Raw genomic sequence first — 115,343 nt, 5'->3', positions numbered from 1 at the left:
TATATTCAAAAACGAAGAGATCAATACGATCATTCATGCCATAGGCGGTGGAGTCGGTCCTGAATTTAATGTGGACGACATCAATTATGACAAAATTGTCATCATGACCGACGCCGACACGGATGGAGCTCATATACAGGTTCTCTTACTGACCTTCTTTTACCGCTATATGAAACCCTTGTTAGAAGCGGGGAAAGTGTATATTGCACTTCCACCCCTGTACAAAGTGAGCAAGGGGACTGGGAAGAAGCAGAAACTTGAATATGCATGGACCGATGATGAGCTTCAAGGGGCCATCTCCAAAGTGGGGAAAGGATATATGATTCAGCGTTACAAAGGTCTTGGAGAGATGAACGCCGATCAACTGTGGGAAACGACGATGGATCCTGAAACACGCGCGTTGATCCGGGTACGCATTGATGATGCTGCACGAGCCGAACGCCGGGTGACCACTCTTATGGGTGACAAAGTAGAACCGCGCCGAAAATGGATTGAAAGCAATGTAGCCTTTGGATTAGAAGAAGACGGAAGCATTCTCGAAAACGAAAACATTACGTTGCCAGAGGAGGGGTAATAGATGACAACTGTAGAAAGATATCAAGATTTACCTCTGGAAGAGGTGCTTGGCGACCGATTTGGACGTTATAGTAAATACATCATCCAGGAGCGTGCATTACCGGATGCACGTGATGGTTTGAAACCTGTACAACGACGTATTCTTTACGCCATGTATGTGGATGGCAACACTCAGGAAAAAGGGTTCCGGAAATCAGCGAAAACCGTCGGTAATGTTATTGGTAATTATCATCCCCATGGTGATACATCTGTGTATGATGCCATGGTACGTATGAGTCAAACGTGGAAGGTCCGCAACTACCTGGTTGAAATGCACGGCAACAACGGAAGCGTCGACGGAGATCCGCCTGCAGCCATGCGTTATACCGAAGCCCGTCTTTCTGCGATATCCATGGAACTCCTTCGTGATATCGATAAAAAAACCGTGGAGTTTGTTCCGAACTTCGATGACACATCAAGTGAACCGACTGTATTGCCGTCACGATTCCCGAACTTACTCGTCAACGGCTCCACCGGTATTTCGGCAGGTTATGCAACCGATATCCCGCCTCATCACCTCGGTGAAGTGATTGATGCAGCCATCATGCGGATGGACAAGTCGGAGTGTTCGGTCGATGACCTTATGACGGTCTTAAAAGGCCCGGACTTCCCGACAGGGGGCATCATTCAAGGTGTGGATGGCATCCGGAAAGCCTATGAAACCGGAAAAGGAAAGATTGTCGTAAGAGGGAAAGCAGATATTGAAAACATCCGTGGCAGTAAACAACAGATCGTCATAACCGAAATCCCTTATGAAATCAATAAAGCAAATCTCGTCAAAAAGATGGATGAATTCCGCGTGGACCGGAAAGTGGAAGGGATTGCAGAAGTCCGGGATGAAACGGATCGCGATGGGATGCGCATCGTCATTGAACTGAAGAAGGATGCGGATGCGTCAGGCGTCTTAAACTATCTCTATAAGAACAGTGATCTTCAAATCACGTATAACTTCAATATGGTTGCCATACATAACAGACGTCCTAAATTGATGGGACTTCGTGAAATGCTGGATGCATACATACAGCACCAAAAAGAAGTGGTGACCAACCGGACCAGGCATGATCTGAATAAAGCAAAGGACCGTCAGCATATCGTTGAAGGTCTTATGAAAGCACTGTCTATATTAGATCAGGTGATTGCTACCATCCGTGCTTCGAAGGATAAACGTGATGCAAAGGATAACTTAATTCAGAAGTTCCAGTTTACGGAAGCTCAGTCAGAAGCGATTGTCAGCTTGCAGCTTTATCGTTTGACGAATACGGACATTACTGCACTACAGGCAGAAGCGGAAGAATTGGCGAAAACGATCGAAGAACTTACGGCAATACTGGAAAGTGAAAGCAAACTTTACAGTGTAATCAAAAAAGAACTAAAGGCAATCAAAAAGCAATTTGCGGACGCCAGAAGAACTCAAATCGAGGAAAAGATCGAAGAAATCAAAATCAACCTGGAAGTCCTGATCGCCAGTGAAGATGTCATGGTGACCGTGACCCGTGATGGGTATATGAAACGAACCAGCCTTCGTTCCTATTCTGCATCAAATGGCCAGGATCTCGCCATGAAAGAAACAGACAGGCTCCTGGGACAATATGAAATGAATACAACAGATGTACTCCTCGTATTTACAAACAAAGGGAACTATATTTATTGTCCTGTCCATGAGCTTCCGGATATCAGATGGAAGGATCTCGGTCAGCATGTAGGGAATATCGTTCCGATCGACCGGGATGAACAGGTACTCAAAGCGATTCCGATTAAAGAATTTGACCCGGCGCACTACTTACTGTTTGTCACAAAGAACGGTATGATAAAGAGGTCCGAGCTGCCTCAATACAAAGCGCAACGCTATTCCCGTCCACTTGTAGGAATCAATCTTAAAGGTGACGATGAGCTCGTGGATGTCCATATAACAGATGGTTCGAATGATGTATTCATTGCCACCCACTTAAGCTACGGCCTGTGGTTCGCAGAAGAAGATGTGAACATCGTCGGACCAAGGGCAGCGGGAGTAAAAGGGGTCAACCTTAAGGAGGACGACTTTGTCGTATCCGGTAAGATGATAAGAGACTCAGCGAAAGACTTTATTTTCCTTGCTACGCAGCGAGGGGCCGTGAAGAAAATGAAACTAGCTGAATTCGAAAAAACGTCAAGAGCTAAACGCGGTGTCATCATGCTCAGGGAATTGAAAGCCAATCCTCATCGAGTGGTGAGCATAGAAGTAGTTAAAGATACAGATAAAGTAGGACTGTTAACAACAAAAGGAAAAGCAGAAGAAGTAAACGTCTCAGACTTTAGACCAAATGATCGCTATTCAAATGGTTCATTTGTGATTGACGAAGGGGAGAGCGGTTCTGTCTGCGAAACCTGGGCAGAATCCCGGACATCCGAAGGAAAAGAATAGAAATTCTCAAAACGACCAGAATCACTTCTGGTCGTTTTTTCCATAAAAGAGGTGCGGATGAATGATAAATGTATATTCATTCATCATTGTAGTACAATACCGGCTGATGATTGTACTACAATTCATATTCTTTCACCAATATTAATCTAGCTGTTGAAGGTGAATCTTTTTTTTGATAGATTAAAACAGTGTCTGAATGGGTAAACATACATAGGCTCATACATTATTTGTCAAATACTAAAACATCTAGGGGGTACATTTATGGAGTTATTAACAAGTATCGTAGGCACCTTGAATGATTACATGTGGTCATACATACTGATCGTCGCACTGATCGGACTGGGATTATACTTCTCGTTACGAACAAAATTCGCACAGTTCCGATATTTAGGAGAAATGGGGAGACTATTAACTGACAAAACGACCATTTCTTCAGAAGGAAAACGGGGGATATCTTCGTTCCAGGCATTCACGATCAGTACGGCTTCACGTGTCGGGACCGGTAACCTTGCCGGTGTGGCAACAGCGATCGCAGGCGGAGGACCTGGAGCTGTATTCTGGATGTGGCTTATTGCCTTACTGGGAGGAGCAACCAGTTTCGTGGAAAGTACACTCGCTCAAATCTATAAAGTGAAAGATGGGAAGGACGGTTATAGGGGTGGTCCTGCATACTATATGGAAAAAGGATTAAATGCCCGTTGGATGGGGATTCTGTTTGCAGTCATTATCACCTTCTGTTTTGGTCTCGTATTTAATTCGGTCCAATCTAATACGATTTCACTCGCTATGGAAGAAGCGTATTCATTCGATCGCATGACGGTCGGCATCGTACTGGCTGTGTTAACCGCTCTCGTTATCTTCGGTGGTGTGAAGCGGATCGCCAGTGTCACTCAGATTGTCGTGCCGATCATGGCCGTCCTTTATCTGATTCTGGCTTTCTATATTCTCATCTCGAATATTTCGATGCTTCCAAATATGTTCGTCGTCATCTTTGAAAATGCATTCGGTATCCGGGAGGTAGCAAGCGGCGGTGTCGGAGCAGCCATCATGATGGGAATCAAGCGTGGATTATTCTCGAATGAAGCGGGTATGGGTAGTGCACCTAACGCAGCGGCGTCTGCCGGTGTCACGCATCCGGTTAAACAAGGCCTCATTCAAACGCTTGGTGTTTTCACCGATACATTGCTCATCTGTACTGCAACTGCCTTCATGATCATCTTATCCGATCAATATACTACCGGAGTCGATGGGATTCAACTTACACAGGCAGCTCTAAGCTTCCATGTGGGGTCATGGGCAGATACCTTTGTAGCTGTCGCCATATTCCTGTTCGCCTTCAGTTCCATCATCGGAAACTACTATTACGGGGAAACCAATATCGAATTCATCAAATACAGTCCGGTCTCTCTATTTATCTATCGAATCGCCGTTCTTGGCATGGTGATATTCGGAGCGGTGGTGAAACTGGATATCGTATGGAGCTTAGCCGATCTATTCATGGGTCTGATGGCCATCATCAACTTGATTGCCATTACGTTACTGGCCAAAATTGCCATTGCTGCATTAAAGGATTATAGAGAGCAGAAAAGGCAGGGGAAAGATCCTGTTTTCTACTCTAATTCGATTAGTGGGTTAAAAGGAATCGAAAGCTGGGAAGCAAAGCCTGAAACAAGGGAAGAACAATAGAAGTAATGGACCAGCCTGGGAGATTGGCTGGTCTTCTTTCTTTTTAAAGAATAAAAAGATGGATAATGATTACATAGAATTACCTTCTTTGGTGAAAATAATAGCGAATAATTTTCCACTGAGGAGAGAGAATCATGAGAAAAGAATTACTATTTGCATTCGGTGCTTTCTTTATTATGTCGCTCCATGCCATTGCAGGGAATTTTGCCGCAGAACCGACGGAAAAACAACCGGTAAACGAGATGACTGTAAAAGTATATAAAAAAGATGTGACCGGTGATGGTAAGAAAGATACAATCACACTCAAAGCGATTCCTTTTTCTCCTGATGCCCTGTTTCTCAAGCAAATCTGGGCGGATATCAAAACGTCCATGGGGAGCGATATCCGGATTGATTATGAGGGCGGTTATGAACCGAAAATTCAATTCGTTGATTTAAATCATGATGGAATTAAGGATATGCTGTATTCAGCTGCAACGGGGGGCAGCGGCGGCCTATACAATATGGCTCTCCATACATTGGCCGACAATAAGCTCGTCGATATCGGACTCCCTGAGCCCCTTACGATTCAAGCTCAGTTTGAAGATCAGTACAAGGCATCCATTACGTTTGTGGATACAAACCAATCCTATACAGTGGATTTAAGCGATCGGAAAGAGGATTACGAAAGACTGGGGATTTATACCGACGGAAATCTAAATGAACCAATGGAATTGATGGTGGGACCGTATGCCTTTTTCGAACCGGTGAAAATCTTTGGAAAACGCGGTAAAGGGCTGAAGGGTTATCAGCAAATCAGTGGCGCCTATCATGCTGATGGAATCGGTACAGCCACTTCTTATTGGTATTATGAAAAAGGTAAATGGAAGTTGATTAAAATCAAGTGGAGAGAAAATTGAAAGGGAACCGTTTCTAGGCAGGTGTCATACTCTGTTGTAAGCCCATTTTTGTAAAGGAGGCTTATACATGAGTGAATTTAAGCCTGAAAAGTTAACTGTTCAATATCTGCTGCCTGCATCCATCTTCAATCCGATCGATAACAGGAAGTACACGTTAACCCATTCCGATACGACAGGTGAACTATACTTAAGTATCGGGTGCCACTATGATCTTGAAAAGATCAATATGACCATGAGGGACGAAGTGTTGGGCGAATGGAGACGAAACCTCGGTCAATATACGCTGTCCGGAACTGTATATGTCAGTGGGGGAGAATTTGATCAGCAGCTTTCAAACGTTCGATTCATGATTTTCAAGAAGGAGCTGCCATTAGCGCTCGCAGCAATGGTGAACGGGGATAAAGGCTTTTACACGTATTATCCATGGCTCCTTGATGCGCCCATTATCATCTGCTTCGAATCCATATTTCCTGAATATCAGCAAACGTTGTATTTCGGAACACCAAGACAATATCTCATTAAATAATGCACAAGCATAGAGAGGACTGTAGGGACTCTTTATGCTTTTTTTCGGCTTATTAAATATTGAGAAAAAACTTGTAGGAGTATGAATGATTGCGAAGGTATTATGTAAACTAAAGTAGATGAACAGCCAAAATCAAGGAATCAGGAAAGGAACACGATTTAGATAATATTCGATTACAACCTAAAATAATCAGATAATAGCATATGAAATATGATAAATATGATAAAACCGAAACATCATCACGTGTAATTAATGAGCAGCCAGGCAAATATAAATCGGATTGAACATTTGATAACCCAAAACCGGACGAGAAATCATAAATTATTGATTATCTCAATTTTTTCTTCTGTCTCATTATAAACAGTATACTTGTGATACGAGACTGAATTTGACTTTTTAATTCAGGTTCCTATAATTTACATTATGTCTACTAGATTTTTTTAAAATGTTTTAACTTTGCGCACTTCCCCTCCTTYATAAAAATAAGACTTTACGAGAAATTTTTTCCCTGTAAAGTCTTATTATTAAGTATTGTTTATTTGGTTGTTATAATTGAATAGAATTCTTCTTTAAATTCCCGGTCTTTTTTTAGCCAAGACTTAAATGTTGCAGGAGTAATTTTTATTTCCTTACAGATTTCATCTATTGTCATAGATTTTTTATAGAGTCTCAAAAAAGATTCTTTACGGTTCTTTACGGCTGCTTTTGTCATTTTTATTCTGCTTTCAGGTATCTTGTTAGCATCTTGAATTGTTTCTTTATCAAATACTTCATATTTTCTCTTTAAATATAGTTCCATATCTTGATAAAGCCATTTTTTAAACAAATGAATGGTCTTTCTTCCTGTAATAAAGATTCGAAAATACTTTTTATCGGCATATAATCTAGAGTTGAAATTTCTTCTTTGTAGCTCTAAATTTAACTTACTCATAAATGATTCCGAACCACCTACAAAACTGACTATCCTTTTTTCAAAGTTAACAAAGCCATCCCCATCAAAATATCCTCTAACAAAATGACTAAAATACTCGTCTGGAATTTTCGGCATTCTAAGAGAAGTTGATTTGTCACTAGTCATTCCGTGTAAATCTATTAGATCATATTTCATAACCTTACTTCCAATAATTAATGTGTGAACATCTGTGTTGTTTAACACTAATGGATGATTCGACTGTAATTCATTCCTGATCTTCTCAAGTATGTCAGGATCCTTTTGAGAAAAACAAACCGTGTGATTTCGGCTGCTAATATGACCATCAGCTGCAAAAAACCCGAGTATATAGGCCATGTTATTGCTCCAGGTCTTAAAGAAATCCTCATTAACTCTGTATTTTCGCTTCCAGCTTCCGTGCGGGGTTCTTGCCACCTTATTCTTTTGTAATACTGAATTGATATAACGGGTGGATACATTGGCTCTGCGGGCGATTTCAGCGGTCTTTTCCCCTTCTTCGTACATCTGTATGATTTCAGTTATTTCCAAGGTGCATTTCTTTTTTCTTGTCATGTTAAGCACCACCTTCAATCATTGTGTATCTCTATTATACAGAACAAATGTTCGCAAGTCGAAAAACAAGCACTAAATTAAACTTGAAATTTTTAAAAACCAGACACTCCCATCAATACAGTAAGCAGCACTGATAAACACTGGTTGGAGTAAAACCATTTTCGTGTGCATGTATTCCTTTTCACGGTAATAAATTCTTATCATAGGATATAGATAAGAATTTATCGTTATATGCTCAAATTGGTTAAGAAAGCTGTGATTAACAAGATGAAAAACGATAAGGATAATCTCTTTTCATTTCAAAATCTACAGGAAACCGGAATTTCATTTGGCCAGGTCTTTGAACATATTTTGAAGTTCATGCAATCAGATCCATACGGTCACTATCGATTAATGGTCGGGACTGATTCTCAAGTTCATCACTCACATACGACCTTCATAACAGGAATTGTAATTTTAAATGAAGGAAAAGGTGTGTGGGCATGTATAAGAAAAGTGTTAATCCCAAGGAAAATGCTGCAATTACATGAGAGGATTTCATATGAGCTATCTTTATCCGAAGAAATTGTTTCGTTGTTTACAGAGGAACGAAAAAATAAGTTAATTAATATCGTCCTTCCTAATATTTATGAGGGGGCTACATTTAGTATGGAGGGGCATATTGATATTGGGAATGGAAAACAAAATAAAACAAGTAAGTTTGTGAAGGAAATGGTCGCAAGGATGGAAGCGATGGGAGTGGAACCGAAAATTAAACCTGATGCCTTCGTGGCTTCCAGCTATGCCAACCGTTATACAAAATAAAGCCCTTCATTTTTTGAAATCTCAGAACTGCTCCTCCCTGTATAACTCAGCGCTCTATGAAAGAGAATGTATGCGGAGTTTCGATTCTTTTTCCACCAGTTGTGAAGAATAACAAAAGATGCCCGGGACAAAAATCCCAGGCATCTTTTTTACTTTCTGCTTATTTCTCCATTTATCTCTCATTTACTGCATTATCTGTCTGAAATTCGATGAAAGAACATATGTTCTAATACTCTTTATACAACAAAATCAATAGTTCTTAGCGTTGCTTTTCCCTTTTACTCAGGTTCTCCCTCAACAGGAACTTTTGAATTTTTCCACTTGCATTACGTGGAAGTTCCTCCACAAATACATATTCACGCGGCCGTTTATAATCTGCTAACAGATCACCATTCTTCAAAAATAAATCCAGATCCCCTGATGAAAGAGAAGGATTTTTCGAGACCACTACTGCTAAAACATGCTCTCCCCATTTTTCATCAGGCTGTCCGAGGACAGCGACATCTAACACTTCTTCATGAACATGCAGGGCATCCTCTACTTCACGCGGATACACATTCTCCCCGCCTGTAATCACCATATCATCCACCCTGTCAGCCACATACAGATATCCTTCTTCATCCATGTAACCTAAGTCACTGGAGCGGTACCAGCCTTTATACAACGCTTTTTCCGTCGCTTCCTTCCGGTTAAAGTATTCAAGCATCGTGCATGAGCCCCTGACAATGATTTCCCCCACTTCACCAGGTTTACACATATCTTCAGGATCAGAAGGACCGTACTCATTGGGTCTTACCACTCGTATTTCATGGTTATAAGCGGCACGACCGGCAGAACCCGCCTTCGTTAACTGCTCATCCTGAAGCAGGAACGTAACCGCTGGCCCCATTTCCGTCTGACCATACGCCTGAATCAGGTCGACATTCATCGTTTCATGAAGAGCCTTGACAAGAACAGGCGCCATCGGGGCAGCCCCATAGAGACCGATTCGAAGTGATGATGTATCATACTCCTCCACCCCATGCTGGAGAAGCATATTCCACATTGTTGGTGCCGCAAAAAGGTTGCTGACTTTCTCACGTTGGATCACATTCAATACGGTCTGGGGATGGAACTGATGAACAATGATATTTTTCGCTCCCGCTTGCACCCTTGGAAGGAAACAGCAATGAAGCTCGGCACAATGGAACATCGGTGCAGTCACAAGTCCGATGTCATTTGGTGTAAGCCCCATAACCGATGTACAGATCAAGCTCTGCTCCGCCATATCACGGTGTCTGTGGAGAACCCCCTTTGGTCTGCCAGTGGTCCCGCTCGTGTACATGATGGCATAAATGTCCGTTTCTTTGACTGAAAAATCAGCTAGTGACGTGGAACAAGGACTCACTACCTCATTATAGCTGTGAGCAAATTCTGGAGCATTGTCCCCCACATACCAAAAAAGGGTCTGAGGAAAGTTCTTGGATATCCCTTCAATCGGGCGGGAAAGAGCTTCTTCAAACAGCACGACCTTTGGCTCAGCATCCTTTAATATATAGTGGATTTCCTGCCCCTTTAACCTGAAATTAATTGGATTGATCACGGCACCAATCTTTCCACACGCAAAATAAACGTTGGCCAGTTCCAGCGTATTAAATAGATACGTAGAAACCCGGTCTCCCTTTTTCACACCTGCTTTCAAAAGGGCATTGCCCACACGATGGACTTCATCCTGCCACTCTCCAAATGTTAACCGTTTACCGGTCTTCTCTTCTACAATGGCCTCCTTATTTCGGAATTTCATTACCGTTTGATCAAAAATAGATCCAGTCGTTGCGTACATTTTTCTCCTCCTCTTATAAAACGGACTCTTTACTGTCCAACACCTACTCATTAGTGTTCGTGACGAATATACGTTTTCCCTTCTGTATAATCTGATAATTCAGAAATAAAGGATTAAAAAAACCACCCTCTCATAAAACTGACTGAGAAAGTGGTTTTAGATCAACAATTTATGACGCTTTTTGCTCACTCATGATGACATTCAACTTACGTTTAGATAATACATTAAAAAAGATATTAAGCCCTATTGCCGTTAAACTGCCTGCAACAATTCCATTATCCGTCAAGATCTGGATGCTTGAGGGCATTTGTGCAAAAAGTTCCGGTACGGCCGTAACCCCGAGTCCCATACCCACCGAACACGCAATAATCAACAGATTCTCCTGTGAAGCAAAATTCACGTGACTCAGCATTTTTATTCCGTACGCGACCACCATACCGAACATGGCGACCATCGCGCCTCCCAATACAGAAGCGGGAATCACCGTGGTGAGAGCCCCTATTTTCGGGACTAAACCGAGGATTACAAGGAAGGCACCAGTTGCATATATCACATTATTTCGCTTCACACCCGATAGCTGAACCAATCCGACGTTCTGGGAATACGCCGTATAAGGAAAGGCGTTGAATAATCCACCCAGGACGATGGCTAATCCTTCTGCACGATAACCTCTTGCTAAATCTTCTTCTGAAATCTTTTTATCAGTGATATCCGCCAGGGCAAAGTATACGCCCGTTGATTCGACCAGGCTGACCATGGCTACAAGAATCATGGTGAGGATTGCTGTTATTTCAAAAGTCGGCATCCCGAAGTAGAATGGTTTCGCCATATGAAACCACGAAGCATCGCCAACAGCACTGAAATCGACTTCTCCGAGAACGAAAGCGACAGCCGTTCCTGCCATCAGTCCGAGTAAAATGGATACTGAGCGGACAAAACCTGTAAAGAACTTATATAAGAATAATATGAATACCAACGTTCCAAACGCTAAAGACAGATTTTCCAATGAACCAAAATCGGCACTTCCCTGACCGCCTGCCATATTGTTCATGGCAACAGGGATCAGTGTGATCCCAATGATGGTCACGACAGAACCCGTCACGACAGGCGGGAAAAAGCGGACGAGCTTCCCAAAATATTTACTGATGGCAATGACGAATAGACCTGAAACGAGAATCGATCCGTAGATGGCGGAGATCCCATATTGACCTCCGATCGCAATCATGGGTCCGACCGCCGTGAACGTACATCCGAGAACAACCGGTAGTCCGATCCCGAAGAATCGATTACTCCACACTTGCAGCAAGGTCGCGATTCCACACATGAAAATATCAATGGATACAAGATACGTAAGCTGTTCTCCCGAAAGTCCAAGGGCCCCTCCGACAATCAAGGGGACAATGACCGCACCCGCATACATAGCAAGAACATGCTGGATACCAAGTGAAGCCAGTTTAAGAGGCTGATTCTTCATGATACAGTCGCCTCCTCTTGCTTGAATTGTACTTCTCCGTTTTCAAGGGACTCGATTTCAGCTAAAGATTCCACTCTATAGCCGGTATCTCGAACGAGTTTCCCGCCGTTTTGAAATGACTTTTCAATGACAATTCCGATTCCGGCGACTCCCGCTTCAGCTTGGTTCACTAAGTCGATCAACCCCAATGCTGCCTGGCCGTTTGCCATAAAATCATCTATCAATAAAACTCGATCATTTTTTTGTATGTACTCTCGTGAGATGGAAATTGTATTTTCTTCTTGCTTGGTGAATGAATACACCTTTGAAGTAAGCACTCCTTCTGTTAGCGTCAACGATTTCTTTTTACGTGCAAAGACAAGGGGAACATTCATTTGAAGTGCAGCCATCACACCAGGAGCAATCCCTGATGATTCAATGGTCAGTACCTTTGTGATTCCTTCCTCTTTGAAACGATTGGCAAATTCTTTCCCTATTTCCATCATCAGTTCCGGATCAACTTGATGATTAAGGAATGAATCGACCTTTAATACCGTTTCTGAAAGGACGACACCCTCCGCTTTGATCTTATTTTTTAATAAATTCATGAATAAACCACTCCTTTACCTGTTGTAGAGACTAAAAAACCCAAAGGATATTGTGCTCACATCAGAGTGAGACAATGACCTTTGGGTAAGGCAAAGAGCGTCCTTAAAGACGCACCTATCATTGCTCACCCATAGTCGGATCATTTACGGTAATCCGGTAGAAACTCGCGGGCCATATCCCCGCTATTATATGAGTGAAAAGGAAAGATTGAATTGATATTGGTTAGTATACCGACAACTCGCACTTTTGTAAAGACTCATTTCCTAACGTTTAATGTTTTTTCGGAATTAATGTTCGTATAATAAAGAAACAGGTGTAAAGTTAATTCACTTCACACCTGTTCAGAAAGTTCTTTTAACAGCTTTCTTTTCTCACTCGTAGATAGGTCCGATGCCTTTATTTCTTTCCTTTTAGAAGAAATGATTGCAAGCTTTTCAATATAAGAATCATCAAATGGCTCAAAGAGTTGATGTGTAAGTTTTTTTGCTAAGAATGGACTTGCTCCTCCCGTTGATACCGCGATGGTCAAACTCCCTCTCTGCTTGAAGGAAACCATCTGCATGTTTCCACTATCCCCATCGTCCACCACAGATATAAGCTGATTTTCCTCAGAATAGATTTTCACCTGTTCGTTTACGGATCGTTTGTTTGTGGCAGCGATGACAATGAACGCATCTTTCACATCAGCCCTGAGTACTTCCCGCTTGATCCATGAAATCCTTTTCTCATAATGGAGTACTTTGATCTGGTCGACGACCTCGGGACTGATGACTGTAATCTTTGCACCCTGCTCTAAAAAAACAGTGAGCTTGCGAAATGCCACTTTCCCCCCACCCACAATGATTACTTGTTTCCCTTTTACATCAATCATTACAGGTAGCATTGTGTTCTCCTTTAACCCAAAGTGATTCATTTACCCTGTCCAGGAATGCTTCCTCCACAAGCCGATCATACCCTAAATAATTCCCCAGAATGATGTGTTCATTATTCGTTCTGCGTATTTCCTTTTCTATTCCCTTCATCAATAATCCGGTGAATAAAAGGTAGGGAATGAAAATGACGTTTTTATCTGAATACCTTACTGCTTCCAATGTTTCGATAAAGCTTGGAGAAGCTGCTGTTAAATAGCATGTTCTCACATCTCCTAACGTGGTTCTCCTATGAACAAGCTCCGCTATGTGATCAAGATCTCTCCTGACATCAGGATCAGAGCTTCCTCTTCCAATTAATACAGCAACGGTAGAGGAATCCATAGATGTCGCTTCCTCTATCTTGTTAATGACACTTTCGACCATTTTATCGTGAACACCAATGGGACGGCCGTAATTCACATGTATATCCGGATAGATATCCCTGCATTTTCGGACTTCATCGGGGATATCCTTTTTGGCATGGACCGCTGTCAGTAGGAGGAGGGGAACGACCGTTATGTGAGTCGCTCCCTTGTCAACACAAACGGCGAATCCTTCCTCTATGGAAGGGGATGCAAGTTCCAGAAAGCTGATTTCCTGAATATCGGTCTTCACGTGTTTCTGGCACCTTTTGATAAAGGAAACCGCCTCTTCACGTGCTTTTTCAACCCGGCTGCCATGACACACGTACAGGACTGCTTGTTTCATCTATAAAGCCTCGCTCATGATCATTTTCTGTTCAAACCATTGAATTTTCTCACGATACCGAACTACTTCACCTACAATGATCATGCTTGGATTTTCAATTTTTTCCTCTTTCACGATATCAACAATGGTTTCAAGTGTCCCAGTGACGGTTTTTTGCACTTCTGTCGTTCCCCAGTGAACGAGTGCCACAGGGGTATGTTTGGACTTGCCATATTGTATTAGCTTTTCTTTGATATATGGAAGGTTGCTGACTCCCATATAGATAGCCAGGGTATCGATTCCTTTCGATAAGCTCTCCCATTTCTCCTCTTCAAGCTGATTGTTTTGCTTATGACCTGTTACAAAAGCCACGCTTGAACTTGCATCACGGTGAGTGACCGGGATTCCGGCGTAAGCGGCGGCCGCGATCCCTGATGTGATACCCGGAATGATTTCAAAAGGAATCCCTTTTTTCGCACAGGCTTCCGCTTCTTCACCACCCCTTCCGAATACAAAGGGATCTCCCCCTTTTAATCTGACCACCACTTTTCCGCTTGCAGCGTATCGTACAAGAAAATGATTGATCGTATCCTGTTTCATCGTATGGTAGTTTGGCAGTTTCCCGCAGTAGATTAAGTCTGCCCCTTTCTTCGCATAGGAGAGAAGTTCCTTATTCACCAGGCGGTCATAAAGAATGACGTCTGCTTTTTGTATGGATTTCAACGCTTTTACCGTAATCAGTTCCGGATCCCCGGGTCCCGCTCCGACTAAATATACCTTTCCCATTGTGTCCCTCCTCAGGATTTAATGATTGTTTCCTGTTCGTGCAGGACAAACCCTGCACCATTTCCCCGGATTCTCTTTTTTTCATAAAGTGAGATATCCTCGACATCCGGCTTTTTCAAAAAATATTTCTCAAGTTCGACCTCAACCAGGTCGAACGCTTTCTCATCCGTGTCAGCTGCTACGACGACAATCGTAACAAAGTCCCGGGCAGTAACTTCAAATCGATACAAGTTCATCTATCATTACCTCCCTATGCTTCCTGTAGCAGTTGATCCAATGATTCCTGGAGGGGAGCGGTACCGACACGGTTGATATAGTCAAAGAACGTCTCTCCCTGTTCCTTTGTTTGTTTGAAATGAATCAATAATTGCTTGACTACCTCGGATAAATTGGAAGCTTCCACTTTCCCCTTTAGCTTTTCATTCAATTTCCCGCCATCCTGGAGGGTGCCCCCTACATAGATTTCAAAGGCTTCAATCATTTTCTTATCTTTCGTTCTCATTTTGATACCCTGCAGACCAATGTCTGCAATCTGTCGCTGCCCGCATGAATTCGGGCAACCGACCATATGGATTCTGACAGGGACGTCCAACGTCAATTCCCGGTCCAATTCATTTGCGATCTGTCTCATCCGCTCCTTTGTCTCCACCAAAGCAAGATTGCAATATTCGATCCCTGTGCATGATACAGAGTACCCGATGAAGGATAATGGGCTTGTTGAAATCCGGTCAAAGATATTTTCGGAGAGTAGGGCATCTACATGCTCATCCGGAATATTGGGAATGATGAGATTCTGAGAATTACAGTTTCTGAGTTCACCATTTCCATATTTCTTGGAAATCCTCGCCAGCTCAAATACTTCATCTGAATTCAGTCTGCCTACCGGAACATTCAGTCCAATATAATTAAGCCCTTCCTGCTTTTGCGGGTGAACCCCGTAGAAATATCCTGCATTCCAGCCTTTAACAGCATTGGTTCCGGCGGGAAGAAGCTCCACATATTCAAGCAGTTTTTCTTTGAACTTCTCAGGTCCCCAGTCAGCCATTAAGAATTTCAAACGGGCTAAATGACGTTTCTCCCGATATCCGTAGTCACGGAAAATGGTCGTAAGTGCAACCGTTACGTCTTTCACTTGATGTGGAAGAACGAATACGTCCAATTCTTGTGCCAGTAGAGGTCTAGAAGACAACCCGCCTCCAACCTTAAGGTGAAAACCGTTTTCCTCTTTCCCGTTTATCCGCTTTTTCGCCGGAAGGAACGAAACACAGTTGATTTCAGCATTGGCTGCATTGTTGACGTTCGCTGAAATCGCAACTTTATACTTTCTCGGTAAATTGGAGAAATCTTCGTTATGCTGGAAAAAGTCATAGACTTCTTTCACCACAGCCCTTGTATCAAAGAGTTCATCGGGGTCGATTCCTGCCAGAGGATTACCGACGATGTTACGTGTAATATCCCCACATGCACCTGCAGAGGACAATCCGACTTTTTCCAGACGTTTGAAGATATCCGGAATTTGTTCAATCTTCAACCAGTGGAACTGGATGGCCTGACGGGTCGTGATATCATAGACGTCCCTGCCGTATTCTTTACAAATGGCGGCAAGTTCCCTTGCCTGATCATAGCTCAGAATGCCCGATGGGACATTCACCCTCATCATGAAATATCCGTCTTCTTTGGGTCTTTGCAAGTAAAGACCCGCCCATTTGAACTTATCCCACTCTTCTTTCGGGATGGAGGAGAAGCCGTTTTGGGCATAATGGGGGATATCTTTGAAAATGGCCAATCCATCCTTCTCAAGCTTCCATTTTTCCGTTTTATTGAGTTTCTCATTTGACTCCCAGAATTTTGTATAAGCCATGATTTCCTCTCCTTAAATAAGTTGTTTTTGTTTTAATTCAAGCAGTAGTGACTCCACACATTCTTCTATGGAATGCTTTTCTGTATCGAGGATGATTTCCGGATTTTCCGGTTCTTCGTATGGTGCACTGATTCCCGTGAATTGGGTGATTTCCTGGTTACGGGCTTTTTTGTACAAACCTTTGGGATCGCGCTTTTCACATTCCTCTAAAGAACATTTCACGAACACTTCCAGAAATTCTTCCGGTCTGACTAATTTACGTACGAGATTCCGATCTTCCCTGTAAGGCGAAATAAAGGCAGTGAGGACGATTTGGCCGCTATCGACAAAAAGTTTGGACACTTCCCCGATCCGCCTGATATTTTCTTTTCGATCTTCTTCATTGAATCCCAAGTCGTTATTCAGTCCGTGACGGATATTGTCCCCATCAAGGACATATACCTGCTTCCCCTGTTGAAAAAGGGAAGAGGCCACTCTATTGGCTACAGTCGATTTACCTGATGCAGATAATCCCGTGAACCAGAGGATGAAACTTTGATGACCGTTATGTGTCCGTCGCTCCTGTTTCGTTACCTCTGCTTCATGCCAGACGATGTTTTGTTTTTCACTCAACTTATGCTCCTCCTCTTGACGGCTGTTTTGATTCTTCTTTCAGCCCATTGATTAATACTTCAATCACTTCTGGTCGACTGAAGGTGGATGGAGGGACTTCCCCGCTCCGAAGCATCTCCCTGACTTTCGTTCCTGAAAGTATGACATGATTTTCTTTTTCATGCGGGCACGTCTTTGTGGTCGCCATCCCTTCACACCGATTACAATAAAAGCTATGTTCGAAGCGAAGAGGGATAATCCCGATTTCTTCTTCCGTGAACTGATCAAAGATTTTCTGTGCATCATAGGTTCCATAATAATCACCGACCCCTGCATGATCTCGCCCGACGATAAAATGGGTACAGCCATAGTTTTTTCGTACTAATGCATGAAAGATGGCTTCCCTGGGTCCTGCATATCTCATGGCAGCAGGAAAGACTCCAAGGAACACACGGTCTTTCGGATAATAGTTCTTTAATAAGACGTCATAGCTTTTCATACGGATGGCAGCTGAAATATCATCTGCTTTGGTTTCACCCACTAATGGATTCAAAAAGAGGGCATCCACTGTTTCAAGTGCTGTTTTCTGAATATATTCATGTGCCCGGTGGACTGGATTTCTAGTCTGGAAACCGACAATCGTCTTCCATCCTCTATTCTTGAACCTTGTTCGCGTCTCACTTGGATCAAACGTAAATTCATTGAATGCTTTTGGGAATCTCTTAAGGAGGGTAATCCTGCCCCCTACATACACCTCTCCCCGCTGGAATAATTTTTTCACACCCGGATGATCCGAATCGGTCGTTCCGTAAACAAGAAGGGCTTCTTTTTGTTTGTCAGGTGTATAAATATCATCTATTTCAATGAGGCCATATGTTACACCTTTATAAACGAGCCTGCTCGTTATCCCTTTCCTCAAGAAACCAGCCTGATCTTTCTCAACAGGCAGGGTGATGGGAATGCTCCAAACACTTCCATTCTTCAACCGCAATGATTCAACGACGTTATGATAATCCGTCTCTGTCAAAAATCCGTCGATTGGACTGTAAGCCCCTATAGCAATGAGCTCTAAATCACTTAACGCGATATCGTCCAATGGGATTTCCTGTTGAATGCTTTCATACGATGTTTGCGGTAAATAAGATTGAACCAATCTTCCTCCGTGCGGCTGTAAACTCATTTCATATATCCTCCTTGACATATTGTTTTAATCGGATTTAAGACTATATTCCTCCTCCATCCTCGTGGACAGACCTTCTTTCTTCATTGATGACCCGCATAAGTGACAGGGCTCCCACCGTGGCAATGATGACGCTTATAGGGACGACAATCGAATACAGATCGCTATCGACCAGGAGTTTAACCAAAAAGTACGAAATACTGAGTGAAATCAAGGGAGAAACCACCCAGATTTTAACTATTTTTTTCACAATCTGTTTTTGCAGCATATGTTTACCGCTTTTAGCTACGCCAATGCCAATGATGGAGGACGACGTCACTTGTGTTAGGGGGATCGGCAAACCATAGAGGGAGCTTACCAACACAAGAAGAGCTCCTGTAGAGGAAATAAGGATTCCTTCTGCTTTTGAATATTGGGTGATTTTCTTTCCATTTGTTTCAACGACCCTTTTCCCCAGTAAAACAGCTCCAAGGGCTACAAATAAACCACCCAGCCAAATCCCCCTAGAAGGTGAGAGCAAGCCGGCGCCAACCAATGGACCGACGGCATTTGCTACATTATTCATCCCCGCTGAGAAAGCTTCAAAGAACCCGGCGATGATCAACAGATATGCAAGCCACCTTTTTTCAAAATGGTATCCACGCTTTTCCAGTCGTACTAAGCCTGAGCCGACGACCCATGTTATAAAAAAGGCAATGATCGGAACTATGACCCAGAATGACATGATGGTCATAAGTGACTTCACGTAAAGAACCTGGTAAGCCACCCCGACTCCCACTACCGCGCCTACCGTTACTTCACTTGTAGAAAGCGGGATTCCGATTATATTCGCAAGGAACAATGAGATCGTCGCAGATAACAAAATGATGATGACGATTTGATTTGACAATAGATGTGTTGGAATGATTCCTGAACTGATCGTTTTTACTACCTCTCCTCCACCAAGGACCGCCCCGCTCAGGACACCAGCGGCACAAATCCATAATGCCGTCCTGATATTTTTTATCGCTCCCGCACCATAAGCAACTCCCATTGATGCTGCCGCTCCGCTGGCACCAATGTTCATGGCGAAGAACAAACTGATGAGAATGGCCGTGACTTCAAGCAAAGATCGTCACCTTTTCTAATGGAGGCCGCATTCTGTCTTCCCTTTTCCTTTCCATCTTCCGGAGCGGAGATCATTTACATCAATGGCCGGTGTGGTGCAATGAAAGCAGCCTATACTTGGATACCCCTGATCGTGAAGGGCATTATACGAGAGGTTCTCCTTATGGACATATCGCCATATTTCTTTCCAGGTCCAGTGAATCAACGGACAAATCTTGACGGATTGAAATTTTTCATCTTTATTAATGAATTCAACGTCTCGTCTTGTAGGGGATTGTTCCCTCCTCAATCCAGATATCCAAGCATGCCCCTTTGATAATGTTTCTTTTAAAGGGTCAAGCTTCCGTATTTGGCAGCATTGGTTCGGTTTGGTTTCCCATAATTTATCTCCATATGCCTCTGCCTGCTCCTTTAGGTTCAACTGGGGCTTTTTCATTTGAATGGTCAACCCCGGATAGGTCTGTTTCACTTTCTCAATGATTTCATACGTCTCCTTGAAATGAACCGCTGTATCGAGAAATACAATCGTAGCCTGCGGTTGTACCTTGGATATAAGGTCGATGAGCACAATGCCTTCAATCCCGAAACTGCACGCATATACAACATCTTCACCATAATGATCATATGTCCATTTCAGGACGTTCAGCGCTCCTTTATATACCGGATCCACTTCAAACTCCTCGGGTGGCTGCTTCCAAGTCTGATACGTTAACATAGTACACCCCATTCCCTGATGCTTATCCATAGAAAAAGAGGCGGTAACCAAAGTATAGGAGTTCCCTATACTTGTGCTACGCGCCTCTAGTTTGTCTAGTCAGCTTATTTAATTCGCACTTTCTCATTTCTCTCTAATTGAATGACTTTTCCGTCTTGAACAACAATGGTGATCGAACCATATTTCATGGTCTCAAGCATAGACTGGATCTTCTTTGCCACTTCGTCAAACTTTGCTTGTTGACTGTTTTCTTTTGCCACATGATACCCCCAATTTTCATCTTATCCAGGCCAGAAAAAAACAACTTCCCATTTTGGAAAGTTGTTCAGGTAAGGTTACCTTATCTTCCAAAATGACTTCCCATTTTGCTGGAATTAGCACCTTACTATACGTAGGTTGCTGGGCTTCACAGGGCCAGATCCCTCCACCACTCTGGATAAGAGTTATTAATTTTAATATTCTAAATAATATCACATTCCGCAAAGAAGTCAACCCGAGTTTTTCGATCGGATTTATGTCTTTTGAATCATTTTATGGAAACGTCCAGTCTCTTCATGTTTATTCGACCAACATGGAATTTAAAACAATATTTTAAGTAAGCGCTGTTTCAGTCATCCAGAACATCTTTATCTCTTCAACTATCTATCAGTTCAAAGACGACTTTACCTTCAATCACTTTTCGCTCGACTTGATTGGTTGCGAAGACATTAAAATGGAGCAGGTTATCCTGTCTATCCACCATTTCTGCCCCTAAAGTAATCACATCGTTCAACATGACCATTCCTTTAAAGCGTACAGAGTAATCCTTGATAAATCCTTCGTCATAATGAGGACTGAAAAGTTTTGACACATTTCCCATCGTCCACATGCCATGAGCGATGATTCCTGGCAATCCAAGCTTCAGGGCTTCTTCATCTATGGTATGAATAGGGTTAAAATCCCCGGAAGCCCCGGCATATTTTATCAAGTCGATTCTCGATACTGGATCCAATTCAACCAGAGGAAGTTTAGCTCCTACATGGAGTGATAGTAGTGTTGTCATTTACTCAACCTCTTTCTGACTGCTCCTGTAATAATGATAATTGCTTGAGAGGTGAAGATTCTTTCCCCGTGAATATCTTCACCCACGTCTTCTATGACAAGAAAGCCCATTGTCCCGCCTGTCCCGTTCCGTTCATAATAGTCTTTAATTTCCGTATAACATTGTATGCTTTCCCCAACCATCAATGGTCTTTCAAACCGAAAGGACTGTTCACCGTGAATCAATCCAACGTTGGGTAAATGAAATCCTTCGACTGTACCAAAGTCCAACAATCTGGGAAAAGTGGGAGGGGCGATGTTCCCTCCATATCTCGAACGTTCCCCAGCCTCTTCATCCACATAAATGGGATGGGGATCTCCTATGGCTTCCGCAAACTTCTTCACCGCTCCTCTTTCCACCGAATTCTTAATAGGCGTAGAACGTCTTCCGATGTAAGAATGAAACATGGTCAACACCTCTTTCGCTTCTTTTAGTCTTTCGGCCCACCTGCAACGTATAGAACCTGCCCATTGACGAATGAAGACTTTTCATCCGCAAAAAATGCGACTGCATTCGCTATATCTTCAGGCTGCCCGCTTCTTCCTACCGGGATTCCTTGAAGACTTGCTTCTACCAGTTGCTCGAATGTGATCCCGATTCGTTTCGCCGTCTCTTTCGTCATTTCGGTTTCAATGAATCCCGGGGCTACCGCATTGGTTGTGATTCCAAATGGTCCGAGCTCAATGGCAAGGGTTTTCGTAAGCCCTTGAAGACCGGCTTTTGCTGTAGCATAATTGGCCTGTCCCCGGTTCCCAAGTGCAGAGGTGGACGAGATATTGATGATACGTCCATACTTTTGTTTCACCATATACTTCTGCGCTGCCTTCGCTACATTAAATGAACCCTTCAAATGAACATCCATGACCGTCTGCCAATCAGTGCCTGTCATTTTGAATAATAGATTATCCCTGATGACTCCTGCATTATTCACGATAATATCAAGGGAGCCAAAGGATTCGTACACTTCCTTCATCGCACTTTCGACTTCCTCTGATTCTACGACATTGGCCACTTTAGTATAAAATTCATACTGCTTAAATTCCTCTCTTGCTTCGTTCAACGCCTCTTCATTTACATCGATGATGGCCACCTTTGCTCCTTCTTCAGCCAGAAGTCCCGCGATCGCTCTCCCGATCCCTCTACTGCCACCTGTCACCAATGCCACTTTCCCTCTGAATCTATCTCTCATTCCTTTTTCCCCCTTATTAAATTATATAAATTGTCCCAGTTTCACATGCCCCTTCAGTAGATTCCTTGAGATGATCAGCTTTTGGATTTCATCGGTTCCATCATAAATCCGCCATAACCTGGCTTCCCGATACCAGCGTTCGATGGGAAGCTCTCTTGTGTAGCCCATCCCACCGTGAATCTGCAGGACACGGTCGACCACACGATTTCCCATATTTGAACCATAGAGCTTTGCGATTGATGCTACATGGCGATTGTCTTCTCCTTGATCGAGTGTGTAGGCTGCGTTTAACACGAGCCAGCGGGCCGCTTCGATCTCCACTGCGGAATCCGCAATCTGCCATTGAATCGCCTGTCGGTCCGCGATAGGTTTTCCAAAGGTCTCCCTTTCTTTCGAATAGTCGATGGCCATTTGAAGAAGGCGTTCTGCTGCCCCGACCGCCTGGGCGCCTACAATCCAACGGGCAAAGCCGATCCACTCCAACCCAAGATCATAGCCGCCATCGATTTCACCCAGGATATTCTCTTCAGGGACCCTTACATCCTCGAAAATCAGGCTTGCCGGCCCCCATTCACCCATCGTATGAATATACTCGGATTTCCATCCCATGCTTCGATCGGCAATGAAGCATGTGACGCCATCTCTCCCGGTACGACGGTGTTTTTCTTTATCCGTCACGGCCATGACCATGACAAAATCTGCTTCATTTCCACCGGTTATGAACGTTTTCTCACCATTTAAGATCCATTCGTTTCCGTCTTTCACGGCTGTAGTCCGGATATTACGGGTATCAGATCCCGCTCCGGGTTCCGTCATGGCAAAACACGATTTCTTGTCTCCATTAATGGTGGGGATCAAATAGTTTCTCTTCTGTTCTTCATTGGCGTAATAGAGTATGTTGTCCGCATAACCGCCAAAGGAGAAAGGAACAAAGGTCTTGGAGATTTCCATATAGACGATCGCCATCATCATTTGACCAAGATCCGCCCCTCCGTATTCCTCAGGAGTGTTGATGCCCCAGAATCCGGCATCTCTCGCCTTCAATTGCAGCTCTTTCCTTTTTTCCGGAGAGAGGCTGGGCTTTCCTTCCCTTTCATTTCGAAGCACTTCATTTTCTAAAGGAATCAATTCTTTCTCTACAAATCGACGGATGGTCTTCTGGATCATCCGTTGTTCATCTGATAAACGTAAATTCATCTCGCTTCCCCCTCCTATAATGGTCCAGATTTACGGAACATAGGGACCGACTACTAATTTAAATACGATCTTCTAATATCCTGTAAAAGAAGGAGTCCTCTTTTCTTTGAAGGCTGATACTCCTTCTGCATGATCTTCCGTTGAAATCATTAAAGTTTGAGTGATTCTTTCCTGTTCCAGTATTTCATCCAGGGTCGTGGTGAATGAACGATCAATCATTTTCTTCATCATTCCGTAGGCTTTGCTTGGTCCCGAAGCTAATGTAGACGCCAGCTCATTTGTCTTCTCCTCTAAACTATCAGCCGGTACCAGTCTATTAATCACCCCTAATTCATACATCCTCCGGGCAGACACAGGTTCTCCCGTAAAAAAGAACTCTTTCGCAAGATGAGGCCCGATCAACCGTGGGAGAAAATATGAACCTCCTCCATCCGAAATGAGCCCTACTTTAGAAAAGCTCAGTGCAAATTGACTACTTTCAGATGCAATGATTAAATCACAGGCCAATGCTAAATTAAATCCGGCACCTGCGGCAAAACCATGGACGGCGGCAATGACCGGCTTTTCTATTGTCTTTATGGCTTTTATACATGAATTCAGTATTCCGATATGTTCATAGACTTGGGCTGATGTCGCACTTCCCATCGTCTTCACGTCACCGCCTGCTGAGAATGACCTTCCCGCTCCGCGGATCACGATCGCCCTGATCTCCTGATTCCCTCCCGCCTCTTCTAGCGCTTCAATCAATCCAGTGAGCATGCTCTCATCAAATGAGTTTAAGCTGTCTGGTCGATTTAAGGTTACCGTCAACACCCGGTCATTCTTTTCGACTAATAGTGATTGCATCGTATTCATCCCCTTATATTTGTTCCCTGAAATCAAATGCTGCCTGATTTCCCAGGGTAATCAGTGATTGTGCAAACCGATCGAACTTGGAAAAACGGACATCACTTGTCTGACCCATCTTAAAACGGTAATATATTTGCTGCACAATAACCGCGAGCTTGAAGTAGGCAAAAGACAAATAGAAATGAATATGGTTCACGTCCCTGCTGCTCTTCATGGCATATTTTTCGATAAATTCTCTTCTGCTGTAAAAACCGTTCATGATGGTCACTGGAGGATTACCGAGGCCGTATTTTAACAATTCAGGATCATCCTGCTGTATCCAGTACCCCATGGCAACACCCAAATCTGCAAGGGGGTCTCCGACGGTTGCCATCTCCCAATCAAATAATCCCACCATGGATGTCAGGTCATCAGAAAACATACTATTGTTTAATTTATAGTCATAATGAATGACTGTGGACTCGGCATTTTCTGGAACGTTTTTGATCAACCACTGTGTGAGATGATCGACTTCACGAATCTCACTTGTCTTGGCACGTTCATAGCGATTGATCCACCCGTGAACCTGTCTCTCCATGAACTGCTCGGGTCTACTGATTTCGTGAAGTGATGTTTTGGTATGATCAATGGAATGAAGCTCGACCAATTTTGAAACCATTTCTTCCGAGATTCTCTTGCATACCTCGGGTGTCACATCCAGATGCGGGGGAAATGATGTATCAAATACTTCACCCCTTTTCCGTTCCATGATGAAGAACGGGCTTCCGACTATCTCTTCATCTTCAGAAAATACGTATGGTTTTGGTGTAACGTCGAATAAAGGGTGGATCTCTGAAAGAATCCTGAATTCCCTTTTCATATCATGTGCCTTCGGTGCGACGGGCCCTAAAGGGGGACGCCTCAAAACCCCTTCCCATTTCCCCATTGAAAGCAAATACGTTAGATTTGAGTGACCTGCAGAAAACTCTTTAATGCTCAACTCATCTTGTTGCAGATGTGGAAAGTGCTCTACCAGGAAGTCCTTTAATTTGCTTTTATCCAATTCTTCTCCTTTTCTGACTGAAACCGTTTCATATTCCATCCGTTCCGTCATTTTACCCCTCCTATATTTAAGAATATTCAGTTTTCTCAGAACGAAAATGAGTATTTAACTGGGCTCTTAACAGGTCAGGGATGGCTTTACTTCGTTGTTCCTGAAAATCAAAGTAGACAATGACCGCGTTTCCTCTTGCGATGAGTTGATGAGTCTCCGCACACAAAATATCATGCTCTAACTGAAAGCTTTTAGATCCGATCCTGGAAATATAGGAGGTGATCACGAGTTCTTGATTGAAATAACCCTGTGATACGAAATCACATTTAGTGGAAGCTAGAATAAACCGCCAATCCTTCACGTCCATGTCAAATCCGATTGTTTGAAAGAATTTGATTCGCGCTTCCTCCAAATAGACAAAATAGGTGGTATTGTTTATATGCCCAAGCGCATCTGTTTCGCAGAACCTGCTTTTTACTGTGATAGAATCCATATATCCGCCTTCTTTCATCATAAATACTAACCAGTCGGTATGTTAAGGGGAGAGGATAGCACTAACCGCTTCTCCCTTCTATTCTGTTTCAATTCCTTTTAAGACCATATCCACAAATGTTCTTGCTATTTCTTTATCCGTTTTCGCCCCACCCGGCTTATACCATTGATAGCTCCAGTTCATCATGCCGAGAATACCGAAGGCTACAACAGAAACGTCGAAGTCGTTTCGGAAATCTCCGGTCTTTCTTCCTTCCTTCAAGAGCTTTTCAATGTTAAACCGGTACATATCCCTTTTGGGTTCAATTTGATCCAGGCTCTCATTGCTCAGGTGTCTCATCTCCCTAAAGAACACCTTGGCACTGGCTCCCTGCTCCTTAATGTCGATTATGGATAGATGGATGATGTCAAAAAGCTTCTCATGAAAGCTTTTGCTCTCATCATGAAGAATTTTTTCCTGTTTGGACAACAAATCATCTATATATCTCATATGAATGTCCTTAAGAAGTGCTTCCTTGCTGGAGAAGTAGTAGTAGAATGTACCTTTCGTCACCCCGATCGATTCGACGATGTCCTGAATGGACGTGGCACTAAAACCTTTTTCGTCGAATAAACGCACGGCTTGTTCTGTCATTTTTTCTTTCATTTGAAGTCCCCTCAATCTGAAAAATATCCCCTGAATTATATCACATTTTCCCGGAGGGCCCTTCTTAAAATCTTCCCTACGCTCGTCTTTGGAAGTTCATCCCGGAATTCGATGATCCTTGGGACTTTGAATGAAGACATATTTTCCTGACAGAACCTGATCAATTCTTGTTCTGACACCTTTTCACCCGACTTTAACACGATCACGGCTTTCACGGTTTCTCCCCGATAGGAGTCTGGGACCCCGATCACGACCGCTTCCTGTACAGAGGGATGTTCATAGATCACTTCTTCCACTTCCCGGGGATACACGTTATATCCTGAAGCAATGATCATATCTTTCTTGCGATCCACAATCGATACATACCCTTCATCATCCATCCGGGCAATATCTCCTGTGTATAGCCATCCGTCACGAAGGGCATTAGAGGTTTCTTCAGGTAAATTCCAGTATCCCTTCATGACTTGGGGCCCTTTAATGATCAGTTCTCCAATATCACCAGGAGGTACTTCCTTCATACCCGTCGCTAAGTCCACTACCTTATAATCTGTAGACGGGAGGCCGATTCCCACAGTTCCGGGCTTTCTTTCGGCAAATGCCGGATTACAGTGGGTCGTCGGGGAGGCTTCGGACAAACCATACCCCTCCAATATTTTTGCACCTGTTTTCTTCTCAAATTGGTTAAGCAGCTCCACAGGCATGGGAGCACTGCTACTATTGCATAACTTGATCGAGTCAATTCCGTACTCTTCTGCAGAAGGGTGGTTGGTAATCGCTACATACATGGTCGGCACACCTGGAAACAGCGTAGGTTTCTCCTTCTTAATCGTTTCTAATACTTCTAAGAGATCGAACCGCGGCAGCAGGACCATTTCATTCGCTGAATAGATGGAAAGATTCATGCATGAATTCATTCCAAATACATGGAAGAACGGAATCACACTCAGACTTCTCTCTTTCCCTGTTTGAATGCTATCTTTAAAAAAGCGCTGAGATTGCATGACATTTGAAAGGATGTTGCTATGTGTAAGCATCACACCTTTTGACACTCCGGTAGTTCCACCTGTGTATTGAAGGACGGCTACATCTTCCGGCTGTATGGAAATGTTTGATGGCCCTCCGTCTCCCACCTTTAAAAACTCATTAAATGTGTAGTCAGACACCTGGATTTCATCTTGGAAGCTGACTACGATGATCGTATTCACTTTTGTTTCCTTTTGGATGGATTTAATCATGGGATAAAAACGGTCTAATACAACGATTGTTTCTGCTCCTGAGTCATTTAGTAAATGAATGAGTTCCCTTTCAACAGACATCGGATTCACCTGTGTGACAATCCCGCCGATGGTAAGGATTCCATAATACGAAATGACATATTGGGGACAGTTAGGGAGCATGATGGCAACCCGGTCTCCTTTCTTCGTCCCGATTTTCTGCAGGGACGATGAAAACAATGTAACCGCATCTTGAAGTTCGCTATACGTCATGCGTTTTTGATAGAAGCTTATACAAGGGTGCGCAGGGTACTCAGAAGCAGTTTGTTGAAGCATATGGGTTATTGAGAAATCAATCGGTGGAATATCCGTCTCGAACGATTCAGGGTAATGAACGTGCCAGGATTTAGTTGTCACATAATCATTCCTTCCGTTATTGATTGGTTAATTTTTCTAATAGTTTAATCATCCATCACTCTCTCTTCCTAGCTTTCTACCGGAGAGGCTTTTTGATATTTCTTCAGCTCTAATTTTGCGAGTTGGGCACGATGTACTTCATCAGGTCCGTCGGCAAGTCGTAATGTTCTGGCGTTCGCCCATTGTGCCGCCATTGAATGATCACCTGATACCCCGGCCGCCCCAAATGCCTGAATGGCCCTGTCTATGACACGCAATGCCATAGAAGGCGCAACTACTTTGATCATCGCGATTTCCTGTTTGGCAGATTTATTCCCGACGGTATCCATCATGTAAGCGGCTTTCATGGTCAGGAGGCGAGCCTGTTCGATTTCGATTCGTGAATCTGCGATCCATTCCATGACGACCCCCTGGGTTGAGAGCGCCTTACCGAAAGCTTCCCTGTCTTGAACACGCTTACATAATTCTTCAAGCGCTCTTTCCGCTGCACCGATCAAACGCATGCAATGATGGATCCTGCCTGGACCTAACCGTCCCTGCGCAATGGCAAAACCTTTGCCCTCTGCCCAGATCATATTTTCCACGGGCACCCGGACATCGGTAAAGGTGATTTCACCGTGTCCATGCGGAGCATGATCGTATCCAAAGACAGGCAGCATCCGCTCGATTTTCACGCCCTCCGCGTCCAATGGTACGATGATCATCGATTGCTGTTCATGGCGACTTGCATTAGGGTCTGTTTTCCCCATCAATATGGAGAAATTACATCTGGGATCGCCAGCGCCTGATGACCACCATTTCCTGGCATTGATGACGTATTCATCTCCTTCCCGAACGATACTTGCCTTTATGTTTGTGGCATCGGAAGAAGCGACTTCCGGCTCGGTCATGGAGAAGCAAGATCGGATCTTTCCCTCAAGGAGCGGTATAAGGTAGCTATCCTTTTGTTCCTGTGTACCGTAGCGCTCTAACACTTCCATATTTCCTGTGTCAGGAGCGTTGCAGTTGAATACTTCCGGACCGATCAGGGACCTTCCCATGATCTCACAGAGCGGCGCATATTCAACATTACTTAACCCTGCCCCATACTCGCTATCGGGTAGAAATAAGTTCCACAACCCTTGTTTCCTTGCTTCGGATTTTAATTCTTCCATGATGGACGGGACGGCGCTCCAACGGGTTCCTTGCCTATTAAGCTGTTCCTCGTATAATGATTCATTCGGGTAAACGTAATCTTCCATAAAACGGGATAGCTTATTTTGATATTCTTGTACTTTCGGAGAGTAGGAGAACTCCATGACATCCTTCCTTCCTTATTTTAGTTTCACTTGCTACATGGCCGATGAGCCGCCATCCACCACAAGGACCGAACCCGTTACAAAATCAGAAGCACGGGAAGCAAGGTATAGAGCCGCTCCTTTTAAATCATCTTCGCTGCCAAATCGATTTAATGGCGTACCTTCTAAAATGGCTTCCCCCGCATGGGAGAGGATTCCTTTTGACATTTTTGTCGGAAAGAAGCCTGGTGCGATCGCATTGACATGGATGCCCCGAGAGCCCCACTTCACGGCAAGATCCTTCGTGAAATTGATGACGGCTGCTTTACTTGTACTATAGCCGATGGCATCCATATACCTTGGGTCCGTACCCTGAAGACCTGCTACAGATGCGATATTGATGATTTTCCCTTCCTGTTGTTCAAGCATCAGCTTTCCGACTGCCTGTGACATAATGAAGGTCCCATTCACATTTACGTTCATGACTTTATGCCATGCTTCAAGGGGCATTTCTTCTGCAGGAGCCCCCCATGAAGCCCCGCTGTTATTCACCAGGATGTCGATGCGGCCAAACGCTTCTTTGGTTTCATTCACCACCCTCGCGACGTCTTCCGGATTCGTAACATCACATTGAAAAGATAGAGCCTGAACACCCATACCCTCTAAATCCTTTTTGACATCATCACATGCTTCTACATTTCTCGAACAGACGACAACATTTGCCCCTGCTTCAGCAAATCCGGTGGCGATCTGCTTCCCGAGGCCCCTGCCTCCACCAGTCACCAGCGCCACCTTTCCAGATAAATCAAACAAGTCCTTTACATGCATATGCCTGCCTCCCGTTTCATAAAGTTTCCACACACCTAAGATACTAACCGGTCGGTATGTTATTTCTATAGTAATGAATATAGTCTGAATTTTCAATTATAAATACTCGAAAATATGTAAATTTCCCTTTTTCACTAAACAAGCTGGCTCATCAAAATATGAGCCAGCCCGACCATTTTAAGCTTCCGCTTCAATTAATTCTTTATTATACGTCTCGGTATCCAAATCTCCTGTGACTTTACTCGTTATGATTCCCGATGTCATCGCACCACTCACATTAACGGCTGTCCGCCCCATGTCGATTAAAGGTTCGATCGAAATCAATAGACCCGCTAGCGCAATAGGCAGATCCATGGCAGATAGGACGAGGATAGCGGCAAATGTAGCACCGCCACCAACTCCGGCGACACCGAAGGAACTGATTGCAACAACAGCAATAAGTGTAAAGATAAATGAAGGGGTTAATGGGTCAATGCCAACCGTCGGAGCAATCATGACGGCAAGCATTGCCGGGTACACACCTGCACATCCATTTTGCCCGATGGATAATCCGAAAGATCCAGAGAAGTTGGCAATCCCTTCTGATACACCCAGTTTATTTTTCTGAGTTTGAATGTTAAGTGGTAAAGTTCCTGCACTGGACCTTGACGTAAAGGCAAACACCAATACAGGCAGCACTTTCTTCACGTACGTAATCGGATTGAGTCCCGTAAGAGTCAACAAGATCAAATGGATCAAGAACATGATAATCAATGCAATATAGGAGGCTCCCACAAATTCACCAAGTTTCATGATGGCATCGAAATCACTGAGTGCCACTGTTTTCGCCATAATGGCTAACACACCGAATGGCGTCAGCCTTAACACCAGGGTCACGATTCTCATCACGACCGCATAGATTGAATCCACGATTTTTTTGAAGAATTCAGCCGTATCTGGTTCCTTTCGCTGTACCCCTAAATAGGCGATTCCGATGAAGGCTGCAAAGATCACGACAGCAATTGTCGACGTGGCTCTTTCACCGGTCAAATCAAGGAATGGATTTTGGGGTAAGAGCTCCAGGATCTTTTGTGGGTAACTTTGACCTTCCAATGCCGCTGCCCTTTCCTCTAACTGGACACCCCTGGCCGCTTCGGCATTTCCTTGATCGATTTGGATGGCTTCCAAATCAAATGCTGCGGTTGTTGCAATTCCGACTGCAGCCGCAACCGCAGTCGTTCCAACGAGCAAACCGATGATCAATACAGAAATCTTTCCAAGGTTAGAAGATCGTTTCAATTTTGTAAAAGCTGAAAGGATTGACACAAACACTAGTGGCATGACAATCATTTGCAGAAGCTTTATATAGCCTGTTCCGACAATATTGAACCATTCAATCGATTGGGTGACATTTTCATCCCCCGCCTCATACACCCACTGTAAACCGAGACCGAAAACAATTCCCATTCCGAGCGCGGCAAACACCCGTTTTGAAAATGAAACATTTTTTCTTTGCATATGAAGTAGTACACCAATGAGAACAAGAAACACCAAAATGTTCAATAAAACAAACCAGACATTCATTCAAGACCCTCCCTCTTATCGTTGATGATGAAACAAGTTAGACCGGGGTCTACTTTATAGTATGATAGGGGAGGGGAAGATATGTTGCTTTGTCCGATAAAAGTTCATCTACATTGATTGTAAAAGACTATTTTGGACATTTTGAAAGATTTTGTGGGTTTGCTCTGGCTGTTTTGAAATTGCTGAGATGATCGCTACACCATCTGCACCTGCTTCCATTATCTCTTGGACATTCCCGTAGTGGATTCCTCCAATACCGACCAAGGGGAGACGAATCCCCTCCGCTCTCATTGATTCAATCACTTTTGGCCCTTGGACGATTCTACAATCATCCTTTGTTGTCGTATGAAACATTGGACCGACTCCAAGATAATCCGCACCTGATTCTAGTGCGAGCTTGGCTTCCCTTACATTATGGGCAGAGACCCCAAGTATTTTATCCCCGATTTTTTTACGGACAACCCCGATGGATTCGTCTTCCTGCCCTATATGTACACCATCTGCGTTCAATGACAAAGCGAGCTCCACATCGTCATTGATGATAAAAGGAACACTGTGCCTTTGACACAATTGTTGGAGTTCAAGAGCGAGTTCTATCATGGGCTTCCCTTTCAGACAACGAATCCCCTTTTCGCGAAATTGAAACATGGTGACTCCGCCTGAGAGTGCCTCTTCCAATACACGGGCAGGAGACGTTTCACAATCCTTGCTGCCCATCACCAAATATAGCTTTAAAGAGTCTCTAAGATTCATACTTTCACTCCTTCATGATACGCCCAATGATTTGTTGGGCCATGTCCACTCCCGATCCCAAGTGAATGCGTGATGGCAGCTGTAATAAACTCCTTGGCCGTCCGGACTGAATCATAGACGGTGTGCCCTTTTGCCAGTTCTGCCGTGAGGACTGCAGAGAACGTACAGCCTGTTCCATGCGTATGGGGCGTAGAGACTCTTGGACTCGTAAACTCATAAAATTCTTTGCCGTCATAAAGAGCGTCAGTAGCATATAAAGTATCAGGCTGGTGCCCCCCTTTAATGACTACATGCTTGGCCCCCATCTTGTATAGGTCCTCCGCAGCTCTCCTGCAATCATCAACATTCAGTATCTCTCTTCCCGTTAATATTTCTGCTTCAGGAATATTGGGAGTGATGACGTAAGCAATCGGTATTAGACAATTGATCAATGTGTCTATGGATTTGTCTTCCAACAAAGAAGCTCCCCCTTTCGCAATCATCACAGGATCGACTATAAGGTTCTCCCAACCGGAGGAGCTGGCGAAATCCGCAACAGATGCAATGATCTCATCATTCACCAACATTCCGGTTTTTACGGCTTGGGGAGGTAAATCTTCCGCTACTGAGGTTAATTGTTCCAACACTATTGATGCCGTCAATGGAAATATACCCTGCACACCTTTTGTATTTTGAGCTGTCACGGCTGTAATGGCAGACATACCATAGACATGACACTGGTGAAAGGTTTTTAGATCCGCTTGAATGCCCGCGCCTCCACCGCTATCCGATCCTGCAATCGTCAACACTTTATTCACCATCTATCTTCACTCCTCTTTCAACCAAAATAACGATGATAAATTGATTTTGCTTCCTTAATTTCTTTTGTTCCATGAACAAGCGCCCGGCCATCATAAAATAAGACGACCTTGAAGGAATCGACCTTGAATCTGATTAAATAAGGATTCCTTTCCACTCGTTTGCCTTGGTTCTCAAGTGTTCTTGAAATTTCCATCAGGTTAACAGAGTGCCCTGAAGCAGGCCGGATTTGCACTGTATCACGTCCACACAGGACGGCGGTTTTGGTTTGATTCTTATATTGAAGACTTGGGTACGTTCTGTGAACACCACATGAAGGACAGTCTTCTCTTTTCAACTTCCTCACATCAAGTGAAGTATGTTCATTTTTCCATAAATCAAAAGATACGACCCTATGGGTGAGAGAATCATAGTCTTCCACCAAAATCTTCAGGGCCTCTGTCGTTTGATGGGCGACCACCTGTGAGACGGCGGGACTGATGATTCCTGCTGTGTCACAGGTCAGGCCCCCTATCGGAACTTCATCGATTAAACAGTGAAGGCACGGTGTGGCACCGGGAAGAATCGTGAATGAAATACCATAGCTCCCCACACATGCTCCATAAATCCAGGGTATGGAATATTTTTGGGACACATCATTCATGATCATCCTCGTTTCAAAGTTATCTGTAGCATCAATGATCAGGTCCACACCCATGCTCATGTTCAATAATTCTTCCGGCATGACATCCAGAATATGTGCTTCGATCTCAACCGTTGAATTAATTTCCTCCAGTCTCTTTTTGGCAGCTATCGCCTTCGGGAGCCGGCTTTTTGCATCTTGCTCATTGTAGAGCTGCTGTCGTTGCAGATTGCTCCATTCAACGTAATCACGGTCCACAATCGTCAGCTTTCCAATGCCTGCACGAACGAGGACTTCCGCGTTCCCTGTTCCGAGCGCTCCCGCTCCTATGACAAGTACATGTTTATCTATTATTTTCCCCTGGCCTTCTGTTCCGATAGGTGAAAATAAGATTTGTCTTGAATACCTCTCCTCATTCAAACACTCATCCCCTCCAATGGGCTGCTGGCTGAAGCATAGCGCTTACGGGAAATTCTTCCGGCTTCATAGCCAAAACGGCCACCTTCGATCGCAAGCCTCATGGCATTGGCCATCTTGACCGGATCTTTCGCTTGTGATACCGCCGTGTTCAACAACACAGCATCTGCACCAAGTTCCATAGCATATGCTGCATCAGCTGGGGATCCAATCCCTGCATCAACGATGACCGGTACGTTTGCCTGCTCAATAATGAAACGGAGGTTTACGGGGTTCACAATTCCCTGCCCCGACCCAATCGGTGATGCACCGGGCATAATGGCATGAGCACCTAATTCTTCCAATTTTCTTGCAAGAACCACATCATCGGATGTATAAGGAAGGACCGTAAATCCTTCTTTAATCAATTCTTCTGTTGCCTTAAGTGTTTCAACGGGATCGGGCAATAATGTTTTATCACATCCGATCACTTCCACCTTAATCATGTCACAAACTCCAGAGGCTCTGGCTAACTGTGCATGCCGCACCGCTTCGCCCGCAGTTTTTGCCCCAGCCGTGTTCGGTAATAACGAATAGCTCTCCAAGTCCAGTTTTTCTAAGAAGTTGGGTTGATTGGGCTCAAATATATTCATTCTCCTTACCGTAAACGTAAGAATCTCTGCACCAGAAACCTCGACCGCTTTTTTCTGTATATCAAAATCAGGATATTTACCCGTTCCTAACAATAATCTGGAATGAAATGAATAGTTTCCGATTTTCAACATGTCAACCGCCTCCTACAAATTGGACCAGTTCAATGGAATCTCCATTTTCAACTGGTGACTTTACATGTTCTTCTTTTCTTAATATGGTGTGATTCTGTTCAACCATAATTGTTCGATTCTTCAGTTTGAAATGATCTAAAAGATCTTCTATCGTAGTGATCGTGTCCGGCACTGTCACGAGCTGTCCATTTATCCTTAATTCCACTTTCTAAAACTCCCCCTGTATGAATGTAGTAATGGATTCTCTTTGCCTTCCATCAGGTCTGCCATCATGATTCCTGTTACGGGGGCAAGGAGAATGCCATTCCGGTAGTGGCCCGTTGCAATGGAGAGACCTTCCCACCTTTCGCTCCTTCCGATAATAGGAAGTCCTCCTTCTGTTTGAGGACGTATCCCCGACCAGGCTTTTTCCCAATCGGCATCTATTAGGTTGGGAAGAATATCTGTGGCTTTCTTCATCAAATTCATCATTCCACTTACGGAAATGGTTTCATCGAAGGTATGAGCGTGTTCTGTTGCTCCTATTAGAAATCGACCTCCAACCTTTGGAACAATGTAGCATCCTTCAGTGAAAATGGTTCTCTCCACCAGTTTCCGGGAATATTTCACCGAAAAGCATTCCCCTTTGACAGGATGAGAGTGAATGGTCACACCGATTCTCTCCAATAGAGATTGACTCCACGCACCGCCAGCAACGATTATTTCAGATGCATAGAGGGGACCGACAGACGTTTGAACCCCCGATATCCTGCTTCCTTCCACAATAAAGTCATATACATCCGTATACTCTTTGACATCAGCCCCTAATCTAACTGACGCGAGCCCCAAAGCTTCTGTCAGCTTGGGTGCCGATACGTTCCCATCCCGTGGAATGAATAAACCACCTGTCGCCTGTTTCGAAAGATAAGGTTCGAAGGCTGATAGCTTAAGAGGGGATAACCACTCTACTCCCTCTCCCTCATCCGTTTGGGAAGCAACGCTTACGAATGATTGTGCCTCTTCCTCTGTCCAAGCCATTTTGATCATTCCATTTTCTACATACTCTATATCCATACCTGTTACTTCTTTTAATTCCTGTGCAAGAACCGGGTACATATTGCGGCTTTTCTGCGCGAGTCGATAGAGAGGGCTTCCTCCCTTTAATTCCGTTTGAACCCCAAGCATTCCCGCTGCAGCTCCTGAAGCTCTGGATGCCAATTGATTCTTTTCAATCAGCAATACTTTCTTCCCTCTTTTGGAAAGCTGATACAGAATGGAGCAGCCGATCACTCCTCCCCCTACGATCAACACGTCATATTGTTTCGCCAAGCTGTTTCACCTCCTTATGGATTGCCTCATAATAAGCCCTTGCTGCATCAAGAGGGTCTTGAGAAAGGAAGATACCTGACAATATCGCTATACCCTTTGCACCCGTTCTTATAATGTCTTCCACTCGTCCGGGTGTGATGCCCCCGATGGCAATAATGGGAAGGGGGATGTTCAGAACAATGTCTTCCAAACTAACAATCCCAGTGCCTTGTTTCCCGGGTTTCGACATTGTTTCATATACATTCCCAAACAGAAGGAAATCTGCCCCTTGTTCATATGCAAGGAGTGCTTCCTGCTTGCTGTGCACCGATGCCCCGATTTTCAATGATGGAAAGCTTTCCTTCACTAAGCCAACAGGTGCACTATGATGGCCAAGTTGTACCCCTCTGACGTGTTTCATACAGGAGATGTCTGCCCGGTCATTGATGTACAGCTTCCTTAATGGAACACCCGCCGCTGTTAATTCATCAACCGCTTCAGCCAACTCCGCTCCTGTCCAGCTTTTTTCACGAATATGAAGCATATCGATGTAGGGGTGAATGGTTCTCGAGATTTTCACCAATTCGTCCCTTGATTGCTGACCAGTGGAAATGACATGTATACTCCTTCTCTTTTCAATTTCCATAGCGAACATCTCCCGTCGGAAAAATTGGTAGATAGATAGAAAGTACGTAACTTACTAAAATCATGAGGATGATGGTCCCAATAAAATAGCCATCAAATCTTGAAAATCCTACTTTGTAGAAATAGGTTCTTTCCCCATCGCCATCAAATCCTTTTGTTTCCATGGCAACTGCAATTCTGTGTGCCCTCCTGATACTTTGTGCGAGTAAGGGGATGGAATAGGACTGCATGATATGGATTAGTCTCTTAATGCCTCTTCGTTCCCCTGAACCCCTGACTTTACGCGCATTCCGAATGGTATTGAATTCTTCGAGCATGATGGGGATCAGCCTTATCCCGGCCATAAAACTATAAGCATACTTCGGTTTAAGTCCCAATTGCTGCATAAGTGAATAAAACAGCAGGACAGGTCTTGTCGTCAGAGCAAATAAGAGACCTAAAAGAGCGAATAGGAATGCCCTCATTCCTATATGAACCCCCCTGTAAAAACTTTCCTCTGTCACTTGGATGATCCCCCACGTAAGCCACGTCGTCTCCCCTTTCCCAAACATGATCATCGAGGAAGCCGTAGAGATAAAGACAAGGAAAAATGGCAGTGTCATCAGCAGCACTAACCTCCTTGAATACCCAGAGAATGACAACAGTAAGAGGAAAGCAAACAAGGTCAAATACAATAGCCAGTTAAGGTAATGAACGAATAGTAAAAATAGAAACTGTGCAATCATCACGATCAATTTCATACTCGGATTAATGTAATGGAGCCGGGTGGATTTATGAACGATTTCCATATTCACAATGCTTTGCTCCTTACAGGTTCTACACCCTGATCTTGAAGCAGTCGTCCTTTTTCTATTGTCCACACCCTGGTTGCAAAGTGATGGATGATCCGCTCATCATGGGTTACCATCAAAATGGTTGAACCTTCGCGTTGAAACTCTTGAAGCATTTCGATCAGTGCGAAGGTATTTTGAGCGTCCTGCCCGAAGGTTGGTTCATCCAATAACAGAATCTCTTTTTTGGGCACGATGGAGGCTGCAACACTTAATCTGCGTTTTTGACCCATGGATAAAGAATAAGGATGATGTTCCTTAAATGAACGTAGCTTGAATCGCTGGAGTAGCTCATTAACCTTTCTTTCCAACTTCTCTTCATTTAGGTTCTCAAGCCGGTAACCATAGGCAACTTCATCAAAAACGGTATGGGTGATAAACTGTAACTCCGGATTTTGAAAAACGAACGCACAGTCTTGAGGAACCTTTTTCCCTTTCATCGGTATTCCGTTTAATACGTACGTCCCGCTTGTATGAATGAACTTCATTAAGCTGTGAAGTAGTGTTGATTTCCCTGCGCCATTCCTTCCTGTAATGGCAATCCATTCCCCTTTACGAATCACGGTATGCGGCATATGAATCTTCTCTTTACTTTGAAGATAGCCTTTAAAGTCCTCCAGTCTTGCAATCACTGGTCCGAACGAAGGAATCTCCCTCTCACGGCAGGATGACAGATATTCCTCCCACGCGCCCGGGTACCAGACACCTAAGGCCTTCAACGTACCTTTGTAATGGTCCAGGATCCATTCCTTCGCTCCATCCGCCATAATGGTTCCATCAGCATCAAATAGAATAATTCGATCGATCATATCAAGAACATGATCGAGTTTATGCTCGACGATCACCAGGGTTTTATCCATGCAGATCTCTTTGATGGTTTTCCAAACAGACTTGGTACTTTCCTCATCCAATAACGAGGTCGGTTCGTCAAGGAACAAAGTATCGGGTCTCAAGGCAAGCGCAGAAGCTATGGCCAATTTCTGCTTCATGCCTCCTGATAATGTTGAGATTTTCGTATGGGGGTCATCAAGGTCCAGTCCCACTTCTGATAGCATCCATCGTATTTCTCCTTTCATCTCTTCACGGGGAGTCCGTAAATTTTCCAGCACAAAGGCCAATTCTTCATCCACGAAGGGCATACAAAATTGTGAGTCTGGATCTTGAAATACATAGCCAAAGGAATCAGATACATCCATACTAGAAGCTTTTATGGGAACATCCACAGATCGGGGGATCACCCCGGATAAAACATGGAGAAGTGTTGATTTACCACATCCTGATGGTCCCAATAGCAATACTTTCTCCCCTTCATTGATTGATAGACTGACATCATTAAACATCCTTTTTGGTGATCCGGGAAATGTTAGTCGAAGGTTTTCGACATGCATAAGCATCCCTCCTTTATTGGTTCAATACATCGAAATCATCCTGATTTGCACGTCTCACCAGACTTGTGACTCCGGTTCTCTCAAGGGCCCTGACCAAATAAAATGAACCTGCTCCTGCGATGACAATCGATCCCAGTAATCTCGCAAAGATAAATAACGACAGATTCCAAAGGACCAAATCCCCCATATAACCTTTCATGTAATCCATGAAGATGGATCCACATGCAGACCCGACCGTTGCTATACATATAACCGAAAGATCATAGCGTTTATATTTCGTTACGGCGAAAACCAATTCTGCCATCACTCCTTGAATAACACCGAATAAAAGGACCTCGAGTCCCCATTCAGAACCCATCAGAAACTCTCCTGAAGAAGCGGCGATTTCAGCTAAAAGGGCGACTCCCGGTTTCCGGATAATCAAGAATGCCACTGTGGCCGCCATGAACCACATTCCATAGATAAATTGATCCGCATGCAATCCGATTGGTTTCATCATGTTATAAAACGGCCCCCATAGCTTATAGATGACACCGAACATGATGGAAATGACCACTGTCACTAAAATGTCCGTCAGTTTTAAATTAGACATGTTGTCCACTCATTTCCTTACCGGCATCCAGGGCATTCTGGAACGGCCACTTTTCAAGGGTGTAAGCCATCTCCCAAAACTGTAATTCGTAAATGCTGCTCAAAATGAAATTTTCTTTCATTCTATCTTTATCACATTCGCTCATGGTCTCAGCCAGTTCATCAAGTCGATTGATTTGTTCTTCCACTAACTCTTTGAACCATTCCCCTCCGTATGCCTTAATCCATTCCTGGTAAACCGGTTCTTCAGGCGTACATGATTTCAAGCGTTCTCCTACCTCGTAATAGAGCCAGTAGCACGGGAGTATCGCCGCCAGGATATCAGCTAAACCCCCATAGCGCGCCGAACGATACATATGCGACGTATAGGCATATGCTGTAGGGGCAGGTCTGAAATTCTTTCTTTCCTCTTCCGTGATGCCTAATCGTTTGGAGAAATTTTCATGAAGTGAAACCTCTGCTTCATTGGTTCCTACAGCATGCGATGCCATTCGTGATGTCGTATGTAAATCCAATGCTTTTGATGCACCAAGCGCCTGTACCTTCGAGAAATGTGAAAGGTAATAAGCATCCTGCAAGAGGTAGTACTTGAACTTCTCGATGGGGAGCGTTCCATTCCCGATCCCTATGACGAAAGGGTGATGGAAGCTTGCGTCCCAAATGTCGTTGACTTCGTTTCGTAACACGCTTGAAAATGTCATGATTTCCTACTCCTTTTCCAGACGACCCGAAATGGGCAACAAAAAAAGCCACTTTCCATTATGCATACAGCATACAGAAAGTGGCTTGAGATCAGAATGATAGAATTGTATTCTTCGCGACCGTCAAACACCACTTCCCTACGCTGGTCTCAACCAGATCAGGTTCAAAGGGTCTTAAAGTCGCACTTTAATCTCAGCCTTTTAGAAGGCACCCCTAGTGGATCGTCTTATGAAATTTTGTTTTCGATGTAATCGTATCATGATTAATTTCGTTGTCAACCCAAAAAGGGTTAGAAATTTTTTCAGGGATTGAAGCTCGCTCGTAAGATTCAATGATAATATGGCGTTAACCGAAACACCTTTTCTAGAAGAATTTTTTTGATACGAAACAAAACTCCATTTTATCCATATACCAAACAATGAATGAAAATAAATCAATAGTAGTATTTATACAACAATGTGAAAGAGGGACGGACCTTCATAGAAGGTCCGTCCCCTATTATTATTTAAACCATCCCTTTTCTTTCGATTGGGTGATGGCTTCGATTCGGTTTTTCACTTCCAGCTTGTCGAGGATCGTGGAAATATAGTTCCGGACCGTTCCGGTTTTAAGACAGAGTTCATCTGCGATTTCTTTTGTGTTTTTCCCATCTGCAACCAGCTCCAATACTTCTTTTTCACGATCTGTGAGGGGATTCTCTTCACTATATACGTCATCCATCAGCTCAGGGGCGTATATGCGTTTACCATCCATCACAAGTCGAATCGAATTGGCCAGTTCCTCACTGGGACTGTCCTTCAACAAATATCCCTTCACTCCACCCTTTAATGCCCGCTGAAAGTAGCCTGATCTTGCAAAGGTTGTAAGAATGATCACCTTACAATCATCCCCTTTTAATTCCTCTGCCGCTTCAAGTCCGGTCTTTTCAGGCATTTCTATATCCATGATACAAATATCCGGCTTCAGTTCATGAACGAGGGAAATGGCTTCTTCTCCATTGGCTGCTTTTCCTACCACTTCCATATCATCTTCCAGGCTCAATAGGGACCCCAATGCGCCCAACAGCATCCGCTGATCTTCTGCAATCACAATTCGAATCATTCCATTCCCTCCCTGTCTGTCTGTTTGATTACTTTCGGCACACGCATGATTAAGGTGGTGCCTTCCCCCGAAACAATATCAAGGCTTCCGTTGACAAATTCCAACCGCTCTCTCATCCCGATAAGGCCACTGCCTTTAGACTGTGTGTAATCACTCCTGATTCCCGCACCATCATCTTTCACCACAATGGTCATCTCATTATCCGATTCTTCGACAGTCAGTTCACAGGTAGAAGCCTTGCTATGTTTCACCACATTGGTCACGGCCTCTTTCAAGCACATGCTTAAGATGTTTTCCAAAAAAAGTGATGTGTGGGGAATGGCGGTGTCGTCAGTCATGCGGAATTCGATTTCAGCGGCTTTTAAGAGCTGCTTGATCCTGACGATTTCATCTTTCAAACGAATCCCCCTCATTTGGGAGACCATTGTCCTGACCTCACTTAATGCAGTTCTTGCCGTTTGCTGGACATCCTGTAATTCACTTCTGGCCTGCTCCGGATCCTTGTATACCAATTTTCTCGCAAGGTCACTTTTTAGTCCGATCAACGAAAGCTTTTGACCAAGTGTATCGTGAAGATCCCTTGCAATTCTCTGACGTTCTTCCTGTTTGACAAGGTCCGATATTCGCTTATTAGCATCTTCCAACTGGTCTTCCAGCACCACCTGTTTATTCCGATTATAAATATTGAACGGAAGCAGGATGACACTGATCCAGATAATCAGAATGAAAGGAAACTGGGATATAAATAATTCATTCTGCAGCACGAAGTTATAATTGATCGATGCCGTCGTCAGTACAAGATGAATGATGTAAAGGGTCAGAAACGCAACCCGGTTTTTAATATTCCCGTTATAGTAAGCAATGTAAAAGGCGAAATAGATAAAATTAAACTGGATGGTCATGGTGATGGAAATCGCAATCAATATCGATGTCCATAAATAAACCGGCCAATCCTTTGAGATGAAAGCAAAACGTAAAGAAATAAAAAATGTAATGGTCAGGAAAATCCCTACCGCAATTTCGATCGTAGAAGATGATTGAAAGATAAAGTAGAATGGCAGGATGCTGATAATGCTCCATATGTATGGAGAAATACCTGAACCTCTTTGGTTGTTGATGAATTTTTTCGGCATTTGCACGCTGAATACCTCTTTTGCTTTCAATGTTTTAAATATGTCTCCTATATTATGACATACATGGACCTGATTTTCACATGTTGCCTACGAGAATTTATTTATCTCCAGAGAGGTCTTTATCCCGTGAAGAATACTAGTATTTCCGGTTTTGAATTCTTTTTTGCTTCTCCATGACCTCATAGGATTTGTGGATGATGTCAGTTAAGACATCACCCTTATACACTCTTCCAATTTTTGTATTCTGCTGATAGTATTCTACAATTTCCTCCAATTTCTCTGACGTTTCTTTATTAATCCTTACATTAAGTTGCATTTTCCCTTGATCTGACAAGGTTCTTCCTCCTATTCTATTATTTTGATAGCAAATGCTATCACACTGTTATCACTAGTATAGCAGATGCTATAGAACATATACAAAGTTGAAATGTCATGTTAATTACCCAATAACAAAAAACCCGGGCAAATCCTGCCCAGGGTGATCAATCAATTTAGTTGTCTTCAATCGTGACTGCTACCGGATCGATATCCATCTCAACTTCGAGGTATGAATAATCATCCTTGTTCCCGTCCCGGTACCCCCAGAAGCCTTCTGTCTGATTTCCTTTTCTGAAGGTAAGTTGAAATCCTTCATCTTGAGAAAAGCTAAAGCTTTTCACTTCATCCTGACCATAATTATCAAGCAGGCTATAGCTTAAGTAGTTTGCAAGTGCCGGGTGCGGAGTTAATACTCCCGTATGTGGTGCCGCGTTATATTCGTAGTATTCGTAGTCTTTTGTCGACATTTTGTGGTCGCTGATTGTCAATACTTTCGATTCTACATTGTATTGATCACCTGATGTGATCCATGATAAACGGATATCTTTATACGTATGAGTTGATGGTGACAGCTCTGACTGACTTAAATCCACTAGTGATACACCGCCTCTTCCTTTTACTTCAACCGTTTTGGATGCGTTATCCACGATCATTGCGGTGTCCTCATCGATTCCATAAGATAATTCATTTTCTTTTCCATAGACTGTTGCCGTTGCAATCAGCCGTCCCAATCGTGCTTTTTTATCAAAGTGCTGGTCAACGATGCCATATGGGAAGAATCCAAGCCCCTGCTCAAGATACCCGGGTCCGCCTTCTTGCTGGGACATGCCATCATAGTTTTCAGTAAACCCCTTTGATAGTGTGTCGTAGCTTCCACCGCCTGCAATCATCACATCACTCATGATGGCGGCTCCTGCACTTGTACCACCAAGAACCGCTCCATTTCGGTAAATATCCCACATATTGCTGAGCACCTGTGATTTCGTTCCGTCTTCGTTCAATAAAGATTGTGTGATATTCGTTTGATCGCCTCCCACAAACCAGATCCCATCATACTCCAGGATGTGTTTTGCAAGACCAGGATCATTCTTGTTGTCCATCCAATCTTCTTCATTTTCTTTCGTCCCCTTAAAGTCATGATTCGATATAGGAAGGATATCGATGTTTTCCGCCTGTACTCCATATGAGATCAAATCTTCTTTAAAGGCATGTGAGGACTTCAAGCTGGAACTTGCTGCCGGGACGATTCCGATTTTCCTATTTTCACCCGCACGATTAATGAATTCGTTATAAACTTCTTCATTGCTGCTGCCTAAAGCCCCTCCGACGATCACCAAGCTTCCTTTTGTGTCAGGATCAAAAGAATTTTCGGGAACGTCGAGTGTTGATTCCTTAAAGTCTTGTTGCAGCCGATCTTTCCCACTAAGATTGATTTTCACAGGAGATACACCCATTTTCACATGCAGGATGGAGTAGGAATCTTTTTGACCATCTTGATAACCCCAGTAGCCATTCGTTTCATCCGTTTGTTTGAATATAAGCTCAAAGCCATTTCCTTTACTATCATAAAGATAGCTGGATACTTCTTCTACCGCTTCATTGTCTACCAACGAATAAGAAAGATAGTGCGGCAATGTCCCATAAGACGATAAGACCCCGGTGGCCGGAAGAGGTTTAAAGTTATAATATTCATAGTCCTTTGTTTCAAGCTTATCCTCAGCTATGGTGAATTCTTTCGTTTTCACCTGTAGCTCATCACCCGGGGAGAGATAACTGATATCAAGATCTCTAATTCTTTTTCCGGTTGTTGTTGAGTTTGAAGTATCTACAATGGTCACATTGTCTCTACCCAATACGGAAATGGTCCCTTCCTGATTGTTCACAACCATCGCCGTATCTTCATCGATTCCATAAGCTAAATCATCAGCTGTTTTGTAACGTAAGGCCGTAGCGACTAATCTGCCAAGGCGAGAGCGTTCATTGAAATGTTGATCGACAATCCCCCATTGAAAGAATCCAAGACCCTTCTCAATATAGACTGGTGCATATTCATCTTCAGGATTAGATACGTCCTCTGTTGTAAATTCCTGACGGAGGCCCCCTAAGCTGTCTCCACCCGTTATCATCACGTCACTCATAATGGCGGCTCCGGCGCTTGTCCCACCAAGTACGGCACCTTTCCGGTAAATACCCCATATTTCTTCCAGAGCTTTTGTCCTTTCTCCGTTCTCCTTCATTAATGTATCGGTGATTTTCAGCTGGTCGCCACCGACAAACCAAATGCCTGTGAGTTTTTTTATCCTTTTGGTAATGTGATGATTTTCAGCGTTCTTCTTCCATTTACTTTCATCCTCTTCTGTCGCTGAGAAATCATGAGAAGAAAAAGGGAGGATTTCTATGGATTTTTCATCCACTCCGTATGACATTAAATCTTCTTTGAATTGAACCGAAGATTTCAAAGAACCGGAAGCGGATGGAATGATCCCAATTTTTGCTTCCTTCTTTCCTCCGGATAATTCAATGAACTTTTCATACACATCCGAGTTACTGCTCCCTAATGCCCCTCCGACAATCACCAGGTTCCCTTTAATGTTCCCTTCCTTCTTTTTTGCCACGATTCCAGTAGTAGCCATACTGCTGATCACTGCCAAAACAGTCAATACAACGATCCCTTTTTTCACTTTCCCCCAATAACCAATCATCAACCATTCTCCCTTCCATTCATACTTTCATAAAGTTAACATGCAAACTCCATGCCAACTCTAAAATCTCCGAATTATCAGTCAAAAATGTGAGAATGGGTTCTAATTGGACCTTTCTGGCCACCCAGACTTTTACCCAATAACAAAAAAGCACCATCCCCTATCTTCAGAAATGAAGGGGATGATGCTTTCGATTCACTTTACGCAATATGTTCCACGCAGTAGGCAAGAAGAAGTCTCTCTTCGTCTTCTTCCAATTCAAAGTCCAGGAAGGACTCCGTGCTTCTCTCAATGATCGTGTATTGTACGATCCTTGCTCCATTTTCGTCCCGGACAAAAATGGCTTTTATGTAAATACCCTGTTCCGAATACAGTTCATCGTCTTCGGGTACGTCAATATCAAGCATCACTTCATATCGATCCCCGCTTAAAATACCTGTTGGATCTTTAAGTTCTTCCACATGATGATTAGTTATATTCATTTATTTATCTTCCTTTCAATATCAAACAAGTTTACACTTATTCTCCTATTATACACGTTCCATCACCCTTTTAAAAATGTATTCCCCCTCTGACGCAAAATGGTTTTGAATAGGCTTCCTTCGCAAACTTCGCTATAATAATGATAGATTTATCGTTTAAGGAGAGATTTGAAGTGAACTCTAAAGAAATGCAGGAAAAAATCATCCAAAATTATCAGAAAGACGAGCATATGATGATCCTTGTATTCGCACAATGGTGTGTGAATCACGATCTCAATCCCGCTGAACTTTATCAAAGGGCTTATCCCCAACAAGGAGATAATCCTGCACTGCAGCAAGGAATCGACTTGACCGTTTCTAAAGAAGAATCCGAAGAAATCCCAGACACCACCATACTCGGCGTCCTATCCCTATTCGGAAATGATGACCTGGCTCATGTCGTTACCGAAGAAATCAATAAACGGACCAAAGATATACGATAAACATGCATAGAGGGACGGACCTTGTTAGAGGTCCGTCCCTCTATTGTTTCTTCACATGAAATCAAAGTAATAACCCCCTCGGAATCCGTTCGAGAGGGATCTTATTTTATGACTCATCTACATTTTGAAGAAGGTTGAAAAGAAAATCATATATAAGCTCGTAAACCGACAGTAAGGTTTGGCTTTCATTAAAATCAGGGTGGTCATTCAAAGTGAAATTCAAGTCCCACAGTCCATCTTCACCATTAAACAACAGATCATAAGATGCTTCACCTTCAAGGGACTCATCTAAATAACGCTCAATCTGACTCCGATACTTCTTCTGCAGTTTTAACCCCAGCATCGCATCATAAGTACCAAATACATCGTCCTCTTCTACGGAAACGGCGTCCACTCCAATCATAGAGAACCATTTGGATTCAAGAAAAATGAACTCGTTTTTGTGTTGTTTCAAATAAGTGATCGGCTGATTGAGAAAGTCATCAGATTCTTCACCAATCAGTTCTTCGGTTTCTTTATCACAGCGCTCAATATACGCGTCCAGAAAGCGTGAATCGGCTTCCGGTTTGGCAACCTCGTCAGAATCCAGTAAACCGTGATGTAACACATATTCTCTCTCTTGTTTAAACAAATGAACAGGAACTTCAGATGCTTTCGTTTCATCGATATATTGCTGTATTCTTTTCTGTAACATTCAATTCCCTCCATATGGTTTCTTTCTTTACTTCCTTTATGTACTACTCTAATTCCAAGTATACAGGACAATGATCGCTGCCGTGAATATCGGGGTGAATTTCAGCTTTTGCTATTGAAGGGGCCAATAGATCGGAGACGATAAAATAATCAATCCTCCAACCGATATTTCGTTCACGTACGTTGCTCATATAAGACCACCAACTGAAGGCATCATCCTTATTAGGGTATAGATAACGAAAACTATCCACGAAGCCCTCCTGGAGCAGCAGACTCATTTTCCCCCTTTCTTCATCGGTGAAACCTGAATTTCCACGGTTTGACTTATCATTTTTAAGGTCAATTTCCGTATGTGCAACATTTAAGTCACCGCATAGAACGACCGGTTTATGAAGATTCAATCCTGTAAGATATTCCCTTAATGTATCCTCCCATTCAAGTCGTTCCTCGATCCTTGAAAGATCTCTTTTCGAATTAGGGGTATAGACATTCACCAAGTAAAAAGAATCATATTCACATGTTATGATTCTCCCTTCAGGTTCCATATGATCTTGAGTGAAACCATAAGAGACTGAGAGAGGTTTCTGTTTAGTGAAAACGGCAGTTCCTGAATACCCCTTCCGCAACGCATAATTCCAATATTGGTGGTAGCCCTTTAAATCCAGGGTGATCTGCCCTTCTTGAAGCTTGGTTTCCTGAAGACAGAAAATATCTGCATCCATGCTGTGAAAATAATCTAAAAATCCTTTTTTCACGCACGCTCTGATTCCATTTACATTCCATGATACTAATTTCATAGTAATCTAATTAACTCCTTTATTCATAACTTTCATCCCTTATTATCCTACCATAAAATCAACAATTGATATTTATTATACTGATATAACATACTGATTTGCGTATTACTATTTTAATATAACGATGATCTTATGTCGGAACTATCGTGCAATAACTGGGACGAATTCGACTTTCAGTAAATCAAAAAAGGATCCCATAATGGAATCCTTTTTTGATTTATTCAAATGGATTAGAAAGTTAATGTTACATCTGCGTCTTTTGCAAATTCTAGGAATGTGACTGCTCCACCCACTTCAATTCCATCCACAAATGCTTCTTTATCCAAGCCCATTACATCCATAGTCATTTGGCAACCAATAAAGGAAACCCCCATCTCCTGTGCCATTTCCACCAACTCAGGAATGCCGGGTACATTGGCTTTGGCAAATCCTTCTTGGAAGTGTTCTTTTCCTTCTGGCATTGGAAGCTGTTTGTGACCTTCTTTATGGATAAGGTTTAATCCTTCAAATGTAAAGAAAATGGCTACTTCCTGGTCAGTGGCTGCTGCTGCAGTTGCAATATTAAATACTTTATACGCATCAAATAATCCACCGTTACTTGCGATAATCGCTACTTTTCTACTCATTTTCCATTCCTCCAATTATAGGTTTTATTATTCATTTATCTATTGTGGTACAAATTCAAAAAAGATGATTATTTTGTAGGACCTTCCCATGACATCATTCCGCCGGTCATATTAATGACTTTAAACCCTTTGCTCTCAAGGAATTGTGAAGCTTGTCCACTTCTGCCTCCTGAACGGCATACCATGATATATTCTTTATTCTTGTCTAACTCATCCATACGACTTTCAATAGAGCCCAACGGAATATGTTTAGCATCCGGAATCATTCCTGAAGCTACTTCATCATCTTCACGGACGTCTATAATGTTTAAATATTGGCTGCCTTCCGTTACTAACTCTTCAACTTGTTTAGCAGTTAATTGTTTCATTGTGTATTCCTCCTAATGTTCTGATGTGAATAGCAACTGTATGTACATATAATATACCTGTATGGGTATATTGTCAACCCAATAAAGGCGTGATGACATAACCATCACCACGCAGGGTTCTTTCCTCTAAACACTACTTTTTTATATACTCACTTATTTCCTGAAAGATTTCTTCTCTAATCATATTCACCTTTGAGAAGTCCATGGCCCCTATATAGATGGATTCGAGTTGTTCACGAAGATTCTTCGCTTCTTTAAGATATGAGATTGCTTCATTCATTTTATCCTTATACGCTTTTGTCGTCCGTTCGATATCGACAGCATATTTTTCATCTGTTCCCTCGGTAATGCATCTTTCATACATATCGATGATTTCGTCTGATTCGCGATCGGGAAAATATTCATGTGGTGCTGTGCTATCGAAAATCGCGATCCCTTTTTCTCTGATGATCAACATATCAAGACTATTGGGGTCAAATCCACAATGATAGACCTCTACGTCAAAGCCTTTCAATTCTGCAGCAGAAGCAATTTTCTTTAACATCGTTGACTTTCCGGAACCTGCACGCCCTTTGATGAAGTAACGCTTTCCAACATCCTCCGTTAAATTCTGAATGTAGTCAACTGCCCCATCAGGAGTAGCGGCACCTAAGAACCGATGTTTTACTGTTGAGGATTTAGGCAGGCTGTTATCTTCAAAAAACAGTGAAATTAACTCGTTTGTTAATTCATTGGCTTCTGCGAAGTCCATGTTCGAAATATAGATTTCTTCAATGTCATCATGGGCACTCAGGGATGACGCAAAAGTATGATAAGCTTTCTGAAAGAGTGAGGCAATTTTATCATTTAAAGCAAGGATTTCTTCCTTATGCCCGGACAGTTCATCACGGTCCCATGCCACTCCTAAATTCACATACTCTTCAATCACACCGGGTGCTTTTGGTTCTATAATATGAGGAGCTGTCCCATCCACAATCCCTATACCGAACTCAGGAAGGAGAACACCGTCGATGGATTGATTATCGGAAGCACAATGTAAATAGTCCACGTTTAACCCATTTTCTTCAAAACGTTTTCCAATCGTTTTCATTAATGAGGATTTTCCTGTTCCCGGACCACCCTTTAAAATATATATCCGCTCTAACCCATCGAGTACTGAATCATAAAGACTGTAAAATCCTTTTGCCGTATTCCCTCCAGCATAATAATGACGAATCTTTCCTGTCATGAAACCACCCTTTCACATCATTTATTTAAACATATGATGCGGGATCTAAATAGGTGAATACCCACCGGCTTAAACGTAAAAGAGCATTCCCACGAATGGAAATGCTCTTTTACGTTTATCCTTTTCATCAATCGTCTCCGTTTAGGAAATCCCCGATTCCACCAAGTATACTTCCTTCACCCGTGGAACGTCCTCCTCCTGGAGCATTTGCATAGATACGCTCCGCTAACCGGCTAAATGGAAGAGACTGTATCCATACCGTCCCTGGACCACGGACAGTAGCAAAAAACAGACCTTCACCACCGAGGAAAGCCGATTTGATTTTGCCGACATATTCTATATTGTAGTCCACTTCTTTTGTCATGGCCACTAAACAACCCGTATCCACCCGCAGCACTTCTCCAGGCTGAAGATCTCTTCTATAAATCGTTCCCCCTGCATGGAGAAAGGCTAAACCGTCCCCTTCAAGCTTCTGCATAATGAAACCTTCCCCTCCAAAGAAGCCGGTTCCTAATTTCTTTTGAAAATCGATTCCGACAGAGACTCCCTTAGCAGCACAAAGAAAGGCATCCTTTTGACAAATCACTTTACCGCCTAATTCACTTAAATCGACTGGAATGATTTTTCCCGGATATGGAGCAGCGAAAGATACATGCTTTTTTCCCATTCCGTCATTGGTGAAGACGGTCATGAATAAGCTTTCCCCGGTCAAAACACGTTTTCCTGCCCCCACGAGCTTACCGAGGAACCCTCCAGTCCCTCTTCCCTGAGATCCGTCACCGAAGATCGTTTCCATACCGATACCATCTTCCATCATCATCATGCCACCAGCTTCGGCTACTGCACTTTCTCCCGGATCTAATTCTATCTCCACAAACTGCATATCGTCCCCGTGCAATTTGTATTCAATTTCATGTGAATTCATTTCCTGTTCCTCCTCTATTTACATGCATATTTACCTATTCTTCATGAGGAAGGAATTTCCCTTCTCGAATCATATTTTCACAATAATAAGAATTCGCACTGAAAAACCCCTTCGCTCGATTGATTACGAAGGGGTTTGCATTATGATTTTTACGGTCGGGGAATATTTTTACCGTAAAAAATTTCATCCATTTCCATTTTTAGTTTTTCTGTAATCTCATCAACCTCATCCTCTTCCAGTCTATCCTTTGTATAACCAAATAAATAATTGTTTAAATCGAACTCTTTCAATTTGCATTTTGTATGAAAAATGTTTTGAGGATAAACATTTACATCGATCATGTCATACTCATCCTTGATTTCTTCAGGAATGTAATTCTGAATGGAATTGATGTCATGGTCGATGAATAGCTTCCTTCCATTAATATCCCTGGTGAATCCTCGCACGCGATAATCCATTGTCATGATATCTGTATCGAAGGAGTGAATTAAATAATTCAGTGCCTTAAGGGGCGAAATTTCCCCGCATGTAGAAACATCGATGTCTGCCCTGAATGTAGAAATTCCTTCATGTGGATGATACTCCGGATAGGTATGGACCGTAATATGACTCTTATCAAGATGCATCGTCACAGTTGAAGGCAATGGACCGGGTGATTCATCAAAATGCTCCGTCGGCACTTCGACGATCGGCCCTTCCGATACCAGGATGGTCACACTGGCACCTTGAGGAACATAGTCCTGTTTCGCTACGTTCAGGACATGTGCCCCGATAATATCCGAAACGTGGGTGAGGATCTTTGTCAGTCTATCGGCGTTGTACTGTTCATCGATGTATTCAATATAGGCTTCCCGTTCCTCACGGGTCTTTGTATAACAGATATCATACATATTAAAACTCAACGACTTCGTTAAGTTATTGAATTCATGCAGTTGAATCCGTTCTTCATGAGATAATTTCATTGCTTATTTCCCCCTTTATGTAAATATTGAAGCTACCCTATTTAGTTATCTTACCCAGAGCCATCTAAACTAAAACAGGCCGACCTGATTGAAAATGGTGTAGAATGGGTACTGAGCAAAGAGAGTAGCCTTCTCTTTTTACTTCTTTATTAATTTGGTTACAATGGAAGATAGAATGGAGTGTTAGCGTTTGAGACGATTATTTATTCTAATCATGATTATTGTGGTTGCATATATATCAAAACCCGCCTGGGAAGAGAAAATAGAAGCGGCAGGTTTTGACACTGCGCTCTCAAAAATTGAAGAAATGAAGAACAATCCGAAAGTACAGGATGCCTTTGAACAAATCTCCCAGGAAGTGAACCTGCTCCTGATAAAGCTGGACGAGTCATTCCGTGATCTCGAGAACACCTCTGACACGAAGAAAGAAGACCCTGTCGAGAAGCCTGCTTTAACAGTCCCAAGTGAGCAAAGGTTTTCTATCTATAATATTGAGATCGGGGACTCCAAAGAAAGTGTCGAGTCAGAAGTCGGGGAAGCGAAGAGAAAATCAAGCAATGAATACGGTGTTTCATGGTATGCCTATCATGAAAACTATCGGAACTTCCTAATGGTCTCCTATGATCAAAACCAACATGTGAATGGGCTGTTCACCAATCAAGATCTTCTCTCCTCTGATTCAGGGATAAAGATGGGCGTTTCCAAAGAGGTGGTACAGAACGAACTTGGGGAGCCCTTAACCAATATCCGGAAGGGACTGACATTATATCAGCTGCAAAATAACGGGGAACAGGATGTATACCAGATCGATGGAAGCTATGTGACCATCTTTTATGATAAACATGAAGATGATACAGTCACCGCCATCCAGATCATCGACGGGAACTTGGAAGCAAATAAGAAAAACTTCTATACGAAAGGAAGTTCTGAATTGAAAGAAGGGTTTGAATTTCAACTGTTCGACCTTACGAATGCGATACGGGTAGAGAAAGGACTGAACGTTCTTTCATGGGACAGTCTGGTGAGGGATACGGCAAGGAAACATAGCCTCGACATGGCGGAACAGGATTATTTCAGTCATACGAATCTTGATGGCCAGTCTCCTTTTGATCGTATGGAAGAAGATCAGGTAGCCTTTCGCACTGCAGGGGAAAACCTGGCATACGGTCAGCTAAGTTCAATCTTCGCCCACGAAGGACTGATGAATTCCAAAGGGCATAGAGATAATATCCTACAGCCACACTACGAACACTTAGGTATAGGGGTCGCCTTTAATGAAAAATCCCAGCCTTATTATACAGAGAATTTTTATAGTGACTGACATAAGCTCCAGCGACCTCGAGCCGCTGGAGCTTGATGAAAACTAAAAAAACAAGCGGGATAAAGTTCTCCCGCTTGTTTTTTGGTTTCGTTATAAATGCTTTGAGATCATGACTTGGATGGAGGAATCTCACATCCATTTTCATCACATGCCAACCCATCCGTACCAAGGGGCTGAAGAGTTGAAGGTTTATTTTCCTCTTCCCACACTTTTTGTATGGAGTTCAAGAATACATCACTTGGTTGAGCCCCTGAAATGGCATACTTACGATTAATAACAAAGAATGGCACACCTTGTACACCGATTTGCCTCGCTTCTTCCTCGTCTCGTCGAACCTCTTCCGAGAAATCACTTCCCTCAAGGACGGCAACCGTCTCTTCTTCACCCAGCCCAGCTTGTTTCGCTAATTCCACGAGGGTTTCCCTGTCACCTATATGTTTAGAGAGGGTAAAGTGAGCATACAGCAGGATTTCTGTCATCTCCGCTTCCTTCCCTATTGTTTTTGCATATTTAGTCAGGCGGTGAGCCTCAAACGTATTAGTCGGTATGCTTGAATCAAACTGGAAATCAAGTCCGACAGTGGCTGCTTGCTGACTCATACGATCGGTCATGCTTTTAGCTTCCTCAAGAGATGTTCCGTACTTTTTTGAAAGGAGCTCTTGAATACTATATTCCGTATTGACCGGAGCGCCCGGATCGAGTTCAAAACTTTTGAATTCAATTTCAACCGAATCCCTATGGGGGAAATCCTCCAGTGCCTTCTCTAAATGACGTTTTCCTATATAGCAGAACGGACATACATAATCTGACCATACTTCAATTTTCAATCCTACCACCTCAATCATCGTTTTCAATTCGTACTAGATCGTACCATAGAACCACTAATCTATCATGAGATTTGCTCAGGGATTTACTAATACCGGGGTTTCCCCTTCGTCCTTCTTTTAACCCTAGCAGCATGACAGCGGTCACAGATAGGAAATCCGAAGTTCGGGGGAAGTTTCTTTCCGCATTGCTTACATGTTTGTGTTAAACTTGTGACTTCTGTCCGCAGGCTCTCGTGAACGCCATCGGCAATTTCACTCCTGATTCGTTCCCAATAGTAAGCCTCCGTCTGTCTGCCCAATCGGTATAAAAACAAAAGATGTAGACCGACTGCTTTATACGAAACTTCCTTTTGCTCCAGATTCGTGCTTTTCAACTGTGGTTCAGGCAGCTCTTCATCTTCTACAATGGCATGCATACACTGTAGCCACTGCTCCGTTAACTGTGTTTCTTTCTTGGAAAAAGGAAGATGGAGAAAGCCGTAAAGATCATTTAATGAAAGTTTGGCTTCAATATCCGTTCCACGGATTAATTCATATAGTTCCCTTTCTTCAAAAAGTGTCGCTTTTTCCGTACCGTATGGACTGTTGAACTTGTCCCATAAAGAGAAGAACGTGTCCATGTCATGGTAATGTCTTTGAAAACGTTCAAACACGCCTCTTGTAGGTGCGATGGCAAACGTCTCGAGGGATTGGTCAGGCTTTTCAAGAAGCTGCTTCATCACTTTTATGTCCTTCGAGAAAGCCACTTTCCCCTCATTGTAAATCCCTTTTCTCCCTGCGCGCCCGGCAATCTGCTTTACTTCCTGTGAGGTCAGCCTTCTCCTCCTCGTCCCATCAAACTTATCCGTTTCCAGGAAAACGATCCTGCGTATCGGCAGGTTCAGTCCCATACCGATTGCATCGGTCGCAACAATCATATTCGTTTTTCCCTTAATGAACTGCATCATCTGTCTCTTCCTCGTTTCAGGAGGCATGCTTCCATAGATCATACTGACTTTATGGCCGTTATTTTGTAATCTTGAAGCGGTATCCAACACCTTCTTCCTTGAAAAACAAACGACTGCGTCTCCTTTTTTAGCATGTCTCAATTGAAATTCTTTTGATTCAACTTCAAGGGGGATGTCTCTTTTGTATTCATAAATCTCGACGTTATCTTCCCCGACCAATCCCATCAGAAGATCCCGGACATTTTCACTTCCAATGATATGGACCTCTTTGGCTCTCGCCTTTGTAATGGCACGATACCAGGAGAAGCCCCTATCCTGATCGGCGAGCATCTGGGCCTCATCGATCACGATCACTTCATATTCATCACTTTCACGAAACATTTCAACCGTCGATGAAACATGGTGTGCATCAGGGACTTCTTTCTCTTCTTCCCCGGTTTTCAAATTACATGGGACGCCATCTGCATTCAATGTATCGAATACTTCCAGAGCGAGTAAACGAAGTGGTGCCAAATACATACCGCTCCGGGCTGCTTTCATACGGCTGATTGCATGATGTGTTTTCCCGGTATTGGTTTCACCGATATGGAGGATATAGTGGATGTCGCCTCTGAACGAAGGACTATATTCCCTACCAAATATCTCTTCCAGTATTCGTTCCTCTTCCTCTTGCTTCCGTTTTAATTCAGCCAGTTCAGCTGCTTTTCTTGCCTCCCGCTTCTCGAGATCCTTTTCATATAAGGAAAGGTGAACAGCTGTATTAAAAGGGATTTCTGTAAGTCTGTGTAAATCTTGAATATACTCCTCTTGAATCAGGGTAAAAAAGTTCGATTTCAGCGTCAAAAGAAAGTGATGACTGAGTCTGCTCAGCCTTTCTTCTGTGAGCTCCTCACCGTACACGGTCAGATATCCCTTCCTCAATTCTTCGGGCATGTGTTCGAAGAGAGACCGATACACCACCTGCTCTATGTGGTAATAGACAAAGCGTTCATACGGATAGTAATACGTTTCATATTCCCATAAATGTCCATCCCAATGTTCACTTTTTTTGTGAATTGACCCGGTGAATTCTGTTAAAAAATCAGAAACGGTGACAAAGTATTCCTTTGTATAGCGTCCTTCTTCTTCTAATTTCTCTTCCAGCATATACGGTTCAACAGATCGGTATTTTGTTTTGGTTCGGATATCGTTCATGCATTTATTAGCGAATATCCATCGTAATTCCACATACCAGTGAGTCTCTAACCTTTCCATTTGTTGGCTGATGAAAGAAAGAATCTTTTTTTGACTCTCTTTTTGAAGAAAAGCCTGCTTTTTTTCTTCTTTATTCTTAATAAACGCCTTTCGAACCTCTTGATGGCGTTCTTTCCAATCTTCTTCTGATATGGGTTTGTCCTGTATCCAGTTTAAGATATGGAAAGGCTGATACTCTCTGATTTCATTTCTGAACAATTTGTTGATCAATTTCTTATCCGTACCTTCAATATCGTAGCCTTTCTCTCTGAGAAAAGCTTTTTTATGACTCCGCAAGACATCATTGGTTACTTTATTAAGCCAAATATTCAGCCATATTTGATGAAAGAAAGCACTCCTTTCCTTCAAATAATCCTTAAATGAAGGACACTCTTCGTGTTTCTCCAGGAAAAGTGTGATATCTTCCTCGATTTTCTGTTTCGTTTCCTCTATTGCTTCTTCTCGAAGTATGTGAAGCTTTTGCATGGTTAGACCCCTTTTTATCGTGATACAGATTTCTCTTCTATGTACTTTATAGTGTATGTATTTCTTCTACAACTAACAATTCACTTGCTCAAATAAGTCATTATATCACACAAGCGAATATTCCATCATTTATTTGGAGCATGAGTGAAAATTGACTTGCCTCAGATTTTATTTCTTTCAATGACCTCTCCCATAGCAATCGTTAATTCCCTGGTAAGTTCAGCAACCATTTTATCGAATGCGTTTTGCAGGACCTTTGCCACTGGGCTTGTGGATTCAATGGATAAGCTTCCTGTCATTCTTGTTATAGCGGTGTTTACTTCATCCGCTTTGAAATATCCTGCACCCGTGAACCTTTGATTGATACCCTGTAACGTGAACTTCACTTCTGATGGTTCCTTCCAATCTGTAATTCTCACATTCACATGGATCTTTTTTGTCACCACCCCATAATGAACAGTGAATTTCCACGTCGATTGATTATCAGAATAAATGGTATGCTCCTTATATCCCGGCACAAGTGGAGCCCAAGCATTTATATCACGAATAAAGGTCCATACATCTGATCGCGATGCATTGACATTCACATGATGTATTCCATTTCCCATTAGAAATACCTCCCCTTAGAATGAGATCGTTTCCTCCTCCACCTGCTTTCTCCCCTGTATGTCCGCAGGTGGGACTTAGGTGAATAGTATGAATGGGAATGGACTATTATGACTGATGAACCTAATAAATAGAGAGGCACCGACAATTCGAAGCCTCTCTAGCTGCTATTTGATGATGTTCTTGACAATCCGGGGAACTTCCCGCAGTTCCTTCACTTCATAATCCGGGACAACCTTTTGGGGTGTTTGTCCCCGCCGATTAATCCATATCGTTTTGATACCCAGCCTTGAAGCCCCCAGGATATCTGTGTTTAAGTTATCTCCAACCATGATTACTTCATCTTTATGAAGGCTCAGCCTCTCTAATGCATGATGGAACATCGCAGGATCCGGTTTTCCTTTCCCGATATCCCCGGAGATGATGATTTCTTGAAAATAAGGGAGAAGTTCAGGGGTTTTATCCAGCTTCGTATTTTGTAAATGAGGAGAACCATTCGTTAATAACAACAGTTGGTAGTTTTCCTTCATTTCATTTAATACAAGGAACGTATCTTCATATACATAAGGCCGTTGTTTTCTTTCCTGACGAAATTTCTCGGATAATTCTTCACCAAGTACGGAATCCGTTATGCCCAGAGAATTCAAGCCCCTGGTCCATGATTCTTTGCGATATGATGGGACGGTTTCTTTCATTTTAAGGAAGTTCTCATCATGTTCATCCAGGAAATCTCCCCAAAGGCCTTCAAAAGGATTGATTCCAATATTCTGTGTGAACTCATATGTATCATATGTTGCATACAGCTCCCTGGCAGCTTCCCTGACGCTTGACTCAAGTGCTTGGGGATTTGCCCCTGCCTTCTGGTGTGCATAATCGCATGTTGCTTTGAAAGCTTTTTCAATGCTTTTCGAGTCCCATAATAAAGTATCATCTAAATCAAACAGGATGGCTTTGATCACTCTCATCTCTCCCTTAAAGTATTCAACTTATAGTTTAGATTACTAGCTATATGTGAAATAGTAAACCAGAAGGATAAAATAAATTATTGCGTTATTTTCAATACTATTAGGGAATATAACTAAAAACAGAGTAAAACGAGGTGAAATCAATATGTGGATTGTATATGCAAGTATTGCCTTATTTGTTATTGCCCTGATTATGCTTGGTGTAGCAGTAATGAGGACCCTCAAGACTACACGTCCCATTGTGAATGAAATGAATCAAACGGTAGCCAATATTCAATCGAGGATGGATAAAATCTCTTCAGAAGCAACTCAGCTTCAGGAAACACAGGGAGAGATCCAAAGTGATATCCAATATAAAAAGTCCACTTTTACAGGCACCATTCAAGAGGTAAAACGTACGCCCGAAGTAGTAAAAGAATTTGTTAAGAGTATGAAAAAGTAGTGTTCTGTCACCTTGCTGTAAGCAGGGTGATTTTTAATAAGGATCTTTAGTTTACATAATTATACTATAGTTAATCTCAAACCTTTCTTCTCCCAACTTATTCATGATACAATCGACTACATTAATTACGAGGAGGAAAAGCTATGAAAAAATGGGCATTTGTTTCAGACTTCGATGGAACCATTTCTAAAAAGGATTTTTACCATCTCGTCCTGGAGAAATATTTTCATGAAGGAGCTGCTTTGTTTACCAAATGGAAGGCAGGTGAAATGAAGGACATCGATTTTTTGACTACCGTCTTTTCATCGATTCATCAAGACGAAACTCAAATCATAGAGGATATCCATTCATTGGATATCGATGAACATGTCACTTCCTTCATCCGTAAAGTCCAAGCTCAAGGAGGAGATTTCTATATCCTTAGTGCGGGAACGGATTATTATATCCACCATATTCTTCAAAAACACGGAATCACAGATGTTAAAGTATTCTCAAATGAAGGCTATTATCAGGACAAGAATGTACATATGAATATCGACCCTGATCATCCCCATTACTCAGAGCGATATGGGATTAATAAATCCAAAGTGATTGCTGAGCTGAAAGAAGAGTACGATACGATTTACTTTGCCGGTGATAGCGAACCGGATAGCCACCCTGCTGAAGTGGCTGATGTCACCTTTGCCATGAAGGCATTACAGAGTATCCTTTGGGAACTCGGAATCCCGTTTATTAAAGTAAATGACTTTCATGAAATAGACCGTTACTTGACAGATAGAGGTGTATTACAGTAAATCACTTTGCACATTTATATCATGCATGATACACTTAATTAGCCTCTCCCGGACATTCGCTTGTTGCGGGACACTTAACCATGTACGGACGGGAGGGGCCTCGATATGTTCATACAGAGACTGAATCCATCATTTTTGGATTCAGTCTTTTTGGTTTGAATGATTTTCAAAAAATGGTGATGCCTGAATTTCATGCAAGGAAATACAAAAATAAAAAAGCCAGCCCCCGATTGGGAACTGACTTGAGATACTAAAAATTATGAGCCACAGTTGCCGTAATTTGATATAAGAAAGTTTTAAACCACCACTCCTCAAAGTGGGTGTTTGCAGAAGGTTTCCTGTCGTCCTCAATCGTGGAGGCTTGACATTCCAACTTCGATGTAAAACTCCCTATTACAGTTTAAAGGTTAAAACTTCGTTATGATTACGTACAACGCAGCCTGTATTAGTATGATACAACATCAATTGAATTATTTCAACTGTTGTTTTTCATCAAGGTGAAAGGATTCAGGATGATGCGTGCGAACGAAGGTCCGTCCCTCAACTATTAAGCATCAAATACTTCGACTTTCTCCATTACGTCGCCGTTTTTCATTGATTTGGCGATGTCGATCCCTGAAGTCACTTTACCGAAGACAGTATGAACGCCGTTTAGGTGAGGCTGCGGCTCATGTACGATGAAGAATTGGCTTCCTCCTGTATCTTTACCAGCATGGGCCATAGATAAAGAACCTTCTTCATGCTTATGTGGATTTCCTTCTGTTTCACATTTGATTGTGTAACCAGGGCCACCCGTACCGTTACCGTTAGGGCATCCTCCTTGGCTTACGAAACCAGGGATGACACGGTGAAAGCTTAGACCGTTATAAAAACCTTCGTTTGCCAATTTTTCAAAGTTCGCCACTGTTCCAGGTGCTTCATTTGGAAATAAATCAAATTCAATTTTTTCACCTGTTTGGAAGTGTATGTATCCTTTTTTCGCCATATTTAACAGCTCCTTTTTATTATAGGTCAATCAATATAATATCATTGAACAATTCCCGTGTCACTTTAAAGGTTGGTCTGCACCCTATCGTTTTTTTTGCCGTACATCCAAACTGGTTGTCATTAAGCTCCCAGGGTTGTGAATAAGCTATATAGAAGTCATTTATCATTATAGGGAGTGGACAACTTGATCGAAAACTTATTAAGCGGCATTTCCATTGACCCTCAAGTCACCGTGCTCGTTCCCGTATTATGGGTGCTGGGGTATGCATTAAAGAAGACCCCTCATATCCCGGACTGGCTCATCATTTGGATTCTTCTATTGGTAGGGGTTGGAGCGAGCGGTTGGACGCTCGGGTTTGACTTTAATGGCATTGCAAATGGGTTTATTGCAACGGGGGCTGCCATCACCACTCATCAATCTGTGAAACAGACCTTTTTCGAAAGGGTGAATGATCGAAATAAGAGAGATAAGAAGAAATAAAGAAAAGAACGGACTGGTCCACAGGTAACGATCAATCAGTTTCCTTGGTCAGTCCGTTTTTCATCATTTAGCGAGCACGTCAATGAATTCTCTCATATAATCAGGCAGATCCGGTGGTCTTCGGCTGGAAACGATATGGCCGTCTGTCACCACCGGCTCATTTAGCCAGATAGCCCCTGCATTTTCCATATCATCCTTTATTCCTGGTGTGCTTGTGACTTTTACCCCCTGAAGGATCTTTGCTGAAATCAACACCCAGCCGGCATGGCAGATTTGACCGATCGGTTTCTTACGATCATCCATGGATTTCACCATGTCAATGACCTCTTCATACCGACGAAGTTTATCAGGGGACCAGCCTCCAGGAACAAGTATGGCATCATAGTCTTCGGGCGTTATGTCTTTAAATGCGTATTCAGAAGCAATCGGCACACCATATTTCCCGATATATTCCTCATTTGCCTTTTCTCCGACAATATGGACCGTCGCCCCCTCTTCCCGCAAACGCAGGACCGGATACCACAGCTCTAGGTCTTCGAAATCGGCACTGACCAATTGAATGATTTTTTTTCCTACTAACTTCAATAGAATCCCTCCTCATCTATGTACATGTTTATTGTCTAAGGAATAAGATCATATTGCAACCGATAACCTTAATTGTACGGACTATATTTCTTAATTGCTTTAATGATTGTTTTCGTTTGGAAATAAGAGACAGTGAAGGCAACTACGGTCATCATAGTACCAATCGTGTATATCAACCTTGAAAATTGCCTGAATGAATTTTTTTTCAAGAGATTCACCATTCTTTCGAATTTTTAACATTCCCCCTTTATCCTTCCCCTGTTTCAAGAGAATTATGTGAGAAGTGGGAACCAGAACTTCACGCTCTTATAAAAAAACTCCCATTCAAAGGGAGTCTTAGATGTTAATCTTCCAATAATTTAATTAATGATTGAGTGCCACTGTCTTCTTCACCTTCTGCAGCAAGCTGCTCGTATAATGAGAGGGCCAGTTCCAAACCGGGTGTCCGGAGTTCCATCTCTTTAGCTGAATCCAGGGCAATCTTAAGGTCCTTGATAAAATGTTTAACGTAAAACCCTGGAGCATAATCTTGCTCGATCATGCGGGGAACCAGGTTACTGAGGGACCAGCTTCCCGCTGCCCCTGATGTAATGCTTTTCAGTACATTTTCAGGATTCAGACCGGATTTCTTCGCGTAAAGTAATGCTTCACTCACTCCCATCATGTTCGAAGCAATGGTAATCTGGTTACACATCTTCGTATGCTGCCCCGCTCCTGATTTCCCTTGGTAGATTACATTCGAACCCATGAGTTCTAAGAGTGGTTTTGCCAGATTGAACGTGTTTTCTTCTCCTCCGACCATAACGGAAAGCCTGGCCTCTTTGGCTCCGATATCCCCTCCCGAAACGGGAGCATCCAATGTCGATATCCCTTTCTCCTTACCAATGGTAAAGATTTCATTTGCCAGAGTCGGAGAAGAAGTGGTCATATCAATGGTAATCGATCCCTGTTTCAAATAGCGCAGTATGCCCTTATCCCCAAGGTATATCTCTTCAACATCTGAAGGGTACCCTACGATTGTAATAACGATATCTGAAGCTTCAGCGAGCTCCTTTGAGGTGTCAGCCCATTTCGCACCACGATCGATGAGATCTGCGGCTTTATGTTTCGTACGGTTATAAATAACCACTGGAAAACCTGCTTCAAGAATATGACCAGCCATACTTTTCCCCATTACCCCTGTTCCAATAAACCCAATGACAGTTTCTTTCGTCAATTCATTCATTCCATCCATCCTCTCTTTGTCTACCATCCATGTTTATTTTCGTCCAGATTGAAAGGATTGTCCACTCCTTCATCATTTTGGCATCCCTCCCCATGTTTAAATTCATGTGCGTCGGGAATACATAGAGCATACTAAATAAACGAATCACTTGAATGGAGGAGAATAAAAATGAAAGTAAATAAAACATTACTTGTTGGTGCAACCGTTACGGCTGGTTCACTTGGATGGATTCTATCATCGAAAGATAAACGTAATCAACTGCATAATGTAAAAGAAGGATTGGTTACGAAGTTCAAAAAGAGAAGAAAAGAAGATCTACCCGTTGAAAAAGGCGGAAACCCGGATCCTTCTAATATAGAAGACAACTCCATGGTAAGTGAAGGAGCAATGACATCCGTACAATATTATAATGAGCAAAAACAAGATTAAAAAAAGCTGAACGCAGGGATTTTTTCCTTTAGCGTTCAGCTTTTTTAATTTAATGAAAAGAAATAAACAGTCACAAGTAAAAGAACGATGGTAGCCACTATCGTCATCATTTTGATAAAGACATCAGCAGACACGAATGTTTGTGTGTTGATATGTCTTCTCGTTCTGTAATAATTTATGGTAGAACCAATGATGATGGCAAACCCGACGAAAATGGAAATCACACTTATTCCCGCGGCAATCCGGTCTTGAAGAGTGTTACCTTGAAGGGAATTAAAATGTAAGCTTGTCGTTAAAAACCCAATTCCGATGATGGCAATGGCCGTACGGATCCAAGCCAGGAACGTTCGTTCATTAGCCAGGTGCTGCTGTATATACTTTGATTCATTTATTTCTTTCATACTGTTCACTTCCTCAATTCTACCAATGCAGGCAAACATCCCATTAAGTTGGGATGTTTGCCTTTTTTATAAACTTCCTAATAAATTTAATCAGCGCACGGCGCATCTATTTGGGCCAGTTTCCATTTCACGTTTTTCATCTTCATCAGGATTGATTTTACCCATATTCGTTTCACGGATCTTCTCATAGCTGTTTGGCTGTGGAGGAAGGTTTTCTGTGACCGTTTTTCTGAATTCATCTTCATCCTCAATGTTCAAACCATGATTCTCTTCATACAAATCACTCAGACGATGTGAGATTGAACCATCATCATTCATTTCATCTATCGACATATAGTGAGCTGGCAAGACAATTAAATCATTGTTAAGGTTTTTATATCTTGAATACAATGTTTCCCGCAAGTCACCTACCCAGTCTTCTGCTTTACCGGCTAAATCAGGTCTCCCGATGGAATCAATAAATAGAATGTCACCAGTGAGTAAATAATGCCGATCGACAATAAAAGAGGTACTTCCGATCGTATGACCTGGGGAGTAGACTGCTTCGATCACTGTATCCCCCACCTTAATGTCTGTTTCATCCTTAACTTCTTTGTAGGTGTATTGAACTTCTTCGGCATCTTTAGGTGGTAAATAATATGGTGCATCAAATTCTTTGCTTAAGGATCGACCACCGGAAATGTGATCTGCATGGAGATGAGTATCCAGTACTGCTTTTACTGATAAATCATGATGTTGAACGAACTTCTTATAAGGCTCGATCAGACGACTGGGATCAATGAACGCAACCTCGCCTTTGGATACAATCGCATAAGATAAGCATCCTTTTCCTATCCGTATGAATTGGTAAAGGACACCCCCAGACACATCACCGATTTTAACAGGCTCAAGGTATTCGCTCCATGCCTGCATACCGCCTTCAACAGAATATATATTATTCATTCCTGCACCAGCCAGCATCTCAGCGGTTTTGGTCGAAGAATTTCCTTTTGCGCAAATGACATAAACGGATTCATTGTCTGGTAAAATGGATTTTACCGATTCCAGATTATCTTTCAACTCTGAAAAGGGTTTATTGATGATCGTAACGTTTTCCCCTTCCACTTTCCAATCGTCAAAGGCGTCTTTGGGACGAACATCCAGAATGAACATTCTGTCTCCATTCATGATTTTTTGGGTAAGTTCCCCTGCTGTCAAATTTTTCACTGTAGTAGTCATAACATATGTTCCTCCCTTATCTTTATTGTTTTCTCTTCGTATATACATTATCCTTAAATTCAAACTTTAAACCTATAGGGGTATTAAATGTAGCGGAATCAAAACAAAAAGGGTTGAAAGGAAAAGGGTTATTCGACTTTCCCTTCCCAGGCAAGCATGCCGCCTTCCATATTGGTGACATCATAACCGTGATAAGCGAGAAATTTCGCGGCACGGCTGCTTCTGCCACCTGATTGACAAACAATGATGTAATCTTTTTTCTTATCTAATTCATTCATACGAAATTCCAGCAGTCCTAAAGGAATATTAGTACTAGTAGGGATTTTCCCATTTCGTACTTCAGCCGCCTCTCGGACATCGATGATATTAACTTGTCCCCCAGCCGATAATCTCCGGTTTACTTCATTGCTCAGAATCGTTTTCATATAGAATCCTCCCTTTTAAAAATGGTTTTTTCGCAAACTAACGGGACCAGGAATTCATTCCTCCCTTAACGTTTGTTACGGAGGTGAATCCTTTCTTTGTAAGAAGTTTGCATGCATTTGCGCTCCTCATGCCACTTTGACAAATAACAATGATTTCTTTGTCTTTGGGTAGAGTATGAGCGGGTTGATGTAACGATTGTAACGGCATATTTTTAAATTGTTTAATGTGACTTTGTTTGAATTCCCCTGGTGAACGTACATCAATAAATAGCTTGTTCTTATCTCCTAAAGTTGTCTTCAATTCACTTGTAGACATTTGCTTGATATTTTTACCTGGTTTCTTGATCAATACATACAGATAAATAAGTATAACTAACATGATTAATCCGAAAAATTCCAATATAAGCACCTCATTTCATGATAAGTAGTGACAATGTCAAACTGATTTCTATCTCTATATTATACCCCTATAGGTATAATGTCAAGAAAGAGAACTATCGTTTTATTATAGTATTAAATTGGACGGGAACAATTTAAAAAACCGACTCAATAAGATGAGTCGGTTTGATCTATTTACCAATAATAATAGTAGCGCTTATGGGGACCTTTAAACGGGGTGTTCACGAGCTGACCCCCGAGAAACCCTAAGCCAAGCCCAATTAATCCTGCTCCGATGGGGTTTATACCATACCCATAACCACCTGCCGGACCATAGGGGCCAGGACCAAACCCCGCCTGAGGGTATCCTGGTGGCGGATAGCCCTGTGGACCGTACATCTGCGGTGGGGGGGCATACGGCCCTTGAATATATGGTGTGTTTTGAACTCCCACCGGGCCATATCCCTGTGGCCCACTAAGATAATCCCCTCCGCTCCCAAGGTTAGGGAATGAGCCTGGATTAAATAAGGTCATTAAATTCTTTCTATATATAGTACTCCTCTCATACATGTTCGTCACTCCTCTTTATTAGCCTATTACAAAAATTTCTATGTCATAAGGCTGGGTGTGAAGATGATGAAAAAATGGAATGTACTGATTGTAGATGATGAACCGGAAATGAGACAACTGGTCACATTGTATTTAAACAGGGAAAATTATTTCTGTATAGAAGCAGAGAACGGTTTGGCTGCTCTTGATCAATTGAATAAAACACATGTCGATCTGATGATTGTGGATATTATGATGCCATTCATGGATGGTTTCCGATTACTTGAAGAAGTGAGGGAGAACAGTCAAATTCCTTTCATATTCCTTTCTGCCAAGAGCGATGACCTGGACAAGGTGAAGGGTCTTAAACTTGGAAGCGATGATTATATGGTGAAACCCTTCAACGCAGATGAACTTGTGGCACGCATTGAAACCATTCTAAGAAGATCATATGGCGTTCAGACACGCTCCATGGTTGAAAGGTTTGGGCCGGTTTCATTTAATTTAGCATCCAGGACCGTGTCTGTCGGTGATCTTTCTCCCCGGTTGACTTTAAAGGAATATGAACTTTTCTTATTTCTCGCACGGAATCAAGGACGAGTGTATAAAAGGGATCAGCTTCTCGATCAAGTATGGGGAAGAGACTACGAGGGAAGTGACCGGACGGTTGATACCCATATAAAAACATTACGGCTGAAATTAAAACATTACGGGCAGTTGATTGAAACGGTCTGGGGACTTGGTTATAAATTCGAGGGATCTCTTTGAAAAACATAAACCTTACTCTCAGTAAAAAAGTTTCAATCCTGTTGTTAAGCAGCTTATTTTTAACGATTGTCTTTTCCTTTCTTTTCATTCATTACCTCTACAAAGACCTTTATATAGGTACCGTGAAGGATTCTCTTCTTTACCAGGGGCAGAGGACCGCAGCCCACTATCATTATGGGGATGTTAGCGGAAATATCAAAGACAAGATTCTATGGTATAACGTCATCTCACCCTATGAAGTATCGGTGGTTGAAAACCTTGATCAACTGGGAAAGAGCTTCCCTTTTCTAATTGATCAACAGCCCCTCATCAATAGTAAAGACATTAAAGAACTCGCAAGCGGCAATCATGTGATGAAAGAAGGATATGTCGACGAGTTCAAACGGAAAGTGTTAGGAGCCGTCTTTCCTCTTATGAATGAAGATAAGTTAAAGGGATATTTGTTCATTTACATCCCTCTTGCTGAAATGACAGAAGTCTTCAGCAAAGGCATCCCCATCTTAATACTGGCAGGGGTGATGTTTTATTTCGTGCTATTCTTGATCATTCAGTCTTCATTGGACTCCTTGTTCAAGCCTGTCAGGGAAATGCAAAGGTTCTCTAATCAAGTGGCCAACGGAAACTTTACGGAGCGTCTGGAGGTCACCACTAAAGATGAAATGGCTGAACTGGCACTGACATTCAACAGTATGGTTGATAGTCTACAACACCAGGAGGATCGAAAAAGGCAATTCCTTTCCAATGTCGCCCATGAATTAAGGACACCCCTCACGTACATCGGTGGTTATGCAAAAGCATTGACTGACCGGGTTCAAACAAACCCGGAGGAAATAGAAAAAAGCTTACACCTGATTCAAAAAGAGTCTGTCCGGATGCAAAAATTAATTACAGAGCTACTTGAATTGAATAAGTTGGAAGATGCTGCTTTCTCATTGGATATTGAACCGATGGTGCTCTCCCAATTCATTATGGACTCTTTAACCTTGATCCGCCCTCAAGCAGAATTGAAGCATATAGAAATTAAACATACTTTAAATGAGGAATCCATCATTAACGGGGATCCAAACCGGGTGATGCAGGTATTTTACAATATTCTGGACAATGCCCTGAAATATTCCCCGGAAAGAACCTCTATCTCCATCTACTCCTTTGAGAAAGATGGTATGGCCGTTGTGAAGATAAAGGATGATGGGATTGGAATCCCGGGAGACTCACTATCACAAATAGGAGAACGATTCTTCAGATCTGATCTGTCGAGGACAAGAAACACCGGCGGATATGGGCTCGGTATATCCATCGCCAAGGAAATCATGCACAAGCATAAAGGTTCCTTTTCCATTGAAAGTGAAGAAGGCAATGGAACGACTGTTTATCTAAGGTTTCCATTACTTGAATTATAAAAGACTGAGTCAGAGTGACTCAGTCTTTTATTATTGGCTTATCCTAATAAATTTTTGATGGATTTAAAGAAATTTTTAATAGCCTCTATTAACCCGGTGAAGAAATCCGACACTTTCTGTCCGAACCCTTCATCGTTCACAATATCCTTAATCGTCGTTTGGATATCCTTCGTTAAATCATCCAGCTGTTGTTGGACATTGTCAAAATTAATATCAAGGGATCTCATTTTTTCAAATAGATCAATCAATAACTGACGATCCTCTGGACTTAATTCAATGTTCAAAGATTGAAGCTTTTCTTCAACGATCTTCTCGACTTCCTCTTTTGTCGCAGGATCTTGTTCGGCAATTTCCTTCTTGATCTCGGTTAACAGTTTACTGACTTCTTCCTTATCAATGCCGGATTCTTTCGCCAGTTCGGTTGCAACTGATAACTCCTCATTGGCCACTTCCATTCGAACGGTATCAAGCTTCTCTCCACTCACATCATACGCTTTATAAATACCCACTAATGCAGAATGACCGCTAACCTTTACCGGAGAGGCAACATCCACTACTGCATTTTCAACACCTGCTGTTAAAAGCGCATTGGAATACATGGAACTGGTAACTTCCGTAATATTCTCAGGTGTCACAATATTCACCTTCAATCCTTCACCCTTTTCCTTACGAGTGATCATGGCTGAAGAAAACATGCGGGCGTTCCTGTTTTCTCCTTCAATATATTTCACAAGATCTTCACCCGTGGCCGTAAACTCTTCCACTTCTGTACCTTCATCCATACCCAATTGCTTTTGAACCTCTTTTTTTTGCTGGCTGGAAAGAGTTTCGCCATATACAACGATGGGCAGTCCGAATTTTTCATTAATGCTTGCTTTATCATTATCTGCGGCGAGTGCCGGTTGAAGTCCGCTAACCATTAATGAACATAGTAAGATGATACTAATAAGCTTTTTCATGTGTAATCTCCCTTTTTTCAAGATGGATAAATCTTAACTCAATACATTGTACTGATCCCCACGGATAAGGTCATCCATCCAGAGTCTTATTTCTCTCTATTATTTAGACGAAAGAGACTTTAAGAAAGTTACAAGCCTCATGTGATACAATATCATAAAAAAAAGCTTAGCTCTATGCACCATAATCCTTCTTTATGTGAGAAGAGTCATGATTCATAGTGCTAAGCAGCATATTATAAGATATCAATCCATATTTTAATCGCTGTTCCAAGAATTAATATCGCTAAAATCATTTGAAGAATCTTAGTATTCATTTTCTTTCCTGCCATCGCTCCGAGTGGAGAGGCAATCAGACTTGCTACTACCATGATCATGGCTGGCAGGTAATCCACTTGCCCGGTGGTGATTTTTCCAACAGTTGAACCGATGGAAGAAATCAACGTAATGGCAAGAGAGGAAGCAATTGTCATTCTGGTCGGTATTTTCAGCACGACAAGCATGATCGGAACTAATAGAAAGGCACCTGCTGCACCAACAATACCTGCACCTACACCCACGATGAGGGCAAGTATGGCAGCGAGCCATTTATTAAAAGAAACATCCTCCAGCTTCACATCATCTATACCTTTTTTAGGAATGAACATCATGATGGCTGCAATGAGAGCAAGAATACCATACACGATGTTAATTCCCGCTTCACTCATGAATTTCGAGCCATATCCACCAATGAAACTACCGATTAATATACTTACCCCCATATACGTAATGAGTGATTTATTCAGGTAGCCCCCTTTGCGGTATGCCCATACTCCGCCAAGCGTTGCAAAGAACACCTGAACGGCACTGATGCCGGAAACCTCATGAGCGGAAAATGTAGCTACTCCCAACAAAGGCGGTATATATAAGAGCATTGGATATTTAATGATACTTCCTCCGATTCCAACCATTCCTGAAATATAAGAACCGACAAAGCCGATGAGGAAAATTGTTATGATAAATGCCAAATCCATTGTGAGCCCTCCTTTTCTAGTAAAATGGGAACCGCCAATGCCAGTTCCCATTTAAATAATTTATATAATCACCGTATATTATCGAACTGCACAGCGATTTGGTCCGATTTCCATCTCGCGTTGCTTTTCTTCATCTGGAGTTACTTTACCCATATTGGTTTCACGAATTTCCTGATACGCATTCGGTTGAGGAGGCAGATTTTCAGAAACAAGCTTTCTGAATTCATCTTCGCTCTCAATGTTCAGACCATGGTTTTTGGCATATAATGTGCCAAGTTTCTCACCTACAGAACCGTCTTCATTTAATTCATCAATAATCATGAAGTGTGCTGGTAAAACGGTCAGATCCATGGAAAGATCTTTGTAGCGTTTGTAGAGACTCTCTCTCAAGTCCCCCACCCAATCTTCTGCTTTTCCGGCAAGGTCAGGGCGTCCGATACTGTCAATAAATAAAATGTCACCTGATAATAGATACTTCTCATCAATCACGAATGATGTAGATCCAATTGTATGCCCTGGTGAGTATAAGGCATTGATATCGATGGTTGTGTTCCCAATCTCGACTTTATTCCCATCTTCAAGTGCCGCATATTCAAATGTAACTTCTTCAGCATCTTTAGATGGCAACCAATACGTAGCGCCGGTTGCCTCTGCAATGGTACGTCCACCAGAAATATGATCCGCATGTAAGTGAGTATCGAATACATTTGTGATCTTTACATTCTTTTCTTTAGCGAAATCGATGAAAACATCGGCCATACGGGTGGCATCCACGATCGCAGCTTCACCATTTGATACGACCATATAGGACAGACAACCTTTACCTAGACGCACAAACTGATAAAGCTCGCCACCATTTGATAGGTCCCCTACCTTAACCGGCTCTATATGTTCACTCCAAGCCTTCATACCGCCCTCAAGATAAGAAACGTCCTTACCTTCATCTGAAAGCATTTCCGCAACCATGATGGAAGAGCCTTCTTTGGCACAGACCACAAGAATATCTTTATCTTCAGGTAACTTATCCAAGATTTCTTCCACCCCGTCTAAAAGGTCGAAATAAGGAATATTCAAGTAATCAATGTTTTCACCTTCGATTTTCCAATCTTCAAATGCATCCACATTACGAACGTCTAAGATGAATAATTCTTCTTTTTTCATTACTTTTTGTGCTACTTCTTTTGATTTCATTGGTTTTACCGCCATTATTTTGACCCTCCTGAAAATGAATTATTTAATATCTGACTCTAAGCCCCCAGACCAATCGCTCATACCTGGAACCACATTTATTACATTCGCAAATCCTTTTTCACCTAATAGCTGAGCTGCCATGTCACTTCTATTTCCTGTACGGCAGACAACATAGATCTCTTTGTCTTTATTCAATTCATTCATACGTGTTTCAAGTTCCCCGAGCGGGATCGATACAGCCCCCGGAATATGATTAAAGGCATATTCCGCTTTTTCACGGACATCCAGAACAATCACATTTCCATCGCTTAATTTACCAGCCAATGTGGCGTTGTCTGTTACAGCCTCATGCTTACGCTCAACAGTCTCTTCACCGCTTGATTTACGGACGAAATGCTTGAGGACGTCCCCTTCTTCGATTGTGCCTAAATAGTCATGACCGGAACTCTTAGCCCAGGCTTGAAGATCGGCCTTGGATCCCTTGTCTGTTGCTTGAATTTCAATCACCTGTCCTGCTTCCAGACCATTCATGGCTTTTTTTGTTTTTACGATCGGCATTGGACAAGCAAGTCCCTTTGCATCTAATACGAAATTTGATTCAATCGTGTTCATATAAAAACCTCCAATTACCTCATAGGGTATATTTGTTTTCAAAAAAATTTAGATGAATAGATTTACATTTCCATTTTCGGCATCTGCTAAATAAGCTGCTACTCCAGCGTATTCGATTTCTTCCAATAATTCATCTTTGTGTAACCCCAGTAGATCCATGGTCATCGTACACGCAACCAATTTGATTTCCTGCTCTCTAGCCATGTCGATTAAATCAGGAAGAGGCATGGCATTATGCTTTTTCATGACACCTTTGATCATTTTTGGACCCATACCCATAAAGTTCATGTTTGATAACCCCATTTTATCAGCTCCACGAGGCATCATTTTCCCAAACATTTTTTCCATAAATCCTTTTTTAACAGGTACCATTTCTTCTTTTCTCAAAGCATTCAATCCCCAGAACGTATGGAAGATCGTTACTTCATGATCGTATGCTGCAGCACCATTGGCAATGATATAGGCTGCCATCGCTTTATCGTAATCACCACTAAACAGAATGATATTCGTTGATTTTCTCTCAGACATTGTGTCGCCTCCTGTTTACTATAGGGGGTATATTACCCCTTAAAAAAATTTAGCCTTTTTTTATCCAAAAAGTAAATACATCATTTTCTTCATTCGAATCGACTAATTCATGTCCTGTCGATTTAGCCCATGCTGTAAGGTCACTTTTTGCACCTTTATCTGTTGTTTGAACCTCCAGGATTTGACCGGATTCAATTTCTTTAATAGCCTTTCGGGTTTTCACGATTGGCATTGGACAAGCAAGTCCTTTTGCATCTAATACTTTATCTGCGTTCATGTGTGTTTCCTCCTCGTATTTTTATACCCATAAGGGTATGTTATATGATATAAAAAAAGATGTCAACCTTTTTTGTTATCGACTTTTCACTAATAAATTCACGGCTTCTTTCACAAGCTCTTCTGTATTCTCCCCAGTTTCATGTGAGTCCCTTACGCACTCAACAAGATTCATACTGACAATTAAACCTACGGATCGGTCAAGAGCTGTTTTGGCTGCGGAAAGCTGGGTGATGACGTCTTTACAATCTTCCCCTTGCTCCATCATTCTAACAATCCCCCGGAGCTGCCCTTCCACACGTTTAATTCGATTCTTAATTTGTGCATTGTATTCCATCAAGACACCTCCTGTTGGCTTGTTGTTTTCTTGCTACATTCACTATAATATACCCTACCAGGTATTAAGTCAAGAGGATAATCGGATTTTTTTCAATAGAATCATCATTAGTCAGAGACATATAAGACTGATTACAAATCCAATCTGTAATCAGCCTTTGATATCCAGTAAGGGAAAATAATCAGATCAGATAGAACATGATTTGCCTCTTAGCCATATATTCCACTGAATGCTGGATGAATGCAACCGGCTCCTCGAGATATATGGGGATGATTTGATCCCACTCAGGAATATATTGTTGTATGTTAAATTCCAGTGCATAACATGTATTGGCTGTGAGGGGGAGATCGCCCCTGATGGGAATATCACATTGTTGATCGTATAGGCCGATTAAAGCACCGGCTTCATGACAATGATGCCCTAATGGATGAGAATATAACATTGCGTGGATTTCTTCCTCTCTTGCTTTTTTCATCGCTCTTTGAAACACTTCATTCCCCGTTCTTCCCACTTTCATTTCCCCGGTTATGATATCCTCGAACCTTAAGGCGGTTTGTAATGCGGATTGAAGTCCTTCGGGAGCTTCCTCTTCACCTGGGTGAAGGACATATGCCAGCTGTTGGGTATCCGTTGCGAGGCCCAGATATCGAATACCAAAATCCAAATGCACGATATCTCCAAAACGAATAATCTCACCCTCTAATCGATCCATAACAGAACCCTTTCTTTGTAAATCCACTGTGGGATAGAAGGAGGTTTCCATACCAGCATCTAAAACACGTTGACGTATCCAGTCCACTACATCTTCGGTCGTTGTGATTCCTGGGTGAATCACTCTACGGGATAACGCTTCTTCCGCAATCATCCTTCCAAGCTCGGCTATTGCAGGGTATGCCACTAATTCCTTGGTGGTTCTAATCGAAAGCCAATCCACAATGACATGTTGAGCAGAAACAAATTTATGGGAGTGATCGTCTAACAGAATGCTTAGCTGCTGATAACAGGAATGACTCAAACCATCGGCTGCGGCAAATGTCGATGAATAATTCAATGCGATCGTATCAGGATTGTGCTCATCCACAAGACGTTTAAGACATTCCCATTGATCACACTCTTCCGGATTCCATGCTCTTTCATAAAACGGCTCGAAGTTAGGGTTGGAATGTATTACCCATTTTTTCAGATGCTGGCCCTGATCCAAGTAAAATACTAGGATGGTCAACCTCCTTGAACCATCAACTGATGTTGGATAAAGACTCTTCAGGATAGGATCTTCATTATATTCCCTCCCTGTCGTGATCCACATGTCTACCTTGTGTTTTTTCATTAAGGCAGGCAACAGGGTATTCAGGCGATGAAACAGCCAACGATTTTGGGTTTCTTCCCTCTTTTTTAAGGGGAGAATGGCAGATAGATATTTATTATTACTTTCCATGTGAACGACTCCCTTGTTTTATTGATATTAACACTTTCGACAAAATCGCCTATTTCCCCTTCCAAACGCAAAAATGACCATTGAAGATCTTACCCAATGGTCACTTTCTCCTATTATGTATACCATCCGAATTAGTAGATACCCTCTTCTTTGTAAATAGCTTGCCGAAGATGGGATGCAAATCCTTCCAGATGAGAAAGAGTACAAATATCTTCTTCTAATAGAGGGACTTCATATATCGATTGTTCGGTGAATCTTTCCTGCATCATACGCAAGTATACTTTTTCCTGTTCTCTTCTTTTCTGTAAAAACTCCCCATCCGCCTGATTCGGCAGGATTTTATTCACAACCAGCCCTCCGATAGTAAGTGAATGCGATAACATCAATTTAATCGCTTTTTCCGTCTCAAGAATCGGTAACCTTTCTGGTATGAGTACGAAAATAAAACCTGTCTTGTGCCGGTCAAGCATTATATCCCTGACTTTTGAAAACTTTTCACGGCGTTTTTGAAGGACATCGTATATGGGATCCTCAACAGGTTCACCATCATTCAAAAGCTGGGAATAATTCTTATTTGTTTTCTTTCTTCTTTCAAGCATGCCATCCATCCATACTCCCATTAATTCCGGAAGAGACAATAGCCGGATCGTGTGTCCTGTAGGCGCTGTGTCAAAAATGATTTTGTCATATCCATTTCCTTCTTCCAGGATGATCGATACAATCCGATCAAACAAGGCAGCCTCCTCAGCCCCTGGCGCTGAAGCAGCCATATCGATTTGCCGGTGGACTTCACTCACCATATTGGACTTTACCATACCTTTAAGGTTCCCTTTCACTCCATTGATGTATTGACGTGTTTCTGCTTCTGGATCAATTTCGATCCCCCACAGTAGTTTCGTTAACGGGGTCGATTTCCCTTTTATTTCCTGATGAAATATATCTCCAAGATTATGAGCAGGATCTGTTGAAACTATCAGCGTTTTTTTACCCATTTTTGCAAACATGACTGCAAGGGCAGACGCTGTAGTCGATTTTCCGACTCCTCCTTTTCCTCCCACAAATATAATAGACTGTTTCAGTAAATCATCCATGAATTCCCTTCCTTTCGCCCTAACAACATCTGATTCCATCCAGTGGTGAATGTTCCATCCCCATTCTTAGGTGCCAATCATGAAATTTCTCTATCATATATGGATAGAGTTCAAGCGTGTAGTAAAATACAGGGTTAGGTATTCCAAGCATGTCCGAATAAAGCATCAATAAGAATAAATCCTCTTCGTCCCTTAACTCCCTGGCTATTTCTGTTTTGTGAGGGAGACGGATCATATCATCATATAATTTCATAACCCTTTTGAATTTGTCCATAATGGTTATATCCAATCATAGTCCCACCTTCCTAATAAAAAGGGGACCCGATGTGAGTCCCCATACTTTTATGCTTACACTGAGAACTGAGAAGGGTCATCACCTTTTTTAGAAAGAGAAGATGCTGCTGTGATGAGAATCCACAGGGTAAAGATCAATATGATACTTCCAAAGATGAATAGCAGCATATTCCCTTCCGATTCCCCGGCTCCTGACCATTCAAAGACAACCTGATTGATCATGGCCCATAGGGTCATAAACATGAGAAACAACATTGGAATCAATGTAGCCAGGTAATTTCTCCCTTGTCTCTTGAGCCATATGGTAATAAGGAGTAAACTGATCCCCGCCAACAGCTGATTCGATGTCCCGAACAAAGGCCAAAGAAGGTATCCTCCTGATCCGAATCCTTTAGGGCCCTGAGGCAATAGTGTCAATGCAGCACTTGATACCACTGCAATCGTAGTCGCAACGTGTGCGTTAGTTAATGAAAGTACTTTGTACTCCTCTCCCAATTCAGAAATGATATAGCGCATTAGACGAACAGATGAATCAAGGGTTGTGGCCGCAAAGCTTACAATGATGACGGAAACGATCGTTGCGGCAATATCCGCTGGGATCCCCACTCCTGTGGCAAGTTGTCCTGCTCCCTTTATGAACACACCCAGTCCCGCTCCGCTTGCTGCAGCAAATCCACTGTAGGTTGCCTGGAATTCTTCTACGTTAGGGAAAAATGTAATGCAGGCAATGATGGCAATCAGGGCAAGTGCCCCTTCCCCTACCGCTCCTAAATAACCGACGAAACGGGCATCTGTTTCTTTATTCAGCTGCTTTGAAGAGGTCCCGGATGACACCAGTCCGTGGAAACCGGAAATGGCGCCGCACGCAATCGTAATAAATAATAATGGGAACCATGATACATCTGCCGATCCATTGGTCATGGGTGCAGTGATTTCTGGATTAGTGAACAGTAGACCGAGATATAATAATCCAAGACCCACGATCAATTGATGTGAGTTGATATAATCACGAGGCTGTAATAGTTTCCATACGGGAAGAATGGAAGCTATGTACACGTAAATCATCAGAATAACGATCCACACAAGGAAAGCCATGCTCGTGGAACTTAAACCAAAAAGTGAAGTCGCATCCTGACCTCCAAAATATCGGACCAGATCAATTTGCAGAAAATCTACCCGGCTTGCAATGACCGCTGATGCGTACATGACACCGAGAGCCACGATTGAAGGTAACAACATGCTCCCATTCCGTTTGTAGACGGAATATCCAATCCAGACAGCCAGCGGAATTTGGATGAACACAGATAAAACACTTGCTGGGAATGTAATGAATAAATTCGCAATGACCCAGGCAAAAACCGCATTAACCATTAACACAAGAATTAAGATAATGAATAAAAAAAGTACTTTTGCCCTCTTTCCTATCAACTTATTGGCTAAAGAGCCAACAGATTGTCCTTTATTTCGAACCGACAGCACCAGTGTACCGAAATCATGGACACCTGCAGCGAACACTGTACCGAAAATCACCCAAAGAAAAGCAGGGAGCCATCCCCAATACACGGCTATAGCCGGTCCTACGATAGGAGCAGCACCAGCAACGGAAGTGAAATGGTGACCCCAAAGGACAAATTTATTCGTTGGTACAAAGTCGACTCCATCTTTATACTGGTGAGAGGGTGTCACATAATCCGGATCCAGCCTGTACACTCTTTCCGCAATAAGAGTTGAATAATATTTATACCCTACCAGAAACACAATACCCCCAATGACCGCTAACCATATTCCTCCCATCAAATTCCTCCTCTATACAAAGATTTTTACACACATTAAATTTCTGAATTTTTTGAATGTATGCGCTTACTACATTTTACATTGGGTTTTTATGGATTTCAATAAGAACATAGTACTTTTTGTTTTTACATTCAGCACTCCTGAATCTATTTAAACATTCAAAAAAGGCCGATTCACTTAGGGAATCGGCCTTTTTCTGAAATCATCGGACGAATATGCTGTCCTCATCTGTGGGATCAACGGCTTGGGGTATATCAACCGTCGTCCTCAAAATCGTTTGTTCCGTATCAGTCGTTTTAGGGTGCTCTACATTTGTAGGGAATTCAAATGGTATCCTTTTTTCCTCCCCTGCCTTAATCGTCCCTATATTGTCTAGTGTAATCGTATCTAAATCTTTTTCATGGTAGGAAAAATCACTATCCTGCTTATCTTCTTCATATTTCAGGAGAAGTAATAGTTGAACTTCATTTACCGGCTGATCGGCCATTCCCCCCTTTAAGACGATGTCCCCCTTGATGTGATCTCCGGGTGAAATTTCTGTCGTGTGCACGATGGTATCCACCTTCACATGACCTATACCGATACTTGACAAAAACTTATTTAACATTGATTAAAGCCCCCTCATTCTGTTTCTACTCCCTGTATACTAGCAATCCCCCGCCGATTCGTCCACACTCACATATTCTTCTAATACTCTGCAAAGAATATAAGAGAATCTTCAGGAAGGAGGAAATAAAAATGAAAAAAATAGTAGTATCAATTGCAGCTGCCCTCATCATCAGCTTTGGATTCAGTTCGATCGTTTCTGCAGAAGGTCAAAATCCAGGCCAGACGCCGGGACAAAAAGTGAACCTGACAGAAGACCAAAAAGCAGAGCTTGGTAAATTGCACGAACAAATGTATTCAACGAAAAAAGAACTTGTAAAGAAATACGTCGAGTACGGTGTCTTTACCAAAGAACAAGGCGACAAAGTGTTGAGCATGATGGAAACAAAACATCAAAAGCTGAAAGAAAATGGTTATATGATGAGATGGCACCCGCATCCTCATCATGGAAAGCAACTTGATCAGAAAGAATAAACGTGGAAATAGGGCAAATCTTGCCCTATTCTGTTTTCCTGAACATTCCTACACAGCAGATTGGCTAAAACCGTGCCTTACATATCCGGGAAACTTCCCTTATATCCTCCATAGACACATCATAATGTGTCGTGAAACGTACCAGGGTCGCTCCAAACGTCACGGCCAATATACCTTTCCCCTCTAAATCTTCTACAAATTGTGTTGCTGTCATTCCTGTGCCGGATACATCAGCCACTACAATATTAGTATCCACTTCATTGATGATTTCAATCCCGTTACATGCTTGAAAGGTTTCTTTGAGGATTCTTGCTTTCTCATGATCTTCTGACAAACGTCCTCTCATCTTGTTCAACGCAACCAATCCCGGAGCCGCAATCACCCCGGCTTGCCTAAGTCCCCCGCCCAAACGCTTTCTCCACTTACGAGCCTTCTTAATAAAGTTCTTGTCACCTGCAATGATTGAACCTACCGGAGCGCCCAAGCCTTTCGATAAACATATTTGAACGGTATCACAATGATCCGTAAAATCCTTTACGTCCCGACCACTTGCGGCAACGGCGTTAAAGAGCCGGGCTCCGTCAACATGCACCGGAATGGAGTATTTCTTCGCAATGGTATGGATGGCTTGCATGTTTTCAGGTGAAACGATCGCCCCTCCCGCACGGTTATGGGTATTTTCCAGACAAATCAATCCCGTTTCAGGGAAATGCTGATCCTCCGTACGAATTGCAGCTTCTATTTCACCAGGATCCATTTCTCCATTGGTCCCTGTAATCGTCCGGGTTTGAACACCTGCCAAGGCCGCAACTGCTCCTGATTCGTAGTAAAAGATATGTGAATTCGTTTCTAATAGTATTTCATTTCCGGGTCTGGTGTGAGTCAAGACGGCAATTTGGTTCCCCTGGGTACCACTTGTGACGAATAATGCTTCCTCTTTTCCAAGAATACCGGCTGCTTCCTTTTCAAGCCGCAGGATAGTGGGATCTTCACCATACACATCATCCCCCACTTCAGCCTCATAAGCTGCCATTCTCATTTCCTCCGTTGGTTTTGTTACAGTATCACTTCGTAAATCAATCACAATGATGATCCTCCTCTATAACTTTCACTAGATTCATTATAACAAAGGATAGCAATCGATGAATCATTGTGAAATAAAACCATTAAGTAATCAAAATACCATCTTTATACCCATTCAAAATATAATTATAGGAATATTCCGAATTTACCAGGTTCATTTATGTTATTATGTTAAATATTCTGGTACATAAGTCTGAACTTTATATCCTTTAAGAGGAGAAGAATCATATGAAGATTGGTTCTAAGATCCGTTTCCACAGACTCAAACAAAAGTTAACACAAGAAAAATTATCTAAAGGGATCATTTCAATATCTTATCTTTCGAAACTGGAAAATAACCAAGTGACACCTACGAATGATATCATCCATTTGCTATGCGAGCGCCTGGGTTTAAATGATCCTTTAGAGCCCCCTGACCATTTGAATGAGCTTCTCGAAAAGTGGAATCATGCATTACTTTGGAATAAGGAGGATGAAGCACGATCCACCCACGAGGTCATCCAAAGGGATCTTGACCGAACCGATGATCTGACTACCCATTTTTTTTATAAAATTCTATGCTTCCGGGTTCAACTAATAGGGGGCAATCTAACGGAAGCTTTCAGTCATATGCTCCATATTCAGTCCAATTATAAGGAACTTACCGACAAGCATAAGTTTTACTTTCACAAGTATAAAGGGAATTACTACTATCTAATGAAGGAATACGAAAAAGCCAAAGGTGAATTGAAAGAAGCCGAAACCTATTTTGTGCTTGGAAACGTTGTAAATGAAGAAGAAAGGGCAGATTTATACTATCTATTCAGTTTAGTTCTGACACGTTTACACATGTATCGTTTAGCCATTTACTACGGTGAAAAAGCCCTCTCTATCTTTCAGGGGGTTTATTATCAGAAAAGGTGTGCAGAAGTCCATTTACTGCTGGGAATATGCTATCGGAGGATTCGGAATAGTGAAGACGCCGTAAAGCATTATGAATGGGCCAACTTCATTTCTCAGTCCATTCAGTATACGTCGTTACATTCCAAGATCGAGCAAAATTTCGGATACCTTAAATCTTTTATGAATAAAAGTGATGAAGCCATCCAGCATTTTGTCAAAAGCATTGAATTAAAAGATTCCGACGATGAAGGAAAACTCTATTCTATCCTTTCCCTTGTCAAAGAACATTACAAACTGAATCAACGTTCAAAAGTTCAATTCTGGTTACCAAAAGGATTGGAGCTTTGTTCAAAAGAAAGATATCCCGATAAATTCTATCAATTATCTTATTATCAATTTGCAATGAATGAATTTCCTCATGGATTTGAGAAATTCATGAAAGAAAGTGCACTGGCTTACTTTAAGAAAAACGGCTCTCTTCTATTATATGCTGAGTACTCTAAATTCCTTGGCCAGTATTATCAAAGAATGAGGAAATACAAACTTGCTGCATTCCATCTAAATGAAGCCAATATCATTTATGAAGAAATGCTGCCTTTATAAGGAGGTGGTTAAAAAATGAAAAAACTGAGAAAATTATTGATCATCACCAGTCTCACCGCTATGGCACTTGCCGGCGTAGTAGTCATTAATTCAAATGAAGAAGAATTCCCCCCGTTCTCAACTAAACTATAAACATTTCAGGACTGGTCCAGTTTTGGACCGGTCTTTTTTATATTAAATTATGATCTTAATCAATGAAATTTTCTGAAAAAAGAGATATAGTTATGATTGAATACATATATAAGGGGGATTATAAATGAATCAATCGTTTGAGAGAAACTTAGGAAGATATGCAGATCTAATCGTAGAAGTTGGATTGAATCTGCAAAAGGGACAGGAACTGATGATATCAGCACCTATTACATCATACGAATTTGTTCGCCTGATTACAGAGAAAGCATACGAAGCAGGAGCACTGAATGTGTTAACGGACTTCTATGATGATGAACTGAAAAAAATACGTTTGGAGAAATCTGCCGAGGATGGATTGAAGGCATTCCCTGACTGGAAAGCGAAAGGATATATTGAGATGGCAGAGAACAATGTTGCATTATTGAACTTAGCTGCCCCGAATCCTTCTCTGTTGAGAGACTCAGACCCTTCGCGTGTCGCTATATTGAACAAAACCTCTGCAGAAGCGATGAAAGACTTTTCAGCTTATATCGGAGGTGGAAAAATCAGCTGGTTGATTGCTGCGATCCCGACATTGGAGTGGGCTCGAACCGTTTTTCCTGACCTGTCTCAAGAAGACGCCTTCTCCAAATTGTGGGAGAACATCTTTTATACAACCAGAACGGACCAGGAAAATACCGTCGAATTATGGGAAGCACATATCGATAACCTTAATAAAAACGCCAAACGTCTAAATGAAGGGAAGTACAAAAAGCTTCATTATAAAGGACCGGGAACAGACCTGACCATCAAATTCCATCCCAAAACGAAATGGATCAGTGCCCAATTCACCAATGATAAAGGGATTCCTTTCGTCCCGAATTTACCGACAGAGGAAGTGTTTTCGATTCCTGATAAATATGGGGTGAACGGTGTTGTATCCAGTACAAAGCCTCTTAATTATAGCGGGACCCTTATCAAGAATTTCTCATTGACCTTCAAGGAAGGGAAAGTCATTGACTACTCGGCTGAAGAAGGCTATGAAACGTTAAAGAACTTACTTGAAACGGATGAAGGTGCATCTTATTTGGGTGAAATTGCATTGGTACCTCATGATTCCCCAATTTCCAATACAAATATCGTTTTCAACAACACCCTTTTTGATGAAAATGCTTCTTGTCATATTGCATTGGGCAGGGCTTTGTCTGTATGTGTTGAAGATGGAAAGACGATGACGCGTGAACAGTTACAGGAAATTGGCTTTAACGAAAGCATGATTCATGTGGACTTTATGATCGGCTCTTCACAATTGGATATTGATGGTGAAAAAGCGGATGGTACGATGGAACCGATTTTCAAAGCAGGTGATTGGGTTTAATTTTCAATTTTAATGGCAAAATAACGTTGGAGGCTTAAATGTTCATTTAAGCCTTTTTCTTATGGTCCTTGCTTTTACAGACTATATAAATGAAGAAAGAGAAACATAGTACCAAAAGAGGTAAAAATTACATATATTATGACAAATAAATTTCTTTTTTAACATATTCAATACTTCACGAATCCATTACAATAGAAGTATACCTTTTTAAAGGAGCGATTTTCTTGTCAGTTAAGTTCAAACAATCATTTTTCTGGAGCGGGCTCCTCATCATTGCCTTCTTCACTTTATATACTATTTTCCGCACGACGAATGTCCAGTCCAGTGAAAAACCTTTAACCGCCGAGGAGAAATATCCAACAGTGTTCGTGCATGGATATAAAGGTACATATAATTCCTTCAGGACCATGTTGGACCGTTTTGAAAACCAACATGGGTGGGGTCAAAAAACGTTGGAAATTACAGTATCAGATTCCGGCAGTATTAGATACAAAGGGAATCTCCCTAAAAACCCGAGTTCTCCCCCACTTGTGCAAGTCATTTTTGAAGACAATCGTGCTTCCTTGGATAAACAGGCCATTTGGCTTGAAAATGCCATGAAGCTGCTACATCACCAATTCGATGTTTCTACAGTCAATATCGTCGCCCACTCAATGGGTGGCCTTGCTTCAACACAATATTTAGAAAACACCAGTAATGAAACATTTGTTCCAAAAACCAATAAGTTCATTACGATTGCCACTCCTTTTCAGGGAGTCACGAAAGAATCTTATGGTCAAATCAATACTGGTGCTGCTGTGATTGATTTAAAGCCTGGATCTCGCGCATTGAAGAAAATGTATCTTAATCGTCATTTGATCCCTTCAGAAATAAACGTATTATCCATCGCTGGTTCAGGTGATGACGTGGTAAATGTACAGAGTGCACTAGAGAGTCGATCATTTTTCGAGAAAAATCCTTTTCAGTCCAAAATAGTATATGATCCATCGATTTCTCATAGCGGATTACATGAAACGATGAAAGTGGACCGTCTTGTAGGAGATTACCTATGGGGCAAATAGTTCAAAAGCCTTTCCCCTCTTCGGATTGAGGGGATTTTTTTATGCAGTTGCGTAAACGCCCGTAACGTTCTATACTACACAAGACTAAACCAATAGGTTAGGATGAGTGGAATGACAAAAGAAAAAATCGTAAAAGCAAGTCCCAAATACATACAACAATTTCTAAAAGGGTTTCCTCTTTTAAATAAAGAAAATGTCTCTACATCGATGGAAAATGTACAGGACGGTGACATCCTCAAACTGGTAGATACCCATGATCGCTTTATTGCAAAAGGGTACTTTGGACTTCAGAATAAAGGAATCGGCTGGCTTCTGAGCTGGAAAGAACATGAAGAGATAGATAAGGAGTTCATTTATAAAAAGATTCAGGCCGCCATTAATCAACGTCTCCATTTCTACTATAGTGAAGATACAACTGCATTCAGAGTGTTTAATGGAGAAGGTGACGGTTTCGGGGGGATAACCATTGATTACTTTGATGGATATTATCTCATTCAGTGGTATTCAAAGGGTGCCTATTCTTTTTATGAAGAAGTGATGGAATCGTTACGGGAATTAACCGAATATAAAGGGATTTACCAGAAGAAAAGGTTCGCTCAGGAAGGTAAATACGTGGATGAAGATGATTTTGTCGAGGGTACACGCCCTTCCTTCCCTCTCCTCGTGAAAGAAAACAGCGTACAATTTGCCATCTATTTAAATGATGGAGCAATGGTGGGGGTATTTCTCGATCAACGCGAAGTGAGAAAAAGGATTCGTGATGCATACTCAGATGGCAAGAGGGTATTGAATACCTTCTCCTATACCGGTGCATTCTCAGTATATGCTGCACTAGGCGGCGCCTCCCTCACCACAAGTGTAGACCTTGCAAATCGCAGTTTAAGCAAAACGATTGAACAATTCAGCATAAACGGAATCGATTACGAGGCTCAAGACATCATTGTCGAAGATGTCTTCAAGTATTTCAAATATGCTGTTAAAAAACAGCTCTCATTCGATGTGGTGATATTAGATCCACCAAGCTTTGCCCGATCTAAAAAACACACATTCAGTGCTGCGAAGGATTATAAAGATTTGTTAAAAGAAGCGATTGCCATCACTGAAAAGAATGGGACCATCGTGGCTTCCACAAATTGCAGTACCTTTAATATGAAAAAATTCAAAGGGTTTATAGATACGGCATTCAAGGAAACCAATGGGAAATATAAAATACTCGAAGAATACACCCTTCCCGAAGATTTTAAAACCCTCAGTCAATACAAGCAGAGCGATTACTTAAAAGTCGCTTTTATACGCAAACTATAAAGGATGGGGACGGACTTTCTTAAGGTCCGTCCCTCTATTAAGAGTAAATGACAGAATACTCTGTCATTATTTCCTCGGAAACCGCAAGAAGCGACATATACACTGCTTTTCCTGATGAAAGATATCGAATAAGGAGGTTTTATGATGAATAAAGCTGTTTTTCTTGACCGTGATGGTGTAATCAATGAGGTGAAAACCAATAGAGTCGGCTTCGTCAACCGACCAGATCAGTTTTATTTCCTGGAAGGAGTCCCCGAAGCAATAAAGGCCTTATCCCAATCGGGATACCTTCTTTTTGTCGTTACAAATCAAGGTGGCGTTGGTTTAGGCTACCTTTCCCACGAGGACCTGAACTCCATCCATGATTATATGGTAAACGAAATCGAACAAGCAGGCGGATTCATTCAGGAAGTTTCCTGTTGCACTCACATACCCCATGCTGGTTGTTCATGCAGAAAGCCCGAACCCGGGATGCTTCTTGAACTGGCGGAAAAATACAGCATTGATCTTGCTGGATCCTTCATGATCGGCGATCGTGATGTAGACATAGAAGCAGGCAAAAAAGCTGGATGTAACACCATATTACTACATGACAGCTCCTCACCAACATATAACGCTGATTACATATTTCCTGATTTATTGAGCGCTTCTACATTCATCCTCCACATGAAGGAAGGTTAATGATTGTTCGGTTATCACATTCGAACAATTAGTTATTGCACCTTATGAGTCCACCTATTAAACTTAATGAGTGATTCTTTTTTTATGTAAAAAGTCATGGAAATATCATTAAATAAGGATTTAAGAGTTTCAATCAAGGAGTGTGATGAGATGAACCTGCTCGGTAAAGGGATCACCCGCTGGTATAAATGGATCATTGTGCTATGGGTGATGATAGCGGGGGTATTCGCATATTTTGCAACAGACTTACCCAACATTTTAGGAGGGGATGGTTTTAGAACAGACGGACAATTCGAAAAAGTGAATGATGAATTGACCGATTCTTTTCATTTTCCCGAGTCGTCCATTTTGCTGCTTATGGAAAAGCAGGATTCCCAATCTGCAGAAGGTTTCCATGCATCGATTAAGAAAACGATTGAAAGCATAGAAAACTTGGATGTCACATCTTCTATACAATCTCCATTACAAGATGAAAAATTATTGAAAGACGACGTGGCGTACGCCGTTTTATCCTTCGATCAGTCCGATATCACAGATGAAACGAATGAAATCAAAGCACTAATGAAAGATAATCCAGGCCAATCCTTGACCGGGGCATCCATTATTAGTTCAGACATTAATAAGGCCAGTCAGGATGATTTGAAACGGGCCGAATTGATAGGATTACCTTTCGCTCTCATTGTCCTGTTATTCGCATTCGGCTCCGTTGTTGCTTCCATTGTTCCTTTAATCATCGGAGTGGTGACGGTTGTTACGGCATTCGGGATTCTCGCCCTGATTGGCGGCAGTATGGAATTATCCGTTTTCCTGCTGAATGTAGTCCCAATGATCGGGCTTGCCCTGAGTATTGACTTTTCTCTTCTGTTTATAAACCGCTATCGTGAGGAACTCGCCACGAGATCAATACCGGAAGCCATCCATACCACTATTCAAACTGCAGGAAGATCAATCATTTTCTCAGCAGTATGTGTATTCATCGGTTTAGGAGCCATGCTGCTCATTGAAATCGATATCTTCCAGACTATTGCGATCGGAGGCATGGTAGTCGTCATGCTTGCAGTAGTTTCTGCATTATCACTACTCCCTTCCGTTCTTTTGCTCCTCGGAAAGTCCATTAATAAATGGATGCTGATCAAACAGAAGAAAAATGGCCACGGAAAATGGAGGGTATTTGCCGGGTTTGTCATGAAAAGACCTGTCATTCTGGCCCTGCTCGCTCTATTTGTCTTAGTGATCGGCATATTGCCTGTCCGGTCCATGAAACTTGCCATTCCTGATACAGAGACATTACCTGCTACATTTGAATCCCGTCAGGCGATGGATACCATTCAGGAGGAGTTTAAAACAGATAAAGGCAGTACGGTATATGTGATTGCCAAACGGGAGAATGGCTGGACCACCAAAGCTGGATTGGAAGATTTAAATGAACTCCTTTCAGATTTCTCCCAGGAATCAGATGTGACTTCTGTGGACTCTATCTTTAAAGCCACTAACATCGACTCTCCGGAAAAGTTATTAGAGGCAATTCAACAGCCCGACTCCAAGGAGAAAATCGACCCTGCACTGAATCAATTGATTCAGGGAGACAAAACCCTGATTCCTGTGCACTTGTCATTGGATTCATCATCATCCGCTGCTCAGGAACTGGTGAATGAATGGAGTCACAAAGAATGGTCACACCCCCTCCAGTTTGGAGGACAGGTGAAATTCAATCAGGAAATCTTTGATGAGATTTATCAAAAAGTAGGATTATGCCTGTTTATCATTTTAGGTTCGACTTACCTGATTCTGATGATCGCATTCCGCTCCATCATCATTCCATTAAAGGCCATTTTAATGAATATTATCAGTCTTACATCAACATTCGGAATCTTAGTATGGATATTCCAGGGAGGACACTTTGGAATCCCGGAATCGGATATTGCCCTTGTGCTTCCCGTGTTGGTATTCAGCCTTGTTTTCGGCCTTAGCATGGATTATGAGGTGTTCCTCATTTCCAGGATTCATGAAATTTATCAAGAAACAGGTGACAACACACGTTCTACCATTGAAGGACTTGCTTCAACGAGTAAAATCATCACCTCAGCCGCTCTAATCATGATCGTCATAACGGGGGCTTTCGCCTTTACAGGTGTGATGCCCGTCAAGCAGATCGGGGTTGGGATTGCCATCGCCATTTTCATTGATGCAACCATCGTCAGAATGATTTTGGTCCCCTCGCTAATGATGCTCCTTGGTGACTGGAACTGGTGGATGCCTTTCATGAAGAAGGAAAGACAGGTAGTAAAAGTCCATAAAGCCTCTTAACCTGCGAGTATTGAAATATTTCCTGCTGATTAAGATCCAAACTGAATGATTAGTAGACACCCTGATTTCAGGGTGTTTTTTTATGAATCCCGGTCCGTTTTATCGTTTTCAAATTAGGGAATTCTATGATAAAGTACTATGGAGCCAGTACGAACGGGAGGTATTAGATGAACCAGCAGGAATTACTACAAATTATTCGGGATCACTATCCATTTGATGTCCTATCAGGTGAACAGCTGGATTATATTATTTCCGGTTCTACATATACGACTTTCAAGAAAGGTGAATTTCTCTTTCATGAAGATGAAACGGTTGAAGAACTGGATATTTACTTCCTTGTCTCAGGACTTGCCAAGAATGTCCTGCACCGGTCCAGTGGAAAGCAATATTCTCTCCGCTTCTATTACCCGGGTGACTTGATTGGCATCATGATCATGCTGACGAGTGGACAAATGACTTTTTCAGTCCAGGCTATTGAAGATTGTACGGTTTTCAGGATTCAGAAAGACCGGATTTTAGAAATCATGACCAAAAACAATGATTTTTCAAAAATCATATTTGAAAGCATCGGCAATCGGATGAAAACCCTCTACGATGAAATTAAAGTAAAGTCAGCCACTGAAAGCGATGATGAAAACATCAATCTATTTCGCACAAAAGTCCATACTCTCATGGACAGCCCTACTTTCATTGATGGTCATGCTACAATCCTTGATGCAGCCACAAAGATGAAAGAACAGGACACGTATGGGTTAGTAGTGGTGGATCAGAATAAAAAAATGCTTGGCATCCTTACGCAACGGGAAATCCTGTCTTATATTACCAATCCAAGCACCTTTGATAAGGTGAAAGACTGGATGAAGGAAAAGCCTTTCTGGATCAGGGATGAGTCCTTCGCTTATGAGGCACTTTCCTACTTTAAACATGAAGAAGTGGATTTCGTCCCCATCATTCGTAATGATGTAGTGGTAGGGATTCTAACCAGTACTTCATTTCTCAATATACAGGATTCGAATTACCTGGATCTTTCTTATAAAATCCAAAAGGCCTTGACGAATGAAGAGCTGGTCGAACTGGCTACGGTAAAGAGCGAGACGTTCCAACAGTTCATCCAAGACCTTCTTGCACAAGACAGCTTTGGATTCGATATTTGTGAAGTGATATCAAACTACAATGATCGGCTTCACCGGAAAATCATTCAATTAAGCGAAAAAGAAATGCGAAAGGAAGGGTTCGGTTCTGCCCCAATCAATTATTGTTTCATAGTCATGGGCAGTCAGGGCCGCAGTGAGCAAGGATTCCATACTGATCAGGATAATGGGATCATCCTTGATGATTATAATCACTTATCAGATCTTAAAAAAGTTGATCTCTATTTTCAGGCCTTCACCGAAAAGCTGAATTTAAAGCTTGCTGCATGTGGTTTCCCTGAATGTACAGGTGGGATCATGGCGAAGGAACAAAAATGGAAGAGATCTTATACGGACTGGAAAAAGGCGATTGATCAGTGGCTCCACGAAATGGATGCACAGGAAATCCAAAACATCACGATGTTTTATGACTTCCGTCCGATTTACGGAGACTATTCCATCGCAGAAGAGATTCGGAATTACCTGACTGAAAAATCGAAACGATCACTGAATATGCAGCAACTCTTACGAAAAGACGCCCTTCGTTTCAAACTCCCCGTTGGTCCATTGGGCCGGGTAAACCTGAAACCGAAAAACCATCTATTCAATATTAAAAAGTCGGGGCTCTTACAAATCGTCAACATGATCCGGATCCATTCGGTAAAGTATGGGATAAAAGAAGTGAACACAATCAAAAGGGTACAGGCACTGAAAAAGTTACAAGCCTTTCACCCCAGGGATGCCGAAAACGTAAAAACGGCCATGCATATCCTCCTTTCCTTGAGAACGAAACAGAATCTCCGTGAACTTAGTGAGGGAAAGCCTTTAAGTAATGACATCGATGTCCGCACCCTTTCAAAAGAGGATCGTCAAAAATTAAAAGAATCCATCCAGATTGCCAATCGACTGCAGTCGGTGATGGAAATCAGTTTCAATAGGAACCGGGTGGTTTAATGGATAATATAGGTATTAACGTAGGCTACAGGATACTCAAGTATTATTTATGGCAGCAATTCATCTTCCGTCATCAAGTCAAGCGGGAAAAAGAAAAGCTTTCCTACCATAAACTGTCCCGTGGCCTTAAACAATTTGAAGAAGAAAAACCGACTCTTCAAAAAAAACATCTCTTCCATTGCACCTTTACGATTTTCGACCTTGAAACGACTGGATTTTTTCCTGAAGTGGGAGATGAAATCATATCGATAGGTGCTGTAAAGGTGACAGAAGGAAAAGTTCAAAGGGACGATTCGTTCTATCAGGTGATCGACCCCCTTCAAACGGTGTCCAGGGAAACGAAGAGATTCACTGGCCTGAGGCGTAAAGATTTTTTACATGGTGTGACGCTGCCCATTGGGCTGGAACGGTTTTTAGAATTCAGCAAAGGGACGATCCTGGTGGCCCATCCCGCTAGTTTCGACATCAATTTTCTTCAAAAAAGGATCAATAAGTGGGAGCTCCCTTCTTTCGATCCTGAATTTGTCGATTCCTTTTCACTTGCCAATAACTTACTCGGCAGGGATGATTGCTATTTGGATGTTCTCATAAAGAAATTCGATATTCAAGATCGGGCCCGCCATCATGCTTTAAATGATGCGATCATGACGGCCGAGATTTTTGAACAGCTTTTGAAACTCTGTTATCAGCAAGAAGTTCATACGATCCGTGGGTTACATGAATTCCTGCTTCAGGAATCGGGCTGATAATCTATGGAACATGAAAAACCGCATGAGGAAACACCTCATGCGGTTTTTTTCATATTATCGAATTTGTCCAGTTCCATGCATCATATACTTTACAGTTGTTAACGCTGGAAGACCCATCGGTCCCCTTGCATGGAGCTTCTGAGTTGATATCCCAATTTCAGCACCGAATCCTAATGCTCCCCCATCGGTGAAACGTGTGGATGCATTATGATATAAAGCAGCGGCATCCACGAGCATCATGAATTTTTTCGCCGTTTCATTGTTTTCAGTCACAATCGCTTCTGAATGTTTGGTGCCGTATTGTTCGATATGATCCACAGCTTCGTCCAGGGAAGAAACCACTTTAACGGCAATATCAAGACTTAAATATTCGTTTGCCCAATCTTTTTCCCCTGCAAGTTTTGCCTCTTTGATCACTTCAACCACTTTTTCGTCCCCATGAATGGAAACCTTGTGATCTTTCAGTTTTTCAACAAAGGCGTCCTTATGTTCATCGAACCATTTCTCATGAAGAATGACGGTTTCAGCTGCATTACAAACCGCCGGTCGATCTGTTTTGGCATTGATGATGATGTTCAATGCTTTTTCCAGTTCAGCGTCCTTATCAATATAAATATGACAGTTCCCTACACCTGTCTCCAGGACAGGGACCGTTGCATTATTGACGACTGCGTTAATCAATGCCCCGCCACCACGGGGAATCAGCACATCAATATGTTCTTTCATTGTAAATAATTCACTGGTTGCCCCGCGATCTGTTGTGTTGATGAATTGTACGGCATCTTTTGGAATATCTGTTTGCTCCAATGCCTCATGCATAACGTCCACAATGGCTTTATTCGACGTAATGGCATTCGATCCACCTTTCAGGATGATGGCATTACCTGATTTTAATGCAAGACCTGTAGCGTCCACCGTCACGTTCGGGCGGGCCTCATAAATCATTCCGATGACACCAAGCGGAACCGTCACTTTTTGAACTTGCAGCTGATTTTCCAAGGTCCAATCAGAAACCACTTTACCAGTCGGGTCTTCCAGGTCAGCCACTTGGCGTAGACCGTTTGCGAAGTCTTCAACACGTTCTTTAGAGAGAGATAAGCGATCCATAAAGGCCGCTTCAAACCCTTTCTCTTTGCCTCTTTCAAGATCTTTTTCGTTCTGCTTCAGAATGGACCCGTAGTTTGCTTCTAAATGGTCGGCAAGAGTATGAAGGGCTTTATTTTTTTGTTCCGTTGTCAGCATGCTTAGTGTTTTAGAAGCTTTTTTAGCCAAAATCGCCTGTTTTCTCACATCGGTTTTTTCTACAGTTAAAGTCATCAAATACCTCCTGATTATTTTGAAAAGCTTTAAGCTTAAATTTATCCTTTAAGTCAATTACAGTATTATTATATTGGAATCCATTACACCCCTACTGGAATGGGAACTTCAACATGACATACAAGCTGATCAATTTCTACCGCGATTTCATCGGCTTTTATGTCTATAGGGTTCTTCAATTGGCCTGAACGATAGTTGACCATTCCAAGACCGACTTCTTCGTTGCGGTTATCGAGGATGCGAACGACTGCACCCTTATCAAAGCGGCCTTTCACAGTATAAATATCATCGATGGTCAAGCTTTCTTTCTGCTCCAAGATGCGGTCTTTCGCATCTGCATCGATTGTGATTTCACCTTCAGGACCCGAATTGAACGCAATCCATTGCTTTTTGGAATCGAGATTGACGGAATCTTCCGTCGATTCGAAATAGGTTCCTTTAGCCGTATGTTGAACAGCATCATAAATGATGTTAGAATGCCCGGATTTACCAAGGAATGCAGGGATGCCTGATGCCATTGTAATCTTAAATGCATCGATTTTCGATCTCATGCCGCCAGTACCGACGGAACTACCAGGCTCTCCCGCCATATCTTCAATATTTTCCGTGATTTCAGTCACATTCTCAAGCAGTTCCGCATCAGGATTTTTACGAGGATCTGAATCATACAGTCCATCAATATCTGATAGAATGATGAGTTGATCTGCATCCACGAGTGCTGCCACTTTTGCGGATAGTGTGTCATTATCTCCAAATTTCAATCGGTCTATCGTTACGGTATCATTTTCATTCACAATCGGAATAATCCCTCTTTCCAGAAGGACATTAATTGTGTTTCTGGCATTGTTATATCGATCTTCATCAGAAAAGTCACTACGAGTGATCAGAATTTGAGAAGCCACATATCCATTTGAAATTAACAGATCAGAATACGCCTCAATTAATAGTCCTTGACCAATAGCTGCTGCGGCCTGCTTCTCCGGTAACGAACTAGGGCGTGTCAAACAACCCAATTTACGATAACCTGCAGCGACAGCACCTGACGAAACAAGCAAGACTTCATGGCCGTCATCCTTTAAGCGGACAACCTCATCCACAAGGCGCTCAAGCTTCCTGCGACTCATTTCTCCATGCAAACTTGTCAATGAACTGCTTCCAATCTTAATCACGATACGTTTCTTATTTTGGGACATTCAATCACTCCTAGTAATAAGGTCCGTCCCTTGCCCCTCTTTCTATATGCAGGGACAGACCTGGATTTCTTGTATGGTTGGTAAAAAGATATATATGAGGTGTATGGTTTTCGTTGGGTGATTAGCTCGTAACTAATTCTTTGGACTGTAAGGATGAGCTGATTTCTTTCGAACGCTTTTCTGCTCCCTTGACAGCTTCTGAGATGGCTTTACCTCCACCGAACTGAGCTAATGCATCAAGTCCTGCAGCCGTAGTACCGTTTGGGGATGTTACATTTTCTCTTAGTTGAGTTGGTGATTCTTCTCGCTCCAGCATCATTTTGGCTGCTCCGAAAATGGTTTGAGCTCCGATTTTACGAGCCAATTTCGGGTCTAGTCCTGCTTCAGCACCCGTCTTTTCGATGTGTTCCATTAAATAGTAGAAGTAAGCTGGACCACTTCCCGCAATTCCGGTGAAAATGTCCATCTGACTTTCTTCAATGACGAATACCTCTCCGATGCTTGATAATAATTCTTCTGCATTCTCCATATCTTCTCTTGAAGTGAACCTTCCCGCACTGATTGCCGTTGCAGATTCCTTCAGCATACTTGACGTATTAGGCATGACACGAATGACAGGCTGACCTGCAGGTAATTGTTCTTCCATATGAGAAGTCGTGATACCTGCGAGTACCGACATGATCACTGTATCATTCCTGACCAAGTGATTGATCGAATCCAGTGCTTTATCGATATCCTTTGGTTTCATGGCAAGAATGAGGATATCTATTTCATTAAAGGGCAGATCGTCTTTTGTTATTGCACTGATATCATATTTAGCTTTCATTTCTTGAAGTCTTCCATAATTGCTTCGATTGGAAACAATGATTTGTTCAGCTGGGATCTTTCCACTCTGTACCGTTCCTGAAATCATTGCTTCAGCCATATTACCTGCACCCAGAAATGCTACCGTTTTATTATTTAACAATCATATCCACTCCTGTTCCTTATTTTATCGGAAGTTCTTCTCATAACACTTTTTTCGTTTTTAATTGAACATTTAATGTAAAGTTTAAGAACAAATATTAATATGATGGTTGTTTTATATCGCCAAAACCCTTGATTGGCGTGTGTTTTGTTCACAACGTTTATTATCGTAACATGCTGAAGAATGATATCAAGAGCAATAAAGGAAGTAGTAAGGAATTAGCCGAAATAGCTAGTGGAAGCGTTATCATTACCATTTATGTTATTCAGATTCCTTCTGAAGGCTCTAGATTGGCTGAGAGGGCGTATAATCAGAATTTATACTTTTAAGGTTTTGATAGAAAATGACTCGTTTTTTGGCTGTGACTCCTGTCAGCTCAGTTCCAAAGCGCGTTTTTAACAAGTCCATCCTCTAATCAAAAAAATCCCGTTAAGCATTCAATAACTTAACGGGATTGTCAGATTTATTCGGTTGAAGCTTCGTCTGAGTTTTCTCCACTCAGGAAGTCCTTTAAAGCTTGAATATTTTCTTCAAAGTCAATTTCAAGAACGGACCCCACTCCGCTGTAACTTCCATTCGTATATGAACCTTCTACCGGCAGGGTAAGCTTGTCCATGTCACTGGTGTTGCTAAGCAGTATATCTTTCGCGATCGAGATTTGATCCAGTTTACCCATATTCGTCTGAATATAGGGCTGAATGGATCCTGCCATCTTAGGGAGCTTTGTTACGCCTCCGATGGATAGGGCTTCATCTTTAAGAGCTGCAATCACTTTTTGCTGTCTTTCAACCCTTCCGAAGTCACCATTTTCATCATGACGGAATCTGGCATAGCCGAGTAATTCCTTACCGTTCAGGTTTTGGACACCTGGTTCCAGAGAAACACCGATATTTTCTGACATGGCTTTTTCAACATCCATTTCAATTCCTTTTGGTGCCAGGATGTCGACTGACTGTTCAAAACCTTTAAAGTCGACAATCATATAATACTGAATATCCAAATCAAAATTCTGTTTAATCGTCTTCCTGAGCAATTCAGGACCACCTAAATAAAATGCCGTATTCAGTTTGTAATTTTTATAACCGGGGATTTCTGCATAAATATCCCTCATAAATGAAACAAGCTTGGTCTCATTTGTTTTCGGATCAATCTGTGCGAGCATCATAGTGTCTGTCCTAGATTTCTTCTCGCCCCTGCTATCGACTCCCAATAACAATATGTTAACCTTCCCGTTTTCATCTTTTACTCCGTTGAATTTATAATCTTCCTGCATCTGGTCTTCACCAGCCATTTTATAACCACTGTAAAATTGAAAAGCAGCGTAACCGATCAAGCTGAAAATAAGGATTAATAATACCAAAATCACTTTTCTTCCACGTTTTTTCCTTTTGGACTTTCGATCTAGTCGGGACTCCATTTCTTCACCTACTTTTATGACATTCATGATGAACCGATGATAGTATGAGATAGTACTCTATACAATTGAAATTGACAATCACAGAATACTGGATAAACTAACACTTTTCTCCATACGGTCCACCCCGAGAATATAGTTTACCACAAATATCTATAAAAGTATTTAGTTCTTCCTGTCAAGAAATGGTCAACGGTTTATAATGGCCATCGGTTAATTTCATTATATTCTTTTCATCTTCCTTTTTGTACGAAATGATAAATGAAGTTGCGGGCCCGCTGGATTTATCCAAGTCATGCAAGGAGTAAACATCTCCCCTTTTCAACGGTTTCCCGACAAGCAAAGACAGTTCATGACGCACACCTTTTGACCCTACAGGTAATATATCGACGATAGAAGGATGTTGAATGCAGGTATGAAATAGATCCAATGGGGCGATGGAAGATTCATGTATCAATACTTCCTCTCCGACCAAAGGAGTTCCGATAAGAGCATATGAGAGACTTGGGTGGGGAAGATGAGGCGGCTCCTTTACCCTCATACCGATACAGGTTACGCCAAGTGCAGACTGGTTCAGATTGAAATTGGATTCTGAACTTCCGGTTAGAGGAATATCATCCATACCGAGTTCACTCAAACCCAGCCTGACCCCCGCGGCATACCTCTCCCATACGCTGTCTCCTGTAAAGTTCAACAATTGAACGGCCATTAGTCGGGCACCGGCTGATAAACATTCCATCACCGAGACTCGAAAACCGAAATATCCTACAATCTCAGGATCAACCTGTACCTCGTCCCCCTTTTTCATTCCGATTCCCCCACTGCAATCAGATGCTAGAATCAGTTCAAAATCTTCGTTTATGGAAATCGATAGGGCATCCCTAAGTTGAATCATCTCATTTCCTCCTTTCCTATATAAAGAAAGAGAACCTTAAACCACTACTTATCATTTTTCTGAATTCTACGTGTAGAGAATACGTTGGCACTGCGAAGGTATTCAACGTCTTTGACATTACTTCGATGATTGATCACGCGTGCCAAAGCAAAGAAGTAGTCTGATAACCGATTGATATATTGTAACGTCACAACAGGAAAGTCTTCGTCTGTCTTTGAAAGGGAAACCATGCATCTCTCTGCCCTTCTCGCAACGGTCCTTGCAATATGAATACTCGCAGAAGCCTTTGCACCGCCCGGGAGTATGAATTTTTCAAGAGGCGGGGCTTCTCTGACAAAACCGTCTATTTTGTCTTCCAAAGCATGGACGGAATCCAATTGAAGCTTGCTCCTTCTCTTATTTGATACATTGGATAAATCCCCCCCACAGTCGAAAAGTTCATGCTGAATAGTGGCTAAGTCCTTTACGATATCGTCAAAACGCTCATGATTTAATTCACAAATAGCCTGTCCAACGAAACAATTCACTTCATCCAGTGTCCCGTATGCCTCGACCCGGATATCGTCTTTATCGACCCTTCCCCCGATTAAACTGGTCTGACCTTTGTCACCGGTTCTTGTATAAAGTTGCATTATTAATTCCTCCCTTACCCTTTTATTGATGTAGCCATACCGTACCAGACAAGCCATACATTATGCGACCTTTCGGCAAGGTCCTGATAAACCCACCCAGTCACATCTCTCCATTCCCTCGAAATTCGATCGACGGGTACAATTCCTTTCCCTATCTCTGACCCGATCCAGATCACTTTGCGTTCTGGATGTTCTTCTTCCCACTTCTTCAACTCCTCTATCCGGTGGAAGAATTCTTCCCTAATATCACCATCCCCGCGTTGAAGGGCAAATCGAACGGCATACTCAAGGCCCTCCAACACGAGGACGGGCTTGGAAGGATGGACTTCTTCCAAACCTTCTGTAAATAACCGGACCCACTCTGTGTCGCTTCTCTTCAAACGAAAATGCTTTCTTACCCATTTCCCCTTCCCATTAAAGGAACCGCCCGTAATGAAGTACAATTCTGATCTCTCCAATCTTCTTCTGTTTTCCAAGCCAATTCATACCCTGCTCCATGTGCAACCTTCCATTCCCAAAAGGATTGATGCTCACTCATGGGTGACAGGGAGGTTAACAGATACCGAATGACTCCACCATGGGTTATGACTGAATACCGGTTTCCATTAAATGATTCTACGTGTGCCTTGATTTGCTCCCAGGCAACTTCTACTCGTTTGATAAATTGATTCATCCCTTCTCCTCCAGGAGGTGAGATGGAGGGATCGGTTAACCAATACTGATACTCTTCATTTTCCTTCAAATCCTCGTAGGTCAATCCTTCCCACTTTCCAAAATGTAATTCTCTTAACAGAGGAGATGAAATGATAGAGGCATCAGAAAACAAAAAATGTGAGGTTTCCAAACATCGGATTAGGTCGCTTGAAAAACATCCCTCATATGGTTCGAAGGATTGCTTATTCCGTATAAGGATTTCTATCCCTCTCGGTGATAAGCCCGGATTTGACCATCCGATGTATTTCCCCCCCTCATTTTCATCTGTTAAGCCATGTCGAATAAAAGCAATAGCCATATAGTCATCCATAGAATTGACTCAATCCCTTCTACACTTGCTCCGATTGTGTCACCAGACATGCCTCCAAACCACTTTTTGCTCTTCAAGTAAACAAACAGGACAAATCCGATCGTTACAACAGTGAAGATAGCATAAATAAAATGACCATTCAGGAAGACACCTGCCACCATAATCAATATGAAAGAGGCAAGCATCCACCAAATGTCGTTCAATTTCATATACTTACTGAAGCTATACCCCATACCGGCTTTTTGGGCCGGGGGGATAAGAATGAGACTCGCTCCCATGACAATACGGCTGAATATGGGAATCAACATCAGAATTAAACAAATCGTAGCAGTATCAGAATAGTGGACGGATTCATAGATGAACAAAAAACGGGAGGAGAGTAATATCACAAGAGATAGAACACCAAATGCACCGATACGGGGATCTTTCATGATTTCTAGACGCTTCTGTAGATCTCGATAAGAAAAGTAGGCGTCGCTTGCATCCATATAACCGTCCAAATGAATACCACCGGTCAGCAGAATGGGCATCACCCAAATATAAAATGATAATGCCAATGGGCTCATGGGTGTATAGGATTCCAGTAATACATAGCCACTTGTTAGAAGCGTTCCGATACATAAACCGAATAATGGAAATGTGCGGACCATCCATCTCATTTCCTCTTTTCCAAGTGAGAATTCTTTTCGCACTGGAAGTATCGTGAAAAATTGTATATTAAGGAGAAAACTTTTTACAAATCTCATCGCATTCGGATTCCCTTCTTCATAACCGGGATTCCAACCGACATGTCGATTGCAATAAATGATTCCTTCACCAATCTTTCATGTAATCTTCCGAGCATCCTCTGAAATTGCAGTATTTCTTCTGGTTTCGATGGTAGGTCATAAAACAATTCATTACTTACAACGAGTAATGCTTTTACTTTTTCTTTTAACTGTAGGATAGATTCATAGATACTGTCCTCGACATACCTTCCCCCCTCCATATCCCCATTGAACCCTTCATTTGTCAGAAGAGTCGTGAGACAATCTAATAAAACAATCGCATTAGAAGGTATAGAGTCAAGGATGCCCCCGATAGCGGATGGCCTTTCAATCGTCTTCCAATTTTCAGCTGAATGCTCTCGATCCAGTCGGTGTTTCAAAATCCTTTTTTCCATTTCACGGTCCGTATTCACTCCACACGCAAGATAGATCAAAACCTCATTCGATGTTCTTAGGTCCGATGCAAGATTTTCTGCATAGGAACTTTTACCGCTTCTAACTCCTCCGGTTATGAAGAAGAGTTTTCCCATGACAGACTTCTCCTTCCATACTATGGAAAGCTTATTAACCTTCCTCTATTTTACCTATATAACGTTGGATAGCTTTCTTTGTTACTTCATAGACTCCTCGGCCAATCAACTTACCTATTGGAGTGATCGGTCCAGCAAATGGTTCAAGCTCCCCTTTTTGACTGGAAGCAATCAGAATGCTGTCAGTAGGCGTTCCAGTCGCAATATTTCCGTTCCTTTTGTCCCTTACATCCATATCATTCAGAGCTTTCACCTTTGCCTCCGTGGATGTGACGAGGGCTTCGATATAGGCCTCATCAGATAAATTCCCATTAATGAAAACCCAGGTATTGATCGTACCCGGTTTAGAATCAATGTCATATTGAAAGCTCGTTGATACATCCATGGCATTTCCAACGCCGGCGGTCACGACGACGAAAACCGACTTCCCCTCCATCTCAAAACGCTCACATATCATGTTAGTCAAATCCAAAGCAGTCATCATGCCGACAGATAAAGACGGATCCAATTCTTTCGTAATGAGATACTCATGCATATCTTTTTTGTAATCCCGGCAGTCATAATCCACGGGTACGCGACGATTCATAAAATGAGAGTACCAACCAATTCCTGCTCCTATAATGCCTGACGACATACATTTCAATGGGAAGGGTGCAGAAAAAAGGATGCATTCTTCGGTCAATGTCATATACCTTTCATCTAAAATCAGGTTTTCAGTGACGGTTCCTTCGGGCACGATCACCATTTGAGGTTTGGCCACCAATGGGTGAGCATGCTTCTGAACCTTTGTATGATATACTTCTTCGATATGTTCTTCTTTCAGCACTTCCTCCGGGTGGTGGAGAAGCTTCGTTGTGCCCTGGTCTAACAGCAGCAAACGATCACAGTATAGGCTAGCTAAATTCAAATCGTGAAAAATGGCGACAACCGTTAATTCCCCCTGGTCTGTTTGACTTTTAATCAAATCCAATAGTGACTTCTGGTAGGAAAGATCAAGATGATTGGTGGGTTCATCCAGAAGTAAGATTTGAGGTTCCTGGGCAAGAGCCTGCGCCAGGAACACCCGTTGGCGCTCACCGCCTGACAGTTCATGCAGGGAGCGGTTCTGGAATGCAGAAATGCCCGTCTGATCCATCACTTTGTCGACGATTTCAACATCCCGGTCAGTCGTACCTTTAAAGAAACCTCTCTGGTGAGCATATCTGCCAAGCATCACGGTTTCCCTCACTCTATATGAAAATGTTTCAGTTGATATCTGGGGTAGTACCGCGACATGCGTAGCCAATTCTTTCGAAGAAAAGTGGTGAAGTGGCTTTCCCTTTAATGTAATGACTCCATTCATTAAAGGAAGGAGACCTGTCATCGCTTTCAGTAACGTCGTCTTACCACTCCCATTTGGACCAAGTATCCCAAAGAACTCTCCCTTGTCTATATGAAAATTCATGTCTTCCACGATCTTTTGATCGCCGTAACCTACTGAAACCCCGTTTACATCGATCATGTTGAAAGACCCCTTTTCTTTAGAAGAATATAAGCAAACATCGGTGCACCGATCAAGGCGGTAATCACTCCAATCGGAAGTTCAGTCGGAGCGATGATCGTTCTGGAAACCAGGTCGGCGAGAACGAGGAACCCACCGCCTACAAGGATTGATAGGGGAAGTAGATGCTTGTGATCATGTCCGATCATTCTTCGCAGAAAATGAGGAATCACAAGGCCGACAAATCCGATCGTTCCGGACACGGCCACTGCTGCCCCCGTCAGGATGCTTCCGGCAATCAAAATGATCAGCTTCCTTTTTTGAACGGAGATACCGATATGACGGGCTTGTTCTTCACCGAAGCTCATCCCGTTCAATTCCTTGCTGTTTAGGATGAGCAACACCACTCCGATGAGGAAGAACGGCAAGATGATTGCAACGTAATCCCATCCCCTCATAGAGACACTCCCAAGGAGCCAGCCGATGATCTGCCTTAGTTCCTCACCTGTGAGTGCAATCATCAATGAAATCACCGAGCCCAGAAACGAGCTGAAGATGATTCCCGTCAATATTATCGTTTCGACCTTCATAGTCCTTTCAACCTTTTGTGCGAACCATAAAACGAGAAATACGGTGATGATTGAACAAATAATACTGAAAAAGGGAAGCGTGAACTTCCCGGTGAACGGAATACTCCAATGAAAAAACAATGTGATGACTGCCCCGACCGAGGCTCCTGAAGACACCCCCAGCGTATATGGATCAGCCAGTGGGTTACGTAATAGCCCTTGGAAAGAAGCCCCTGCAATAGCCAAGGAGCTGCCGACTAACAGAGCCAACAACACTCTGGGCAGCCGGATGGAATATACGATGTTCGCAAACATGGGATCGACAGTATCAGGCAATCGGAACCCGAACCACTTCGAACCGACGATGTATATGATATCCATCGGTGGAATCGATATCGTACCGATTGAAATGCCTGCAAGCATTGCTGTAAGTATAAATAGCCCTGCCAATCCGTATGTAATCCCTATTTTATTCTGCAAATACCTCTGGATAGATCGACTTTGCAATTTCCTCTACTCCTTCAACCAATCTTGGACCGGTCCGAGTGACTAAATCTGAATGGACATCTTGAACATCTCCATTTTCAACTGCCGTCACATCTTCCCAACCTTTTCTCCCCATTATCTGTTCTTTCGGATTTTCACTGTAATAACCATATGTAGTGATGATCACATCAGGGTTAGACGAGATGACCGCTTCCTGGTTCACCTGTACCCAGCCTTCTTGCTCGCTCATGACGTTTTCAGCATTGACCATAGAAAGCATTTGATCAATGAACGTGTTCTTACCTGTTGAATAAATGTCAGGAGAAGGTGAGACTTCCACATAGACCTTTTTCTTTTGAGTTACTTCACTCGCTTTTTCCTGAATGGAATTCAAATCCGATTTCATTTCAGAAACTACGGAATCTGCCTGATCTTTCTTGCCGACAAGTGTACCGATGTCCTCGATGGTGTTATATACTTCTTCAAAGCTTTTAGCGTCGTGAACGATGAATACGTTCACCCCTGCATCTTTCAGTTGATTCAAACCTTCTTCTGCAGACTTAGCAGTGGATTCATGGGCCAGGACCAGGTCGGGCTTCAAGCCGACGATTTTCTCTACGTTAAACTCCATTCCACCGATCTTCTCTTTATCGGCGGCTTCTTTCGGAAAGTTATCAAAGTCTGATACCCCGACGATTTCCTTATTTAGTCCAAGCTCGAATAAAATCTCCGTATTACTCGGAATCAACGAAACGATATGTTTAGGTTGTTCTTCCAGGGTGACTTTATTATCGAGTGCGTCATTCAATGATAAAGGATACCCGGATACATCCTGTTGAACTTCTGCTGTTTCTTTTTTCTTCGTTTGATCCCCGTCATTCGTTCCGCATGCTGTCAGGAATCCGATGGCTACTAACAATGCAAGTATGGCCTTTACTGTGTGTTTCATTTCCTTATTCCCCCTGTAGATTAACATTGTGACAGAAAAAAAAGCATCTCCAGTGGACTAGAGATGCTGTGTAAGATGCATATATAGGAATTTAATCCGCCAACCATGCATATTACACCTTTCTATCCGCGTAGAGTTGGTGCGCTTAAAATCAGGCAGGTCTCCTGGCTCATGGTCATAGTTTGCTGACACCTTCCCGTACTTTATTGCACAGTGGTAAATTTTTCAGCTCACTACCATTTACAGTGGCGGGACCGCGTTGGATTTACACCAACTTCCCTATTAAGAAGCTAAGAAGAATCATATCTTACGCTTCACCTGATCTCGTAACTTATGAATTTGTTCCGTTCAAAAGAATTATACACAAATTCAATTGGTTAGGAAATGAATTTTTATGAAATTGTTGAAAATTGTAGAATTGGCTAATGTTAAAAATAACAACACATCTGCTGCAGACAAGATATTTTGATTGTTCCTTTGCTGCTTTCATGGTAGAATCTGTTCAAGCTATCGCTTTACTGCTTTAGAGGAGTACATATGGTACAGGAGGTTTGCTAAATGAATGATAGAGAAGTCGCTACCTTTGCAGGCGGGTGTTTTTGGTGCATGGTAAAGCCGTTTGATGAGCTGCCAGGGATCATTGATGTCGTATCGGGATATTCGGGCGGTCACCTTGAAAACCCAGCCTATGAGGATATTAAAGCCGGTGACAGCGGGCATTATGAAGTGGTTCAAATCACCTTTGATCCCGCTCTGTTTCCTTATGAAAGATTATTGGAGTTATACTGGCCCCAGATCGACCCGACTGATGACGGTGGTCAATTCCACGATCGCGGCGACCAGTATCGAACCGCTATCTTCTATCACAATGAACACCAGAAACAATTAGCTGAGGTATCAAAAACCACGATAGAAGAAAGCGGGCGATTCAAGAAGCCGATCGTCACCAAAATCCTTCCTGCCTCAACCTTTTATCCGGCAGAAGATTATCATCAAAAGTTCTACAAAACGAATCCGGAGGAATATAAACAAGATCGCGCAAAGTCTGGGCGCGATGAATTCATAGATGGTCATTGGAAAAACAAATAGTAGCATAAAAAAAACTCCTTTCGCAAAACTAATGGCTAGAAAGGAGTTTTTTTGAGTTAGAACCGATATTTTCATAATAATTGGCATTGGATTTCATTCCTTGGCGTATCACGGTTAAATATTATGGCTAGAATGGCGATACAACACAATTTGTCTAAGAAGGTGAAAACATATGTATATCTGGATTGCCGCATTTAGCCTAACCATTTTCCTTTTCACGAGAATTCCGACCGTGAAGAATTCCGTTCATCTTCGGAATAGTTATCTGGTCAAGAAATGTTCCATCATCATTCCTGCTAGAAATGAAGAAAAGACGATCGGTAGATTGCTATCCAGTATCCAGATGCAGTTCATACAACCATTGGAAGTGATTGTAGTGAATGATGCATCAACAGATCAAACGAAGACTATAGCCAAAAACGCGGGAGCAAATGTAATTGATGCACCCCCATTGCCAAGTGGCTGGAACGGAAAATCATGGGCATGCTGGCATGGAGCGAAAGCAGCCAGAGGAGAATTCCTGTTGTTTGTGGATAGTGATACCTGGTTCGAGCAAGCAGGTCTGCTCAAGATATGCGAAACGTATAATGTTCAACAATGTCAAGGAGTTTTAACCATTCATCCGTATCATAAAATGGAATCCTTTTATGAAACATTCTCCATGCTGTTTCATTTAATTGTGTTTGCTTCCACCAGTATCACTCACCTCTTTTCGTGGTTGTGCAAGCCTTCAGGCGGTTTCGGGCAACTATTACTATGTTCACGGACCGTTTATGAACGGGTTGGGGGTCATGAAGCCATTAAAGGGGAAATGGTGGAACATTTTGCCTTGAGTCAATGGGCGAAGAAATGCGGAGAATCGGTGGAAGCGGCAAGTGGCAGGGATGCCATTTCCATGAGGATGTATGGGGAAGGAATCGGTGATTTATTCCACGGGTGGTCAAAAAGCTTCGCTTCAGGAGCTAAGTCGACAAACATCCTGCTCTTGGGGATTTCTTCTTTATGGGTTGCTTCACTTATTACGCTGGTCATCCATACACCGGAAATGATTTGGAGACATCCCTATTTATTCATAATCCAATACTTCCTCTTAGGGAGTTATCTCTACTTCTTAGTGAGAAGGATCGGTCATTTCAACCTGTTTGAAACATTATTATTTCCAGTTCACATCGTATTTTTCCTAGTGACCTATCTTCATTCATTTTTGAATACCTTTTTCCGAAAAAGGACCATTTGGAAAGATCGTTACGTATATATAGAGAAAGGAAAGGATGAAAAGATGAAATGATCCTCTCTTTAAGTATTTTTGCACGGGTAGGTGTGCACGTGATCACCACATTTTCAGGAATGCTACAAATCATACATACTTTTTATGAATATGTACATTTTAAAAATAAGAACCGAGGAAGTCCTCCACAATGATAAGCCACGTTAATCCCTTGATTTGCTCGGTTCCCCCCTTATTCCTTCACTTCTTCCATAAATAAGAACGGCTCGTTTGTATCGAACTTCCCTGAAATTTTTCGAATGGGAATATCTTTTCCCCTGACCCAATCTTGAAAGTCCACCGCCAACCCATCGGAGTTTTCTCCAAATCCGATCAAGCATCGCAGTGATTCACATTGAAAGACACATGTATGAATCGTTCCTGCCCAAGCATCATATGCTTTCTTGAAAATCGGTCTGTCTCCCTGGTTAAACAGGTTGAATGCCCTCTTCATGGTTAATTCCTTTTCCTGCCCTGAACGTAATATATCCAGCCTCTTTTGAGAGTCTTTTAAATAATGCCGGTTATCCTTTTTCATATGATTCATCTGAAAATGGTTGGTACAACTTAAAGTTGAATGGTGATACACCCCTATACCCCTCGGGGAAGCTTCTACTACAGCAGCTTTGCCGCTTTGGTCGTATAAAGAATAGTTAAAACTGTGTCGGTGAGGCAGTCTCCGCAACACTTCGATGGCCTCGTCTGTATTTTTGCATGTGTCGAGAAGGATGCGGGCGATTGTTGTACAAATGAACCCTTCTCCAGGCTTTATTCGATTTACGAAATGAAAACCCACTGCCAATCCTCTTTCGTTCAACCCGTCAATACGTCCGATTCCCCTTCCAGAAAATCCGATGGACGCATATCCACCAGCCGGCTTCACAAGTAGGAGCCTGCCTTCATACGTTTTCGGGTGATAATCATAATTCCTCACATAAATACCATCCTTCGCCAAAGACGAACAACCTGAAGTCACCCACTCCTGTTGAAAGCCCGAATATTCATGTATTGTATCATCCAGTGACCACTGTAAACCATGTGATAGTCCATTTAATTCATCCCATAATCCGGGAGCGAAATATCGGAGTAGTCTCTCGACTTCATCTCTCTTTACATTGTAATCCCTCAATGACTTCTTTCGTCTCTTTTGATGATGGGAATAGAGTGGCGACTGCCGAAGTTCCTCCCCGAAGCGGACACCAATCTCATAATAAGTCCCTCTGGACTGCAATACGTCCGCAACAACCTCTTTCATTGACTCACGCCCTTTCTGCGAATAACAAAAGAATTTCGAATAATAACTACTTCTTTTTCTCCTTCTTATGCTACACTGGATTCATCAAACACTAGGAGGAAATATCATGCAAAAAACATTCAAAACACTATCACTATTTCAAGAAGGAGTGAACGTTCTGAATTAACGAAACGACGCTCCTTCTTCCGACGAATATATTAAATTCAGGAAGCAGGAGACAAATTATGATGAAACAAACACTTGCAGCCCATAATATCCGGGTGCTATTTTGGATTTCTTTTTTTGGTACAATCAGTTTTCTTCAACCCGTATTAACGTTATTCTATTTCGAAAGAGGGTTAACCTCTTCTGATATTTTAATTGTGCTCATGTTCTGGAGCGGTGCCGTATTAATCGGGGAGGTTCCGACTGGAATATTTGCAGATCGGTTTGGTGCAAAATATTCTTTTCTATTCGGTTCTTTACTTAAGTTCCTTAGTATCACACTGCTTTTATTCGCTTATGAGCCTTGGATGTTCTTCTTATACAGCTTCATCAATGGATTTAGTGTAACCTTTTTTTCCGGAGCCGATGAAGCGTTGATCTATGATTCACTCAAAGAGTCAAATGAAGAAAATCGCATGGATCATGCCATGGGAAAGATTCAATCAGCTTCGTTTATCAGCATGCTGATAGCCGTCCTTTTCGGTTCTTATTTGGCAAAGGATCTGGTGGACAGTCAATTCACTCTGCTTATCTTACTGGGTTTAGTCTTTCACTTAATAGAACTCTTCTTAATCCTTTGGGTCAAACAGCCGTCTGTTGACTCATTTCAGAAAGAAAATCCTTTTTCCCAAATAAAGAGTGGTATCCGTGTAATACGCCAGGCACCACAGTTATTGATGATGTTTCTAAACGTAACATTGGTGTTCATACCGGCTGGTGCCGTTTACCAATATTTCGATCAACCGCTTTTACAGGATGCAAGCGTACCTGTCTACTTGATCGGGGTCTTTTATGCCGTTTCTGCCATTCTCGGCTATATTGCATCGAATTCAATCGGTTGGATGACAGCACGCTATTCCAGGGTCATGCTCATGAATATTTCTGGTTTATCAGCGGCAGCGGGATTACTCATATCAGGCTTGTTCGGGTCATCTATATGGATGGTATTAGGTTCATTTTTCTTATTAAGACTTGTACGGGCAATCCGTTACCCCATTTATTCACAATTAAGCAATGACTTAATTCCGTCCGGGATCAGGGCGACGACCATCTCCTTGCTTTCCATTGTGGATTCAGGCTTGGACCTTGTTGTGTTCGGAGTGCTTTCCACGGTTGCTTTGAATGGTTATTCACATGTACTCATTGGATGTGCCTTAATCGCTTTTGTCGGAACACTTTTACCGATTAGACCGGTCAAAACAAAAAAGGAAAGTCATAGGGTCAATCAAAGTGGATCGTACTGAACATAGAAGAGAGTGCTGACATTTGTCAGCACTCTTCTTCATGTTGAGATCATTCATTTCTTTAGATACGTCCAGCCTTCTTCCTGGTACACCAGATTATCTTTCATCAGTTTTCCAAGAGCCCGTTTAAAGGATGCTTTACTCATATTGAAGCGATCTTTGATTTCTTCGGGCTGACTCTTATCCCAGAATGGTATTGCCCCGTTCCGAACTGCCAGATATTCAAGGATGACTTCAGCATCATCCTGCATTTTATCCTGCTTCAATGGTAAGAATGAAACATTTAAGTTTCCGTCATCCTTCACGTCGATGACTCTGCCTTCAACGAGTTCGCCGAGCCTTGGCTCCGCTTTACGCTCATTCATGTGAACGAAGCAGCGATATCCTTGTTCAGATAAGAAGAAGGTTCCTACTCTCAGTAGTCGATACACCCGCCCCTGCACTTTGGCATTCATCATTTCAGAGGAAGCTCTTCTTGATACCTGTTCAATGATATTTTCAGTGGCCAATCTTCCGTATAAACGGTCTTGCTTATCACGGTTTAAGGTAAGGAACAGTTGATCGCCAGGGTTCGGCCAAAGCTCCTGAAATTTCGGAAGATCATCTGATGAGACCAAAATATCCTTAGGCAACCCAATATTCACAAATACGCCTAAATCTTCCCTCTTATCCACTACTTCTGCCCAACCGTATGCACCGACTTGCACCTTAGGGATTCGCATGGTCGCTGTCAAGCGTACATCCTTATCATGATAAAGAAATACTTTCACTGTATCTCCCTCTTGGATTTCTTCTGTTATTTCAGAGTGATGCAGAAGTACACGATCGATATCATTCGTTAGAAAGAAACCGTATGGCACTTCATGATCAACGTATAAATCCTCTACTGTACCTGGTTTTAAAGAAGACATTATATTTATTCCTCCAATATTCATTCACGTATTAACTTACGTTTTCTCTACTCATTGTTTGTATTCACTAAATATAGCTTTTTTCAGGAATGATGTATAGGGCGTATGCTATTTTTAATAATAAATCATCAATTTAGAAAATAGTGAATTCACGAACTTTTACCGGTTCCATTGACCGGATGATAGTCAGTTGTTATGATTCTCCTAATTCAATTATAACAAACATATATGCACCTTGTATAAGTTCAAGAATATGGCTTGAACGTTTCTACCAGCTACCTTAAATGGCTTGTCTACAAGATAAAGTAAGACCAATGGAATTATTTTATCCTGTAGATGCACTCTGGTTGATTCAGTCACCGGAGTTTTTTTATTTTTATCTACACGGAGGGTTAAGTATGAAAACATTCTTTCAATTTGCTGAAAGAGGCACAAATTATAGAAGAGAAACGTTAGCAGGTGTCACGACTTTCCTATCGATGGCTTATATTCTTGTGGTGAACCCCATCATCCTGAGTCAGGCCGGAATGGATAAAGGGGCATTATTTACAGCCACCGCTCTGTCAGCGATTGTTGGCTCCCTGTTAATCGGTCTACTGGCAAACTTTCCGATTGGGATCGCCCCCAGCATGGGTCTCAACTCGTTCTTTACCTTTTCAGTATGTATCGGAATGGGAGTGGACTGGGAAATCGCCCTGACAGGAGTATTTATTGCAGGCATCATCTTTATGATTTTAAGTGTCATGAAAATTCGTGAAAAAATCATCAATGTCATCCCGCAGGATTTAAAATTTGCCATTGCCGGCGGCATCGGTTTCTTTGTGGCATTCATTGGTTTTAAAAACGCGGGACTCGTCGTTGCCAACCCTGAAACATTCGTTTCCATCGGGAACCTTTCTTCGCCCCCGACACTGCTTGCTGTGTTTGGTTTTATCATTACCCTGATGATGTTAGTAAAGGGAATTAAAGGCGGGATCTTCTATGGGATGGTTGCTACGACCATCATCGGGATGGTCACGGGGCAAATCTCCGTGCCTCATTCCATTATTGGAAGTGTACCAAGTCTCGAGCCGACATTCGGAGTGGTATTCAACCATTTAGGTGATATTTTCACTATTGAAATCATGGCGGTCATCTTTACCTTTCTGTTTGTGGCTTTCTTTGATACAGCTGGTGCATTGATTGCCGTTGCCAGTCAAGCAGGGATCATGAAGGATAATCAAATCCCGAACGCAGGCCGTGCTCTCCTTGCCGACTCCGCTTCAGGTGTGGCAGGAGCGATATTTGGAACTTCTACGACAGCATCTTTCGTGGAATCTTCAGCCGGCGTTGCCGTCGGGGGAAGAACCGGATTCACTTCTGTCGTGATTGCCATTTGTTTCTCGATCGCTTTGTTCTTTTCACCCATCTTATCGGTAATCACTCCAGAGGTGACTGCCCCTGCACTTATCATCGTTGGTGCATTGATGGCAACGGAAGTCAGGCATATCAATTGGAATCGACTTGAAATCGTCATCCCTTCCTTTGTCACTATTATTATGATGCCTTTAACCTTCAGTGTTGCAACAGGCATCGCATTAGGTTTCATTCTTTATCCATTTGCGATGATTTCCTTGAAAAAATGGAAAGAAGTTCATCCAATCATGTACATCCTTTGTGGATTATTCATCATTTACTTTGCATTTTCTTAAAAAACGAAGAGGTGATTCCGTTTGGACGGGATCACCTCTTTTGTTATTTATGGAAGTTTCTTACCGCTTCGTCTGAAGGAAGGAAGAATGTCATCATTCCGAGTAGTGGAAGGAAGCTGCATAGGATCATGACGAATCGGATGGTGTAAAGATCGGCCAATCCTCCAAAGATGACTGCCCCGACAGCACCCATGCCGAATGCCAAGCCAACGGTCAAACCGGATACCATCCCGATTTTACTCGGCAACAGCTCCTGTGCATACACTACAATTACACTAAAACTTGACGATAAAATAAATCCAATGCAAAAAATAAACGGAATGACAATGGAGAGCGGTAAATAAGGTAATGCAAGTGTCAAAGGTGCAGCACCGAGCATCGAAAAGAAGATGATATTTCTCTTACCAAAACGATCGGCAAGCGGCCCCCCCAGGAAGGTTCCCATGACTCCTGCAAACATAAAGACAAATATGTATGCCTGCGCTTTTTTAATGGTTAGTCCGTAGTCTTCAATCAAATAAAACTGGTAATAATTTGATAATCCTGCACTGTACCATGACCTTGCAAACACGAGGAATACAACAAATACCATCGCCCACTTAATTTTCGGGTTAATACGTGTTTTTCTTCCTCCTTCACTCTTTTTACTCATGCTCTTTTCATTGAAGCGTATCTGATCTGAATACCAATTAGATACCCGGAACAAGACAACGACTCCAATAATGGCCACAATGGTAAACCATAAGGCCCCTATTTGACCAAAAGGGACAAAGACAAATGCAGTAATCAGGGGAGCAAGCGCCTGGCCGGTATTTCCACCGACCTGATAAATCGACTGTGCCAGTCCCCTTCGATTTCCGGCAGCCATATAAGCCACTCTGGAACCTTCAGGATGGAAAATGGCGGAACCGAATCCGATAAATAATACGGAAACGATGATCCATATGAAATGACCGGACAGGGCAAAACCAATCAACCCTGCTAAGCTGGACAACATCCCCAATGGAAGTAAGTAAGGCTTTGAACGTATATCGGCATAAATTCCGAAGACCGGCTGTAATAAAGAAGACGTCATATTGAGCGAGAAGGCAATCCAGCCGATTTGCATGTAACTCAGCTCCAATGACTTCTCAATGATCGGGAACATAGCCGGTACGACAGCCTGGAGTGTATCATTAATAAAATGACCCGAACTAATGGCTAATAGAATTCCATATATCGTAGGGTTCACAGCCGTTTTTGATGCTGTTTGGGCCACGTCCATACCTCCCTTCAATTTATTTCGTCACTCTAAATAGTATACTGAATAATTCGAACATTTCCTATGGGTAAATAAAAAAAGCCGAAACGGAGTTCGACTTTTTTCAGAAGCATTAACCTCGGTTCGGGAATACTCGTTTCACCATATCGGATATTTCTTCACCAAATCCTTGAATCGGTTTTCCATTTCTGGCTTTATCGGCATACCCTCTCATACGGTCTACAAAATCAGGATTTGTTGATACGTACACATTGTTTATACTGCCATTTTCTTTTTTCACTTGATCTGAGATTTTCTTTTCCAATTCCTTTGAAACGTTCCCATTCTTATGGTCTTCTAATACAGCAGCAACGTAGGCATTTTGATCAGTCGTCAATACATAAGCACTTTTCACTTCTTTAAGTTCTGCCACTTTCCCCGCTTCTCTGTCAGCAAGCGAGTAATTCTCTCTCATCGTGCCATCATTCACATAATCCCGGTTCGCCTGATCATTCTTATAGTTCACTCTCTCCAGGTTACGGTTGTTCATCTGCTGTCCTTCTTCATTCATGTTCTTGCTTGTTCCGCAGCCGGCAGCAGTGATCATGAACATGAATCCAATCGTTGAAATCAAAAGATATTTTTTCATTTCTTTACCTCCTAAAATTTATTCAATCTTACTTTCCCCAGTGCTCCCTGGATCTATTCAAGGGAACGGTTAATGTTTAATCCCTTACTCAATTAGGGAAAACTCGATATGAAAACGAAACAAAGGAGGTTGGATCATTGTTGCAGGCAGCTTTATGGGGAGGAGTAGCCAGTCTCTCCCTCTTGATCGGGGCAATAATGGCGATATTTCTTCATATACCAAAGAAAGTAGTAGCATACATCATGGCATTGGGTACAGGACTGATCATCGGATCTGCCACATTTGATCTCTTAAGTGAAGCGGAAGGAAAAGCGGATTTGATGTATCTCATTTCTATGTTCCTTCTTGGTGCCCTCCTCTTTACTTTATTTGAAATATTCATTTCAAATAAAGGCGGAAGCGAGAGAAAACGATCGAAGAAGAACCCCCATGGTCATTCAGGGATTGCCATTTATGTCGGTACCATCATGGATGCCATACCCGAATCCATCATAATCGGGGTCAGCTTTATTGAAAGTCAATCCATGCAATGGGTATTCATACTTGCTATTTTCATCAGTAATTTGCCTGAATCCTTATCAAGCAGCATAGGGTTAAAGCTTGATCGGTACAGTACGAAGAAAATCCTTTTCCTGTGGGGAAGTGTTGTCATTCTTTCTTCACTCAGTTCATTATTTGGGTACGTTTTACTTCAGGATGCCCCTGAAAGCACTTCTTACATAATCGGAGCATTCGGTGCTGGCGGGCTGCTCGCGATGGCCTCTTCTACGATGTTGCCGGAAGCGTTTGAGGAAGGCGGACCAATTGTCGGTTTCCTTTCTTCCCTGGGAATCATTCTTTCCTTTGTTTTGACACATATGTCCTAGAGTTTCCTAAGAATACATCAGATAAAAAAACGCACTCAAGTTTAAGCTAGAGTGCGTTTTTTAAATTACTCCTCATGTTCGATGGTCAAGCCTTCTACAAACCGTTTTCCCATGAGTTTATTCTTTTTACGATTTTCTTTGCTGCTGAAGATTATATCGAAATCATAATCATCTGGATACAGCTCCCGGGCAGATACATATAAACGAAGCCGTTTATGACTCACAGATTTCTTTTCCCCTTTGATCTGTAGGGTGTAATTCCCTGTACCATCAGGACCTTCATATACAATTCCAAATTCTCCTTCTGGAGAGATCTTGACGTTATCTCCTTTCGTAAAGGAGGTGATGTTTCTGTTTTCATTCTGGATTTTTCCGTGATTCCTTTTTTTATGTTTGTTTACGATAATCTGCTTCTCCATTTCTTTTTTCACACCGTAGTCGATCTCTCCTAGACTATATGTTTTCTTCGTCTTATAGGTGATTTCATGTGCTTTTTCAATAATCTCCGGGTGCATCCCAAGCTTCAACGCTATAGAGAATGCCTGACTGTCACCACCTTGACCGACAATCAGTTTATATGTTGGCTGCAAGGTGTCGATGTTAAATTCCATACTGCCATTCATAAAGCCTTCATGCTCTTCTGCAAAATGTTTGATTTCGCTATAGTGAGTAGTGGCAATAAGCGTGGCACCCTTTTCATATAATGTATTCAGGATAGCTGTGGCAAGACCCATCCCCTCCATAGGATCTGTACCTGAGCCAAGTTCATCCAATAGAACAAGGGACCGATCATTTGTATCCTTTAATATATCGATGATATTTTTTATAT

General features: G+C 42.3%; 120 protein-coding genes, 1 other RNA gene and 5 riboswitches (2 of these 126 cut by a window edge). Of the genes, 28 read left to right on the top strand and 93 right to left on the bottom strand.

Features of this window, described 5'->3' with window-relative positions; genetic code table 11:
• From parE to AM506_RS08280, 5 genes are all read left to right on the top strand, one after another.
• On the top strand, nucleotides 1–574 hold the 3' portion of the coding sequence (parE, locus tag AM506_RS08300; RefSeq protein WP_327205526.1) for a DNA topoisomerase IV subunit B. It extends 1,397 nt beyond the left edge of the window; 574 of the gene's 1,971 nt are visible here — the last part of the coding sequence; its start codon lies beyond the left edge, outside the window; it ends in the stop codon at nucleotides 572–574.
• Between the two features lie 3 nt (nucleotides 575–577).
• On the top strand, nucleotides 578–3,016 hold the full coding sequence (parC, locus tag AM506_RS08295) for a DNA topoisomerase IV subunit A (RefSeq protein ID WP_060672026.1): 2,439 nt from the start codon (nucleotides 578–580) through the stop codon (nucleotides 3,014–3,016).
• 261 nt (nucleotides 3,017–3,277) lie between these two features.
• Entirely contained in the window at nucleotides 3,278–4,702 is a 1,425-nt protein-coding gene (locus AM506_RS08290) for an alanine/glycine:cation symporter family protein (protein ID WP_060672025.1), read from the top strand.
• A gap of 134 nt (nucleotides 4,703–4,836) precedes the next feature.
• The gene (locus tag AM506_RS08285; RefSeq protein ID WP_060672024.1) at nucleotides 4,837–5,601 is read left to right on the top strand and encodes a hypothetical protein; all 765 of its coding nucleotides are present in this window, start codon (nucleotides 4,837–4,839) and stop codon (nucleotides 5,599–5,601) included.
• Nucleotides 5,602–5,668: 67 nt separating this feature from the next.
• Nucleotides 5,669–6,127 carry a staygreen family protein gene (locus AM506_RS08280; RefSeq protein ID WP_060672023.1) on the top strand — a complete coding sequence of 153 codons (459 nt, stop codon included), beginning with the start codon at nucleotides 5,669–5,671 and terminating at the stop codon, nucleotides 6,125–6,127.
• Nucleotides 6,128–6,662: 535 nt separating this feature from the next.
• Here AM506_RS08280 and AM506_RS08275 read toward each other — a convergent pair.
• On the bottom strand, nucleotides 6,663–7,631 hold the full coding sequence (locus AM506_RS08275) for a helix-turn-helix domain-containing protein (protein WP_060672022.1): 969 nt from the start codon (nucleotides 7,629–7,631) through the stop codon (nucleotides 6,663–6,665).
• Nucleotides 7,632–7,898: 267 nt separating this feature from the next.
• On the opposite strand from AM506_RS08275, the gene AM506_RS08270 reads away from it, so the two are divergent.
• Nucleotides 7,899–8,435, top strand: coding sequence for a ribonuclease H-like YkuK family protein (locus tag AM506_RS08270; RefSeq protein WP_060672164.1), 537 nt, complete (start codon nucleotides 7,899–7,901; stop codon nucleotides 8,433–8,435).
• Nucleotides 8,436–8,694: 259 nt separating this feature from the next.
• Here AM506_RS08270 and AM506_RS08265 read toward each other — a convergent pair whose 3' ends face one another.
• From AM506_RS08265 to AM506_RS08070, 41 genes are all read right to left on the bottom strand, one after another.
• The gene (locus AM506_RS08265; RefSeq protein ID WP_060672021.1) at nucleotides 8,695–10,257 is read right to left on the bottom strand and encodes a long-chain-fatty-acid--CoA ligase; all 1,563 of its coding nucleotides are present in this window, start codon (nucleotides 10,255–10,257) and stop codon (nucleotides 8,695–8,697) included.
• A 169-nt stretch (nucleotides 10,258–10,426) separates the two neighbouring features.
• Entirely contained in the window at nucleotides 10,427–11,731 is a 1,305-nt protein-coding gene (locus AM506_RS08260) for a nucleobase:cation symporter-2 family protein (RefSeq protein ID WP_060672020.1), read from the bottom strand.
• Nucleotides 11,728–12,318 (bottom strand): xanthine phosphoribosyltransferase, encoded by a 591-nt coding sequence (locus AM506_RS08255; protein ID WP_060672019.1) that lies wholly within the window; start codon nucleotides 12,316–12,318, stop codon nucleotides 11,728–11,730. The genes AM506_RS08260 and AM506_RS08255 overlap by 4 nt, the downstream gene beginning before the upstream one ends.
• A gap of 112 nt (nucleotides 12,319–12,430) precedes the next feature.
• Nucleotides 12,431–12,532, bottom strand: a riboswitch (purine riboswitch).
• A 118-nt stretch (nucleotides 12,533–12,650) separates the two neighbouring features.
• Nucleotides 12,651–13,202, bottom strand: coding sequence for a precorrin-2 dehydrogenase/sirohydrochlorin ferrochelatase family protein (locus tag AM506_RS08250; RefSeq protein ID WP_060672018.1), 552 nt, complete (start codon nucleotides 13,200–13,202; stop codon nucleotides 12,651–12,653).
• Entirely contained in the window at nucleotides 13,183–13,938 is a 756-nt protein-coding gene (locus tag AM506_RS08245) for a sirohydrochlorin chelatase (protein ID WP_060672017.1), read from the bottom strand. Before AM506_RS08245 ends, AM506_RS08250 begins: the two co-directional genes overlap by 20 nt.
• Nucleotides 13,939–14,703: a uroporphyrinogen-III C-methyltransferase gene (gene cobA, locus AM506_RS08240; RefSeq protein WP_060672016.1), complete on the bottom strand. Its 765-nt coding sequence runs from the start codon at nucleotides 14,701–14,703 to the stop codon at nucleotides 13,939–13,941.
• Nucleotides 14,704–14,714: 11 nt separating this feature from the next.
• On the bottom strand, nucleotides 14,715–14,939 hold the full coding sequence (locus AM506_RS08235) for a DUF3906 family protein (RefSeq protein ID WP_060672015.1): 225 nt from the start codon (nucleotides 14,937–14,939) through the stop codon (nucleotides 14,715–14,717).
• A gap of 14 nt (nucleotides 14,940–14,953) precedes the next feature.
• Complete coding sequence (locus AM506_RS08230) at nucleotides 14,954–16,564, bottom strand: nitrite/sulfite reductase (RefSeq protein ID WP_060672014.1); 1,611 nt, start codon at nucleotides 16,562–16,564, stop codon at nucleotides 14,954–14,956.
• A 12-nt stretch (nucleotides 16,565–16,576) separates the two neighbouring features.
• Nucleotides 16,577–17,176 (bottom strand): adenylyl-sulfate kinase, encoded by a 600-nt coding sequence (cysC, locus tag AM506_RS08225; protein WP_060672013.1) that lies wholly within the window; start codon nucleotides 17,174–17,176, stop codon nucleotides 16,577–16,579.
• 1 nt (nucleotide 17,177) lies between these two features.
• Nucleotides 17,178–18,335, bottom strand: coding sequence for a sulfate adenylyltransferase (sat, locus tag AM506_RS08220; RefSeq protein ID WP_060672012.1), 1,158 nt, complete (start codon nucleotides 18,333–18,335; stop codon nucleotides 17,178–17,180).
• A 43-nt stretch (nucleotides 18,336–18,378) separates the two neighbouring features.
• Nucleotides 18,379–19,401, bottom strand: a complete 1,023-nt coding sequence (locus tag AM506_RS08215; protein ID WP_060672163.1) for an inorganic phosphate transporter — start codon at nucleotides 19,399–19,401, stop codon at nucleotides 18,379–18,381.
• A gap of 57 nt (nucleotides 19,402–19,458) precedes the next feature.
• Nucleotides 19,459–20,157: a phosphoadenylyl-sulfate reductase gene (locus AM506_RS08210; protein WP_060672011.1), complete on the bottom strand. Its 699-nt coding sequence runs from the start codon at nucleotides 20,155–20,157 to the stop codon at nucleotides 19,459–19,461.
• Between the two features lie 104 nt (nucleotides 20,158–20,261).
• Nucleotides 20,262–20,417 (bottom strand): YezD family protein, encoded by a 156-nt coding sequence (locus AM506_RS23305; protein ID WP_268788383.1) that lies wholly within the window; start codon nucleotides 20,415–20,417, stop codon nucleotides 20,262–20,264.
• Nucleotides 20,418–20,494: 77 nt separating this feature from the next.
• Nucleotides 20,495–20,600, bottom strand: a riboswitch (SAM riboswitch).
• Between the two features lie 191 nt (nucleotides 20,601–20,791).
• Nucleotides 20,792–21,199 carry a MaoC/PaaZ C-terminal domain-containing protein gene (locus tag AM506_RS08205; protein ID WP_060672010.1) on the bottom strand — a complete coding sequence of 136 codons (408 nt, stop codon included), beginning with the start codon at nucleotides 21,197–21,199 and terminating at the stop codon, nucleotides 20,792–20,794.
• A complete protein-coding gene (locus AM506_RS08200; protein ID WP_060672009.1) occupies nucleotides 21,196–21,645 on the bottom strand; it encodes a MaoC family dehydratase N-terminal domain-containing protein in 450 nt (149 codons plus the stop codon). The genes AM506_RS08205 and AM506_RS08200 overlap by 4 nt, the downstream gene beginning before the upstream one ends.
• Before the next feature lie 23 nt (nucleotides 21,646–21,668).
• A complete protein-coding gene (gene fabG / locus AM506_RS08195; protein ID WP_060672008.1) occupies nucleotides 21,669–22,427 on the bottom strand; it encodes a 3-oxoacyl-ACP reductase FabG in 759 nt (252 codons plus the stop codon).
• A gap of 21 nt (nucleotides 22,428–22,448) precedes the next feature.
• Nucleotides 22,449–23,624, bottom strand: coding sequence for an acyl-CoA dehydrogenase family protein (locus tag AM506_RS08190; RefSeq protein ID WP_060672007.1), 1,176 nt, complete (start codon nucleotides 23,622–23,624; stop codon nucleotides 22,449–22,451).
• A 72-nt stretch (nucleotides 23,625–23,696) separates the two neighbouring features.
• Complete coding sequence (locus tag AM506_RS08185; protein WP_440480347.1) at nucleotides 23,697–24,470, bottom strand: enoyl-CoA hydratase/isomerase family protein; 774 nt, start codon at nucleotides 24,468–24,470, stop codon at nucleotides 23,697–23,699.
• A 13-nt stretch (nucleotides 24,471–24,483) separates the two neighbouring features.
• The gene (locus AM506_RS08180) at nucleotides 24,484–25,566 is read right to left on the bottom strand and encodes a phosphotransferase family protein (RefSeq protein WP_060672006.1); all 1,083 of its coding nucleotides are present in this window, start codon (nucleotides 25,564–25,566) and stop codon (nucleotides 24,484–24,486) included.
• A 16-nt stretch (nucleotides 25,567–25,582) separates the two neighbouring features.
• Nucleotides 25,583–25,999 (bottom strand): acyl-CoA thioesterase, encoded by a 417-nt coding sequence (locus AM506_RS08175; RefSeq protein WP_060672005.1) that lies wholly within the window; start codon nucleotides 25,997–25,999, stop codon nucleotides 25,583–25,585.
• Nucleotides 26,000–26,077: 78 nt separating this feature from the next.
• Nucleotides 26,078–26,644 (bottom strand): TetR/AcrR family transcriptional regulator, encoded by a 567-nt coding sequence (locus AM506_RS08170; protein ID WP_060672004.1) that lies wholly within the window; start codon nucleotides 26,642–26,644, stop codon nucleotides 26,078–26,080.
• A gap of 35 nt (nucleotides 26,645–26,679) precedes the next feature.
• The gene (locus AM506_RS08165) at nucleotides 26,680–28,275 is read right to left on the bottom strand and encodes a long-chain-fatty-acid--CoA ligase (RefSeq protein ID WP_060672003.1); all 1,596 of its coding nucleotides are present in this window, start codon (nucleotides 28,273–28,275) and stop codon (nucleotides 26,680–26,682) included.
• Between the two features lie 68 nt (nucleotides 28,276–28,343).
• The gene (locus AM506_RS08160; RefSeq protein ID WP_060672002.1) at nucleotides 28,344–29,573 is read right to left on the bottom strand and encodes an acyl-CoA dehydrogenase family protein; all 1,230 of its coding nucleotides are present in this window, start codon (nucleotides 29,571–29,573) and stop codon (nucleotides 28,344–28,346) included.
• A gap of 33 nt (nucleotides 29,574–29,606) precedes the next feature.
• A complete protein-coding gene (locus AM506_RS08155; RefSeq protein WP_060672001.1) occupies nucleotides 29,607–30,380 on the bottom strand; it encodes an SDR family oxidoreductase in 774 nt (257 codons plus the stop codon).
• 177 nt (nucleotides 30,381–30,557) lie between these two features.
• Nucleotides 30,558–31,943 (bottom strand): L-cystine transporter, encoded by a 1,386-nt coding sequence (locus AM506_RS08150; RefSeq protein ID WP_060672000.1) that lies wholly within the window; start codon nucleotides 31,941–31,943, stop codon nucleotides 30,558–30,560.
• Between the two features lie 108 nt (nucleotides 31,944–32,051).
• Nucleotides 32,052–32,696 (bottom strand): thiamine phosphate synthase, encoded by a 645-nt coding sequence (gene thiE, locus AM506_RS08145; protein WP_060671999.1) that lies wholly within the window; start codon nucleotides 32,694–32,696, stop codon nucleotides 32,052–32,054.
• Entirely contained in the window at nucleotides 32,693–33,496 is an 804-nt protein-coding gene (gene thiD, locus AM506_RS08140) for a bifunctional hydroxymethylpyrimidine kinase/phosphomethylpyrimidine kinase (RefSeq protein WP_060671998.1), read from the bottom strand. Before thiD ends, thiE begins: the two co-directional genes overlap by 4 nt.
• A gap of 17 nt (nucleotides 33,497–33,513) precedes the next feature.
• Nucleotides 33,514–34,536 (bottom strand): thiazole biosynthesis adenylyltransferase ThiF, encoded by a 1,023-nt coding sequence (locus AM506_RS08135; RefSeq protein ID WP_060671997.1) that lies wholly within the window; start codon nucleotides 34,534–34,536, stop codon nucleotides 33,514–33,516.
• A complete protein-coding gene (locus AM506_RS08130) occupies nucleotides 34,533–35,297 on the bottom strand; it encodes a thiazole synthase (protein WP_060671996.1) in 765 nt (254 codons plus the stop codon). Before AM506_RS08130 ends, AM506_RS08135 begins: the two co-directional genes overlap by 4 nt.
• A gap of 1 nt (nucleotide 35,298) precedes the next feature.
• Nucleotides 35,299–35,502: a sulfur carrier protein ThiS gene (gene thiS / locus AM506_RS08125; RefSeq protein ID WP_060671995.1), complete on the bottom strand. Its 204-nt coding sequence runs from the start codon at nucleotides 35,500–35,502 to the stop codon at nucleotides 35,299–35,301.
• The gene (gene thiO, locus AM506_RS08120) at nucleotides 35,493–36,605 is read right to left on the bottom strand and encodes a glycine oxidase ThiO (RefSeq protein WP_060671994.1); all 1,113 of its coding nucleotides are present in this window, start codon (nucleotides 36,603–36,605) and stop codon (nucleotides 35,493–35,495) included. Before thiO ends, thiS begins: the two co-directional genes overlap by 10 nt.
• Complete coding sequence (locus AM506_RS08115) at nucleotides 36,589–37,230, bottom strand: thiamine phosphate synthase (RefSeq protein WP_060671993.1); 642 nt, start codon at nucleotides 37,228–37,230, stop codon at nucleotides 36,589–36,591. Before AM506_RS08115 ends, thiO begins: the two co-directional genes overlap by 17 nt.
• Nucleotides 37,220–38,023, bottom strand: a complete 804-nt coding sequence (locus AM506_RS08110; RefSeq protein WP_152968554.1) for an energy-coupling factor transporter transmembrane component T — start codon at nucleotides 38,021–38,023, stop codon at nucleotides 37,220–37,222. The genes AM506_RS08115 and AM506_RS08110 overlap by 11 nt, the downstream gene beginning before the upstream one ends.
• Nucleotides 38,020–39,447, bottom strand: coding sequence for an ABC transporter ATP-binding protein (locus AM506_RS08105; RefSeq protein WP_235576077.1), 1,428 nt, complete (start codon nucleotides 39,445–39,447; stop codon nucleotides 38,020–38,022). The genes AM506_RS08110 and AM506_RS08105 overlap by 4 nt, the downstream gene beginning before the upstream one ends.
• Nucleotides 39,448–39,460: 13 nt before the next feature.
• A complete protein-coding gene (locus tag AM506_RS08100; protein ID WP_060671991.1) occupies nucleotides 39,461–40,039 on the bottom strand; it encodes an ECF transporter S component in 579 nt (192 codons plus the stop codon).
• On the bottom strand, nucleotides 40,032–40,739 hold the full coding sequence (gene tenA, locus AM506_RS08095) for a thiaminase II (RefSeq protein WP_060671990.1): 708 nt from the start codon (nucleotides 40,737–40,739) through the stop codon (nucleotides 40,032–40,034). The genes AM506_RS08100 and tenA overlap by 8 nt, the downstream gene beginning before the upstream one ends.
• Before the next feature lie 118 nt (nucleotides 40,740–40,857).
• Nucleotides 40,858–40,965: riboswitch (TPP riboswitch) on the bottom strand.
• 276 nt (nucleotides 40,966–41,241) lie between these two features.
• Nucleotides 41,242–41,841, bottom strand: a complete 600-nt coding sequence (locus tag AM506_RS08090; RefSeq protein WP_060671989.1) for a response regulator transcription factor — start codon at nucleotides 41,839–41,841, stop codon at nucleotides 41,242–41,244.
• On the bottom strand, nucleotides 41,838–42,974 hold the full coding sequence (locus AM506_RS08085; RefSeq protein WP_060672160.1) for a sensor histidine kinase: 1,137 nt from the start codon (nucleotides 42,972–42,974) through the stop codon (nucleotides 41,838–41,840). The genes AM506_RS08090 and AM506_RS08085 overlap by 4 nt, the downstream gene beginning before the upstream one ends.
• Nucleotides 42,975–43,110: 136 nt before the next feature.
• Nucleotides 43,111–43,308 (bottom strand): hypothetical protein, encoded by a 198-nt coding sequence (locus AM506_RS08080; RefSeq protein ID WP_060671988.1) that lies wholly within the window; start codon nucleotides 43,306–43,308, stop codon nucleotides 43,111–43,113.
• Nucleotides 43,309–43,465: 157 nt separating this feature from the next.
• Entirely contained in the window at nucleotides 43,466–45,994 is a 2,529-nt protein-coding gene (locus AM506_RS08075) for a cyanophycinase (RefSeq protein ID WP_082386277.1), read from the bottom strand.
• 200 nt (nucleotides 45,995–46,194) lie between these two features.
• Nucleotides 46,195–46,476, bottom strand: coding sequence for a DUF6509 family protein (locus AM506_RS08070; protein ID WP_060671987.1), 282 nt, complete (start codon nucleotides 46,474–46,476; stop codon nucleotides 46,195–46,197).
• Between the two features lie 173 nt (nucleotides 46,477–46,649).
• On the opposite strand from AM506_RS08070, the gene AM506_RS08065 reads away from it, so the two are divergent.
• Nucleotides 46,650–46,958 carry a hypothetical protein gene (locus tag AM506_RS08065; protein WP_082386276.1) on the top strand — a complete coding sequence of 103 codons (309 nt, stop codon included), beginning with the start codon at nucleotides 46,650–46,652 and terminating at the stop codon, nucleotides 46,956–46,958.
• A 106-nt stretch (nucleotides 46,959–47,064) separates the two neighbouring features.
• On the opposite strand, the gene AM506_RS08060 is transcribed toward AM506_RS08065, so the two are convergent.
• From AM506_RS08060 to speD, 7 genes are all read right to left on the bottom strand, one after another.
• On the bottom strand, nucleotides 47,065–47,652 hold the full coding sequence (locus tag AM506_RS08060; protein WP_060671985.1) for a hypothetical protein: 588 nt from the start codon (nucleotides 47,650–47,652) through the stop codon (nucleotides 47,065–47,067).
• Nucleotides 47,653–47,695: 43 nt separating this feature from the next.
• The gene (locus AM506_RS08055; protein WP_060671984.1) at nucleotides 47,696–48,448 is read right to left on the bottom strand and encodes an exodeoxyribonuclease III; all 753 of its coding nucleotides are present in this window, start codon (nucleotides 48,446–48,448) and stop codon (nucleotides 47,696–47,698) included.
• 230 nt (nucleotides 48,449–48,678) lie between these two features.
• Nucleotides 48,679–49,074 carry a DsrE/DsrF/DrsH-like family protein gene (locus AM506_RS08050; protein WP_060671983.1) on the bottom strand — a complete coding sequence of 132 codons (396 nt, stop codon included), beginning with the start codon at nucleotides 49,072–49,074 and terminating at the stop codon, nucleotides 48,679–48,681.
• Nucleotides 49,075–49,142: 68 nt separating this feature from the next.
• Entirely contained in the window at nucleotides 49,143–49,442 is a 300-nt protein-coding gene (locus AM506_RS08045) for a rhodanese-like domain-containing protein (protein ID WP_060671982.1), read from the bottom strand.
• 133 nt (nucleotides 49,443–49,575) lie between these two features.
• On the bottom strand, nucleotides 49,576–50,670 hold the full coding sequence (locus AM506_RS08040; protein ID WP_060671981.1) for a PRK06851 family protein: 1,095 nt from the start codon (nucleotides 50,668–50,670) through the stop codon (nucleotides 49,576–49,578).
• 127 nt (nucleotides 50,671–50,797) lie between these two features.
• A complete protein-coding gene (locus AM506_RS08035) occupies nucleotides 50,798–51,595 on the bottom strand; it encodes a TIGR00266 family protein (RefSeq protein WP_060671980.1) in 798 nt (265 codons plus the stop codon).
• 149 nt (nucleotides 51,596–51,744) lie between these two features.
• The gene (gene speD, locus AM506_RS08030) at nucleotides 51,745–52,557 is read right to left on the bottom strand and encodes an adenosylmethionine decarboxylase (protein WP_060671979.1); all 813 of its coding nucleotides are present in this window, start codon (nucleotides 52,555–52,557) and stop codon (nucleotides 51,745–51,747) included.
• Nucleotides 52,558–52,747: 190 nt separating this feature from the next.
• Here speD and AM506_RS08025 point away from each other — a divergent pair, with 190 nt between their 5' ends.
• Entirely contained in the window at nucleotides 52,748–53,878 is a 1,131-nt protein-coding gene (locus tag AM506_RS08025) for a CAP domain-containing protein (protein ID WP_235576076.1), read from the top strand.
• Nucleotides 53,879–53,985: 107 nt separating this feature from the next.
• Here AM506_RS08025 and AM506_RS08020 read toward each other — a convergent pair whose 3' ends face one another.
• The 4 genes from AM506_RS08020 to AM506_RS08005 form a co-directional block, all read right to left on the bottom strand.
• Nucleotides 53,986–54,705, bottom strand: a complete 720-nt coding sequence (locus tag AM506_RS08020; RefSeq protein WP_060671978.1) for a DsbA family oxidoreductase — start codon at nucleotides 54,703–54,705, stop codon at nucleotides 53,986–53,988.
• 86 nt (nucleotides 54,706–54,791) lie between these two features.
• The gene (locus AM506_RS08015) at nucleotides 54,792–57,371 is read right to left on the bottom strand and encodes a DEAD/DEAH box helicase (RefSeq protein ID WP_060671977.1); all 2,580 of its coding nucleotides are present in this window, start codon (nucleotides 57,369–57,371) and stop codon (nucleotides 54,792–54,794) included.
• A 161-nt stretch (nucleotides 57,372–57,532) separates the two neighbouring features.
• On the bottom strand, nucleotides 57,533–57,979 hold the full coding sequence (locus tag AM506_RS08010; protein WP_060671976.1) for a CoxG family protein: 447 nt from the start codon (nucleotides 57,977–57,979) through the stop codon (nucleotides 57,533–57,535).
• Nucleotides 57,980–58,144: 165 nt separating this feature from the next.
• Nucleotides 58,145–58,936 carry an HAD family hydrolase gene (locus AM506_RS08005; protein WP_060671975.1) on the bottom strand — a complete coding sequence of 264 codons (792 nt, stop codon included), beginning with the start codon at nucleotides 58,934–58,936 and terminating at the stop codon, nucleotides 58,145–58,147.
• A 151-nt stretch (nucleotides 58,937–59,087) separates the two neighbouring features.
• On the opposite strand from AM506_RS08005, the gene AM506_RS08000 reads away from it, so the two are divergent.
• Together AM506_RS08000 and AM506_RS07995 are read left to right on the top strand one after the other, a co-directional pair.
• Complete coding sequence (locus AM506_RS08000) at nucleotides 59,088–59,384, top strand: DUF948 domain-containing protein (protein ID WP_060671974.1); 297 nt, start codon at nucleotides 59,088–59,090, stop codon at nucleotides 59,382–59,384.
• A 143-nt stretch (nucleotides 59,385–59,527) separates the two neighbouring features.
• Nucleotides 59,528–60,178, top strand: a complete 651-nt coding sequence (locus AM506_RS07995) for an MtnX-like HAD-IB family phosphatase (protein WP_060671973.1) — start codon at nucleotides 59,528–59,530, stop codon at nucleotides 60,176–60,178.
• A 257-nt stretch (nucleotides 60,179–60,435) separates the two neighbouring features.
• Here AM506_RS07995 and ssrS read toward each other — a convergent pair.
• Together ssrS and AM506_RS07985 are read right to left on the bottom strand one after the other, a co-directional pair.
• Nucleotides 60,436–60,623, bottom strand: a non-coding RNA gene (gene ssrS / locus AM506_RS07990) — 6S RNA.
• A 102-nt stretch (nucleotides 60,624–60,725) separates the two neighbouring features.
• Nucleotides 60,726–61,163 (bottom strand): peptidylprolyl isomerase, encoded by a 438-nt coding sequence (locus AM506_RS07985; RefSeq protein ID WP_060671972.1) that lies wholly within the window; start codon nucleotides 61,161–61,163, stop codon nucleotides 60,726–60,728.
• A 186-nt stretch (nucleotides 61,164–61,349) separates the two neighbouring features.
• On the opposite strand from AM506_RS07985, the gene AM506_RS07980 reads away from it, so the two are divergent.
• Entirely contained in the window at nucleotides 61,350–61,646 is a 297-nt protein-coding gene (locus AM506_RS07980; protein WP_235576075.1) for a phage holin family protein, read from the top strand.
• A gap of 63 nt (nucleotides 61,647–61,709) precedes the next feature.
• Here AM506_RS07980 and AM506_RS07975 read toward each other — a convergent pair whose 3' ends face one another.
• Complete coding sequence (locus AM506_RS07975) at nucleotides 61,710–62,231, bottom strand: type 1 glutamine amidotransferase domain-containing protein (protein WP_060671971.1); 522 nt, start codon at nucleotides 62,229–62,231, stop codon at nucleotides 61,710–61,712.
• A gap of 343 nt (nucleotides 62,232–62,574) precedes the next feature.
• Nucleotides 62,575–63,456, bottom strand: a complete 882-nt coding sequence (locus tag AM506_RS07970; protein WP_060671970.1) for an NAD(P)-dependent oxidoreductase — start codon at nucleotides 63,454–63,456, stop codon at nucleotides 62,575–62,577.
• A 168-nt stretch (nucleotides 63,457–63,624) separates the two neighbouring features.
• Between AM506_RS07970 and AM506_RS07965 the strand changes: the two genes are divergently transcribed.
• Nucleotides 63,625–63,885 carry a hypothetical protein gene (locus AM506_RS07965; RefSeq protein WP_060671969.1) on the top strand — a complete coding sequence of 87 codons (261 nt, stop codon included), beginning with the start codon at nucleotides 63,625–63,627 and terminating at the stop codon, nucleotides 63,883–63,885.
• A 44-nt stretch (nucleotides 63,886–63,929) separates the two neighbouring features.
• Here the strand turns inward: AM506_RS07965 and AM506_RS07960 are convergent, their stop codons facing one another.
• From AM506_RS07960 to AM506_RS07940, 5 genes are all read right to left on the bottom strand, one after another.
• Nucleotides 63,930–64,286, bottom strand: coding sequence for a YidH family protein (locus AM506_RS07960; protein WP_060671968.1), 357 nt, complete (start codon nucleotides 64,284–64,286; stop codon nucleotides 63,930–63,932).
• Between the two features lie 90 nt (nucleotides 64,287–64,376).
• Nucleotides 64,377–65,504, bottom strand: a complete 1,128-nt coding sequence (locus AM506_RS07955; RefSeq protein ID WP_060671967.1) for an MBL fold metallo-hydrolase — start codon at nucleotides 65,502–65,504, stop codon at nucleotides 64,377–64,379.
• A gap of 128 nt (nucleotides 65,505–65,632) precedes the next feature.
• On the bottom strand, nucleotides 65,633–65,929 hold the full coding sequence (locus AM506_RS07950; protein WP_060671966.1) for a rhodanese-like domain-containing protein: 297 nt from the start codon (nucleotides 65,927–65,929) through the stop codon (nucleotides 65,633–65,635).
• A gap of 37 nt (nucleotides 65,930–65,966) precedes the next feature.
• On the bottom strand, nucleotides 65,967–66,329 hold the full coding sequence (locus tag AM506_RS07945; RefSeq protein ID WP_060671965.1) for a rhodanese-like domain-containing protein: 363 nt from the start codon (nucleotides 66,327–66,329) through the stop codon (nucleotides 65,967–65,969).
• A 173-nt stretch (nucleotides 66,330–66,502) separates the two neighbouring features.
• Nucleotides 66,503–66,877 (bottom strand): hypothetical protein, encoded by a 375-nt coding sequence (locus tag AM506_RS07940; protein ID WP_060671964.1) that lies wholly within the window; start codon nucleotides 66,875–66,877, stop codon nucleotides 66,503–66,505.
• A gap of 66 nt (nucleotides 66,878–66,943) precedes the next feature.
• On the opposite strand from AM506_RS07940, the gene AM506_RS07935 reads away from it, so the two are divergent.
• Nucleotides 66,944–67,624 carry a response regulator transcription factor gene (locus AM506_RS07935; protein WP_060671963.1) on the top strand — a complete coding sequence of 227 codons (681 nt, stop codon included), beginning with the start codon at nucleotides 66,944–66,946 and terminating at the stop codon, nucleotides 67,622–67,624.
• Nucleotides 67,621–69,024 (top strand): sensor histidine kinase, encoded by a 1,404-nt coding sequence (locus AM506_RS07930; RefSeq protein WP_060671962.1) that lies wholly within the window; start codon nucleotides 67,621–67,623, stop codon nucleotides 69,022–69,024. Before AM506_RS07935 ends, AM506_RS07930 begins: the two co-directional genes overlap by 4 nt.
• 38 nt (nucleotides 69,025–69,062) lie before the next feature.
• Here AM506_RS07930 and AM506_RS07925 read toward each other — a convergent pair whose 3' ends face one another.
• The 12 genes from AM506_RS07925 to AM506_RS07870 form a co-directional block, all read right to left on the bottom strand.
• Complete coding sequence (locus tag AM506_RS07925) at nucleotides 69,063–69,983, bottom strand: DUF1002 domain-containing protein (protein WP_060671961.1); 921 nt, start codon at nucleotides 69,981–69,983, stop codon at nucleotides 69,063–69,065.
• A gap of 233 nt (nucleotides 69,984–70,216) precedes the next feature.
• Nucleotides 70,217–70,993 carry a sulfite exporter TauE/SafE family protein gene (locus tag AM506_RS07920; protein WP_060671960.1) on the bottom strand — a complete coding sequence of 259 codons (777 nt, stop codon included), beginning with the start codon at nucleotides 70,991–70,993 and terminating at the stop codon, nucleotides 70,217–70,219.
• Nucleotides 70,994–71,071: 78 nt separating this feature from the next.
• Nucleotides 71,072–72,199, bottom strand: a complete 1,128-nt coding sequence (locus AM506_RS07915) for an MBL fold metallo-hydrolase (RefSeq protein WP_060671959.1) — start codon at nucleotides 72,197–72,199, stop codon at nucleotides 71,072–71,074.
• 24 nt (nucleotides 72,200–72,223) lie between these two features.
• Nucleotides 72,224–72,796, bottom strand: coding sequence for a sulfurtransferase TusA family protein (locus tag AM506_RS07910; protein WP_060671958.1), 573 nt, complete (start codon nucleotides 72,794–72,796; stop codon nucleotides 72,224–72,226).
• A gap of 48 nt (nucleotides 72,797–72,844) precedes the next feature.
• Entirely contained in the window at nucleotides 72,845–73,324 is a 480-nt protein-coding gene (locus AM506_RS07905; protein WP_060671957.1) for a DsrE/DsrF/DrsH-like family protein, read from the bottom strand.
• Nucleotides 73,325–73,373: 49 nt separating this feature from the next.
• Nucleotides 73,374–73,601, bottom strand: coding sequence for a sulfurtransferase TusA family protein (locus AM506_RS07900; protein WP_060671956.1), 228 nt, complete (start codon nucleotides 73,599–73,601; stop codon nucleotides 73,374–73,376).
• Nucleotides 73,602–73,676: 75 nt separating this feature from the next.
• Nucleotides 73,677–73,937 (bottom strand): metal-sensitive transcriptional regulator, encoded by a 261-nt coding sequence (locus tag AM506_RS07895; protein ID WP_060671955.1) that lies wholly within the window; start codon nucleotides 73,935–73,937, stop codon nucleotides 73,677–73,679.
• A gap of 181 nt (nucleotides 73,938–74,118) precedes the next feature.
• Nucleotides 74,119–75,372: a M24 family metallopeptidase gene (locus tag AM506_RS07890; RefSeq protein WP_060671954.1), complete on the bottom strand. Its 1,254-nt coding sequence runs from the start codon at nucleotides 75,370–75,372 to the stop codon at nucleotides 74,119–74,121.
• A gap of 131 nt (nucleotides 75,373–75,503) precedes the next feature.
• A complete protein-coding gene (locus tag AM506_RS07885) occupies nucleotides 75,504–76,463 on the bottom strand; it encodes an ArsA family ATPase (RefSeq protein ID WP_060671953.1) in 960 nt (319 codons plus the stop codon).
• 19 nt (nucleotides 76,464–76,482) lie between these two features.
• Nucleotides 76,483–76,737, bottom strand: a complete 255-nt coding sequence (locus tag AM506_RS07880) for a cory-CC-star protein (protein WP_200908430.1) — start codon at nucleotides 76,735–76,737, stop codon at nucleotides 76,483–76,485.
• Nucleotides 76,738–76,811: 74 nt separating this feature from the next.
• Nucleotides 76,812–78,551 (bottom strand): carbon starvation CstA family protein, encoded by a 1,740-nt coding sequence (locus tag AM506_RS07875; protein WP_060671952.1) that lies wholly within the window; start codon nucleotides 78,549–78,551, stop codon nucleotides 76,812–76,814.
• A 202-nt stretch (nucleotides 78,552–78,753) separates the two neighbouring features.
• Nucleotides 78,754–79,158, bottom strand: coding sequence for a sporulation protein (locus AM506_RS07870; protein WP_060671951.1), 405 nt, complete (start codon nucleotides 79,156–79,158; stop codon nucleotides 78,754–78,756).
• A 131-nt stretch (nucleotides 79,159–79,289) separates the two neighbouring features.
• Between AM506_RS07870 and AM506_RS07865 the strand changes: the two genes are divergently transcribed.
• The gene (locus AM506_RS07865) at nucleotides 79,290–79,631 is read left to right on the top strand and encodes a YckD family protein (protein WP_060671950.1); all 342 of its coding nucleotides are present in this window, start codon (nucleotides 79,290–79,292) and stop codon (nucleotides 79,629–79,631) included.
• 64 nt (nucleotides 79,632–79,695) lie between these two features.
• Here the strand turns inward: AM506_RS07865 and AM506_RS07860 are convergent, their stop codons facing one another.
• Nucleotides 79,696–80,715 carry a threonine aldolase family protein gene (locus AM506_RS07860; protein ID WP_060671949.1) on the bottom strand — a complete coding sequence of 340 codons (1,020 nt, stop codon included), beginning with the start codon at nucleotides 80,713–80,715 and terminating at the stop codon, nucleotides 79,696–79,698.
• Nucleotides 80,716–80,942: 227 nt separating this feature from the next.
• On the opposite strand from AM506_RS07860, the gene AM506_RS07855 reads away from it, so the two are divergent.
• From AM506_RS07855 to AM506_RS07820, 8 genes are all read left to right on the top strand, one after another.
• Nucleotides 80,943–82,199, top strand: coding sequence for a helix-turn-helix transcriptional regulator (locus tag AM506_RS07855; RefSeq protein WP_060671948.1), 1,257 nt, complete (start codon nucleotides 80,943–80,945; stop codon nucleotides 82,197–82,199).
• A 256-nt stretch (nucleotides 82,200–82,455) separates the two neighbouring features.
• Nucleotides 82,456–83,688 carry an aminopeptidase gene (locus AM506_RS07850; protein ID WP_060671947.1) on the top strand — a complete coding sequence of 411 codons (1,233 nt, stop codon included), beginning with the start codon at nucleotides 82,456–82,458 and terminating at the stop codon, nucleotides 83,686–83,688.
• 224 nt (nucleotides 83,689–83,912) lie between these two features.
• Entirely contained in the window at nucleotides 83,913–84,749 is an 837-nt protein-coding gene (locus AM506_RS07845; RefSeq protein ID WP_060671946.1) for an alpha/beta hydrolase, read from the top strand.
• 111 nt (nucleotides 84,750–84,860) lie between these two features.
• Complete coding sequence (locus tag AM506_RS07840) at nucleotides 84,861–86,054, top strand: class I SAM-dependent rRNA methyltransferase (RefSeq protein WP_060671945.1); 1,194 nt, start codon at nucleotides 84,861–84,863, stop codon at nucleotides 86,052–86,054.
• Between the two features lie 144 nt (nucleotides 86,055–86,198).
• Nucleotides 86,199–86,735: a D-glycero-alpha-D-manno-heptose-1,7-bisphosphate 7-phosphatase gene (locus tag AM506_RS07835; RefSeq protein ID WP_060671944.1), complete on the top strand. Its 537-nt coding sequence runs from the start codon at nucleotides 86,199–86,201 to the stop codon at nucleotides 86,733–86,735.
• Nucleotides 86,736–86,885: 150 nt separating this feature from the next.
• On the top strand, nucleotides 86,886–89,042 hold the full coding sequence (locus AM506_RS07830; protein ID WP_060671943.1) for an MMPL family transporter: 2,157 nt from the start codon (nucleotides 86,886–86,888) through the stop codon (nucleotides 89,040–89,042).
• A gap of 167 nt (nucleotides 89,043–89,209) precedes the next feature.
• Entirely contained in the window at nucleotides 89,210–91,126 is a 1,917-nt protein-coding gene (locus AM506_RS07825) for a DUF294 nucleotidyltransferase-like domain-containing protein (protein ID WP_060671942.1), read from the top strand.
• Nucleotides 91,126–91,872 (top strand): 3'-5' exonuclease, encoded by a 747-nt coding sequence (locus tag AM506_RS07820; protein WP_060671941.1) that lies wholly within the window; start codon nucleotides 91,126–91,128, stop codon nucleotides 91,870–91,872. The genes AM506_RS07825 and AM506_RS07820 overlap by 1 nt, the downstream gene beginning before the upstream one ends.
• A 57-nt stretch (nucleotides 91,873–91,929) precedes the next feature.
• Here AM506_RS07820 and AM506_RS07815 read toward each other — a convergent pair whose 3' ends face one another.
• The 13 genes from AM506_RS07815 to AM506_RS07755 all read right to left on the bottom strand — a co-directional run bounded on the left by AM506_RS07815 (nucleotide 91,930) and on the right by AM506_RS07755 (nucleotide 104,098).
• The gene (locus tag AM506_RS07815) at nucleotides 91,930–93,192 is read right to left on the bottom strand and encodes a glutamate-5-semialdehyde dehydrogenase (protein ID WP_060671940.1); all 1,263 of its coding nucleotides are present in this window, start codon (nucleotides 93,190–93,192) and stop codon (nucleotides 91,930–91,932) included.
• Between the two features lie 83 nt (nucleotides 93,193–93,275).
• Nucleotides 93,276–94,385, bottom strand: a complete 1,110-nt coding sequence (gene proB / locus AM506_RS07810) for a glutamate 5-kinase (protein ID WP_060671939.1) — start codon at nucleotides 94,383–94,385, stop codon at nucleotides 93,276–93,278.
• A 121-nt stretch (nucleotides 94,386–94,506) separates the two neighbouring features.
• On the bottom strand, nucleotides 94,507–95,352 hold the full coding sequence (proC, locus tag AM506_RS07805; RefSeq protein ID WP_082386274.1) for a pyrroline-5-carboxylate reductase: 846 nt from the start codon (nucleotides 95,350–95,352) through the stop codon (nucleotides 94,507–94,509).
• A 463-nt stretch (nucleotides 95,353–95,815) separates the two neighbouring features.
• Nucleotides 95,816–96,769 carry an LCP family protein gene (locus tag AM506_RS07800; RefSeq protein ID WP_060671938.1) on the bottom strand — a complete coding sequence of 318 codons (954 nt, stop codon included), beginning with the start codon at nucleotides 96,767–96,769 and terminating at the stop codon, nucleotides 95,816–95,818.
• A 175-nt stretch (nucleotides 96,770–96,944) separates the two neighbouring features.
• Entirely contained in the window at nucleotides 96,945–97,661 is a 717-nt protein-coding gene (locus AM506_RS07795) for a hypothetical protein (protein ID WP_060671937.1), read from the bottom strand.
• 44 nt (nucleotides 97,662–97,705) lie between these two features.
• Entirely contained in the window at nucleotides 97,706–98,293 is a 588-nt protein-coding gene (locus tag AM506_RS07790) for a cob(I)yrinic acid a,c-diamide adenosyltransferase (protein WP_060671936.1), read from the bottom strand.
• 14 nt (nucleotides 98,294–98,307) lie between these two features.
• Nucleotides 98,308–98,736: a bifunctional adenosylcobinamide kinase/adenosylcobinamide-phosphate guanylyltransferase gene (locus AM506_RS07785; RefSeq protein WP_160316861.1), complete on the bottom strand. Its 429-nt coding sequence runs from the start codon at nucleotides 98,734–98,736 to the stop codon at nucleotides 98,308–98,310.
• A complete protein-coding gene (locus AM506_RS07780; RefSeq protein WP_060671934.1) occupies nucleotides 98,688–99,305 on the bottom strand; it encodes a histidine phosphatase family protein in 618 nt (205 codons plus the stop codon). Before AM506_RS07780 ends, AM506_RS07785 begins: the two co-directional genes overlap by 49 nt.
• On the bottom strand, nucleotides 99,275–100,063 hold the full coding sequence (gene cobS, locus AM506_RS07775) for an adenosylcobinamide-GDP ribazoletransferase (protein WP_060671933.1): 789 nt from the start codon (nucleotides 100,061–100,063) through the stop codon (nucleotides 99,275–99,277). The genes AM506_RS07780 and cobS overlap by 31 nt, the downstream gene beginning before the upstream one ends.
• Nucleotides 100,060–100,614: a bifunctional adenosylcobinamide kinase/adenosylcobinamide-phosphate guanylyltransferase gene (locus AM506_RS07770; RefSeq protein ID WP_060671932.1), complete on the bottom strand. Its 555-nt coding sequence runs from the start codon at nucleotides 100,612–100,614 to the stop codon at nucleotides 100,060–100,062. Before AM506_RS07770 ends, cobS begins: the two co-directional genes overlap by 4 nt.
• A gap of 34 nt (nucleotides 100,615–100,648) precedes the next feature.
• Entirely contained in the window at nucleotides 100,649–102,115 is a 1,467-nt protein-coding gene (locus AM506_RS07765) for an adenosylcobinamide amidohydrolase (RefSeq protein ID WP_060671931.1), read from the bottom strand.
• Nucleotides 102,112–103,170, bottom strand: coding sequence for a FecCD family ABC transporter permease (locus AM506_RS07760; protein ID WP_060671930.1), 1,059 nt, complete (start codon nucleotides 103,168–103,170; stop codon nucleotides 102,112–102,114). Before AM506_RS07760 ends, AM506_RS07765 begins: the two co-directional genes overlap by 4 nt.
• Nucleotides 103,133–104,098 (bottom strand): ABC transporter substrate-binding protein, encoded by a 966-nt coding sequence (locus tag AM506_RS07755; RefSeq protein WP_060671929.1) that lies wholly within the window; start codon nucleotides 104,096–104,098, stop codon nucleotides 103,133–103,135. The genes AM506_RS07760 and AM506_RS07755 overlap by 38 nt, the downstream gene beginning before the upstream one ends.
• Before the next feature lie 137 nt (nucleotides 104,099–104,235).
• Nucleotides 104,236–104,435: riboswitch (cobalamin riboswitch) on the bottom strand.
• A gap of 221 nt (nucleotides 104,436–104,656) precedes the next feature.
• Here AM506_RS07755 and msrA point away from each other — a divergent pair.
• Nucleotides 104,657–105,187, top strand: a complete 531-nt coding sequence (gene msrA / locus AM506_RS07750; RefSeq protein ID WP_060671928.1) for a peptide-methionine (S)-S-oxide reductase MsrA — start codon at nucleotides 104,657–104,659, stop codon at nucleotides 105,185–105,187.
• Between the two features lie 172 nt (nucleotides 105,188–105,359).
• Nucleotides 105,360–106,475, top strand: coding sequence for a glycosyltransferase (locus AM506_RS07745; protein ID WP_060671927.1), 1,116 nt, complete (start codon nucleotides 105,360–105,362; stop codon nucleotides 106,473–106,475).
• Between the two features lie 172 nt (nucleotides 106,476–106,647).
• On the opposite strand, the gene AM506_RS07740 is transcribed toward AM506_RS07745, so the two are convergent.
• Nucleotides 106,648–107,709, bottom strand: coding sequence for a C45 family autoproteolytic acyltransferase/hydolase (locus tag AM506_RS07740; RefSeq protein WP_060671926.1), 1,062 nt, complete (start codon nucleotides 107,707–107,709; stop codon nucleotides 106,648–106,650).
• Between the two features lie 224 nt (nucleotides 107,710–107,933).
• Here AM506_RS07740 and AM506_RS07735 point away from each other — a divergent pair, with 224 nt between their 5' ends.
• A complete protein-coding gene (locus AM506_RS07735; protein ID WP_200908427.1) occupies nucleotides 107,934–109,157 on the top strand; it encodes an MFS transporter in 1,224 nt (407 codons plus the stop codon).
• 53 nt (nucleotides 109,158–109,210) lie between these two features.
• Here the strand turns inward: AM506_RS07735 and AM506_RS07730 are convergent, their stop codons facing one another.
• Nucleotides 109,211–110,068 carry a CvfB family protein gene (locus AM506_RS07730; RefSeq protein ID WP_060671925.1) on the bottom strand — a complete coding sequence of 286 codons (858 nt, stop codon included), beginning with the start codon at nucleotides 110,066–110,068 and terminating at the stop codon, nucleotides 109,211–109,213.
• A 215-nt stretch (nucleotides 110,069–110,283) separates the two neighbouring features.
• Nucleotides 110,284–110,384, top strand: a riboswitch (purine riboswitch).
• Between the two features lie 82 nt (nucleotides 110,385–110,466).
• Here AM506_RS07730 and AM506_RS07725 point away from each other — a divergent pair.
• Complete coding sequence (locus AM506_RS07725) at nucleotides 110,467–111,759, top strand: NCS2 family permease (RefSeq protein WP_060672153.1); 1,293 nt, start codon at nucleotides 110,467–110,469, stop codon at nucleotides 111,757–111,759.
• A 43-nt stretch (nucleotides 111,760–111,802) separates the two neighbouring features.
• Here AM506_RS07725 and AM506_RS07720 read toward each other — a convergent pair whose 3' ends face one another.
• Together AM506_RS07720 and AM506_RS07715 are read right to left on the bottom strand one after the other, a co-directional pair.
• Nucleotides 111,803–113,023, bottom strand: a complete 1,221-nt coding sequence (locus AM506_RS07720) for an MFS transporter (protein WP_060671924.1) — start codon at nucleotides 113,021–113,023, stop codon at nucleotides 111,803–111,805.
• A gap of 109 nt (nucleotides 113,024–113,132) precedes the next feature.
• Complete coding sequence (locus AM506_RS07715; RefSeq protein WP_060671923.1) at nucleotides 113,133–113,648, bottom strand: YhcN/YlaJ family sporulation lipoprotein; 516 nt, start codon at nucleotides 113,646–113,648, stop codon at nucleotides 113,133–113,135.
• A gap of 137 nt (nucleotides 113,649–113,785) precedes the next feature.
• Here AM506_RS07715 and AM506_RS07710 point away from each other — a divergent pair, with 137 nt between their 5' ends.
• Nucleotides 113,786–114,514, top strand: a complete 729-nt coding sequence (locus AM506_RS07710; protein ID WP_060671922.1) for a ZIP family metal transporter — start codon at nucleotides 113,786–113,788, stop codon at nucleotides 114,512–114,514.
• 65 nt (nucleotides 114,515–114,579) lie between these two features.
• Here the strand turns inward: AM506_RS07710 and AM506_RS07705 are convergent, their stop codons facing one another.
• Nucleotides 114,580–115,343, bottom strand: the 3' portion of a protein-coding gene (locus AM506_RS07705) for an endonuclease MutS2 (RefSeq protein WP_060671921.1). 1,168 nt of this gene lie beyond the right edge of the window; only the last 764 of its 1,932 coding nucleotides appear in the window; the start codon falls outside the window, past its right edge; the stop codon is at nucleotides 114,580–114,582.

Origin of the sequence: Rossellomorea vietnamensis (assembly GCF_001305855.1) — a bacterium.
GTDB classification, from domain to species: Bacteria; Bacillota; Bacilli; order Bacillales; family Bacillaceae_B; genus Rossellomorea; species Rossellomorea vietnamensis_A.
This window is presented reverse-complemented; position numbering and strand designations above follow the sequence as displayed.

What these genes read in the sequence shown, in the direction of transcription:
- parC (WP_060672026.1), top strand. Translation starts at nt 578, where the DNA reads ATGACAACTGTAGAAAGATATCAAGATTTACCTCTGGAAGAGGTGCTT.
- AM506_RS08290 (WP_060672025.1), top strand. Translation starts at nt 3,278, where the DNA reads ATGGAGTTATTAACAAGTATCGTAGGCACCTTGAATGATTACATGTGG.
- AM506_RS08285 (WP_060672024.1), top strand. Translation starts at nt 4,837, where the DNA reads ATGAGAAAAGAATTACTATTTGCATTCGGTGCTTTCTTTATTATGTCG.
- AM506_RS08280 (WP_060672023.1), top strand. Translation starts at nt 5,669, where the DNA reads ATGAGTGAATTTAAGCCTGAAAAGTTAACTGTTCAATATCTGCTGCCT.
- AM506_RS08275 (WP_060672022.1), bottom strand. Translation starts at nt 7,631, where the DNA reads ATGACAAGAAAAAAGAAATGCACCTTGGAAATAACTGAAATCATACAG.
- AM506_RS08270 (WP_060672164.1), top strand. Translation starts at nt 7,899, where the DNA reads ATGAAAAACGATAAGGATAATCTCTTTTCATTTCAAAATCTACAGGAA.
- AM506_RS08265 (WP_060672021.1), bottom strand. Translation starts at nt 10,257, where the DNA reads ATGTACGCAACGACTGGATCTATTTTTGATCAAACGGTAATGAAATTC.
- AM506_RS08260 (WP_060672020.1), bottom strand. Translation starts at nt 11,731, where the DNA reads ATGAAGAATCAGCCTCTTAAACTGGCTTCACTTGGTATCCAGCATGTT.
- AM506_RS08255 (WP_060672019.1), bottom strand. Translation starts at nt 12,318, where the DNA reads ATGAATTTATTAAAAAATAAGATCAAAGCGGAGGGTGTCGTCCTTTCA.
- AM506_RS08250 (WP_060672018.1), bottom strand. Translation starts at nt 13,202, where the DNA reads ATGCTACCTGTAATGATTGATGTAAAAGGGAAACAAGTAATCATTGTG.
- AM506_RS08245 (WP_060672017.1), bottom strand. Translation starts at nt 13,938, where the DNA reads ATGAAACAAGCAGTCCTGTACGTGTGTCATGGCAGCCGGGTTGAAAAA.
- cobA (WP_060672016.1), bottom strand. Translation starts at nt 14,703, where the DNA reads ATGGGAAAGGTATATTTAGTCGGAGCGGGACCCGGGGATCCGGAACTG.
- AM506_RS08235 (WP_060672015.1), bottom strand. Translation starts at nt 14,939, where the DNA reads ATGAACTTGTATCGATTTGAAGTTACTGCCCGGGACTTTGTTACGATT.
- AM506_RS08230 (WP_060672014.1), bottom strand. Translation starts at nt 16,564, where the DNA reads ATGGCTTATACAAAATTCTGGGAGTCAAATGAGAAACTCAATAAAACG.
- sat (WP_060672012.1), bottom strand. Translation starts at nt 18,335, where the DNA reads ATGAGTTTACAGCCGCACGGAGGAAGATTGGTTCAATCTTATTTACCG.
- AM506_RS08215 (WP_060672163.1), bottom strand. Translation starts at nt 19,401, where the DNA reads ATGAACATTGGTGCCAGCGGAGCGGCAGCATCAATGGGAGTTGCTTAT.
- AM506_RS08210 (WP_060672011.1), bottom strand. Translation starts at nt 20,157, where the DNA reads ATGTTAACGTATCAGACTTGGAAGCAGCCACCCGAGGAGTTTGAAGTG.
- AM506_RS08205 (WP_060672010.1), bottom strand. Translation starts at nt 21,199, where the DNA reads ATGACAACACTACTATCACTCCATGTAGGAGCTAAACTTCCTCTGGTT.
- AM506_RS08200 (WP_060672009.1), bottom strand. Translation starts at nt 21,645, where the DNA reads ATGTTTCATTCTTACATCGGAAGACGTTCTACGCCTATTAAGAATTCG.
- fabG (WP_060672008.1), bottom strand. Translation starts at nt 22,427, where the DNA reads ATGAGAGATAGATTCAGAGGGAAAGTGGCATTGGTGACAGGTGGCAGT.
- AM506_RS08190 (WP_060672007.1), bottom strand. Translation starts at nt 23,624, where the DNA reads ATGAATTTACGTTTATCAGATGAACAACGGATGATCCAGAAGACCATC.
- AM506_RS08185 (WP_440480347.1), bottom strand. Translation starts at nt 24,470, where the DNA reads ATGCAATCACTATTAGTCGAAAAGAATGACCGGGTGTTGACGGTAACC.
- AM506_RS08180 (WP_060672006.1), bottom strand. Translation starts at nt 25,566, where the DNA reads ATGACGGAACGGATGGAATATGAAACGGTTTCAGTCAGAAAAGGAGAA.
- AM506_RS08175 (WP_060672005.1), bottom strand. Translation starts at nt 25,999, where the DNA reads ATGGATTCTATCACAGTAAAAAGCAGGTTCTGCGAAACAGATGCGCTT.
- AM506_RS08170 (WP_060672004.1), bottom strand. Translation starts at nt 26,644, where the DNA reads ATGAAAGAAAAAATGACAGAACAAGCCGTGCGTTTATTCGACGAAAAA.
- AM506_RS08160 (WP_060672002.1), bottom strand. Translation starts at nt 29,573, where the DNA reads ATGGAGTTCTCCTACTCTCCGAAAGTACAAGAATATCAAAATAAGCTA.
- AM506_RS08155 (WP_060672001.1), bottom strand. Translation starts at nt 30,380, where the DNA reads ATGCATGTAAAGGACTTGTTTGATTTATCTGGAAAGGTGGCGCTGGTG.
- AM506_RS08150 (WP_060672000.1), bottom strand. Translation starts at nt 31,943, where the DNA reads ATGAATGTCTGGTTTGTTTTATTGAACATTTTGGTGTTTCTTGTTCTC.
- thiE (WP_060671999.1), bottom strand. Translation starts at nt 32,696, where the DNA reads ATGAATCTTAGAGACTCTTTAAAGCTATATTTGGTGATGGGCAGCAAG.
- thiD (WP_060671998.1), bottom strand. Translation starts at nt 33,496, where the DNA reads ATGGTGAATAAAGTGTTGACGATTGCAGGATCGGATAGCGGTGGAGGC.
- AM506_RS08130 (WP_060671996.1), bottom strand. Translation starts at nt 35,297, where the DNA reads ATGTTGAAAATCGGAAACTATTCATTTCATTCCAGATTATTGTTAGGA.
- AM506_RS08115 (WP_060671993.1), bottom strand. Translation starts at nt 37,230, where the DNA reads ATGGAAATTGAAAAGAGAAGGAGTATACATGTCATTTCCACTGGTCAG.
- AM506_RS08105 (WP_235576077.1), bottom strand. Translation starts at nt 39,447, where the DNA reads ATGCATGTCGAAAACCTTCGACTAACATTTCCCGGATCACCAAAAAGG.
- AM506_RS08100 (WP_060671991.1), bottom strand. Translation starts at nt 40,039, where the DNA reads ATGTCTAATTTAAAACTGACGGACATTTTAGTGACAGTGGTCATTTCC.
- tenA (WP_060671990.1), bottom strand. Translation starts at nt 40,739, where the DNA reads ATGACATTTTCAAGCGTGTTACGAAACGAAGTCAACGACATTTGGGAC.
- AM506_RS08090 (WP_060671989.1), bottom strand. Translation starts at nt 41,841, where the DNA reads ATGATTCGAATTGTGATTGCAGAAGATCAGCGGATGCTGTTGGGCGCA.
- AM506_RS08085 (WP_060672160.1), bottom strand. Translation starts at nt 42,974, where the DNA reads ATGCCGAAAAAATTCATCAACAACCAAAGAGGTTCAGGTATTTCTCCA.
- AM506_RS08075 (WP_082386277.1), bottom strand. Translation starts at nt 45,994, where the DNA reads ATGATTGGTTATTGGGGGAAAGTGAAAAAAGGGATCGTTGTATTGACT.
- AM506_RS08070 (WP_060671987.1), bottom strand. Translation starts at nt 46,476, where the DNA reads ATGAATATAACTAATCATCATGTGGAAGAACTTAAAGATCCAACAGGT.
- AM506_RS08060 (WP_060671985.1), bottom strand. Translation starts at nt 47,652, where the DNA reads ATGTTACAGAAAAGAATACAGCAATATATCGATGAAACGAAAGCATCT.
- AM506_RS08055 (WP_060671984.1), bottom strand. Translation starts at nt 48,448, where the DNA reads ATGAAATTAGTATCATGGAATGTAAATGGAATCAGAGCGTGCGTGAAA.
- AM506_RS08050 (WP_060671983.1), bottom strand. Translation starts at nt 49,074, where the DNA reads ATGAGTAGAAAAGTAGCGATTATCGCAAGTAACGGTGGATTATTTGAT.
- AM506_RS08045 (WP_060671982.1), bottom strand. Translation starts at nt 49,442, where the DNA reads ATGAAACAATTAACTGCTAAACAAGTTGAAGAGTTAGTAACGGAAGGC.
- AM506_RS08040 (WP_060671981.1), bottom strand. Translation starts at nt 50,670, where the DNA reads ATGACAGGAAAGATTCGTCATTATTATGCTGGAGGGAATACGGCAAAA.
- AM506_RS08035 (WP_060671980.1), bottom strand. Translation starts at nt 51,595, where the DNA reads ATGAATTCACATGAAATTGAATACAAATTGCACGGGGACGATATGCAG.
- speD (WP_060671979.1), bottom strand. Translation starts at nt 52,557, where the DNA reads ATGAAATTATCTCATGAAGAACGGATTCAACTGCATGAATTCAATAAC.
- AM506_RS08015 (WP_060671977.1), bottom strand. Translation starts at nt 57,371, where the DNA reads ATGCAAAAGCTTCACATACTTCGAGAAGAAGCAATAGAGGAAACGAAA.
- AM506_RS08010 (WP_060671976.1), bottom strand. Translation starts at nt 57,979, where the DNA reads ATGGGAAATGGAATACATCATGTGAATGTCAATGCATCGCGATCAGAT.
- AM506_RS08000 (WP_060671974.1), top strand. Translation starts at nt 59,088, where the DNA reads ATGTGGATTGTATATGCAAGTATTGCCTTATTTGTTATTGCCCTGATT.
- AM506_RS07995 (WP_060671973.1), top strand. Translation starts at nt 59,528, where the DNA reads ATGAAAAAATGGGCATTTGTTTCAGACTTCGATGGAACCATTTCTAAA.
- AM506_RS07985 (WP_060671972.1), bottom strand. Translation starts at nt 61,163, where the DNA reads ATGGCGAAAAAAGGATACATACACTTCCAAACAGGTGAAAAAATTGAA.
- AM506_RS07970 (WP_060671970.1), bottom strand. Translation starts at nt 63,456, where the DNA reads ATGAATGAATTGACGAAAGAAACTGTCATTGGGTTTATTGGAACAGGG.
- AM506_RS07965 (WP_060671969.1), top strand. Translation starts at nt 63,625, where the DNA reads ATGAAAGTAAATAAAACATTACTTGTTGGTGCAACCGTTACGGCTGGT.
- AM506_RS07960 (WP_060671968.1), bottom strand. Translation starts at nt 64,286, where the DNA reads ATGAAAGAAATAAATGAATCAAAGTATATACAGCAGCACCTGGCTAAT.
- AM506_RS07955 (WP_060671967.1), bottom strand. Translation starts at nt 65,504, where the DNA reads ATGACTACTACAGTGAAAAATTTGACAGCAGGGGAACTTACCCAAAAA.
- AM506_RS07950 (WP_060671966.1), bottom strand. Translation starts at nt 65,929, where the DNA reads ATGAAAACGATTCTGAGCAATGAAGTAAACCGGAGATTATCGGCTGGG.
- AM506_RS07940 (WP_060671964.1), bottom strand. Translation starts at nt 66,877, where the DNA reads ATGTATGAGAGGAGTACTATATATAGAAAGAATTTAATGACCTTATTT.
- AM506_RS07935 (WP_060671963.1), top strand. Translation starts at nt 66,944, where the DNA reads ATGAAAAAATGGAATGTACTGATTGTAGATGATGAACCGGAAATGAGA.
- AM506_RS07925 (WP_060671961.1), bottom strand. Translation starts at nt 69,983, where the DNA reads ATGAAAAAGCTTATTAGTATCATCTTACTATGTTCATTAATGGTTAGC.
- AM506_RS07920 (WP_060671960.1), bottom strand. Translation starts at nt 70,993, where the DNA reads ATGGATTTGGCATTTATCATAACAATTTTCCTCATCGGCTTTGTCGGT.
- AM506_RS07915 (WP_060671959.1), bottom strand. Translation starts at nt 72,199, where the DNA reads ATGGCGGTAAAACCAATGAAATCAAAAGAAGTAGCACAAAAAGTAATG.
- AM506_RS07910 (WP_060671958.1), bottom strand. Translation starts at nt 72,796, where the DNA reads ATGAACACGATTGAATCAAATTTCGTATTAGATGCAAAGGGACTTGCT.
- AM506_RS07905 (WP_060671957.1), bottom strand. Translation starts at nt 73,324, where the DNA reads ATGTCTGAGAGAAAATCAACGAATATCATTCTGTTTAGTGGTGATTAC.
- AM506_RS07900 (WP_060671956.1), bottom strand. Translation starts at nt 73,601, where the DNA reads ATGAACGCAGATAAAGTATTAGATGCAAAAGGACTTGCTTGTCCAATG.
- AM506_RS07895 (WP_060671955.1), bottom strand. Translation starts at nt 73,937, where the DNA reads ATGGAATACAATGCACAAATTAAGAATCGAATTAAACGTGTGGAAGGG.
- AM506_RS07890 (WP_060671954.1), bottom strand. Translation starts at nt 75,372, where the DNA reads ATGGAAAGTAATAATAAATATCTATCTGCCATTCTCCCCTTAAAAAAG.
- AM506_RS07885 (WP_060671953.1), bottom strand. Translation starts at nt 76,463, where the DNA reads ATGGATGATTTACTGAAACAGTCTATTATATTTGTGGGAGGAAAAGGA.
- AM506_RS07880 (WP_200908430.1), bottom strand. Translation starts at nt 76,737, where the DNA reads ATGGACAAATTCAAAAGGGTTATGAAATTATATGATGATATGATCCGT.
- AM506_RS07875 (WP_060671952.1), bottom strand. Translation starts at nt 78,551, where the DNA reads ATGGGAGGAATATGGTTAGCGGTCATTGGGGGTATTGTGTTTCTGGTA.
- AM506_RS07870 (WP_060671951.1), bottom strand. Translation starts at nt 79,158, where the DNA reads ATGTTAAATAAGTTTTTGTCAAGTATCGGTATAGGTCATGTGAAGGTG.
- AM506_RS07865 (WP_060671950.1), top strand. Translation starts at nt 79,290, where the DNA reads ATGAAAAAAATAGTAGTATCAATTGCAGCTGCCCTCATCATCAGCTTT.
- AM506_RS07855 (WP_060671948.1), top strand. Translation starts at nt 80,943, where the DNA reads ATGAAGATTGGTTCTAAGATCCGTTTCCACAGACTCAAACAAAAGTTA.
- AM506_RS07850 (WP_060671947.1), top strand. Translation starts at nt 82,456, where the DNA reads ATGAATCAATCGTTTGAGAGAAACTTAGGAAGATATGCAGATCTAATC.
- AM506_RS07840 (WP_060671945.1), top strand. Translation starts at nt 84,861, where the DNA reads ATGACAAAAGAAAAAATCGTAAAAGCAAGTCCCAAATACATACAACAA.
- AM506_RS07835 (WP_060671944.1), top strand. Translation starts at nt 86,199, where the DNA reads ATGAATAAAGCTGTTTTTCTTGACCGTGATGGTGTAATCAATGAGGTG.
- AM506_RS07830 (WP_060671943.1), top strand. Translation starts at nt 86,886, where the DNA reads ATGAACCTGCTCGGTAAAGGGATCACCCGCTGGTATAAATGGATCATT.
- AM506_RS07825 (WP_060671942.1), top strand. Translation starts at nt 89,210, where the DNA reads ATGAACCAGCAGGAATTACTACAAATTATTCGGGATCACTATCCATTT.
- AM506_RS07820 (WP_060671941.1), top strand. Translation starts at nt 91,126, where the DNA reads ATGGATAATATAGGTATTAACGTAGGCTACAGGATACTCAAGTATTAT.
- AM506_RS07815 (WP_060671940.1), bottom strand. Translation starts at nt 93,192, where the DNA reads ATGACTTTAACTGTAGAAAAAACCGATGTGAGAAAACAGGCGATTTTG.
- proB (WP_060671939.1), bottom strand. Translation starts at nt 94,385, where the DNA reads ATGTCCCAAAATAAGAAACGTATCGTGATTAAGATTGGAAGCAGTTCA.
- AM506_RS07800 (WP_060671938.1), bottom strand. Translation starts at nt 96,769, where the DNA reads ATGGAGTCCCGACTAGATCGAAAGTCCAAAAGGAAAAAACGTGGAAGA.
- AM506_RS07795 (WP_060671937.1), bottom strand. Translation starts at nt 97,661, where the DNA reads ATGATTCAACTTAGGGATGCCCTATCGATTTCCATAAACGAAGATTTT.
- AM506_RS07790 (WP_060671936.1), bottom strand. Translation starts at nt 98,293, where the DNA reads ATGCAACTTTATACAAGAACCGGTGACAAAGGTCAGACCAGTTTAATC.
- AM506_RS07780 (WP_060671934.1), bottom strand. Translation starts at nt 99,305, where the DNA reads ATGGCTATTGCTTTTATTCGACATGGCTTAACAGATGAAAATGAGGGG.
- cobS (WP_060671933.1), bottom strand. Translation starts at nt 100,063, where the DNA reads ATGAGATTTGTAAAAAGTTTTCTCCTTAATATACAATTTTTCACGATA.
- AM506_RS07770 (WP_060671932.1), bottom strand. Translation starts at nt 100,614, where the DNA reads ATGGGAAAACTCTTCTTCATAACCGGAGGAGTTAGAAGCGGTAAAAGT.
- AM506_RS07765 (WP_060671931.1), bottom strand. Translation starts at nt 102,115, where the DNA reads ATGATCGATGTAAACGGGGTTTCAGTAGGTTACGGCGATCAAAAGATC.
- AM506_RS07755 (WP_060671929.1), bottom strand. Translation starts at nt 104,098, where the DNA reads ATGAAACACACAGTAAAGGCCATACTTGCATTGTTAGTAGCCATCGGA.
- msrA (WP_060671928.1), top strand. Translation starts at nt 104,657, where the DNA reads ATGAATGATAGAGAAGTCGCTACCTTTGCAGGCGGGTGTTTTTGGTGC.
- AM506_RS07745 (WP_060671927.1), top strand. Translation starts at nt 105,360, where the DNA reads ATGTATATCTGGATTGCCGCATTTAGCCTAACCATTTTCCTTTTCACG.
- AM506_RS07740 (WP_060671926.1), bottom strand. Translation starts at nt 107,709, where the DNA reads ATGAAAGAGGTTGTTGCGGACGTATTGCAGTCCAGAGGGACTTATTAT.
- AM506_RS07735 (WP_200908427.1), top strand. Translation starts at nt 107,934, where the DNA reads ATGATGAAACAAACACTTGCAGCCCATAATATCCGGGTGCTATTTTGG.
- AM506_RS07730 (WP_060671925.1), bottom strand. Translation starts at nt 110,068, where the DNA reads ATGTCTTCTTTAAAACCAGGTACAGTAGAGGATTTATACGTTGATCAT.
- AM506_RS07725 (WP_060672153.1), top strand. Translation starts at nt 110,467, where the DNA reads ATGAAAACATTCTTTCAATTTGCTGAAAGAGGCACAAATTATAGAAGA.
- AM506_RS07720 (WP_060671924.1), bottom strand. Translation starts at nt 113,023, where the DNA reads ATGGACGTGGCCCAAACAGCATCAAAAACGGCTGTGAACCCTACGATA.
- AM506_RS07715 (WP_060671923.1), bottom strand. Translation starts at nt 113,648, where the DNA reads ATGAAAAAATATCTTTTGATTTCAACGATTGGATTCATGTTCATGATC.